The 115,343-nt window shown below is 73.8% G+C and carries 94 protein-coding genes, 2 pseudogenes and 1 riboswitch (2 of these 97 running past the window's edge); of the genes and pseudogenes, 65 read left to right on the top strand and 31 right to left on the bottom strand.

From position 1 onward, the window contains the following. On the top strand, nt 1-440 hold the 3' end of the coding sequence (locus tag ACFHW0_RS03755) for a DMT family transporter (RefSeq protein WP_416605473.1). It extends 517 nt beyond the left edge of the window; the window shows 440 of its 957 coding nt (coding positions 518-957); its start codon lies off the left edge, out of view; its stop codon occupies nt 438-440. Between the two features lie 46 nt (nt 441-486). Then, nucleotides 487-1,812: an MATE family efflux transporter gene (locus tag ACFHW0_RS03750; protein ID WP_416605472.1), complete on the top strand. Its 1,326-nt coding sequence runs from the start codon at nt 487-489 to the stop codon at nt 1,810-1,812. Between the two features lie 3 nt (nt 1,813-1,815). On the opposite strand, the gene ACFHW0_RS03745 is transcribed toward ACFHW0_RS03750, so the two are convergent. The 3 genes from ACFHW0_RS03745 to ACFHW0_RS03735 are packed head-to-tail and all read right to left on the bottom strand — an operon-like array spanning nt 1,816 to nt 4,223. Continuing rightward, complete coding sequence (locus tag ACFHW0_RS03745; protein ID WP_416605470.1) at nt 1,816-2,886, bottom strand: hypothetical protein; 1,071 nt, start codon at nt 2,884-2,886, stop codon at nt 1,816-1,818. Between the two features lie 12 nt (nt 2,887-2,898). Beyond that, nucleotides 2,899-3,201 carry a hypothetical protein gene (locus ACFHW0_RS03740; protein ID WP_416605468.1) on the bottom strand — a complete coding sequence of 101 codons (303 nt, stop codon included), beginning with the start codon at nt 3,199-3,201 and terminating at the stop codon, nt 2,899-2,901. Nucleotides 3,202-3,218: 17 nt separating this feature from the next. Further along, nucleotides 3,219-4,223: a hypothetical protein gene (locus ACFHW0_RS03735; protein WP_416605467.1), complete on the bottom strand. Its 1,005-nt coding sequence runs from the start codon at nt 4,221-4,223 to the stop codon at nt 3,219-3,221. A gap of 233 nt (nt 4,224-4,456) precedes the next feature. Between ACFHW0_RS03735 and truB the strand changes: the two genes are divergently transcribed. The 7 genes from truB to ACFHW0_RS03700 all read left to right on the top strand — a co-directional run bounded on the left by truB (nt 4,457) and on the right by ACFHW0_RS03700 (nt 12,307). Beyond that, nucleotides 4,457-5,341, top strand: a complete 885-nt coding sequence (gene truB, locus ACFHW0_RS03730; RefSeq protein ID WP_416605465.1) for a tRNA pseudouridine(55) synthase TruB — start codon at nt 4,457-4,459, stop codon at nt 5,339-5,341. Nucleotides 5,342-5,398: 57 nt separating this feature from the next. After that, nucleotides 5,399-6,328 carry a bifunctional riboflavin kinase/FAD synthetase gene (locus ACFHW0_RS03725; protein ID WP_132232840.1) on the top strand — a complete coding sequence of 310 codons (930 nt, stop codon included), beginning with the start codon at nt 5,399-5,401 and terminating at the stop codon, nt 6,326-6,328. A 181-nt stretch (nt 6,329-6,509) separates the two neighbouring features. Then, entirely contained in the window at nt 6,510-6,779 is a 270-nt protein-coding gene (gene rpsO / locus ACFHW0_RS03720; protein ID WP_121396038.1) for a 30S ribosomal protein S15, read from the top strand. A gap of 227 nt (nt 6,780-7,006) precedes the next feature. Beyond that, the gene (locus ACFHW0_RS03715) at nt 7,007-9,391 is read left to right on the top strand and encodes a polyribonucleotide nucleotidyltransferase (RefSeq protein WP_121396037.1); all 2,385 of its coding nucleotides are present in this window, start codon (nt 7,007-7,009) and stop codon (nt 9,389-9,391) included. A gap of 48 nt (nt 9,392-9,439) precedes the next feature. Beyond that, nucleotides 9,440-10,864 (top strand): M16 family metallopeptidase, encoded by a 1,425-nt coding sequence (locus ACFHW0_RS03710; RefSeq protein ID WP_416605463.1) that lies wholly within the window; start codon nt 9,440-9,442, stop codon nt 10,862-10,864. A gap of 126 nt (nt 10,865-10,990) precedes the next feature. Next, on the top strand, nt 10,991-11,764 hold the full coding sequence (dapB, locus tag ACFHW0_RS03705) for a 4-hydroxy-tetrahydrodipicolinate reductase (protein ID WP_416605461.1): 774 nt from the start codon (nt 10,991-10,993) through the stop codon (nt 11,762-11,764). Nucleotides 11,765-11,812: 48 nt separating this feature from the next. After that, the gene (locus ACFHW0_RS03700) at nt 11,813-12,307 is read left to right on the top strand and encodes a GNAT family N-acetyltransferase (protein WP_416605460.1); all 495 of its coding nucleotides are present in this window, start codon (nt 11,813-11,815) and stop codon (nt 12,305-12,307) included. A 5-nt stretch (nt 12,308-12,312) separates the two neighbouring features. Here the strand turns inward: ACFHW0_RS03700 and ACFHW0_RS03695 are convergent, their stop codons facing one another. Together ACFHW0_RS03695 and ACFHW0_RS03690 are read right to left on the bottom strand one after the other, a co-directional pair. After that, nucleotides 12,313-12,693 (bottom strand): VOC family protein, encoded by a 381-nt coding sequence (locus ACFHW0_RS03695; RefSeq protein ID WP_416605459.1) that lies wholly within the window; start codon nt 12,691-12,693, stop codon nt 12,313-12,315. A 255-nt stretch (nt 12,694-12,948) separates the two neighbouring features. Beyond that, nucleotides 12,949-13,536 (bottom strand): annotated as a pseudogene (locus tag ACFHW0_RS03690) (GNAT family N-acetyltransferase); the annotation flags it as partial. A 35-nt stretch (nt 13,537-13,571) separates the two neighbouring features. On the opposite strand from ACFHW0_RS03690, the gene ACFHW0_RS03685 reads away from it, so the two are divergent. Next, nucleotides 13,572-14,879: a glycosyltransferase 87 family protein gene (locus ACFHW0_RS03685; RefSeq protein ID WP_416605458.1), complete on the top strand. Its 1,308-nt coding sequence runs from the start codon at nt 13,572-13,574 to the stop codon at nt 14,877-14,879. On the opposite strand, the gene ACFHW0_RS03680 is transcribed toward ACFHW0_RS03685, so the two are convergent. After that, entirely contained in the window at nt 14,778-15,329 is a 552-nt protein-coding gene (locus ACFHW0_RS03680; protein ID WP_416605457.1) for a GNAT family N-acetyltransferase, read from the bottom strand. The genes ACFHW0_RS03685 and ACFHW0_RS03680 overlap by 102 nt on opposite strands. A 78-nt stretch (nt 15,330-15,407) precedes the next feature. On the opposite strand from ACFHW0_RS03680, the gene ACFHW0_RS03675 reads away from it, so the two are divergent. The 5 genes from ACFHW0_RS03675 to ACFHW0_RS03655 all read left to right on the top strand — a co-directional run bounded on the left by ACFHW0_RS03675 (nt 15,408) and on the right by ACFHW0_RS03655 (nt 21,325). Next, nucleotides 15,408-16,637, top strand: coding sequence for a winged helix-turn-helix domain-containing protein (locus tag ACFHW0_RS03675; protein WP_416605455.1), 1,230 nt, complete (start codon nt 15,408-15,410; stop codon nt 16,635-16,637). Continuing rightward, on the top strand, nt 16,634-17,242 hold the full coding sequence (locus tag ACFHW0_RS03670) for a DUF2752 domain-containing protein (protein WP_416605454.1): 609 nt from the start codon (nt 16,634-16,636) through the stop codon (nt 17,240-17,242). The genes ACFHW0_RS03675 and ACFHW0_RS03670 overlap by 4 nt, the downstream gene beginning before the upstream one ends. 624 nt (nt 17,243-17,866) lie before the next feature. Further along, on the top strand, nt 17,867-18,604 hold the full coding sequence (thyX, locus tag ACFHW0_RS03665; protein ID WP_121396030.1) for an FAD-dependent thymidylate synthase: 738 nt from the start codon (nt 17,867-17,869) through the stop codon (nt 18,602-18,604). 53 nt (nt 18,605-18,657) lie between these two features. Continuing rightward, nucleotides 18,658-19,584 (top strand): 4-hydroxy-tetrahydrodipicolinate synthase, encoded by a 927-nt coding sequence (gene dapA, locus ACFHW0_RS03660; protein ID WP_416605453.1) that lies wholly within the window; start codon nt 18,658-18,660, stop codon nt 19,582-19,584. Nucleotides 19,585-19,636: 52 nt separating this feature from the next. Next, nucleotides 19,637-21,325 carry a ribonuclease J gene (locus ACFHW0_RS03655; RefSeq protein WP_416605452.1) on the top strand — a complete coding sequence of 563 codons (1,689 nt, stop codon included), beginning with the start codon at nt 19,637-19,639 and terminating at the stop codon, nt 21,323-21,325. Nucleotides 21,326-21,451: 126 nt separating this feature from the next. On the opposite strand, the gene ACFHW0_RS03650 is transcribed toward ACFHW0_RS03655, so the two are convergent. Next, entirely contained in the window at nt 21,452-23,101 is a 1,650-nt protein-coding gene (locus ACFHW0_RS03650; protein WP_416605451.1) for a YbjN domain-containing protein, read from the bottom strand. Then, nucleotides 23,098-23,577, bottom strand: a complete 480-nt coding sequence (locus ACFHW0_RS03645) for a YbjN domain-containing protein (RefSeq protein WP_416605449.1) — start codon at nt 23,575-23,577, stop codon at nt 23,098-23,100. The genes ACFHW0_RS03650 and ACFHW0_RS03645 overlap by 4 nt, the downstream gene beginning before the upstream one ends. Nucleotides 23,578-23,691: 114 nt before the next feature. Between ACFHW0_RS03645 and ACFHW0_RS03640 the strand changes: the two genes are divergently transcribed. Next, a complete protein-coding gene (locus ACFHW0_RS03640) occupies nt 23,692-26,139 on the top strand; it encodes a DNA translocase FtsK 4TM domain-containing protein (RefSeq protein WP_416605448.1) in 2,448 nt (815 codons plus the stop codon). A gap of 141 nt (nt 26,140-26,280) precedes the next feature. On the opposite strand, the gene ACFHW0_RS03635 is transcribed toward ACFHW0_RS03640, so the two are convergent. Both ACFHW0_RS03635 and ACFHW0_RS03630 read right to left on the bottom strand, forming a co-directional pair. Further along, the gene (locus tag ACFHW0_RS03635; RefSeq protein WP_121396024.1) at nt 26,281-26,526 is read right to left on the bottom strand and encodes a hypothetical protein; all 246 of its coding nucleotides are present in this window, start codon (nt 26,524-26,526) and stop codon (nt 26,281-26,283) included. 89 nt (nt 26,527-26,615) lie between these two features. Next, nucleotides 26,616-26,930 carry a DMT family transporter gene (locus ACFHW0_RS03630; RefSeq protein WP_121396023.1) on the bottom strand — a complete coding sequence of 105 codons (315 nt, stop codon included), beginning with the start codon at nt 26,928-26,930 and terminating at the stop codon, nt 26,616-26,618. Nucleotides 26,931-26,994: 64 nt separating this feature from the next. After that, a riboswitch (guanidine-III (ykkC-III) riboswitch) is annotated at nt 26,995-27,060 on the bottom strand. Between the two features lie 89 nt (nt 27,061-27,149). Here ACFHW0_RS03630 and ACFHW0_RS03625 point away from each other — a divergent pair. The 7 genes from ACFHW0_RS03625 to pspM all read left to right on the top strand — a co-directional run bounded on the left by ACFHW0_RS03625 (nt 27,150) and on the right by pspM (nt 33,448). Further along, nucleotides 27,150-28,073 carry an ornithine cyclodeaminase family protein gene (locus tag ACFHW0_RS03625; RefSeq protein WP_416605732.1) on the top strand — a complete coding sequence of 308 codons (924 nt, stop codon included), beginning with the start codon at nt 27,150-27,152 and terminating at the stop codon, nt 28,071-28,073. Nucleotides 28,074-28,158: 85 nt separating this feature from the next. Next, nucleotides 28,159-29,658, top strand: coding sequence for a 30S ribosomal protein S12 methylthiotransferase RimO (rimO, locus tag ACFHW0_RS03620; protein WP_416605447.1), 1,500 nt, complete (start codon nt 28,159-28,161; stop codon nt 29,656-29,658). A 77-nt stretch (nt 29,659-29,735) separates the two neighbouring features. Then, nucleotides 29,736-30,329: a CDP-diacylglycerol--glycerol-3-phosphate 3-phosphatidyltransferase gene (gene pgsA, locus ACFHW0_RS03615; RefSeq protein ID WP_416605445.1), complete on the top strand. Its 594-nt coding sequence runs from the start codon at nt 29,736-29,738 to the stop codon at nt 30,327-30,329. A gap of 71 nt (nt 30,330-30,400) precedes the next feature. Beyond that, complete coding sequence (locus tag ACFHW0_RS03610) at nt 30,401-30,988, top strand: CinA family protein (RefSeq protein WP_416605444.1); 588 nt, start codon at nt 30,401-30,403, stop codon at nt 30,986-30,988. A 145-nt stretch (nt 30,989-31,133) separates the two neighbouring features. Beyond that, on the top strand, nt 31,134-31,568 hold the full coding sequence (locus ACFHW0_RS03605; RefSeq protein ID WP_416605442.1) for a helix-turn-helix domain-containing protein: 435 nt from the start codon (nt 31,134-31,136) through the stop codon (nt 31,566-31,568). Between the two features lie 204 nt (nt 31,569-31,772). Then, entirely contained in the window at nt 31,773-32,645 is an 873-nt protein-coding gene (locus tag ACFHW0_RS03600) for a PspA/IM30 family protein (protein ID WP_366638498.1), read from the top strand. Nucleotides 32,646-32,668: 23 nt separating this feature from the next. Further along, nucleotides 32,669-33,448 carry a phage shock envelope stress response protein PspM gene (gene pspM, locus ACFHW0_RS03595; protein WP_416605440.1) on the top strand — a complete coding sequence of 260 codons (780 nt, stop codon included), beginning with the start codon at nt 32,669-32,671 and terminating at the stop codon, nt 33,446-33,448. Between the two features lie 121 nt (nt 33,449-33,569). On the opposite strand, the gene ACFHW0_RS03590 is transcribed toward pspM, so the two are convergent. Continuing rightward, nucleotides 33,570-37,214 carry a hypothetical protein gene (locus ACFHW0_RS03590; protein WP_416605438.1) on the bottom strand — a complete coding sequence of 1,215 codons (3,645 nt, stop codon included), beginning with the start codon at nt 37,212-37,214 and terminating at the stop codon, nt 33,570-33,572. A 224-nt stretch (nt 37,215-37,438) separates the two neighbouring features. Then, nucleotides 37,439-38,356, bottom strand: a complete 918-nt coding sequence (locus ACFHW0_RS03585) for a zinc finger domain-containing protein (RefSeq protein WP_416605436.1) — start codon at nt 38,354-38,356, stop codon at nt 37,439-37,441. A 110-nt stretch (nt 38,357-38,466) separates the two neighbouring features. Between ACFHW0_RS03585 and ACFHW0_RS03580 the strand changes: the two genes are divergently transcribed. After that, nucleotides 38,467-39,675: a hypothetical protein gene (locus tag ACFHW0_RS03580; RefSeq protein ID WP_416605435.1), complete on the top strand. Its 1,209-nt coding sequence runs from the start codon at nt 38,467-38,469 to the stop codon at nt 39,673-39,675. A gap of 128 nt (nt 39,676-39,803) precedes the next feature. Here the strand turns inward: ACFHW0_RS03580 and ACFHW0_RS03575 are convergent, their stop codons facing one another. Both ACFHW0_RS03575 and ACFHW0_RS03570 read right to left on the bottom strand, forming a co-directional pair. Further along, on the bottom strand, nt 39,804-40,640 hold the full coding sequence (locus ACFHW0_RS03575; RefSeq protein ID WP_416605731.1) for an SAM hydrolase/SAM-dependent halogenase family protein: 837 nt from the start codon (nt 40,638-40,640) through the stop codon (nt 39,804-39,806). A 228-nt stretch (nt 40,641-40,868) separates the two neighbouring features. Next, nucleotides 40,869-41,234, bottom strand: a pseudogene (locus ACFHW0_RS03570) (GNAT family N-acetyltransferase); the annotation flags it as partial. 146 nt (nt 41,235-41,380) lie between these two features. Between ACFHW0_RS03570 and ACFHW0_RS03565 the strand changes: the two are divergent. After that, complete coding sequence (locus ACFHW0_RS03565) at nt 41,381-41,977, top strand: hypothetical protein (protein WP_416605434.1); 597 nt, start codon at nt 41,381-41,383, stop codon at nt 41,975-41,977. Nucleotides 41,978-42,072: 95 nt separating this feature from the next. Here ACFHW0_RS03565 and ACFHW0_RS03560 read toward each other — a convergent pair whose 3' ends face one another. Continuing rightward, on the bottom strand, nt 42,073-46,668 hold the full coding sequence (locus tag ACFHW0_RS03560) for an ATP-dependent helicase (protein ID WP_416605432.1): 4,596 nt from the start codon (nt 46,666-46,668) through the stop codon (nt 42,073-42,075). Nucleotides 46,669-46,840: 172 nt separating this feature from the next. Here ACFHW0_RS03560 and ACFHW0_RS03555 point away from each other — a divergent pair, with 172 nt between their 5' ends. The 10 genes from ACFHW0_RS03555 (at nt 46,841) to ACFHW0_RS03510 (ending at nt 57,193) form a co-directional block, all read left to right on the top strand. Further along, the gene (locus ACFHW0_RS03555; protein ID WP_416605431.1) at nt 46,841-47,227 is read left to right on the top strand and encodes a hypothetical protein; all 387 of its coding nucleotides are present in this window, start codon (nt 46,841-46,843) and stop codon (nt 47,225-47,227) included. 236 nt (nt 47,228-47,463) lie between these two features. Further along, on the top strand, nt 47,464-50,298 hold the full coding sequence (locus tag ACFHW0_RS03550; RefSeq protein WP_416605430.1) for a Na+/H+ antiporter subunit A: 2,835 nt from the start codon (nt 47,464-47,466) through the stop codon (nt 50,296-50,298). Next, nucleotides 50,295-50,774 (top strand): Na(+)/H(+) antiporter subunit C, encoded by a 480-nt coding sequence (locus ACFHW0_RS03545; protein ID WP_416605429.1) that lies wholly within the window; start codon nt 50,295-50,297, stop codon nt 50,772-50,774. Before ACFHW0_RS03550 ends, ACFHW0_RS03545 begins: the two co-directional genes overlap by 4 nt. A 25-nt stretch (nt 50,775-50,799) precedes the next feature. Beyond that, entirely contained in the window at nt 50,800-52,305 is a 1,506-nt protein-coding gene (locus ACFHW0_RS03540; RefSeq protein WP_416605428.1) for a Na+/H+ antiporter subunit D, read from the top strand. Then, the gene (locus tag ACFHW0_RS03535; RefSeq protein ID WP_416605426.1) at nt 52,302-52,874 is read left to right on the top strand and encodes a Na+/H+ antiporter subunit E; all 573 of its coding nucleotides are present in this window, start codon (nt 52,302-52,304) and stop codon (nt 52,872-52,874) included. Before ACFHW0_RS03540 ends, ACFHW0_RS03535 begins: the two co-directional genes overlap by 4 nt. A 3-nt stretch (nt 52,875-52,877) precedes the next feature. Next, on the top strand, nt 52,878-53,147 hold the full coding sequence (locus ACFHW0_RS03530; RefSeq protein ID WP_416605425.1) for a monovalent cation/H+ antiporter complex subunit F: 270 nt from the start codon (nt 52,878-52,880) through the stop codon (nt 53,145-53,147). Beyond that, the gene (gene mnhG, locus ACFHW0_RS03525) at nt 53,147-53,479 is read left to right on the top strand and encodes a monovalent cation/H(+) antiporter subunit G (RefSeq protein WP_416605424.1); all 333 of its coding nucleotides are present in this window, start codon (nt 53,147-53,149) and stop codon (nt 53,477-53,479) included. Before ACFHW0_RS03530 ends, mnhG begins: the two co-directional genes overlap by 1 nt. 211 nt (nt 53,480-53,690) lie before the next feature. Beyond that, complete coding sequence (locus ACFHW0_RS03520) at nt 53,691-55,040, top strand: hemolysin family protein (RefSeq protein ID WP_416605423.1); 1,350 nt, start codon at nt 53,691-53,693, stop codon at nt 55,038-55,040. Beyond that, the gene (locus ACFHW0_RS03515; RefSeq protein WP_416605422.1) at nt 55,037-56,101 is read left to right on the top strand and encodes a hemolysin family protein; all 1,065 of its coding nucleotides are present in this window, start codon (nt 55,037-55,039) and stop codon (nt 56,099-56,101) included. The genes ACFHW0_RS03520 and ACFHW0_RS03515 overlap by 4 nt, the downstream gene beginning before the upstream one ends. A gap of 165 nt (nt 56,102-56,266) precedes the next feature. Next, nucleotides 56,267-57,193 carry a sporulation protein gene (locus ACFHW0_RS03510; RefSeq protein WP_416605420.1) on the top strand — a complete coding sequence of 309 codons (927 nt, stop codon included), beginning with the start codon at nt 56,267-56,269 and terminating at the stop codon, nt 57,191-57,193. Nucleotides 57,194-57,203: 10 nt separating this feature from the next. Here ACFHW0_RS03510 and leuE read toward each other — a convergent pair whose 3' ends face one another. Next, nucleotides 57,204-57,872, bottom strand: coding sequence for a leucine efflux protein LeuE (leuE, locus tag ACFHW0_RS03505; protein WP_416605419.1), 669 nt, complete (start codon nt 57,870-57,872; stop codon nt 57,204-57,206). Further along, nucleotides 57,869-59,113, bottom strand: coding sequence for a bifunctional pyridoxamine 5'-phosphate oxidase family protein/GNAT family N-acetyltransferase (locus ACFHW0_RS03500; RefSeq protein WP_416605418.1), 1,245 nt, complete (start codon nt 59,111-59,113; stop codon nt 57,869-57,871). Before ACFHW0_RS03500 ends, leuE begins: the two co-directional genes overlap by 4 nt. 34 nt (nt 59,114-59,147) lie before the next feature. Here ACFHW0_RS03500 and ACFHW0_RS03495 point away from each other — a divergent pair, with 34 nt between their 5' ends. From ACFHW0_RS03495 to rny, 9 genes are all read left to right on the top strand, one after another. Beyond that, complete coding sequence (locus tag ACFHW0_RS03495; protein WP_416605417.1) at nt 59,148-60,488, top strand: aminotransferase class I/II-fold pyridoxal phosphate-dependent enzyme; 1,341 nt, start codon at nt 59,148-59,150, stop codon at nt 60,486-60,488. A 116-nt stretch (nt 60,489-60,604) separates the two neighbouring features. Beyond that, the gene (locus ACFHW0_RS03490) at nt 60,605-61,342 is read left to right on the top strand and encodes a UdgX family uracil-DNA binding protein (RefSeq protein WP_416605415.1); all 738 of its coding nucleotides are present in this window, start codon (nt 60,605-60,607) and stop codon (nt 61,340-61,342) included. A 63-nt stretch (nt 61,343-61,405) separates the two neighbouring features. After that, nucleotides 61,406-62,548: an acyl-CoA dehydrogenase family protein gene (locus ACFHW0_RS03485; RefSeq protein ID WP_416605414.1), complete on the top strand. Its 1,143-nt coding sequence runs from the start codon at nt 61,406-61,408 to the stop codon at nt 62,546-62,548. A gap of 78 nt (nt 62,549-62,626) precedes the next feature. Beyond that, on the top strand, nt 62,627-63,934 hold the full coding sequence (locus ACFHW0_RS03480) for an MFS transporter (protein WP_416605413.1): 1,308 nt from the start codon (nt 62,627-62,629) through the stop codon (nt 63,932-63,934). Nucleotides 63,935-63,938: 4 nt separating this feature from the next. Beyond that, nucleotides 63,939-64,139 (top strand): DUF3046 domain-containing protein, encoded by a 201-nt coding sequence (locus ACFHW0_RS03475; protein WP_357087184.1) that lies wholly within the window; start codon nt 63,939-63,941, stop codon nt 64,137-64,139. Nucleotides 64,140-64,323: 184 nt separating this feature from the next. Continuing rightward, nucleotides 64,324-65,370 (top strand): recombinase RecA, encoded by a 1,047-nt coding sequence (gene recA, locus ACFHW0_RS03470; RefSeq protein WP_089001435.1) that lies wholly within the window; start codon nt 64,324-64,326, stop codon nt 65,368-65,370. A gap of 14 nt (nt 65,371-65,384) precedes the next feature. Beyond that, entirely contained in the window at nt 65,385-66,080 is a 696-nt protein-coding gene (locus ACFHW0_RS03465) for a regulatory protein RecX (protein ID WP_416605411.1), read from the top strand. A 202-nt stretch (nt 66,081-66,282) separates the two neighbouring features. Continuing rightward, the gene (locus ACFHW0_RS03460; RefSeq protein WP_416605410.1) at nt 66,283-66,996 is read left to right on the top strand and encodes a 3-keto-5-aminohexanoate cleavage protein; all 714 of its coding nucleotides are present in this window, start codon (nt 66,283-66,285) and stop codon (nt 66,994-66,996) included. A 912-nt stretch (nt 66,997-67,908) separates the two neighbouring features. Next, complete coding sequence (gene rny / locus ACFHW0_RS03455) at nt 67,909-69,675, top strand: ribonuclease Y (RefSeq protein WP_416605409.1); 1,767 nt, start codon at nt 67,909-67,911, stop codon at nt 69,673-69,675. Nucleotides 69,676-69,739: 64 nt separating this feature from the next. Here rny and ACFHW0_RS03450 read toward each other — a convergent pair whose 3' ends face one another. Genes ACFHW0_RS03450 through ACFHW0_RS03435 form a run of 4 tightly spaced genes read right to left on the bottom strand, consistent with a single transcriptional unit; the run spans nt 69,740 to nt 73,146 of the window. Continuing rightward, nucleotides 69,740-70,708, bottom strand: coding sequence for an amino acid ABC transporter permease (locus tag ACFHW0_RS03450; protein WP_416605408.1), 969 nt, complete (start codon nt 70,706-70,708; stop codon nt 69,740-69,742). Further along, nucleotides 70,705-71,412 carry an amino acid ABC transporter permease gene (locus ACFHW0_RS03445; RefSeq protein WP_416605407.1) on the bottom strand — a complete coding sequence of 236 codons (708 nt, stop codon included), beginning with the start codon at nt 71,410-71,412 and terminating at the stop codon, nt 70,705-70,707. Before ACFHW0_RS03445 ends, ACFHW0_RS03450 begins: the two co-directional genes overlap by 4 nt. A 41-nt stretch (nt 71,413-71,453) precedes the next feature. Continuing rightward, entirely contained in the window at nt 71,454-72,332 is an 879-nt protein-coding gene (locus ACFHW0_RS03440) for a glutamate ABC transporter substrate-binding protein (protein WP_416605405.1), read from the bottom strand. Between the two features lie 58 nt (nt 72,333-72,390). Continuing rightward, on the bottom strand, nt 72,391-73,146 hold the full coding sequence (locus tag ACFHW0_RS03435; RefSeq protein WP_121395986.1) for an amino acid ABC transporter ATP-binding protein: 756 nt from the start codon (nt 73,144-73,146) through the stop codon (nt 72,391-72,393). 184 nt (nt 73,147-73,330) lie between these two features. Between ACFHW0_RS03435 and selD the strand changes: the two genes are divergently transcribed. Both selD and ACFHW0_RS03425 read left to right on the top strand, forming a co-directional pair. Then, a complete protein-coding gene (gene selD / locus ACFHW0_RS03430; RefSeq protein ID WP_416605404.1) occupies nt 73,331-74,326 on the top strand; it encodes a selenide, water dikinase SelD in 996 nt (331 codons plus the stop codon). A 322-nt stretch (nt 74,327-74,648) separates the two neighbouring features. Next, nucleotides 74,649-75,128, top strand: coding sequence for a hypothetical protein (locus ACFHW0_RS03425; RefSeq protein ID WP_416605402.1), 480 nt, complete (start codon nt 74,649-74,651; stop codon nt 75,126-75,128). Nucleotides 75,129-75,216: 88 nt separating this feature from the next. Here the strand turns inward: ACFHW0_RS03425 and ACFHW0_RS03420 are convergent, their stop codons facing one another. Next, nucleotides 75,217-75,447: a DUF2277 family protein gene (locus tag ACFHW0_RS03420; protein ID WP_416605401.1), complete on the bottom strand. Its 231-nt coding sequence runs from the start codon at nt 75,445-75,447 to the stop codon at nt 75,217-75,219. Nucleotides 75,448-75,498: 51 nt separating this feature from the next. Here ACFHW0_RS03420 and miaB point away from each other — a divergent pair, with 51 nt between their 5' ends. Continuing rightward, entirely contained in the window at nt 75,499-77,025 is a 1,527-nt protein-coding gene (miaB, locus tag ACFHW0_RS03415; protein ID WP_416605399.1) for a tRNA (N6-isopentenyl adenosine(37)-C2)-methylthiotransferase MiaB, read from the top strand. A 54-nt stretch (nt 77,026-77,079) separates the two neighbouring features. On the opposite strand, the gene ACFHW0_RS03410 is transcribed toward miaB, so the two are convergent. Continuing rightward, nucleotides 77,080-78,039: a pectate lyase family protein gene (locus ACFHW0_RS03410; RefSeq protein WP_416605398.1), complete on the bottom strand. Its 960-nt coding sequence runs from the start codon at nt 78,037-78,039 to the stop codon at nt 77,080-77,082. A gap of 391 nt (nt 78,040-78,430) precedes the next feature. Then, entirely contained in the window at nt 78,431-79,639 is a 1,209-nt protein-coding gene (locus ACFHW0_RS03405; RefSeq protein WP_121395980.1) for a DUF349 domain-containing protein, read from the bottom strand. 333 nt (nt 79,640-79,972) lie between these two features. Between ACFHW0_RS03405 and ACFHW0_RS03400 the strand changes: the two genes are divergently transcribed. Genes ACFHW0_RS03400 through dapF form a run of 3 tightly spaced genes read left to right on the top strand, consistent with a single transcriptional unit; the run spans nt 79,973 to nt 82,468 of the window. Next, nucleotides 79,973-80,692, top strand: coding sequence for a class III extradiol dioxygenase subunit B-like domain-containing protein (locus tag ACFHW0_RS03400; protein WP_416605397.1), 720 nt, complete (start codon nt 79,973-79,975; stop codon nt 80,690-80,692). Then, a complete protein-coding gene (miaA, locus tag ACFHW0_RS03395; RefSeq protein WP_416605730.1) occupies nt 80,677-81,612 on the top strand; it encodes a tRNA (adenosine(37)-N6)-dimethylallyltransferase MiaA in 936 nt (311 codons plus the stop codon). Before ACFHW0_RS03400 ends, miaA begins: the two co-directional genes overlap by 16 nt. A 7-nt stretch (nt 81,613-81,619) precedes the next feature. Continuing rightward, complete coding sequence (gene dapF, locus ACFHW0_RS03390) at nt 81,620-82,468, top strand: diaminopimelate epimerase (protein WP_416605395.1); 849 nt, start codon at nt 81,620-81,622, stop codon at nt 82,466-82,468. 264 nt (nt 82,469-82,732) lie between these two features. On the opposite strand, the gene ACFHW0_RS03385 is transcribed toward dapF, so the two are convergent. Beyond that, nucleotides 82,733-84,199: an NAD-dependent malic enzyme gene (locus tag ACFHW0_RS03385; RefSeq protein WP_416605394.1), complete on the bottom strand. Its 1,467-nt coding sequence runs from the start codon at nt 84,197-84,199 to the stop codon at nt 82,733-82,735. A gap of 175 nt (nt 84,200-84,374) precedes the next feature. Between ACFHW0_RS03385 and hflX the strand changes: the two genes are divergently transcribed. Together hflX and ACFHW0_RS03375 are read left to right on the top strand one after the other, a co-directional pair. Beyond that, the gene (gene hflX / locus ACFHW0_RS03380) at nt 84,375-85,829 is read left to right on the top strand and encodes a GTPase HflX (RefSeq protein WP_416605393.1); all 1,455 of its coding nucleotides are present in this window, start codon (nt 84,375-84,377) and stop codon (nt 85,827-85,829) included. A gap of 51 nt (nt 85,830-85,880) precedes the next feature. Continuing rightward, entirely contained in the window at nt 85,881-87,605 is a 1,725-nt protein-coding gene (locus ACFHW0_RS03375; protein WP_416605392.1) for a hypothetical protein, read from the top strand. A 122-nt stretch (nt 87,606-87,727) separates the two neighbouring features. Here ACFHW0_RS03375 and lexA read toward each other — a convergent pair whose 3' ends face one another. Further along, nucleotides 87,728-88,510, bottom strand: a complete 783-nt coding sequence (lexA, locus tag ACFHW0_RS03370) for a transcriptional repressor LexA (protein ID WP_416605391.1) — start codon at nt 88,508-88,510, stop codon at nt 87,728-87,730. A 568-nt stretch (nt 88,511-89,078) separates the two neighbouring features. Here lexA and nrdR point away from each other — a divergent pair. From nrdR to ACFHW0_RS03355, 3 genes are all read left to right on the top strand, one after another. Then, nucleotides 89,079-89,579, top strand: coding sequence for a transcriptional regulator NrdR (nrdR, locus tag ACFHW0_RS03365; RefSeq protein WP_132232964.1), 501 nt, complete (start codon nt 89,079-89,081; stop codon nt 89,577-89,579). 69 nt (nt 89,580-89,648) lie between these two features. Then, complete coding sequence (locus ACFHW0_RS03360) at nt 89,649-92,522, top strand: vitamin B12-dependent ribonucleotide reductase (protein WP_416605389.1); 2,874 nt, start codon at nt 89,649-89,651, stop codon at nt 92,520-92,522. A 137-nt stretch (nt 92,523-92,659) separates the two neighbouring features. After that, nucleotides 92,660-93,595: a DUF2332 domain-containing protein gene (locus tag ACFHW0_RS03355; protein ID WP_416605388.1), complete on the top strand. Its 936-nt coding sequence runs from the start codon at nt 92,660-92,662 to the stop codon at nt 93,593-93,595. A gap of 48 nt (nt 93,596-93,643) precedes the next feature. Here the strand turns inward: ACFHW0_RS03355 and ACFHW0_RS03350 are convergent, their stop codons facing one another. Together ACFHW0_RS03350 and ACFHW0_RS03345 are read right to left on the bottom strand one after the other, a co-directional pair. Continuing rightward, on the bottom strand, nt 93,644-93,961 hold the full coding sequence (locus ACFHW0_RS03350) for a TraR/DksA family transcriptional regulator (protein WP_366638568.1): 318 nt from the start codon (nt 93,959-93,961) through the stop codon (nt 93,644-93,646). A gap of 382 nt (nt 93,962-94,343) precedes the next feature. Beyond that, nucleotides 94,344-95,615 (bottom strand): MFS transporter, encoded by a 1,272-nt coding sequence (locus ACFHW0_RS03345; protein ID WP_416605387.1) that lies wholly within the window; start codon nt 95,613-95,615, stop codon nt 94,344-94,346. 309 nt (nt 95,616-95,924) lie between these two features. Here ACFHW0_RS03345 and ACFHW0_RS03340 point away from each other — a divergent pair, with 309 nt between their 5' ends. From ACFHW0_RS03340 to ACFHW0_RS03310, 7 genes are all read left to right on the top strand, one after another. Beyond that, on the top strand, nt 95,925-96,167 hold the full coding sequence (locus ACFHW0_RS03340) for a DUF5522 domain-containing protein (protein ID WP_089001409.1): 243 nt from the start codon (nt 95,925-95,927) through the stop codon (nt 96,165-96,167). A 224-nt stretch (nt 96,168-96,391) separates the two neighbouring features. Then, nucleotides 96,392-97,168: a hypothetical protein gene (locus ACFHW0_RS03335; protein WP_416605386.1), complete on the top strand. Its 777-nt coding sequence runs from the start codon at nt 96,392-96,394 to the stop codon at nt 97,166-97,168. Then, nucleotides 97,165-99,930 carry a LamG domain-containing protein gene (locus tag ACFHW0_RS03330; protein ID WP_416605385.1) on the top strand — a complete coding sequence of 922 codons (2,766 nt, stop codon included), beginning with the start codon at nt 97,165-97,167 and terminating at the stop codon, nt 99,928-99,930. Before ACFHW0_RS03335 ends, ACFHW0_RS03330 begins: the two co-directional genes overlap by 4 nt. A gap of 87 nt (nt 99,931-100,017) precedes the next feature. Then, on the top strand, nt 100,018-106,878 hold the full coding sequence (locus ACFHW0_RS03325; protein WP_416605384.1) for a polymorphic toxin-type HINT domain-containing protein: 6,861 nt from the start codon (nt 100,018-100,020) through the stop codon (nt 106,876-106,878). A gap of 4 nt (nt 106,879-106,882) precedes the next feature. After that, nucleotides 106,883-107,350, top strand: coding sequence for a hypothetical protein (locus ACFHW0_RS03320; protein WP_416605383.1), 468 nt, complete (start codon nt 106,883-106,885; stop codon nt 107,348-107,350). Between the two features lie 113 nt (nt 107,351-107,463). After that, a protein-coding gene (locus tag ACFHW0_RS03315) for an IS5 family transposase (RefSeq protein WP_416605381.1) occupies nt 107,464-108,257 on the top strand; the annotation gives its coding sequence in 2 pieces (ribosomal slippage) (nt 107,464-107,787 and nt 107,790-108,257; 792 coding nt in all). 59 nt (nt 108,258-108,316) lie between these two features. After that, nucleotides 108,317-108,862, top strand: a complete 546-nt coding sequence (locus ACFHW0_RS03310; RefSeq protein WP_416605379.1) for a hypothetical protein — start codon at nt 108,317-108,319, stop codon at nt 108,860-108,862. Between the two features lie 26 nt (nt 108,863-108,888). On the opposite strand, the gene ACFHW0_RS03305 is transcribed toward ACFHW0_RS03310, so the two are convergent. Further along, the gene (locus ACFHW0_RS03305; protein WP_416605378.1) at nt 108,889-109,575 is read right to left on the bottom strand and encodes a metal-dependent transcriptional regulator; all 687 of its coding nucleotides are present in this window, start codon (nt 109,573-109,575) and stop codon (nt 108,889-108,891) included. Nucleotides 109,576-109,672: 97 nt separating this feature from the next. Between ACFHW0_RS03305 and ACFHW0_RS03300 the strand changes: the two genes are divergently transcribed. The 3 genes from ACFHW0_RS03300 (at nt 109,673) to ACFHW0_RS03290 (ending at nt 114,413) form a co-directional block, all read left to right on the top strand. Further along, nucleotides 109,673-110,530: a sulfurtransferase gene (locus tag ACFHW0_RS03300; RefSeq protein ID WP_416605377.1), complete on the top strand. Its 858-nt coding sequence runs from the start codon at nt 109,673-109,675 to the stop codon at nt 110,528-110,530. A gap of 118 nt (nt 110,531-110,648) precedes the next feature. Continuing rightward, complete coding sequence (locus ACFHW0_RS03295; protein WP_416605376.1) at nt 110,649-111,830, top strand: acetoin utilization protein AcuC; 1,182 nt, start codon at nt 110,649-110,651, stop codon at nt 111,828-111,830. Between the two features lie 27 nt (nt 111,831-111,857). Continuing rightward, nucleotides 111,858-114,413 carry a GNAT family N-acetyltransferase gene (locus tag ACFHW0_RS03290; RefSeq protein WP_416605375.1) on the top strand — a complete coding sequence of 852 codons (2,556 nt, stop codon included), beginning with the start codon at nt 111,858-111,860 and terminating at the stop codon, nt 114,411-114,413. Between the two features lie 54 nt (nt 114,414-114,467). On the opposite strand, the gene ACFHW0_RS03285 is transcribed toward ACFHW0_RS03290, so the two are convergent. Both ACFHW0_RS03285 and sigB read right to left on the bottom strand, forming a co-directional pair. Beyond that, the gene (locus ACFHW0_RS03285) at nt 114,468-114,875 is read right to left on the bottom strand and encodes a VOC family protein (RefSeq protein ID WP_416605374.1); all 408 of its coding nucleotides are present in this window, start codon (nt 114,873-114,875) and stop codon (nt 114,468-114,470) included. Nucleotides 114,876-114,975: 100 nt separating this feature from the next. Next, nucleotides 114,976-115,343: the 3' end of an RNA polymerase sigma factor SigB gene (gene sigB, locus ACFHW0_RS03280; RefSeq protein ID WP_416605373.1), read on the bottom strand. The gene runs 649 nt beyond the window's last position; the window shows 368 of its 1,017 coding nt (coding positions 650-1,017); the start codon falls outside the window, past its right edge — the gene reads right to left on this strand; its stop codon occupies nt 114,976-114,978.

The raw sequence follows: 115,343 nt of genomic DNA, 5'->3' as shown, positions 1-115,343 counted from the left end.
CGACCGCGCCGCGTCCGCTGCTCGGTCTGCTCGCGGCGGTCGGCTCGGGGGTGGGCTACGCCGCCAGCACCGTGCTGAGCCGGCACGCCGCGCGACGCGTCGCGACGATGACGCTCACCACCGTGTCCGCGGTGGTCGGCGCGTTGGCGTTGGCCCCGGTCGCGCTGGCCGAGGGGATCGGCGTCCCGGCCCGGCTCGCGCCGATCGGCCTGCTCGTCCACCTCGGGGTGGTCACCACGGCGGTGGCGTACGCCCTGTTCTATGCCGGCCTGCGCGCCGTCACCGGCAGCGCCGCCGCGCTGGCCACCCTGGCGGAGCCGCTCACCGCCGTGCTGCTCGCGGGCTGGCTCGTCGGCGAGTCGCTGTCCGTGCCGGTGGCCGTCGGGGGAGTGCTCCTGCTCGGTGCCGTGAGCGTCGTCCAGCTGGCTCCCGGTAAGTGATCGGGTAGCTTGCGATCCTTACTCGCCCGTGCCAGGATCGGCGGCGATGAGCCAATCCGTCGCCCTCGGGCCCCGCGCGGTCACGCCCCGCCGGATCGCCGCGCTGGCCCTGCCGGCGCTGGTGGTGCTGGCCGCCGAACCGATCTACGTGCTCGTGGACACGGCGGTGGTCGGGCACCTCGGCCGGGTGCCGCTGGCCGCCCTGGCCGTCGGCGGCACGGTGCTGACGCTCATCGCCTGGCTCGGCACCGTCGTCGCGTACGGCACCACGGGGCGGTCGGCCCGACGCTTCGGGGCGGGCGACCGGGCGTCCGCCGTCGCCGAGGGCGTCCAGGCGTCCTGGCTGGCCCTCGGGGTGGGGGTGCTGGTCGCGCTCGGCATGCAGGTCGGCGGCGGGGCGTTGGCGCGTACCCTCGTCGGAGGCCCCGGCGAGGTGACCGACGCCGCCGCGCAGTGGCTGCGGGTCGCGGCGCTCGGCGCGCCCGGCCTGCTGCTCGCCGCCGCCGGCAACGGCTGGCTGCGCGGCGTGCAGGACATGCGCCGTCCGCTGGTGTTCGTGCTCGGCCCGAACGTGCTCTCCGCCGTGCTCTGCCCGCTGCTGGTCTATCCGGTCGGGCTGGGCCTGGTCGGCTCCGCCGTGGCCAACGTGATCGCCCAGACCATCTGCGGGGCGCTCTTCGCCGGGGCGCTGATCGCCGAACGGGTCCCGCTGCGGCCCCGGCCCCGGCTGATCGGGCAGCAGTTGGCGCTCAGCCGGGACCTGCTGATCCGGGGTGTCGCGTTCCAGGCCAGCTTCCTCTCCGCCACCGCCGTCGCCGCCCGCTTCGGGGCCGCCGCCGTGGGCGCGCACCAGATCGCCCTGCAACTGTGGTTCTTCACCGCCCTGGTGCTCGACGCGCTCGCCATCGCCGCCCAGTCCCTGATCGGCGCCGCGCTCGGGGCCGGCGAGGACGCCGCCGCCCGGGACCTGGCCCGCCGGATCGCGCTGCTCGGCGGCGTCTGTGGCGTGGCGTTCGCCGTGCTCGTCGCCGCCGGCGCCGGCGTGGTCCCCGGGTGGTTCAGCTCCGATCCGCAGGTACGCGAGCAGGCCATGCTCGCCTGGCCGTGGTTCGTGGCGATGCTGCCGCTGGCCGGTGTGGTCTTCGCCCTCGACGGCGTGCTGATCGGCGCGGGCGACGTCCGCTACCTGCGCAACCTCACCATCGTGGCCGCGCTCGGCGGCTTCCTGCCCGCGATCTGGCTGACCCACGGGCTCGACCTCGGCCTCGGCGGCATCTGGGCGGGGCTCACGCTCTTCGTGGTGCTCCGGCTGGTCGCCCTGCTGCTGCGGCTGCGCTCCGGCGGCTGGGCCGTGACCGGCGCGGTCCGCTGAGCCTCAGCACCTCGAGGTGGTCGTCATCGGGGCGGCCAGGTCGAAGAAGTCGCCCGGATCACCGCCCGGCACGCGAGGGCCGTGCAGGTCCGGCAGCCACTGCATCACGTTCAGCCAGCCGTCGCGCAGCCAGGCGCAGTCGGCGTTCCAGGTGACGGCCTTCGCGGAGGCCAGCCTGAGCCCTCGGGACGACGCCGGAACGTCCTTCGGGTGAGGCACCTGCCAGACCACCCGGTCGCGGACCGCCACCAGGCCGGCGCCGGCCGGTGCCCGGCGCATCACGTCGAACGGGTACGCCCAGACGAACTCGGTGGTCACCTCCAGTAGGCGGATCCCGGCCACCGTCCTGGCGCGGTAGCTGATCCGTCCCTGCGCGCGGATGTCGTACTCCCAGTCCGCGCGGGATTCCATCCTCGTGGCGACGTGCAGGAAACGGGCGTTGTCGAAGTGCGGCCGCATCTCCGCGCGGGAGTCCGGCGCCAGCAGGCCGAGGAAGGGTTCGATGTCGCCGACCAGCATCGCGGTCTCCAGCCGGCTCTCGATGAGCGCCTTCCGTACCGAGTCGAGCGCGGCGCGCACCTGGACCTTGTCGAACGGGCCCTCGGCGGTGGCCGTCGGCAGGACGATCGCCTCCTCCCGGCGGGCGAAGGACGCCGCCGGGGTGCCGGCGAAGAGATCGCGTGGGGTGCCGACGGCGCTGGTCGGCTCGGGCGTCGCGCTCGTCGTCGGCGCGGCGGTCGCGGTCCGTAGCTCGTCGCCCACCCGGACGACCATCCATCCGCCCACGACGAGCATGAGCAGCGCGAGCGCGAGCGCGACACCGACCGCGAGCGGGCCGTTGTGCCTGGCCCAGAAGAAGCGCACCCTGTCCAGCCCGGTCGGCTGGTGCTCGGCCCCCGTCGACCGCATCCAGTCGGGCAGGCTGACCTGCTCCGCCTCGGCGAACGCGATCTCCCGTCGGCCCGTGGCTCCCACGGCCCCCGGCGTCGCGTGGGCGGGCGGCACCTGCCCGGCGGGGGGCGGCAGATCGGCCGGCGGGGCCGGTTCCGCGGGGCGGGGGGTGTCGGCGGGCATCCTGTCCTCCGGTCAGGCCACGTCGCGCAGCGTCAGGTGGAGCCAGTAGAAGAGCCCGGCGACCAGGGCGGTCGTCCCCGTCAGGGCGACGAGGACCGACAGGATGGTCGTGATCACCGGGTGGGACTCCATCAGCCCGGTGCGGTCCCGCCACCGCCACAGCGACTGCCGGGCCGCACGCAGCCCGGGCAGCCGCTCGACCAGGTCGGTGACGCGACGGCCGAGGGTCCGTCGCGGCGGTGTCGGGTTGCGCATCCAGTCCGGGAGGTCCACCCGGGCGCGGTGATCGTGCGCGCGTCGTCCGTCGGGTGTCATGAGTGCTCCGGTTCGGCTCAGCAGGTGTCTGCGATGTCCAGCGAACGATCGGGGTCGAACACCGCGTCGGGGTCCTCCGTGTCGAGCGGAAGACCGTAGCTCGAGGCGCCGAGAGCCAGCAGACCCTTGTCGATCGACACACAGTCCATGTTGGAGGCGTACGAGTCCGCCTCCACCAGCCAGAGCCCGACGCCGGCCTTCGTGACGTCGTCGGGATGCGGCACATGCCAGACGACGGTGTCGTGGACGACCACCACACCGGCGCCCGGAGTGGGGTCGAGGGTGCGGAACGCGTACGCCCAGACGAAGTTGGTGGTGATCTCCAGCACCCGGATGCCGTCGCTGTCCCGGGTCGCCCGGTAGGTGACCCGCCCCTTGACCCGGGGCTGGTCGGCGGTCAGCCGGGCACCCGGGGCCAGCCGGGTCGCGTACGAGGCGAAGGAGCTGTCGCGGAAGTCGGCTCGCATGCTCGACCGGGACTCCGGGGCGAACATCCGCACGAACCGGTCCAGCTCGCCACCGGCCAGGAACTTCCGGTCCAGCCGGGCGAGCAGCATCGCCGCGCGGACGTCCGCCAGCGCCGCCGCCACCTCGCTGGCGCTGAACACACCCGTCCGCCGGGCGGGCGGCAGCGTGATCCCGGCCGCCCCCTCGGCGAAGGCCGCCGCCGGGGTACCCGCGAAGTTGTCGGCAGGCGGTGCCGGCGTCGCGTCGCTCGTGGCGGAGACGCCCGGCGGCGGGCTGGTCGTCGGGTAGCTGCGGGGCGTCTCCCCGGCCCGTCGCCACAGGTCGAACCACCCCACGCCGAGCAGGAGGACGAGGACCAGCGCGCCCCCGACCACGGCGATGACGGCCCGGGTGTGCTCCTCCCAGAACAGGCGGAGCCGTTCCCGCGTGCCGACCGGATGCTCCTCGTCGGGCTGGCGCAGCCACTCCGGGACCCGCCCCGGCTCGTCGTCGCACGCCAGGGGCGCCGGCCGACCCGGCGGGGACGGCTCGTCCGCCGGTTGCTGACTGGTCATCGGTCTGTCCTTGGTGAGTGGCACGTCGAGGGCGCATGATCTTCGCACCCGATCGCCCGGAACGTGGTCCCGCACGCCACTCCCGCCGTAACCCCGCCCGAGTGGCTGACGGCACATCGGCCGACCGTCGGAGGTGGCCTTCCACCGCCGCGCGGGTGGGGAGCAACTCCGGCGCAGCCACGGACGTACGGCGGCGGCGGGGCGTCCGACCCGGTCTGGCAGGCTTGAGTGTCGTGAGCACAGACGGTCTGATCGTGGTCGACAAGCCCGGCGGCATGACGTCGCACGACGTGGTGGCGCGGATCCGCCGGTTGGCGCGGACCCGTCGGGTGGGGCACGGCGGCACCCTCGACCCGATGGCCACCGGCGTCCTGGTGATCGGGGTCGGGAAGGCCACCCGCCTGCTCACCTACGTGATCGGCGCGCACAAGAGCTACGCGGCCACCGTCCGGCTCGGCCAGGCCACCGTCACCGACGACGCCGAGGGCGACGTGATCGCCACCACCCCGGCCGGCCAGGTCACCGACGAGGCGATCCGGGCGGCCCTGGCCGCGCTCACCGGCGAGATCGACCAGGTGCCGAGCGCGGTCAGCGCCATCAAGGTCGACGGGCAGCGGGCGTACAAGCGGGTGCGTGAGGGGGAGAGCGTCGAGCTGCCCGCCCGTCGGGTCACCGTGTCCCGGCTGGAGCTGCTGGCGGTGCGCCGCGACGCGCCCGACGTCGTCGACGTGGACATCGACGTGACCTGCTCCTCGGGGACGTACATCCGGGCCATCGCCCGGGACGCGGGCCTGGCGCTCGGGGTGGGCGGGCACCTGACCGCGCTGCGCCGTACCGCCGTCGGGACCTTCCCCCTCGCGGAGGCCGCCACCCTCGACCAGCTGGAGGAGCGCGCCCCCGAGGTGGTGAACCTGCCGCTGGCGGCGGCGGCCGAGCGGTTCTTCCCGCGCCGCGACGCCGGGGCCGACGAGGCCAAGCTGCTCTCCCACGGCGGGCCGCTCGACCCGGTGGGAATCGCCGGCCCCTACGCGGTCTTCGGCCCGGACGGCGGCCTGATCGCTATCGTCAGCGAGCGGGACGGCCGGGCCCGCGCGGAGATCGTGCTCGCCCCCGCCTGACGGGGGGCGAAGGACGGCGGCCGGTGCGGGCCGCCGGAGAGGCAGGGGAGGAGCGGCATGCAGCGGTGGCGGGGGTACGACGCGGCGCCCGGTGGCTGGGGGCGGTCGGTCGTCACCATCGGCGTCTTCGACGGCGTGCACAAGGGACACCAGGCGACCATCGGGCACGCCGTGTCCCGGGCTCGCGAGCTGGGCGTGCAGTCGGTGGTGGTGACCTTCGACCCGCACCCGGCCGAGGTGGTGCGCCCCGGCTCGCACCCGGCGGTGCTCACGGAGACCGCCCGCAAGGCCGAGCTGATCGAGGCGCTCGGCGTGGACGTGCTCTGCGTGGTGCCGTTCACCCCGGAGTTCTCCCGGCTGCCCGCCGAGGCGTTCGTGCACGACATCCTGGTCGAGCACCTGCACGCCGCGCTGGTCGTGGTGGGGGACAACTTCCGCTTCGGGCACAAAGCCGCCGGTGACGTGGCGCTGCTGGAGCGGCTCGGCCGCACCTTCGGCTTCGCCGTCGAGGGTGCCCCGCTGGTCGCGGAGGCGGGCACGGTCTACTCCTCCACGTACATCCGCTCCTGCGTCGACGCGGGGGACGTGACGGCGGCTGCCGCCGCGCTCGGCCGCCCGCACCGCGTGGAGGGCGTGGTGGTCCGCGGCGACCAGCGCGGCCGCGAGCTGGGCTTCCCCACCGCGAACCTGCTCTGCCACCGGTACGCGGCGGTGCCCGCCGACGGCGTCTACGCCGCCCGGCTGGTGCGCCGGGGCCACGCCGAGCCCCTGGCGGCGGCGGTGTCGGTCGGCACCAACCCGACCTTCTCCGGCCGGGAGCGGCGGGTGGAGGCGTACGTGCTCGACTTCACCGGCGACCTCTACGGCGAGCGGCTGGCGCTGGACTTCGTGGCGCACCTGCGCGGGCAGATCCGCTACGACGCGATCGAGCCGTTGATCGCCCAGATGAACCAGGACGTCGAGCGGACCCGGCGCGTGCTCGGCTGACCGCGTCGCGGCCCTTGACAGGCCGCCGCCCGGCAGGGCTGGTAGTCTGGCGGGGACGTCGGCTGACCGACGTGGGGCCTCGCGTGCCTGCACGACGCCGCGGGTGCGAGGTACCGGTCCGTTTCCGGTCCACTGACCGATCCGACGGACATCATCGAACAACCCACGAAACAGGGAGAACATGGCGCTCGACCAGGAAGCCAAGGCCAAGATCCGCGCGGAGTACGCGACCGCCGACGGCGACACCGGTTCGCCGGAGGTCCAGGTCGCGGTCCTCACCAAGCGGATCGCCGAGCTGACGGAGCACCTGAAGGTGCACAAGCACGACCACCACAGCCGCCGTGGGCTGCTGCTGCTGGTCGGCCGCCGCCGTCGGCTGCTCAACTACGTCCAGAAGAAGGACATCAACCGCTACCGGTCGCTCATCGAGCGGCTCGGTCTGCGCCGGTGACGTGACGGGGGAGTGGCCCGACCGGGCCGCTCCCCCGCTCCGCCACCACACGAAAACCGGGCCGCGCGACCACCCGAGAACGGGAGCCGGTCAGCGTACCGGTCTCCGGTAGTGGCCCCCGGGCACCCCGGCATTGCGCCGGCCACCCGGGCGCTTCGATCGAAGACCGGCCGTCTGAGCAGCTCCCCGCGTCGTGGGCCCCCGATGCGAAGGAGCACGACAGCACCATGACCGAGACCAACCTCGGCACCGAATCCCGCACCGCCGTGATCGACAACGGGTCCTTCGGCACCCGTGAGATCACCTTCTCCACCGGCCGGCTGGCCCGTCAGGCCGCCGGCTCCGTCGTCGCCCAGCTCGGCGAGACGGTCGTCCTCTCCGCCACCACCGCCGGCAAGCAGCCGAAGGAGCAGTTCGACTTCTTCCCGCTGACCGTCGACGTCGAGGAGCGGATGTACGCCGCGGGCCGCATCCCCGGCTCGTTCTTCCGCCGCGAGGGCCGCCCCAGCGAGGACGCGATCCTCACCTGCCGGCTGATCGACCGGCCGCTGCGCCCGTCGTTCGTCAAGGGCCTGCGCAACGAGGTCCAGGTCGTCGAGACCATCCTGGCGCTCGACCCGCAGCACCCCTACGACGTCGTGGCGATCAACGCCGCCTCGATGTCGACCAAGCTCTCCGGCCTGCCGTTCTCCGGCCCGATCGGGGCGACCCGGGTCGCGCACATCGACGGCCAGTGGGTCGCCTTCCCGACCCTGGAGGAGCTGGCCCGGGCCACCTTCGACATGGTCGTGGCCGGCCGCTCGCTGCCGGACGGCGACGTCGCGATCATGATGGTCGAGGCCGAGGCGACGCCGAACGCCGTGACCCTGATCGCGGGCGGCGCGACCGCCCCGACCGAGGAGATCGTGGCCAGCGGCCTGGAGGCCGCGAAGCCGGCGATCCGTGAGCTGTGCCGCGCGCAGGCCGAGCTGGCCGAGGTGGCCGCCAAGCCCGTCGCCGAGTTCCCGGTGTTCCTGGACTACCAGGACGACGTCTACGAGGCGGTGGCCGGCGTGGCCCGCGCCGAGGTCGCCGAGGCCCTCCAGATCGCCGGCAAGGCCGACCGCGAGGAGGCCCTCGACCGGATCAAGGCCAAGGTCGCCGAGGAGCTCGGCGGTCGCTTCGAGGGCCGGGAGAAGGAGCTCAGCGCCGCCTTCCGGTCGCTCACCAAGTCCGAGGTGCGCAACCGGGTGCTGCGCGAGCAGGTCCGCATCGACGGGCGCGGCCCGCGCGACATCCGCCCGCTGACCGCCGAGGTCGGCGTGCTGCCCCGGGTGCACGGCTCGGCGCTGTTCGAGCGTGGCGAGACCCAGATCCTGGGCGTCACCACGCTGAACATGCTGCGCATGGAGCAGATGGTGGACACGCTGTCCCCGGAGAACCGCAAGCGCTACATGCACAACTACAACTTCCCGCCGTACTCGACCGGTGAGACCGGCCGGGTCGGCTCGCCGAAGCGGCGCGAGATCGGCCACGGCGCGCTCGCCGAGCGGGCGCTGATCCCGGTGCTGCCGTCGCGCGAGGAGTTCCCGTACGCCATCCGGCAGGTCTCCGAGGCGCTCGGCTCCAACGGCTCCACCTCGATGGGCTCGGTCTGCGCCTCGACGCTGGGCCTGCTCTCCGCCGGTGTGCCGCTGAAGGCGCCGGTGGCCGGCATCGCCATGGGGCTCATCTCGGACGAGGTGGACGGCAAGACCCAGTACGTGACGCTGACCGACATCCTCGGTGCCGAGGACGCGTTCGGTGACATGGACTTCAAGGTCGCCGGCACGCCGGAGTTCGTGACCGCGCTCCAGCTCGACACCAAGCTCAACGGCATCCCGTCGGACGTGCTGGCCGCCGCGCTGCAGCAGGCGTACGAGGCCCGGCAGACCATCCTCGGCGTGATGCAGGCGGCGATCGAGGGCCCGGCCGAGATGTCGGAGTACGCCCCGCGCGTCACCACCGTCAAGATCCCGGTCGACAAGATCGGCATGGTGATCGGCCCGAAGGGGCAGACCATCAACGCGATCCAGGACGAGACCGGCGCCGAGATCTCCATCGAGGACGACGGCACGATCTACGTCGGCGCCACCAACGGCCCGTCGGCCCAGGCGGCGGTGGACCGGATCAACGGGATCGCCAACCCGACGCTGCCGAAGGCCGGGGAGCGGTTCCTCGGCACGGTGGTCAAGACCGCCGCGTTCGGCGCGTTCATCTCGCTGCTGCCGGGCCGGGACGGCCTGCTGCACATCTCCAAGGTGGGCGACGGCAAGCGGGTCGAGCGGGTCGAGGACTTCCTCAACGTCGGCGACCGGGTCGAGGTCGAGATCGCGGACATCGACGCCCGCGGCAAGATCTACCTGGACAAGGTCCGCCCGGAGGGCGCCGAGGCGCCGGCCGCCGGCGAGGCCGCCGGTGGCGAGCGTCCGGCCGGCCGGGACCGGGACGACCGGGCTCCGCGCGACCGGGGCGACCGTGAGCGCGGCGGCGACCGGGGCGGTCGTGGCCCGGGCGGCGGCGAGCGCGGCGAGGGCGGCGGCGAGGGTGGCGAGGGCGGCGAGCGTCCGCGCCGCCGCACCCGGCGCAGCTGACGCACCGCACCATCGCATCACCCACCCCTCGTCGATCTGGAGCAACACGTGAGTCGGGCCGTCAGCGCGCCGTTTCCGCCGGATCGACGGGGGGTGGCGTCCGTTCCGGGCCCCGCAGGGGCCTCCCGCCGGAGCACCGCGGCGGCCCGCTCCGGCGGCGCCGCCCGGGCGGTGACCCGCACGATCAGCGACGACCCGCTGGGCGGCACGGTACGCCGTACCGTGCTGCCCAGCGGGCTGCGCGTGCTCACCGAGGCGATCCCGGCGATGCGCAGCGTCTCGTTCGGCGTCTGGGTCGCGGTCGGCTCGCGGGACGAGACCGGCCCGCAGGCCGGCGCGGCGCACTTCCTGGAGCACCTGCTCTTCAAGGGCACCAACAAGCGCAGCGCGCTGGACATCTCCTCGGAGATCGAGGCGGTGGGCGGCGAGACCAACGCCTTCACCACCAAGGAATACACCTGCTACTACGCCCGTGTGCTGGACGAGGACCTGCCGCTGGCCATCGACGTGATGTGCGACCTGGTCGCCGACTCGGTGCTCGAACCGGCCGACGTGGAGACCGAGCGGGGCGTGATCCTCGAGGAGATCGCCATGCACGACGACGAGCCCGGCGACGAGGTGCACGACCTCTTCGCCCGGGCCGTCTACGGCGACCACCCGCTGGGCCGGCTGATCTCCGGCACCGAGGAGACCGTCACCCCGATGACCCGGCGGCAGATCCAGGGCTTCTACCGCCGCCGCTACACCGCGCCGCAGATCGTCGTCGCCGCCGCCGGCAACCTGGACCACGCCACGGTGGTCAGGCTGGTCCGTCAGGCGCTGCGCGGCACCCCCCTGGACACCGACCCGGCGACGCCCGCGTCGCACCGGTCGGCCACCCCGGCCGTACGTACGAAGCCCGCCACCACCCTGGTGGAGCCGAAGGAGACCGAGCAGGCGCACGTCATCCTCGGCTGCCCCGGCATCGACCGGCTCGACGAGCGGCGCTTCGCCCTCGGCGTGCTCAACAACATCCTCGGCGGCGGCATGTCGAGCCGGCTGTTCCAGGAGATCCGCGAGCGGCGCGGCCTCGCCTACTCGGTCTACTCCTACGCCAGCCAGTACGCCGACAGCGGCCTCTTCGCCGTCTACGCCGGCTGCGCCCCGGGCAAGGTCGACGAGGTGCTGGAGCTGACCCGGGCCGAACTCGCCCGGGTGGCCGCCGACGGCCTGACCGAGGCCGAGGTGGCCCGCGGGAAGGGGATGAGCAAGGGCTCGTTCGTGCTGGGGCTGGAGGACACCGGCTCGCGGATGAGCCGGCTGGCCAAGGGGGAGCTGCTCTACGGCCACCTGATGCCGGTCGACGAGCTGCTGGGCCGGGTCGACGCGGTCACGGTGGCCGACGTCAACACCCTGGCCGCCGAGCTGCTGAGCCGGCCGATGTCGCTGGCCGTGGTCGGCCCGTTCGGCACCGGCGACTTCTCCACCCGCTGACCCGTCCCGGTCGCCCGACGCCGGCCCGGCGCGTCGTCGCCGCCGGCGCTGCGGACTGTCCCGCACCTCCCCGCCGGTCCCGGTCCGCCCGGATGCGCGCGTCCCGATTGGGATAGGTTGTGCCCCGTGACTGACGAGCAGGAGAAGAGCCCGGACGAGCTGATCCGGGTCGGCGTGCTGGGCGCCCGGGGACGCATGGGCATCGAGGTGTGCCGGGCCGTGGACGCCGCCGCCGACATGGAGCTGGTGGCCATGGTCGACCAGGGCGACGGCCTGTTCGCCGCGTCCGACGCCGGGGCCGAGGTGGTCGTCGACTTCACCACCCCGGACGTCGTCATGGACCATCTGCACTGGTGCATCGACCAGGGCATCAACGCGGTCGTCGGCACCACCGGCTTCACCGAGCAGCGGCTGGAGCGGGTGCGCGGCTGGCTGGCCCACAAGCCCGGGGTGGGCGTGGTGATCGCCCCCAACTTCGGCATCGGCGCGGTCCTGATGATGCAGTTCGCCGCCCGCGCCGCCCGGCACTTCGAGTCGGTCGAGATCGTCGAGCAGCACCATCCCCGCAAGCTGGACGCCCCCAGCGGCACCGCCACGCACACCGCGCGGCTGGTCGCGGCCGCCCGCGCCGAGGCCGGGCTCGGCCCGGCCCCGGACGCCACCTCCGACGAGGTCGCGGGCGCCCGGGGCGCCGACATCGACGGGGTACGCGTGCACGCCGTGCGCGCCACCGGCCTCGTCGCCCACCAGGAGGTGCTCTTCGGCACCGTGGGGGAGACGTTGACCATCCGGCACGACTCGTACGACCGCGTCTCGTTCATGCCCGGCGTGCTGCTGGCCGTCCGCGCGGTCCGCACCCGGCCCGGGCTGACCGTCGGCCTGGACGCCCTGCTGGACTGACGGGCAAACCCGTCGCGGCGGCACCCGGGCGGCCCCTAGGCTGCCCGGGTGATCGATTCTGGACTCTCCGACCGGGCCGGGCGCCGGGTGACCCTGCGCCCGGTGGACGACGACAACTGGCGGGCGGTGGCCGACGTCGCCCCGCGCGACGACCAGCGCGGGTGGGTGGCGGCGCTGGCCGCCCGCTACCTGCTGCTGACCATGCGCTCCGACGTGTGGACCTCACTGGCGGTGTACGCGGACGAGACCGTCGCCGGGCACGTCATGTGGGGCGTCGACGACGACGGGTCCCGCTGGATCGGCGGCATGGTGGTCGACGCGGCCGAACAGGACCGGGGCGTCGGCCGGGCGGCCGTGCGCACCCTGGCCGCGTGGCTGGGCGGCCAGGACGGCAGTCACCCCGTCCGGCTCTCCTACCACCCCGACAACGTCCAGGCCGCCCGCCTCTACACGAGCCTCGGCTTCGTGCACACCGGGGCGATGGAGGACGACGAACTGGTCGTCGAACTCCTTCCGCCCGCCCAGGCCCCGCCCCGGCCCTGACGGGGTCAGCCCTCCTCGATCACCGACAGGATGTTGCCGGCCGGGTCGGTGAACCACGCGATGGTCGGCCCGTTGCCGCGCATGACGCCCTTGTCGTCCTGGGGCATCCCGGGGTAGCGCGCGAGTTGCACCCCGCGCGCGGTCAGCTCGTCGACGGCCCGGTCGACGTCGTCGACGGGGAAGTTGAGCACCGTGTAGGCCGCGGGGGTGTGGTCCGCCTTCGGGTAGACCATCACGTCCCGGCCACCGGCGAGGTGCAGCGTCAGCAGGCCGCCCATGGCGTCGTCCCGCGACACCCGCAGGCCGAGCGTGTCGGCGTAGAACCGCTCGGCCCGGCCGGGGTCGTCCACCGAGAAACTGCTCCACGCCGTCGTGTCCGTGAACATGCCGTTGCCTCCCTCTCGTGGAAGCCGCCACCGCGACCGTGAGGTCACCGTAGGCGACGCCCCCGACAGTGTCCGGCGGAACGCCGGCACCGGCGGGTTGGGAACCGCGGGTCGGTGTCGGTGCGCTCCGGGCCCGGGAACGCCCGGCCGGGTCGCGATCCGGGCCCCGAGCGCCGCCACGGACGGTCAGTCCGCGGGCGTCGCCGGTGTCGGCGACGGCGCGCCCGGCGTCAGGTCCGGCAGCGTCGCCTCGGCGGGCGTCGCGTCCGCCGGGTCCGCGTCCGCGGGCACCGCCACGTGCAGGCGCACCTGCGGGACGAGCATGTCCTCCACGTCCAGCGCGCGGGCCGCCCCGTCGGGCTCCCAGCCGGTGCTGGTGAGGAACTTCCGGGTCGCGGCGTCGCCGTCGAAGGCCCAGGCCAGCGCGCGGGTGAACCCGTCGGCACGCCACAGGTCGACGGTCGCGGCGAGCAGCCGGCTGCCGTGCCCCCGCCGACCCCAGCGCGGCTCCACCAGCAGGTCCGTCACCGCGGCGACGTCCGGCCCGAGGACCTCCGCCGGCTCACCCGGGGCGAGTGCCTCGGCGTCGGCCGGACCGGAGGCGGCGAACCCCACCAGATAGGATTGCTCGGCCTGTTCGACGGCGACCAGCACCCGGTGGGCGCCGGAGGGCGGCTCCTGCACGGCCGCGCTCCACCGCCTGGCGAGCCACGCCTCGTCCAGGTTGTCGAGCACGTGCCGGGGCAGGATCCGGCGATAGGCGACCCGCCAGGTCGCGAGTTGGATGCGTGCGATCTCGCCGGCGTCTTCCGGACGCGCCGGGCGGACGTACCCGAGAGCCATGGGACGGAAGCCTACGCAGGGCGAGGGAGGCGATGGTGGCGCAGGGTCCCCGACGGACGATCCAGCAGGTCGTCGGCGTCGTCGCGCTCGCCGTCGCGGTGACCGCCTTCCTGTCCGTGGCGGCCGTCCGGCACGGCTTCTTCGACCTCAAGGTCTACTACGGCGCGCTGACCTGGTGGGTGCACGACGGCGGGGAGATCTACGACTTCCTCAAGCCCGGCACCCAGTACGGCTTCACGTACCCGCCCTTCGCCGCCCTGGTCATGCTGCCGATGGCGTACCTGCCGTGGTGGGCGGCGATCGCGGTCAGCGTGGCCGCCAGCGTGGTGGTCACCGCCGTGCTGTTCTGGTGGCTGATCGACCCGGTCTCCCGCCGCTGCGGCTGGACCCGCTGGTTCGCCCTCGCCGTGGCGCTCTGCCTGGCCGCCGCGTACGAGCCGATGCGCGAGACGGTCAACTTCGGCCAGGTCAACATGCTGCTGCTCTTCCTGGTCGCGATCGACCTGCTGCGGCTGCTGCCGGCCGGCAACCGCTGGGCCGGCGTGGGCATCGGCCTGGCCACCGCGATCAAGCTGACCCCGGGCATCTTCATCGTCTACCTGCTGGTGACCCGCCGCTGGCGGGCCGCGGTCACCTCGATGGCCGCTGCGGCCGGCACGACGCTGCTGGCCGCCGCGCTCTTCCCCGACGCCTCCCGGGAGTTCTGGACGGAGGCGCTGTGGAACACCGGCCGGGTGGGTGAACTGGCGTTCGTCTCCAACCAGTCGCTGCGCGGCGTGGTCGCCCGGCTGAACCCGGAACACCCGAGCACCCTGGCCTGGCTGGCGCTGGTGCTCGCCACGCTGGCGCTGTGGGCCTGGCGCTCCCGCGCCGCCGTGGCCGCCAGCGACGAGGCGACCGGCCTGGCGCTGACGGGCGCGGTGATGTGCCTGGTCAGCCCGGTCACCTGGGTGCACCATCTGATCTGGCTGCTGCCCGCGCTCATCCTGCTGGTCGACAACGGGATGGCCGCGCCCGCCGGCAGCCCCCGGCGCCGCGTCCTGCTGGGCGCCGCGATCGTCGGGTACGGCTTCCTGATCAGCCGCATCGTCTGGGCCTGGGAGAAGGACTTCACCGGGCTCGACGGCTTCCTCGGCAGCAACACCTACGTCTGGATCAGCCTGGCGCTGCTGGCGTTCCTGCCCGTTCGCCGCTGGGGCGACCCGGGCCGGAGCAACCGCCGTCGGGCGGTGCCGGCCGGGTCAGCCGCCGAGGCGCCCGGCGTACCGCAGCTCGACCAGCCCGACCGGCGGGCACCCGCCGGCCAGCGGCACCGGATAGGTCGACCGCTCACCGTCCGGTGACAGCCCGGCCCGCTCGTAGAACCGGCGGGCCCGGTGGTTGGCCTCCAGGACCCAGAGCCGGTAGTCCGACCAGCCCCGGGCGACCAGCCCGTCCCGCGCCGCGGCCAGCAGTGCCCGCGCCGTGCCGTCGCCCCAGCGGGTCGGCTCGACGTACATCGCCACCACCTCGCCGTGCGCGGCGTCGAGATCGCCACGGTCCTGGTTGTTGCGGTACGGGCCGAACGTGGTGAACCCGGCCAGCGTCCCGTCGACCTCCGCGAGCAGGGTGGTGAACGGGTGCTCCGGGTCGGCGGTGCCGAGGTCCCGGCGGCGCTGCGCCCACGCCGTGACGTTGAGCCGCCGCAGCACCTCCTCGGGCATGATCCCGGCGTAGCCGGCCTGCCAGCCGTGGATGTGCACCCGGGCGACGGCCTCGGCGTCGTCGGGCTCCTCGCGGCGGATCGTGAGCATGCGTCCGTTCTATGCCCCGGCGGGTGATCGGTCCAGTGTCCGCACCGGTGTCGTACCGGTGGATTAGGGTGCCCGACGATGGCCGCACCGGAATCGCTCTCGCTCGCCCAGGCACGCCGGGTGGCGCTCGCCGCCCAGGGCTTCGCCGACCCCGCGCCCACCGGCGCGCCCACCCGGCGTCACCTGCGCCGGGTGCTCGACCGGGTCGGGCTGATCCAGATGGACTCGGTCAACGTGCTGCAACGGGCGCACTACCTGCCGCTCTACAGCCGCCTCGGGCCCTACCCCACCTCGCTGCTCGACGCCGCCGCCTACCGCCGCCCCCGGGAGCTGTTCGAATACTGGGGGCACGAGGCGTCGCTGGTGCCCGTCGGGCTGCACCCCGTGTTGCGCTGGCGGATGGCCCGGGCCCGCTCGGAGGCCTGGGGCGGGATGCGGCGCATCGCCCAGGAGCAGCCCGGCCTGGTGGCCTGGGTCCGCGACGAGGTGGCCGCCCGGGGGCCGCTCACGGCCGCCGAGATCGAGCACGACGCGCCCCGTGAGACCGGCAGTTGGGGGTGGAACTGGTCGGCGGTCAAGCGGGCGCTGGAGTTCCTGTTCTGGGCGGGGGAGGTGACGGCCGCCGACCGCACGACGTCGTTCGCCCGCCGCTACGACCTGCCGGAGCGGGTGCTGCCGGCCGCCGTGCTCGACGCGCCGACGCCGACCGACGCCGATGCCCACCGCACGCTGGTGGGCATCGCCGCGCGGTCGCTCGGAGTGGCCGCCGAGCCGGAGCTGCGCGACTACTTCCGGCTGCCGGTGGCCGGGGCCCGGCAGGCCATCGCCGAACTGGTCGAGGCGGGCGAGCTGCTGCCGGTCGCCGTGCAGGGCTGGCGGCGGCCCGCCTGGCTGCACGCCGGGGCGCGGCTGCCCCGCTGGGTGCGCGGCAACACCCTGGTCAGCCCGTTCGACCCGGTGGTCTGGGAGCGGGCCCGCGCCGAGCGGCTCTTCGACTTCAGCTACCGCATCGAGATCTACGTGCCGGCGCCGCAGCGGGTGCACGGCTACTACGTGCTGCCGTTCCTGCAGGGGGAGCGGTTCACCGCCCGGGTCGACCTGAAGGCCGATCGCAAGGCCGGCGTGCTGCTGGTGCCGGCCGCCTGGGGCGAGCCGGGCGTCGACCCGGGCGAGACCGCGCTGGCGCTCGCCGCCGAGCTGCACCGCCTCGCCGGTTGGCTGGGCCTGGACGCGGTGGCCCCGCCCGCCGCCGGCGACCTGGCCGTCCCGCTGGCCGCCGCGCTGGCGGGCGTGGCCGGTGTACGGTGAGCCACGTGACGAGCGTTGACGGACCGGCCTCCCCGCCGCATCCGCAGACGGGTGGGCTCGACGCCCCGCCCCAGGCGGGTCCGGCCGCACCGGCCGGCGAATGGCCCACGGGCCAGGCGCCGCCCCACCCGGGGGTGGCGGCCTACCCCGTCGCCGAGCCGGACCGGCTCACCCGCTTCGTCGTCCGCCTCTACGAGCGTTCCCCGCGCTGGGCGGTGCCTCTGGCCGCGCTCGGCTGCGTCGCCGCCGGCATCGGCTACGCGCTGATCAGCGATCCGACCCGCTCGGCGCCCGACGCCGCGCCGACCTGCCTGCTCAAGCTCACCACGGGGCTGGACTGCCCGGGCTGCGGTGGCACCCGCGCGCTCTGGTACGTGCTGCACGCCGACCTGCCGGCCGCCGCCCGGCACCACTTCCTCTTCGTCTTCGCGCTGCCCTTCCTCGCCTACCTCTTCGTCGCCTGGGCGGGCCGGCAGGCGTTCGGCTGGCGCCTGCCCGAGCTGCGGATCAGCTCCCGGGTGATCGGCGTCTTCCTGGCCGCCTGGCTGGCCTTCACGATCGTGCGCAACCTCCCCTGGGCGCCGTTCACGTCCCTCTACGTCTGACCCTTCCGCCCGCCCGCCCGCGACCCGGCCCGGCCGCCGCATCCGAACGAGCCGGCCTGAGCACCGCGTCGAGCGACCGCGGACCGCATGGAGGTTGCCGGCTCTGCCGTCGTCGACTGCCCCGTTTGTTGTAGGACCGTGGACCGCGCGGTTCCCAGTCCCGACGCTGTCGAGCTGCCCCGTCTGTGGGACCGTGAACCGGGCGGGGGTGTCGGCTCCGGCGCTGTCGAGCTGCCCATCTCCCGGACCGGCCGGGTGGCGCGCCGGTCCGGGAACCGCTCGACCGTGGTTGCCCTCATGCGTGGGGCAGCTCGACAGGGGCGTGGGACAGGTCCCGGCCGGGGTCGCACGCCCGAGCGGCGCAGCGGGGATGCCAGCTGGGGCGTGGGACAGGTCCCGGCCGGGGTCGCACGCCCGAGCGGCGCAGCGGGGATGCCAGCGGGCGGGGTGACGGGTGGCCGGTGGGCGCGGGTGGCCGGTGGCGGGGTGCGCCGAGATCTTGGACACCTGCCGATCAGGTGAACCGGCGCCTGTCCACAATTCGCAGCTCAACGACCCGTTCGGCCCGTGGGCCCAACTTTCCCCCGCGACCGCCGGGCCACTACAGTCCCAGGAATGCCGGAGATGGTGCAGCCCCAGGTCAAGCTCGTCGCGTGGACCCACTTCGAGGCACCCGACGACGTGCCGTGGTCGACCGACGCCGAGGGCGGCCAGGCCCTCGCGGAGTTCGCCGGCCGGGCCTGCTACCAGAGCTGGAAGAAGCCGAACCCGGCCACCGCCACCAACGCCGGCTATCTCGCGCACATCCTGGAGGTCGGCCACCTGAGCGTGCTGGAGCACGGCTCGGTCAGCTTCTACTTCAGCGGGGTGTCCCGCTCCTTCACCCACGAGCTGATCCGGCACCGGCACTTCTCGTACTCCCAGCTCTCCCAGCGGTACGTGCCGGAGCGCGACGCCGCCATGGTCGAGCCCTCGGTGATCGCCGACGACCCGGAGCTGCACAAGAAGTTCGTGGAGGCCGCCGAGGCGAGCGTGCGGGCCTACAACGAGCTGCTGGAGGGGTTGGAACGGCGCTTCGCCGACGTGGAGAACGCCACGCTGCGGCGCAAGCAGGCCCGCCAGGCGGCCCGCGCGGTGCTGCCCAACGCCACCGAGACGCGCATCGTGGTCACCGGCAACTACCGGGCCTGGCGGCACTTCATCGCCATGCGCGCGACGGAGCACGCCGACGTGGAGATCCGCGAGCTGGCGGTGGAGTGCCTGCGGCAGCTCCAGGGTGTCGCCCCGAACGTCTTCGCCGACTTCGTCATCTCGGCCCTGCCCGACGGCACCGAGGTCGCGGCGAGCCCGCACGCCGAGTGAGTCCTGAGGGCTTCCCCGGCGGGGCGCCGGTGGCCGTCCGCTAGGTTGGTGGCATGACGCACGACCACCCTGACACGCCCGCCCGGGCGGTGTCCCGTCCCTTCGGGCGAGTGCTCACGGCCATGGTGACCCCGTTCACCGCCGACGGCTCGCTCGACCTCGACGGCGCCGCGCGGCTCGCCAGCCACCTGGTCGACGAGCAGGGCAACGACGCGCTGGTGGTCAACGGCACCACCGGCGAGTCGCCGACCACCAGCGAGGCCGAGAAGGAACAGCTGATCCGGGCCGTGGTGGAGGCCGTCGGTGACCGCGCCAAGGTCGTGGCCGGGGTCGGCACCAACGACACCCGGCACACCATCGAGCTCTCCGCGGCCGCCGAGAAGGCGGGCGCGCACGGCCTGCTCGTGGTCACCCCCTACTACAACAAGCCGCCACAGAGCGGCCTGCTGCGGCACTTCACCGCCGTCGCGGACGCCACCGGGCTGCCGGTGATGCTCTACGACATCCCGCACCGGGCGGGGGTGCCGATCGACACCGAGACGATGGTGCGCCTGGCCGAACACGCCCGGATCGTCGCGGTGAAGGACGCCAAGGGCGACCTGACCGCCACGAGCTGGGTCACCAGCCGGACGAGCCTCGCCTTCTACAGCGGCGAGGACTCGCTCACCCTGCCCTCGCTGGCCGTGGGCGGCGTGGGCGTGGTCGGCACCTCGACCCACTTCACCGGCGCGCTCACCAAGCAGTTGATCGAGGCGTACGACGCGGGGGACACCGCCACCGCGCTGAGCCTGCACCGGCGGCTGCTGCCGCTGTTCACCGGCATCTTCCGTACCCAGGGCGTGATCCTGGTGAAGGCGGGCCTGGCGGCTGCCGGGCTGCCCGCCGGGCCGGTGCGTTCGCCGCTGGTCGACGCGACCGACGACGAGATCGCCCAGCTCCGCGCCGACAGCGCGGCGGCGGGCGTGGAACTTTCCGAATGACCGAACGACACGACGGACGCCGAGTGACGGCGTCGCAGAATGAGGTGGACGCGTGACCGAGGCGCACTTCGAGACGGAACTGCCCCCGCCACTGCCGGAGGGTGGGCTGCGGATCATTCCGCTCGGCGGGCTCGGCGCCATCGGTCGCAACATGACCGTCTTCGAGTACGACGGCAAGCTGCTGGTGGTCGACTGCGGGGTCCTCTTCCCCGACGTGGAGCAGCCCGGGGTCGATCTGATCCTGCCCGACTTCGGTCCGATCCTGGACCGGCTCGACGACGTCCAGGCGATCGTGCTGACCCACGGCCACGAGGACCACATCGGCGCGGTGCCGTACCTGCTCGCGCACAAGCCCGACATCCCGCTGGTCGGCTCCCAGTTCACCCTCGCCCTGGTCGAGGCGAAGCTCGCCGAGCGACGGATCCAGCCCTACACGCTGACCGTGCGGGAGGGCGGCCGGGAGCGGCTCGGCCCGTTCGAGTGCGAGTTCTTCGCGGTCAACCACTCGATCCCCGACGCGCTCGCGGTGGCCATTCGCACGCCGGCCGGCCTGGTGCTGCACACCGGCGACTTCAAGATGGACCAGCTTCCGCTGGACGGCCGGATCACCGACCTGGCCGGGTTCGCCCGGCTCGGCGCCGAGGGCGTGGACCTGCTGCTCTCGGACTCCACCAACGCGGAGATCCCCGGCTTCGTCACCCCCGAGCGGGAGATCGGGCCGGTGCTCGACTCGATCTTCGCGAAGGCCAAGGGGCGGATCATCGTCGCGTCGTTCGCCTCGCACGTGCACCGGGTGCAGCAGGTGTTCGACTCCGCCGCCGAGCACGGCCGCAAGGTCGCCCTCATCGGCCGGTCCATGGTCCGCAACATGGGCATCGCCCGCGACCTGGGGCTGCTCAACATCCCGTCCGGCCTGGTCGTCGGGCTGGAAGAGGCGACGAACATGCCGCCCGAGCAGATCGTGCTGATGTCCACCGGCTCGCAGGGCGAACCGATGAGCGCCCTGGGCCGGATGGCCAGCGGCGACCACCGGCACATCACCATTGCCCCCGGCGACACCGTGGTGCTCGCCTCGTCGCTGGTGCCCGGCAACGAGACCTCGGTCTACCGGGTGATCAACCGGCTGGCCCGGGCCGGTGCCGTGGTGGTGCACAAGGACGTGGCCAAGGTGCACGTCTCCGGTCACGCGCCCGCCGGCGAGCTGCTCTACCTGCTCAACGTGGTGCGGCCCAGCAACCTGATGCCGGTGCACGGCGAGTGGCGGCACCTGCGCGCGCACGCCCGGCTCGGCATCGAGTCCGGCGTCGCCCCCGACCGGGTGGTGCTCTGCGAGGACGGCGACGTCGTCGACCTCGTCGAGGGCCGGGCCAACCTGGTCGGGCACGTGAAGAGCCGCTACGTCTACGTCGACGGCCTCGCCGTCGGCGACGTGAGCGAGTCGCTGCTCACCGAGCGCCGGATCCTCGGCGACGGCGGGTTCATCGCCACCACCGTGGTGGTCGACTCGGTGACCGGCAAGGTGGTGGGCGGCCCGACCCTGTCGGCGAAGGGCTTCTCGGAGGACCCGGAGGCGTTCAGCCCGGTGATCCCGCTGGTCACCGAGGCCCTGAACCGGGCGGCCTCCGACGGCATCACCGATCCGCACCAGCTCCAGCAGATCGTCCGGCGCACCGTGGGACGGTGGGTGAACGACGCGTACCGGCGTCGGCCCATGATCGTTCCCACCGTCGTCGAGGTCTGACCCCGCGCCGCCGCGACGCCCGCCCGCACCCCGTGTGCCGGCGGGCGTCGCCGCGTCCGGGCGGACCCGTGCGCCGGCCGGTCCGGCGGGTTTCGGACCTCACCGGTGGGCCGCCGCCCGCCCCGGTCAGGGCAGGGCGGCCACCGCCTGGGCGTACGCGACGCCGGTCTCCACGGCCGCGTCGAGCAGCACCGTGAGCTGGGCCGGGGCCACCCCGTGCGCCAGGTCGGTGGCGACGTGCCCGGCCAGCAGCAGCTCGCCCTCCCGCTCGTGCACGTACGCCTTCGGCAGCAGCCGGTCGTGGTTCCAGGCGTTGCAGAAGGCGTACGCCTCCGCGAGCCGGTCGGCCGGCAGCCGGCGGTTCGCCACGGACCGGGCCTGGAGGATCTCGCCGCGCTCGCCGGCGCGCCGGAACTGGATCAGCGCCTCGCCCCACCGGCCCGTCACGGCGCCACGGTCGTCGACGGCGTACCGGTCCCCGCGCCGGTCCAGCTCGGCGGTGATCATCGCCAGGCTCAGCGGGCGCGGTTCCCCGTCCGGCGGCTCCTCGTGGGGCGGGTCGTCGGCGCCGTCGTCCGGGTCTTCGTCGGGCGGCAGGGGTACCGGCGCGGCGGCCGGCCGTTCGGCCAACCAGGACGCGATCCGGCCGGACTGGTGGCCGGTGCCGTTGCGGGCGTCGAAGCTGCCGGCCAGCGCGGTGGCCACCCCGAGCAGGGTGGCGCCGAGCGTGGCCACGTCGAGCTCGGCGGCCGGGCGCACCCCGTACGCCGGGCGGTGCAGCGTCCGCCCGCCGAGCCCCGCCTCCACGGCGAGGGCGCAGACCAGCGCCCCGGCGGCGGCGAACTCCATCGCGGACAGGTCGTCGTGCGGCCGGTCCAGCCGGGGCAACTGCTCGGCGAGGACGTCGAGGCCCCGGGCGGGGTGCCCGGCCAGCGCACACCACCGCAGGTGCGTCGCGAGGAACCCGAAGGCGGCCCGCTCCCGCCGGTGTCGCCGGTAGGCCCGGACGTGCGCCTCGGCCGCCCGCTCCGGCTCGCCGGCCCGCAGCCAGGACAGCAGCCCGGCGACCGGCGTCCGCTCCGGCTGCTCGGTGCAGTCGACGCCGCCGGGCGGGGAGTCCCGCAGAGCGGCCAGCGCGGCCCGGTGGTCGCCCCAGCCGGCGAGCAGTTCCGCCCGCCGGGCCGACGCGCAGTCCGGGCAGCCGCCGACCGGTCCCGGACCGGCCGTCGACCAGCGGTCGTACCATCGCCGGGCGGTGGGCTCGTCGCCGAGGTGGTCGGCGATGCGGCAGCGCAGCTCGGCGACCACCGCCGGGTCGTCGTCGGCGCGCGCGGCGAGGTCGTCCAGCATGGACCGGGCCTGGTCCAGCCCGACCCGGGGCGAGCCGAGCAGGGCCTCGACCGCGTACCGCCGGTAGCGCCGCAGCAGCTCGGCCTGGTCTCCGGTCAGCAGGTCGGGGCGGCGCTGGGTGGTGGCGAGGCAGCGGCGCACCGGCTCGACCAGCCGCCACCGCTGCCCGTGCAGGAGGTACGCCTCGATCAGCGCGAACCGGGCCGCCAGCGCCGTCCGGTCGTCGCCCGTGGCGTCGGCGTGCGCGGCGATCCGCTCCAGCTCCGTGCTGCGGGCCTCGCCGTCGGGGGTGTCGCGGGCGTCGGCGAGCGCGCCGGCCAGCGCGGGGTCGGGCTGCCGGCCCCCGCGCCGCAGCCCGCTCCACCAGCCGGGCAGCCCGAACGGGTCGAGGCCGCGGCCGGCCAGGCCCCCGCCCTGACCCGTCACGCCACCACCCCGCCGGGCAGCCGGGCCACCTCGGTGGCGAGCTGGCAGCCGGTGGCGATGCCGCAGTCGAGCAACTGGTCGAGCTGGTGGGCGGTGACGCCGCGCTCCAGGTCGGTGATGACCTCGCCGCAGATCCGGGCCCGCCCGTCGTCCTCGACGTGCACGAACGCCTTCGGCCAGAGCCGGTCGTGGTTCCACGCGTTGCAGAAGGCGTGCAGCGCCGGCACGTACTCGATGGGGAAGGCCGGCGCGGTCAGGGTGCGGACCTGGAGCAACTCCCCGTCGGCGCCGGGGCGCAGGAACCAGATCAGGCTGTCGTCCCAGCGGCCGACCAGGTCGCCGTCGGCGTCGGCCTGGACGTGGTAGCCCCGGCTGGCCAGCACGGCGGCGATCAGCTCGCCGGTCAGTGGTTCCAGCGCCCCCGGGTGCCCGGCCAGCGGGCCGTCCCGGCCGTCCTCGGTCTCCGGCGACGCCATGGGGGCAACCCTTCTGAGGCAGATATCACGTGACGCGGCGGGGCCCGCGCTGCGACACGCGGACACGACCCGGAAAGGCGGCGATCTGCCGGGTCACGCCATTAGGTTGATGCTATGGCGGGCCGTACCTCTCAGGCGAGCCGGCGGCGCGGCGCGTCGCCGCGTGGCACCACGAACAGTCGTGCCCGTCAGCCGGCGAAGAAGGCCGGCCGGGCGGCGCCCCGGCGGCGGCCGGCGGCCCGGCCGGGCCCTGGTCCGATCGTCGGGCAGGCGGTCCGCGCACTGTGGATGGGGATGGCGCACGGCGTCGGCTGGGCGTTCCGGCAGGCAGGCTCCGCCCGGGGGCTCGACCCGGAACAGCGCCGGGACGGCGCGGGCCTGCTGGTCTTCGGCCTCGCCCTGCTCAGCGCGGTGGCCCTCTGGTTCTCCGGCGCCGGCCCGGTCGGCGCCCGGCTGGCCGACACCTTCCGGCTCTTCCTCGGGGCGATCTCGGTCGTGGTGCCGGTGCTGCTGATGATCGGCGCCTGGCGACTGATGCGCGAGCCCGTCGATCCCGAGCACCGCGGCCGGGGCCTGGTCGGCTGGACCTCGATGCTGGTCGCCACCGCCGCGATGCTGCACATCGGACAGGACCCGGCCGACGCGGGCCAGCGCGACTTCGCCGGCGGCCTGGTCGGCGCCGGCGTCGGCAGCCTGATGGAGCGGGCGGTCACCGCCTGGGTGGCCGTGCCGCTGCTGATCCTGCTGCTGGTCTTCGGTCTGCTGGTGGTCACGGCGACCCCGATCAACAAGGTCCCGGAGCGGCTCGGCCTGCTGTTCGGCACCCGGATCGCCCCGCCGGTCGTGGAGGAGACGGACGAGGCGCCCGCCAGGCCGGCGCCCCGCAAGCGCCCGGCGAAGCGGGCGGCCCCGCCGCCGCCGGACCCGGGGGAGTTCGACGACGACCTCGACGGGGTGGACCTCCAGGACACGCTGGTGCTGCCCCGCAAGCCCCCGGGCAAGGTGCCGGCCAGCCGCAAGCCGGCGGAGCCGCCGGAGCACTCGCCCGCTCCGACGCGGGCCGAGCAGCTCGCGCTGACCGGGCTGGCGGGCGACTACACGCTGCCGCCGGCGAACATCCTCGGCAGCGGCGCGGCCCCGAAGTCCCGGAGCAAGGCCAACGACGAGGTGATCGTCGCGCTCACCGGCGTCTTCGACCAGTTCGGCGTGGACGCGGCCGTCACCGGGTTCACCCGCGGCCCGACCGTCACCCGCTACGAGGTGGAGCTGGGCCCGGGCGTCAAGGTCGAGCGGATCACCCAGCTCTCCCGCAACATCGCGTACGCCGTGAAGTCGCCGGACGTGCGGATCCTCAGCCCGATCCCGGGCAAGAGCGCGGTCGGGGTGGAGATCCCGAACACCGACCCGGAGAACGTGGCGCTCGGCGACGTGCTGCGGTCGCGGGCCGCCTCCAGCGACCACCATCCGATGGTGGTGGCGCTCGGCAAGGACATCGAGGGCGGCTACGTGGTGGCCAACCTCGCCAAGATGCCGCACATCCTGATCGCCGGCGCGACCGGCGCGGGCAAGTCGTCCTGCCTGAACTCGCTGCTGGTGTCCATCCTCACCCGGGCCACCCCGGACGAGGTGCGGCTGCTGCTGATCGACCCCAAGCGGGTCGAGATGACGGGCTACGAGGGCATCCCGCACCTGGTCACCCCGATCGTGACCAACGCCAAGAAGGCGGCCGACTCGCTGGAGTGGGTCGTCCGCGAGATGGACATGCGCTACGACGACCTCGCCGCCAACGGGGTCCGGCACATCGACGACTTCAACCGCAAGGTGCGCAACGGCGAGATCAAGGCGCCGCCGGGCAGCGAGCGGGAGATGCGCCCGTACCCGTACCTGCTGGTGATCGTGGACGAGCTGGCCGACCTGATGATGGTCGCCCCGCGCGACGTGGAGGACTCGGTCGTCCGGATCACCCAGCTCGCCCGCGCGGCCGGCATCCACCTGGTGCTGGCCACCCAGCGCCCGTCGGTCGACGTGGTCACCGGCCTGATCAAGGCCAACGTGCCGTCGCGCCTGGCGTTCGCCACCTCCTCGCTGGCCGACTCGCGGGTCATCCTCGACCAGCCGGGCGCGGAGAAGCTGCTGGGTCGCGGCGACGGCCTGTTCCTGCCGATGGGCGCCTCCAAGCCGATCCGGATCCAGGGCGCCTGGGTGACCGAGCGCGAGATCGCCGACGTGGTGAAGTTCTGCAAGGACCAGCGCGAGCCGGAGTTCCGCCCGGACGTGCTCGCCGCGCCGGACACCGGCAAGAAGAAGATCGACGAGGAGATCGGCGACGACCTCGACCTGCTGGTGCAGGCGGTCGAGCTGGTGGTCACCTCGCAGTTCGGCTCGACCTCGATGCTCCAGCGCAAGCTGCGGGTCGGCTTCGCCAAGGCGGGGCGGCTGATGGACCTCATGGAGACCCGGGGCGTGGTCGGCCCGTCGGAGGGGTCCAAGGCCCGTGACGTGCTGGTCAAGCCGGACGAGCTGGAGGAGGTCCTGGTCGGCCTGCGCGGCGGCGGGGACTAGGCCCGGCCGGGCGCTGACGGGCAGGGGCGTTTCCGGTCGTCACCGGCGGGGCCGAGCCGGGCAGCCGCCCGACAGGGCGCACAGGCGACGGGCCCGCCGGCACGCCGGCGGGCCCGGTCTTCGCCCGGGGGGAGCTGTGGGTCAGTTGTTGACGAGCGCGTTGATGATCAGCAGGCTGATGACGATGGCGGCCACGTTGGCGGCGGCGGCGTACCAGCCGAGCGGCTTGTCGCCGAGCACGGCGCCGACGATGCCCAGGACCAGCCCGATCACGCCGAAGACGAGCGGGTTGAGCAGGAGCGCGAGGACCGCGAACACGAAGCCCAGGATCGTGCAGATGCGGGCGGCGTTGGTGCGCGGGCGGGCGGTCGAGTGCATGTTGGCCATTGTCTGCCTCCGTGGGTGAGAGCCTTTCCGGTGCCAGGCACTGCTCTACCCACTGTGGTCTTCCGTCACGCCTCGGCCGGGGACGCCGGTCAGTGGAAGACCTTCAGGCCGACGACGCCGGCGACCACCAGCAGCAGGCAGGCGATCCGGGGCAGGCTGGCCGGCTCGTTCAGCGCGAGCATCCCGACCAGGGCGGTGCCGACCGCCCCGATGCCGACCCAGACGACGTAGCCGGTGCCGACCGGGATCTCGCGCAGCGCGTACGCCAGGCCGGCCATGCTGAGCACCAGGGTCACCACGAAGACCAGCGACGGGACGAGCCGGGTGAAGCCGGCGCTGCGGTCGAGGGCGATAGCCCACGCGGTCTCGAGAAGTCCGGAGATCACCAGAACGATCCAGGCCATGGAAGATCACCTCTGCGTAGGCGCCCGGACCATCGGGCCGGGAAGAGTGGGCTCGGTACACACACGCGGGGCGTCTTGGCCTGACCGGGTACGCCCACCACTCGTCCGGGGCGACCTCGGGCCGCCACGACCGACGGTAGCACCGGCCGGGCGGTGCCCGGGGTGAGCCGGGCCACCACGGGTTGACGTGAACCTCGCTTCAACTTGCAGTATCGGGATATGCCGCTGCTCTTCTCCGATCCCGAGGTCGCCGCCGCGCTGGACGCCCCCACCACGGTCGCCGCGATGCGGGACGCCCTGCTCGCCGCGTACGCCGGCCGCCTGGTGGCCCCGCCCCGAGCCGCCGCGCCGCTGGGCGGGGGACGGATGGTGCTCACCGCCGGCCACCTCACCGGCGAGTGGTACGGCTACCGCTCGTACGACACGTTCGGGCACCCGGAGAGCGAGCAGGTGGTCGTGCTGCACGACGGGCGTACCGGGGCGGTCCGGGCGGTGGCGGTCGGGGAGGAACTGGGCTCCCGGCGTACCGGCGGGCTCGGCGGGGTCGCCGTGGACGCCCTGGCCCGGCCGGACGCCGCCACCCTGGGCGTGATCGGCTCCGGCGGGCAGGCGTGGACCCAGGTCTGGGCCGCCGCCGCCGTCCGCCCGCTGCGCGAGGTCACCGTGCACAGCCGCTCCGCCGCCCGGCGGGAGGCGTTCGCCGCCCGGGTCCGCGCCGAGCTGGGCGTGCCGGCGCGGGCGGTGGACTCGGCGCGGGCCGCCGTCCGCGACCGCGACGTCGTGGTGCTCGCCACCACCGCCGTCGGCCCCGTGCTCGACGCCGCCGACCTGGCCCCCGGCACCCACGTCAACACGGTCGGCTTCAAGCAGGTCGACCGGCACGAGTTCGGCACCGACCTGCTGGACGCCGCCGACCTGCTGGTCACCGACTCGCCGGCGCAGGCGGCCGCGTACGACCCGCCGATGCTGGCGACGCTGCCCGCGTACGCCGGACGGTTGCGCGACCTGGGCGCGGTGCTGGCCGGCGCCGTCGCCGGCCGGATCGGCGCGGACCAGGTCTCGGTCTTCTGCTCGACCGGCCTGGCCGGCACGGAGGTCTTCCTGCTCGACCGGCTGGTCGGGGTCGGCGCGGCGGCGGTCTGAGCCGGTCGGGCGGCGGGGAGTGCGCGGCGGCCGGTGCGGGCGGCCCGCCGTTGACGGCCGCCGCGCGCCCGCCCGGTACCCTCGGATGGTGTCTGCCACCTCCCCTTCCCCGACCGACGGCCGCCGTGTCGCCCTGCTGACCCTGGGCTGTGCCCGCAACGAGGTCGACTCGGAGGAGCTGGCCGCCCGGCTGCACGCCGACGGCTGGCAGGTCACCACCGACGGCGAGGGCGCCGACGTGGTGGTCGTCAACACGTGCGGCTTCGTGGAGAAGGCGAAGCAGGACTCCATCCAGACCCTGCTGGCCGCCGCCGACACCGGCGCCAAGGTGGTCGCCGCCGGCTGCATGGCCGAGCGGTACGGCCGCGAGCTGGCCGACAGCCTCCCCGAGGCGCAGGCGGTGCTGAGCTTCGACGACTACCCGGACATCGCCGCCCGGCTGGACGCGGTGGTGGCCGGCGAGCGGATCGGCGCGCACACCCCGCGCGACCGGCGCGAGCTGCTGCCCCTCACCCCCGTCTCCCGGCGGGACAGCGGGGTGTCACTGCCCGGCCACGGCACCCCGGTGCGGGGCGTCACCGAGACCGACGAGCACACCCCGGCCCACCTGCGCCAGGTGCTGCGCCACCGGCTCGACACCGGCCCGGCCGCCTCGCTCAAGCTGGCCAGCGGCTGCGACCGGCGCTGCGCGTTCTGCGCCATCCCCGCCTTCCGCGGCGCCTTCGTCTCCCGTACGCCGGACGAGCTGCTCGCCGAGGCGGAGTGGCTGGCCAAGACCGGCGTACGCGAGCTGGTGCTGGTCAGCGAGAACTCCACCTCCTACGGCAAGGACCTGGGCGACCCCCGGGCGCTGGAGAAGCTGCTGCCCCAGCTCGCCGCGATCGACGGCATCGTCCGGGTGCGGGCGAGCTACCTCCAGCCGGCCGAGACCCGGCCCGGCCTGGTCGAGGCGATCGCCACCACGCCCGGCGTGGCGCCCTACTTCGACCTGTCGTTCCAGCACTCCAGCGAGCCGGTGCTGCGCCGGATGCGCCGCTTCGGCTCCACCGAGCGGTTCCTGGAACTGCTGGCGAGCGCCCGCGCGCTGGCCCCGGCCGCGGGCGCGCGGAGCAACTTCATCGTCGGCTTCCCCGGCGAGACCCGCGGCGACTACCAGGAGCTGGTCCGGTTCCTGACCGAGGCCCGGCTCGACGCGATCGGGGTGTTCGACTACAGCGACGAGGACGGCACCGAGGCCGCCGGGCTGCCCGGCAAGGTCTCCGCCGCCACGGTCAAGCGTCGCTACGACAAGCTCAGCGCGCTCGCCGACGAGCTGTGCTCGCAGCGCGCCGAGGAACGCCTGGGCTCCACGGTCGAGGTGCTCGTCGACTCGGTCGACGACGGCGTGGTCGAGGGCCGGGCGGCCCACCAGGCCCCGGAGGTCGACGGCTCGACCACCCTCGTCGCCCCGTCCGGCGGCGGGGTGGACCTGGCCGCGCTGCGCCCCGGCGACCTGGTGCGGGCGACGGTCACGGGCACCGAAGGGGTGGACCTCGTCGCGGTCCCGGATGAGATGATCTCGGCTGCGCCCGGCGCAACACGGTGACGGCGGGCCCGGACGGAGCGGGGGAGCCACGTGGTGGGGTGTCAGGTGCGCCACGGAGGCCGGAGCGGGGTGCGGCGGTGACCGGGGCGACGGACTCGACTCCCGCGCCGGTGGTGGCCGGCGTGCCCGTGCTGAACGCGGCCAACGCGCTCACCGCGCTGCGGCTGGTCCTGGTGCCGGTCTTCGCGGCGTCCGTGGTCGCCTCGGCGATGAGCCACGCCGGCTGGCGGATGGTCGCCTGTCTGATCTTCGCCGTCGCCTCCGCGACCGACCTGGTCGACGGTTGGATCGCCCGCCGGTTCGCCCTGGTCACCTCGGTGGGCAAGGTCGCCGACCCGATCGCGGACAAGGCCCTCACCGGGGCGGCGCTGCTGCTGCTCTCCTGGTACGGCCAGCTGCCCTGGTGGGTGACCGCCGTGATCCTCGTCCGCGAGCTGGGCATCACCGCGCTGCGCTTCTGGGTGATCCGGCACGGCGTGATCGCGGCCAGCCGGGGCGGCAAGATCAAGACTGCGCTTCAGATCCTGGCCATCACCTGGTACCTGTGGCCGATGCCGGACGCGCTCGCCGCCGTCGGCCCGTGGATCATGGCCGCCGCGGTCGGCGTCACGGTGATCACCGGCTTCGACTACGTCGCCCAGGCCCTCCGGCTGCGCCGTCCCGCCGCCTGACCCGCCGCCCGTCCGTCGGGCCGGTCGGGAAGGATGAGTAGGGCCGGCGGGGCGGGGAAAGGATCCGGGACATGGACAGTGACGCTGACGGAGCGCGGCCGGTCGGGAGTCCGGCGGCCGGCGTGGTGCACAGCCTCTCGGAACGGCACGAGACCCTTGCCACCGTCGAGTCGCTGACGGGCGGCCTGCTGGCCGCCTCGATCGTGGAGATCGCCGGGGTGAGCGGGATCTACCGGGGTGGCCTGGTGGTCTACGCCACCGAGCTCAAGTCGCAGCTCGCCGGCGTGCCGGAGGATCTGCTGGCCGACCGGGGGCCGGTCGACCCGGACGTGGCGGTGGCCCTCGCGGAGGGTGGGCGGCGCCGCTGCGGTGCCGACTGGGGCCTCGCCACCACCGGGGTGGCCGGCCCGGAACCGCAGGACGGCAAGCCCGTCGGGCTGGTCTACGTCGCCGTGGCCGGGCCGTCCGGCACCCACGTCCGGCAGCTCGACCTGGACGGCGGTCGCGACCACATCCGCTCCGCCGTGGTCGTCGAGGCGCTGCGGCTGCTCGCCGCGCGGATCCACGAGACCGACGCGGCCGGGGCGGAGGAGGCCGACCCCCCGGCGGCCGGGGCCGACGACGGGCGGGCCGACGCGGCTGGCGCGGGGCGCCGTTGACGCCCTCCCCGCGATCCGAGGGACGGGGTGGGATGTCGTGGGGGCCGGCAACGGGTACGGTTGCGGGAAGGCTCCGACGACCGGTCCGGCTCGACGCGCCGGACGGGCCGCGTGGACGAGTGGTGTCCCTCAGGGGGAGGTGCGAATGGTCCTGCTACGCCGTGTGATCGGTGACGCACTGCGGGCGCGCCGGCAGGGGCAGCACCGCACCCTGCGCGAGGTCTCCTCCGCCGCCAACGTCAGCCTCGGCTACCTGTCCGAGATCGAGCGCGGTCAGAAGGAGCCCTCCAGCGAGCTGCTGGCCGCGATCTGCGACGCCCTCGGCGCACGCCTGTCCGAGCTGCTGCGTGAGGTCAGCGACACCGTCGCCCTCGCCGAGCAGATGCCCGGCGTGCTGGTGCCGGTGCAGGACGAGCCGACCGCGCCCGTCGCCGTGCGCAGGAGTTCGGGTCGGGGCGTCCACCAGGTCAGCTCCGACGGCACGGTCGCCGTCCAGGTCCGCCAGGACTCCCCGCTCAAGGCCACCCTGCGCAGCTCCCGCGTCCGGGGCAGCGAGCGCGACGTGGTCTGCGCCGCCTGATCCACCCCCTCTCGCGCCACGTGGTCGGCCTCGACGGCGCCGCGTACCCTTGATCGCGGACGGCGTCGGCGCTCGCTTCGCTCGCCGGTACGGATGCCCCGGTGGCGTCCGGCTGGGACGATGGAGCCACTGCCGCGCCGGAGCCGGCCGGGAGCACCCGGCGCGGTCGAGGCGGAGCGACGCTACTGAGGGGACAACGCAAAGATGGCGAACCCGTTCGTCAAGGGGTGGAAGTACCTGATGGCGCTCTTCGGCGCCAGGATCGACGAGCACGCCGATCCGAAGGTGCAGATCCAGCAGGCCATCGAGGAGGCCCAGCGCCAGCACCAGGCGCTGGTCCAGCAGGCCGCCGCCGTGATCGGCAACCAGCGGCAGCTGGAGATGAAGCTGTCCCGTCAGATGTCCGAGGTCGAGCGGTTGCAGGCCAACGCCCGGCAGGCCCTGGTCCTCGCCGACCAGGCCCGCGCCCGGGGCGACGAGGCCGAGGCCGGCCGCTACGAGCAGTCCGCACAGGTCCTGGCGACCCAGCTGGTCTCGGCCGAGCAGGCCACGGAAGACCTGAAGACCCTGCACGACCAGGCGCTCGCCGCCGCCGCCCAGGCCCGTCGGGCGGTCGAGAACAACTCGATGATCCTCCAGCAGAAGCTCGCCGAGCGCACCAAGCTGCTCAGCCAGCTGGAGCAGGCCAAGATGCAGGAGAGCGTGGCCCGGTCGCTGGAGTCGATGTCCTCCCTGACCGCTCCCGCCAACACCCCCTCGCTCGACGAGGTGCGCGACCGCATCGAGCAGCGGTACGCCACGGCGATGGGCCGCGCCGAGCTGGCCGGAAACTCCGTCGAGGGCCGCATGCTGGAGATCCAGAAGTCGACCCTCGACTCGGCCGGCTCGTCCCGCCTGGAGCAGATCCGGTCGAGCATGGCCGGCGAGCAGCTCGGCGGCAAGCAGGAACGACAGGGTGCGGAGCAGGCCCAGCCCGCCGCGCCGGCCGCCGACCCGGCGGCCGCCGCCCGGCTGAACGAGCTCCGGGCCAGCATGGGCCGGGAGCGCGGCACCGGAGACACCACCGCCGCCGGCTGAGCGGCCGGGGCGAGGAGGCAGAGGTGGCAGACGAGCGCACGCGGTACTTCCGGCGCCTGAGCCGGTTGCGGCGGTCCGCGCGCCGGTGGAGCGTCACGGCCGGCGGCCTGGGCGGCGCCGCCGCCGTGCTGACCCCGTACGCCGGGCTGGGGCTGCCCGACGCGGCCTGGGCTGCCGGTGCAGGCGGCGCGGTGGTGCTCGCCGCCTGGCGCTGGATCGACCTGCGGGCGCTGGCCGCCCGGCCGGCACCGCCGGCGCTCGACCCGGCCGAGGCCGCCGCGCGGTCCCGCGCGAGGCTGGTCGCCGCCGTGGAGCGGCTCCCCGTCGGCCCCGGCGTACTGGCCGAGGTCCGCCGGGTGCGCTCCCGGGTGGCGCTGCGCGGCACCAGCGCCGCCGAGCCGTGGGCCCGGCTGGACCGGGCCGCCCTGACCCTCGCCGGGATGACCAACCGGCTCACGGGGCTCGCCTCGCCGGCCGTGCTGGAGGCCGCCGAGGCCGACCGGTCGCTGCGGGACCTCGCCGACCGGGTGGCCAGCGTCGAGCGCACGCTGCGGCTCGCCCCGGCCGAGGCCCGGCCGCCGCTGGCCGAGGCGCACCGGGCCCTCACCGAGCAGCTTGAGCAGGGCGTCACCGCGTACGAGCGGCTCGTCGTGGCCGCCGCCGGCTACGTGGCCGGGGACGCTCACCCCGACACCGCCCACCCGGCCGCCTCCCGGCTCACCGAGGCGACCGACCTGCTGCACGGCGTCGCCACGGCCCTGACCGAGCTGCGCGGCGTCGGCGCCCCCCTCCGCACCCCCTGACGCCACCCCGCCCCGCCCGCCCCGCCTCACGACCGGATCGATCATGCAGTTGTGGTGCCGGCACGGCACCCGTTCGGGCGTTTCGCACCCCACCACAACTGCATGATCGGCGCGGCCCCGGTCACGGCGGCGTCGTTATCGGGATCGGGCCGGTGAACGGGGAGCTGCCGACGACGTTGAACGACCGGATCCGGTAGTGGTAGGTGACGCCGCGCGCCAGGCCGGTGTTGGTGAAGCCCCGGCCGGTGACGGTGAAGGTCGCCACCTCCCGGCCGAACGCCGGATCCAGCGCCCGTTGCACGATGAACCCCGCGCCCGGTGCGGCCGGGGTGCTCGCCGCCCAGGCGAGGATCACCGTCGCCGTGTCCGGCCCGGGTGCCGTCGCGGTGGCGGTCACCCCCGTGGGCGGGCCCGGCGCCGGCGGGGTGGTCGCCCGGGCCACCGTCGACCAGGCCGACGCGGCGCCGAGATAGGTGGTCCGCACCCGGTAGTAGTACGTGGTGTCCGGCGCGACGGCGGCGTCGAGATGGTTGTCGCCGACCCCGATCGCGGTGGTGCCCGGCCCGCTGCTGAACGTCGGGTTGGTGGCCCGCTGCACGTCGATCCCGGTGGCGAAGGAGCGGTTGGCCCAGCGCAGCGCGATCCGCAGCGGCGCGGCCGGCGGGATCGCCGCGGTCAGCCCGGCCGGCGCGGCGAGGTGCACCGAGGCCGGCACGCTGTTGGACCACGTGGAGCAGCTCACCGCGTTCTCCGCCCGGATCCGGTAGTGGTAGGTCACCCCGGGGGTGACCGTGGCGTCGGTGTGGCGGGTCGCCGTGGCCGCCACGGTGATCGCCGTGAGCCCCTCGGTGAAGGCGGCGTCGGTGGCCCGCTGGAGCAGGTGGCTGGTGGCCGGCGGGCGACTGCCGTTGCCCGTCCAGGTCAGCGCTATCGCGGGCAGCGCGGTGGCCGAGCCCGGGGCGGGCGTCGCGGTCAGCCCGGTCGGTGCCCGGGGCGACACCCGCAGCACCAGCGGCCGGATCATGCCCTGGTCCCGGTGGCCGCCGAGCTGGCTGTGCCAGTGGTACTCCCAACCGAGGTTGACGAGCTGGTTAACCACCACCGCGGGCCGGCCGTCCACCGGGCTGACCGGGGTCGAGTCGATCCGGGTGCCCGCCGGCCGGACCGGGTCGAGCAGCCGTACGCTGTCGCCGATCTTGAACGGCAGGGGCGGCGCGACCGGCCGCAGCGCGACGATCACGTCCTCGCGCGGGTTGACCCGGACGACCTGCTTCCAGCCCCGCTCCGCCGGGTGCGGCGGCCGGGTGGCGCCGTCCCAGCCGACCCGGCCGATCAGCTGCACGTCGCAGCCGGTGAACCTGACCGGTTGGGTCTGCCGGCTGTTGCCGCGGATGCGCCAGAGCTGGGTGCCGTCGGCGGGCCCGCCCACGGCGACGGCCGGGTCGCCGACGTGCAGCACCTCGGTGGCCGGGTCGGTCGGCCCGAGTGGCAGGACGCTGGGGGAGAGCGGCCCGGCGTGCGGGTGCCCGACGCCGAGCCGGCCGACGAGCCGCCCGTGGTCCGGCTCGAAGACCTGCTGCACCGCCTTGACCTCCAGCGGCAGGAGCACCGGGGCGGCGGCGCCGGCCGGGACGAAGCTGACCGTCGCGGCGTGCACCGGGACCACCGTGTCGCGCGCGGTCCGGGTGCCGAACGCCGCGTCGTACGCCGGCTGCGGCACGATCGGCGGGCGCTGGCTGGCCGCGTACGCGCCGGGCAGGTGCTCGCGCAGCCGCGCCAGGTCGTACGGCGGCGCCGGGGTGCCGGCGACCCGGAACTGGAGCAGGGTGCGGGTGTTCGGCCCGTACCCGGGGCGGGTCGGCGGCGCCCCGCCCTCGGCGCTGCGGTCCGGGGCGCCGGTGTGGTGGTCGGCGCGCGGGTCGAAGCCGGGCAGCGGGGCCGGGCAGTCGTTGTAGAGGATCAGCGTGCCGCCGGGCGGGACGGTGGAGAAGTCCACCAGCACGTCGGCGGCCTCCCCGGGGGCGAGCAGCAGCGCGTGCGCGTCGACGTTGAGCACGGTCGGGTCGCGCCGGTCGTACCGGTAGCCGACCGGCTGGTTCGGCACCACCACCGGCGCGGGCAGCAGGCCGCACTCGTTGCCGACCTGGATGAACTCCGGGCCGGCGGCGCGCGGGTCCGGGACCCCGCCCTCGCGCCCGTCCGTCGGCCAGCCGGCCGGCCGGTGCGGCGCGCGGACCGCCTCCACCATCGGCACCTCACCGGCGTCGGCGTCGGCCAGCCCGCCGGCCGGGTCCCACATCGGGCCGTCGGAGCGGGCCCGGTAGAGCTGGAGGTTCAGGCCGCGGTCCAGGCAGGCGTTGAGGATCTGGAACCGGTACGTCCTCGGCTCGACCTCCAGGTACGGGTACGCGGTCCCGTTGACCAGCACGGTGTCGCCGAACGCGTCCGGCACCGCCGAGGGGTGCGGGACGCCGGGCGCGAGCGGCGGCTCGTCGGGTTCGGCGACGGGGTCGTGGTACGGGTTCGGCACGGGATCCGCCCGGTGCGGCGTACCGCCGTGCTCCCGCTGCCCGGCGTCGTCGCCCGTACGCGACCACGGGTCGTAGTCCCACCGGCCGGTCGGGTTCGTCCCGTCGGCCCGGTGCGGGTTCTGTCGGGGCTGGTAGACGTGGGGGTGCCAGAGGCTGCCCCGGGAGCCCCAGCGGTCCCGGTCCCACGTCGGGTCCTCCCCGGCGAGCTGGGTGTCCTCCGGCACGAAGGTCTTGTCCTCGATCACCAGCGGCAGCCGGTCGGCGGGGAGCACCTCGTCGGCGACGAGCCGTTCCTCGGCCGGGTCGGTGAGCAGATAGAGCGCGAGCTGCCCGGAGTAGATGGTGAGCCGGGCCAGGCCGACGGTGTTGTCGTGGAACCAGCACAGCCGCCCGCTCTGCTCGTTCGGGTAGTAGAGCGTGGTGGCGCCCGCGCCGGGCGGCGGCATGTCGGGCACGTGGGTCAGGCCGGGCCCCGTCGGGTAGGGGGTGATCTCGCCGGCTGGCGAGATCCACTGCCAGGGGTTGCCGGCGCTGGTCCAGGCGGTGTGCGCGCCCGCCAGCCGCAGCACCGCCCGGTTCTGCGGGTAGGGTGCCGGGCCGTCGAGCGGGCCGGCCCCGGCACCGTCGACGGTCGGGTCGACCGGCAGGAAGAGCTCGCCGGAGCGGCCGGTGGGCAGCTGGTTGATGAACTTGACCCGGACCGGCCGCCCGCGCCGGGCCAGGATGAGCGGGCCGAGGTGCCAGGGACGCCCCGCCGGCACGACCGTGTTGTGCCCGTGGGCGTCCGTGCCGAGGTTGAGCTGCCGGTAGCCGCGCAGCCGGGTCGCCGGCAGGTCCCGGTGCAGCCGCTGCGCGTACTGCTCCAGGCCGATCTCGTAGTAGTCGCAGCCCGGGTAGCTGACGGTGTCCGGCACCGCCACCGGCAGGTGGGCGCCCAGCTCGGTGCGGCCGGGCGCGCCGGGGCGGGGCAGCGCGTCGACGAACTTGCGGATGCCGGTGCCGGGCACGAGGCCACCGTCGGCGTCGACGACCGGCAGCGGGCTGCGGGCGTGGTTCGGCACCGGACCGAAGTAGCGCGGGACGGCGGCCGGGTCGAGGCTGGCCGGCGCGACGACCGGCTCCGCGGCGCGTCGGGCCGCCGGGACGGGACCCGCCCCGGTCCCGTCGGCGTCGTCGTCGGCGCGGGCCGTCGCCCGCTCCGCCCACGGGATCCGGAGTCTGCGGAACAGCTCCATGGCTCTCCCCGGTGTCCGGGCGCGGCGGCCACCACGGCGGCGTGGCGGACGCGGTCGCGCGTCGCTGACGATGCGTGAGGAGTCAACCGCAGCATGCGACCTCGACGGCGACGTTAGGAAGTACCCAATCGTCCGTATCTGTGGCAAGGATGCGACTCGCCGCCGCGCCGACGGAGTGTCCCGCCCGACACGCCGGCCGGTGGCCGCGTGCCGGCCCGGCGGCGTCAGTCGGCGGGAGGCCCCGGCTGGCAGACCGGGCACCAGTAGGTGACCCGCTCGCCCAGCTCCTCCTTGCGGATCGCGGTGCCGCACCGACGGCAGGGCTGGGCGCGCCGGCCGTAGACGTAGCTGGTTTGCCCCCGGTGCAGCGATCCGGTGGTGCTCTGCGTCCAGCGGCCCCGGTTCGCCGCGAGCAGCTTCTGCGCCAGCGCGACGGTCCCGGCGAGGTCCGGCACCGCGCGCACCGGGGTCCACGGCGAGACGCCACGCAGGAAGAGCACCTCGCACTTGTAGAGGTTGCCGACGCCGGCCAGGTTGCGCTGGTCCAGCAGCGCCTCGGAGATGGTGACGTCCGGGTGGGCGGCCAACCGGCGTACCGCCTCCGCCGGATCCCAGTCCGCGCCGAGCAGGTCGGGGCCGAGGTGCCCGACGAGCGACTCCTCCTCGGCGGTCGGCACCAGCGCCAGCTCGTGCAGGTGGTAGCCGACGGCGACCGCCCGCGCGCTGCGCAGCACGACCCGGATCAGGTGCGCCGGCCGGGCCGTCCACCGTTCCCCCGGCGCGTACGCCCGCCAGGCGCCGTCCATCCGCAGGTGCGAGTGCAGCGTCCAGCGCGCCCCGCCGTCGTCGCCCGGTGCCGCGTCGCCGGCGGGACCGCCGCCCTCCGCCGGGGACGCGCCGCCCGGTGGCGTCGCGCCGACGGTTGGTCCGCTCGGGGCTTCGGGCGGTGGCGCGGCGTGCGGTGGGGCGGTGAGGCGCAGCAGCAGGTGCTTGCCCCGGCTGGCCGACTCCCGCACCGTCCAGCCGGCGAGATCGGTCGCGGCGAGCTGCGGCACCCGGAAGTCGCTGCCGGTCAGGCGCGCGCCGGCCAGGGCGCGGTGCAGCACGCGGGCGGTGTTCCAGACGGTGTCGCCTTCGGGCACCCGTCCATCCTCCCTCGTCCGAGCCGAATTCGCATGTGTCGCTATTTGTATGGAGGTTCCTGTCGATCTACCGACAAGGGCACGATCAGGGAGTTCTGAGGAGAATGCCCATGATTCTGCCCCACCGTCGCGCCCGTGCCGCCGCCCTGACCGTCATCCTCGCCCTCGCCCTCGTACCCTCCCCGGGCCCCGCGCTCGCCGCCGCCGAAGGCGAACGGTGGAGCACCGACCTGTCCCGGATCGACGCCGACGACGTCAACGTCCGGCACACCCGCGCCGGGCTCCGCCTGGCCGACCCCCGTCCCGCGCCCGGCCGCGCGCCCCGCAGCGCCGCCGCCGAGGGGACCTTCCTCGCGCCGCCGCGCACCCTGGCCCGGCCCGCCACCCGGATCCGCGCCGCCGTCGACGCCCGCACCGCCGCCGGCGGCACCGCCGAGGCCCAGGTGCGGGGCTGGCGGGCGGCGGGCTGGACCGAGTGGCGCGAGGCCACCGGCGGGGCGGTCTTCGACCGGCCGGTCACCCGCGTGCAGGCCCGGGTGGTGCTCACCGCGAGCCGACCGGGCGCCACCGCCGAGGTGCGTGCCGTGCGACTCACCGCCGACACCGCCGGCGCCGTCGCCGCCGCCACGCCCGGCCGCACCTACCGGGTGTACGCGACCCGGATCGGGTTGGTCGGCGAGGTGACCGCCAACGGGCACACGATCGTGGCCCGGGACCACTTCGTCGCGCTGCCCTCCCGGCGCGGCCTGGCCCCGGCGAACACCGGCGACTACACCGTCCGGGTCTGCACCACCACGGGCAGCCGCTGCGAGTACGCCCCGGTCTGGGACGTGGGCCCGTGGAACACCCGGGACGACTACTGGAACCTCAGCGCCGTCCGCGAGAACTGGAAGGACCTCCCGCAGGGCCGGCCGCAGGCGCAGGCGGCCTACCAGTACGGCTACAACGGCGGGCGGGACCAGTTCGGGCGGGTGGTGTTGAACCCGGCCGGCGTCGACCTCGCCGACGGCACCTTCTGGGACGGGTTGCAGCTCACCACCAACGCCTGGGTGGACGTGGCGTACCTGTGGACCGGCAGCGGCCCGCGCGGCGTGGTCGGCGACGGCCCGCTCAACATCCGCGCCGGCGCCGGCACGGGGTACGCGGTGCGCGGCCTGGCCGCCCGGTACGCCAACGTGCCGATCGAGTGCTACGTGACCGGGCAGACCGTCACCGGCCCGTACCGGACCACCAACCGGTGGAACCGCCTGGCCGGCGGCCAGTACGTCAGCCACGCGTACGTCTCGGCGGTCTACGGCGGCACGGTGCCGCTCTGCTGACCACACCCGCGTACGCCCGCCGGGCCGGCCGGGCGCCTCTGGTCCGGCCGGCGACCGGCCCCGGCGGGCGGGCCGGAGCGCCGGTCCGGCCCCGGCCACCGTGGCGCTCCGCGGCCCGGGGCCGGGGCTCAGCCGGCCGCGATCCGCAGCAGGTCGCCCGGCACCACCGCCAGCAGGTCCGCCGCCCGGCCGCCGTTGACCGCCACGGCGACCCGGCCGGCGGAGTCGGCGTGCACCACCAGCCCGCCCGCTGCGGCGTCGCCGAAGGTGCGCCCGTGCACGGCCTCCCGGCCGGGCCCCGGGCCGCCGCCCGGGCGCACCCGGACCCGGGCCGGCAGCGGCGCCAGCAGGTCGGCCGGCGCGGCCAGCTGGACGTTGCCGAAGTGGTCGACGGTCAGCGCCTCGGCCGTGAAGCCGTCCGCCTCCCGGCGGAGCACCGGCGCCGGTAGCCGGACCAGGGACTCCGGGTCGACCGCCGGGCCGACCCGGGCCAGCGGTGCGCCGAGCGCCAGCCGCGCGGCGACCGGCGCGAAGACGTCCCGGCCGTGGAACGTGCGGGACACCTCGGGCGCGAGCCACTCCGGATCGGTCAGCTCGACGGCAGCGGTCACCCCGCCCAGCGCCTCGGCGGCCTCCACCAGCAGGCCGTTGTCCGGCCCCACCAGCAGCCCCCGGGGCGTGGCCAGCGCGACGCCCCGCCGGGTCGTGCCCACGCCCGGGTCGACGACGGCCACGTGCACCCCCTCGGGCAGGTGCGGCACGGCCTGCGCGAGCACCGCCGCGCCCCGTCGTACGTCGGCCGGCGGGACGAGGTGCGTCACGTCGACGACCCGGGCCTCCGGCGCCAGCCGCGCGATCATCCCGTGGCAGGCGGCGACGAATCCGTCGGCGAGCCCGTAGTCGGTGGTCAGCGAGATCCACGGGGCGCGGGCCGGGCCGGCGACGACCTGTCGACCGTCGACCAGCCGGCCGGTGGATACCCGTCCCTCGGTGCCGGGCCGCGCCAGGGCGGCTGCATCGGCGGTGCGGGGCCGGGCCAGGGCCGCCGCGTCGGCGGTGAGGGCAAGCTCCAGGACCAGTTCGTCGTGCAGCGGGATGCCGTTCTCGCCGACCAGCGGAATGCCCGGCTTGAGCCGGCGCGCCCGGTCCACCGCGCCCCGGTCCACGCGCACCAGCCGCAGCCCGCGCCGCTGGTAGAACCGCAACGCCCGCAGGTTGTCGTTCGTGGTGACGAGCCAGAGCCGGGACCGGCCCCCGGCCCGGGCCACCTCCGCGGCCGCCGCCAGCAGGGCCGTGCCGACGCCGCCGCCGGGCGTCGCGGCCACCACGCTGACCACCTCCAGCCCGTCGGCGTCGTCGTGGTGGGCGAGCGCCCCGACGACCGCCCCGGCCGCGTCGGCCGCCACCAGCGTGGGCAGCGTACGCAGGTCGTACCGGGTGTCGTGGGCGACGACGTACGGCCCACCCCACTCGCGTTCGTGCAGCGCGTCGACGGCTGGGCGGTCCCCGGCGCGCGCCGGCCGGACGGTCACCGCGTTCGCCCCGTTCGTTCCGGTCATCCCCGGCTCCCCTCGTCGACCGGTCGGGATCGTACCGGCGTCGGCCGACCGCCCTGGTCGACCGGGGCGGGGTGGCAGAAATGGGACAGCGGCACTGACCGACCGGCCACTGCCGGGACGGGACCCGGTTGGGCAGACTGCCAGGGGTGACCAACCGGAGCCTGCCCGCCGTCGCGGTGCTCGTGATCGCCGCCGCCCTCACCGCCGCCTGCGGCGACGACGCGGAGGACCGGCGCGCCGCGCCCCCGGCCGCCACGGCGTCGACCCCGGCCGACGTGCCTTCCTCGGGCCCGACCGGCGCGCCGGAAGCCTCGGTGACGCCGACCGCCCCGCCGACCGCGAAGTCGACGGGGCCGGGACCGGCGGGTCCGAGCGCCGGCGGGCCGACCCAGCGTCGTTCCGCCAGCCCGCCGCCGGTGAAGCTGCCGGTCCGGCCGACCGGGACGCCCGGCGCGCGGCAGGTCGTCGACGCGTTCAAGGCCGCCGGGCTGAAGGTGCCCAACCCCCGGGACCGGTCGGTCGAGTGCGGCCCGGACGGGCTCGGCCTGGGCTGCTCCGAGCTGGTCGCGACCGACGCCGTCACGGTCTACGTCTTCCCCGACGAGACCAGCGCCAGCGACATCGCCGAGACGTGGGGCGGCCAGTCGTTCCGGCGCGGCGCGGTGGTGCTCAACTACCTGGAGGCGAAGACCCCCGCGGCCGACCGCGCCAGGTACGAGAAGATCCTCACCAGCCTGCGCTGACCGTCCGGGCTGGATCCCCGCTCCGACCCGCCAACCGCCCGCGTCGGCGGCTTGCCCGGGACCGTGGTGGGTCGGGCCGGACGCGCCGGTGCGGCTCAGCCGCGCAGCCGCAGGCCGCGCGGGGTGGCCCGGAAACCGGCGGCGGTGAGGGCGTCGCGCAGCGGCGAGGAGCGCACCGCCTCGCCGTCGGCCCGCTCCACCGACATCGCGCCCAACGCGCCGGAGTGGACCGCGTCGGCGAGCGCCTTCCCGGCCGCCGTCAGCAGATCGGCGTCGTCGGTGAAGGAGAGGATCGTCCGCCCGCCGCGTTCGACGTAGAGCACCAGCTCGCCGGCGACGAGCACCACCACGGCGCCGGCCTTGCGCCCCGCCCGGTGCCCGGTCGCCGGGGCCGCCCCGTCGCCCGAGTCGACCACCCGCTCCGGCCAGGACAGCGCCGCACCGTACGGGTTGGCGGGATCCGTCGCGGCGAGCACCAGGGTGGGCCCGCCACGCCCCCGCCCGCCGTCGGCCGGGTCGGCCAGCGCCCGGATCCGGTCGACCGCCCCCGGCACCGCGAACTGCGCCGCGCCCAGTCCCTCGACGAAGTAGCCCCGCCGGGCCGCGCCACGCTCCTCCAGCGCGGAGAGCACCGGATAGACCGCGGCGAAGCCGCCGGCCACCTGCTCGGCCAGCACCGCGCCCCGGGTCACCACGCCGTGCCGTTCGAGCAGCACGTCGGCCAGGGCCGCGGCGCGGCGGGTCGGGTCGGTGTCGCGCTTTGGCAGGCGGGACCAGCGGCCGGCGACGGTCGGCGGGCCGCCGCGCGTCGGCAGCGCCATCCGCCCGGGGCGCCGGTAACGCGTGCGCGGCGCGGTGGCCCGGGACCGGTGCGCCCCGCCGCCGCCGAGCGCCGCGCGCAACGGCGCCAGGGTGTCGTTGGTGAGGTGACCGGCCCACACCAGGTCCCAGACGGCGGCGCTCAGCGCGGCGTCGTCGGTCGAGCCGACCCGGTCGGACAGCGACCGGAAGAACAGCGCCTGCCCGTCGCCGAGCGCGTCGAGGACCGCGTCGTGCAGCGGGGTGCGGGTGAGCGCCTCGTCGGGCGGGGGAAGCAGCAGCGGCGCGACATCCGCGTAGGCGAGGGTGACCCAGCCGTCCCCGCCGGAGATGGCCCCGGCGCCGGCCCAGAGCACCTCGCCGCTGGCGCAGAGCTCGTCGAGCTGGGCGGGGGAGTAGTCGGCGACCCGGCCGGGCAGCACCAGCCGTTCCAGCGCCGACGCCGGCACCGCCGCCCCCTGCAACTGCTCCACGGCGGCGGCCAGCGCCTCCATCCCCCGCGCGGACGAGCCGACCTGCTGCCAACGGGGCAGGAACGCGGCCAGCGCTCGCGGCGGCACCGGCTCGATCTCCCGGCGCAGCGCGGCCAGGGACCGGCGGCGCAGCAGCCGCAGCACCTCCGCGTCGCACCACTGGCTGCCGGCCGTGTCGGGGGTGAACTCGCCGGCGACCACCCGACCGGTGGCGGCGAGCCGGCGCAGCGTCTGCTCGACCACGAAGACGCCGAGCCCGAAGCGGGCCGCGCAGGTGGCGGCGGCGAACGGCCCGTGCGTACGCGCGTAGCGGGCGACCAGGTCGCCGAGCGGATCGGCCACCGGGGCGAGGTACGCCTCGGCCACCCCGACCGGCAGGGCCACGCCGAGGGCGTCGCGCAGCCGGCCCGCGTCCTCGACGCCCACCCAGCGCTCCTCGCCGGCCACGCGTACCCGCAGCACCCGGCGGGCCGCCGCCAGCTCGGTCAGCCAGCCGGGGGAGGCGCCCCGCTCGGCCAGCTCCGCCTCGGAGAGGTCGCCGAGCACGCGGAGCAGCTCGACCACGTCCTCCGCGTCGCGCGGGCGGCGCTGCTCGGTCAGCCAGCGCAGCTGCCGCTCGGTCTCGGCCAGCACCGTCGGATCGAGCAGCTCCCGCAGGTCGACCCGGCCGAGCAGCTCGCCGAGCAGGGTCGAGTCCAGCGCCAGCGCGGCGGCCCGGCGCTCGGCCAGCGGCGCGTCGCCCTCGTAGAGGAAGGCACCGACATAGCCGAAGAGCAGCGACCGGGCGAACGGCGACGGTTGGGCGGTCTCCACCTCGACCAGGCGCACCTTGCGGGCGGCCAGGTCGCGCATCAGCTGGGCCAGCGCGGGCTGGTCGAAGACGTCCTGGAGGCACTCCCGGGCGGCCTCCAGGGTGACCGGGAAGTCGGCGTACTCGCGGGCGACGTCGAGCAGTTGGGCGGCGCGTTGCCGCTGCTGCCACAGCGGCTGGCGGCGGCGCGGGTCGCGCCGGGGCAGCAGCAGCGACCGGGCGGCGCACTCGCGGAACCGGGACGCGAAGAGCGCGGACGTGCCCACCGACTCCTCGACGAGCTGGGCGATCTCCTCCGGCTCGAAGACCACCACGTCGGCGCCGGGTGGCTCGTCCGCCGTGTCCGGCAGGCGGACCACGATGCCGTCGTCGGAGGGCATCACCTGGGCGTCGACGCCGTAGCGCTCGGCGAGCCGGCGGCCGATGGCCAGCGCCCACGGCCCGTTGACCCGGGCGCCGAGCACGCTGTGCACGGCCAGCCGCCAGTCGCCCAGCTCGTCGCGGAACCGTTCGACCACGACGGTGCGGTCGTCGGGCAGGGACCGGGTGGCGGCGCGCTGCTCGCGCAGGTAGGCCATCAGGTTGCCGGCGGCCCAGTCGTCCAGGCCGCCGGCCCGCAGCGCGGCGACCGCCGTCTCGTCGTCCTGCCGCAGCAGGGCCCGCACCCGGGCGCCGATGGCCCGGCCCAGCTCGACGGGCCGGCCGAGCTGGTCGCCCTTCCAGAACGGCATCTTCGCCGCCTGCCCCGGGGCCGGGGAGACCAGCACCCGGTCGGGGGTGATCTCCTCGATCCGCCAGGACGACGAGCCGAGCAGGAAGACGTCGCCGACCCGGGACTCGTAGACCATCTCCTCGTCCAGCTCGCCGACCCGGGCGGCCCGCTCGGCCCCGGCCAGGAAGACCCCGAACAGGCCCCGGTCGGGGATCGTGCCGCCGCTGGTCACCGCGAGCCGCTGCGCGCCGGGCCGGCCGGTCAGCGTGTCGGTGGCGCGGTCCCAGACCAGCCGGGGCCGCAGCTCGGCGAACGCGGTGGACGGGTAGCGGCCGGAGAGCATGTCGAGCACGGCGTGCAGCGCCGAGTCGGGCAGCTCGGCGAAGGGCGCCGCCCGGCGTACCAGCACGGCCAGGTCACCGACGCGCCACGGCTCCAGCGCCACCATGGCGACGATCTGCTGGGCCAGCACGTCGAGCGGGTTGCGCGGGTGGTGCAGCTCCTCGATGGCGCCGACGGCCATCCGCTCGGCCACCACGGTGCACGACAGCAGGTCACCCCGGTGCTTCGGGAAGACCACCCCGCGGGAGACCGCGCCGACCTGGTGCCCGGCCCGACCCACCCGTTGCAGGCCGGCGGCCACGCTGGGCGGCGCCTCGATCTGCACCACCAGGTCGACGGCGCCCATGTCGATGCCCAGCTCCAGGCTGGAGGTGGCCACCACGGCGGGCAGCTGGCCGGACTTGAGCGCCTCCTCGATGTGCTTGCGCTCCTCCCGGGAGACGCTGCCGTGGTGGGCGCGGGCGATCACCGCCGGCGCGCCGGCCGCCGCGCCGGCCTGCGCCATCAGCTCCGCCGGCGTGCGGCCGACGCGCACCGGCCCTTCGGGGCCGCCCCACTCCTCCGGGCCGTGCGCCGACGGCGTGGACCCGCCGGCCAGTTGCTCGCCGGCCAGCTCGTTGAGCCGGGCGCAGAGGCGCTCGGCGGAACGCCGGGAGTTGGTGAAGACGATGGTCGAGCGGTGCGCCCTGACCAGCGAGAAGACGCGTTCCTCCACCGCCGGCCAGATGGACGCCCGGCGTGCGCCGAGGCCGCCGAGGTCGTCCTCCGGCGGCTCCTGCTCGTCGAGGCGGGTCATGTCCTCCACCGGCACCTGGACGCTGACCTCGATCGTCTTGGCGCTGGGGGGCGCGACCACGTCGACGGGGCGGGCGCCGCCGAGGAAACGGGCGCACGCGTCGACGGGCCGGACGGTGGCGGAGAGGCCGATCCGCTGTGCCGGGGCCGGCAGCAGCTCGTCGAGGCGTTCCAGGGAGAGCGCGAGATGGGCGCCGCGTTTGGTGCCGGCGACCGCGTGCACCTCGTCGACGATCACCGTCTCGACTCCGCGCAGGGAGTCGCGGGCGGCGGAGGTGAGCAGCAGGAACAGCGACTCGGGTGTGGTGATGAGGATGTCCGGCGGGGTGCGGGCGAAGGCCCGCCGCTCGTCGGCGGGGGTGTCGCCGGTGCGCATCCCCACGGTGATCTCCGGCGGGGCGACGCCGAGCCGGGTGGCGGCCTGCCGGATGCCCGTGAGGGGGGTGCGCAGGTTGCGTTCGACGTCGACCGCGAGCGCCTTGAGCGGGCTGACGTAGAGCACCCGGCACCGCTGCCGGGGGTCGGCGGGTGCGGGCTCGCGGGCGAGCCGGTCGAGCGACCAGAGGAACGCGGCCAGCGTCTTGCCCGAGCCGGTGGGGGCCACCACCAGCGCGCTGCGCCCTGCGGAGACGGAATTCCAGGCGCCGGTCTGGGCGGCGGTGGGTGCGGCGAAGGCGGCGCCGAACCACTCCCGGGTGGCCGCGCCGAAACCCGCCATCGCATCCGTCACGCCTTCCATCCTGCCCCGGCGGTGTGACATCCAGGCTCTCGGCGGGGGGCCATTGCCCCGCTCCGGCTCATACGCGATGTTTGCGCGTTCAATCCGTTAAGTCTTACTTAACTGCTTGCTTGTGCCCCACAACATAAAGTAACTTCACCCGGAGCGTCGGCCCGGGGTGGAGGAGATCGGATTGACCGTCGAGCAGCGGAGCTTCGAGCCCGGCACCGACGTGCTCATCCGCAAGGTCGACAGTCACCTCGCCGCCGTCCGCACCGGGCTGTCCGGCCCGGAGCTGGAGCTGGCCGAGCGGCTGGCCGCCGCGCTGCGGGAGCTGGTGGTCTGCACCGCCCAGGCCAGCGCGGCCGACCGGGGGCAGGTCCGCGCCGCGGTGCACTACTTCGTGCTGCGCCGGGAGAGCCGGGGCCGGTTGCTGCCGGTGCGCTCCCTCGCCGCCGCCCAGCGGGTGGTCAACAAGGTCGTGGTCCAGCTCGGCCGTCCCGAACTGCTGGTGGAGCCCCGTCGCGAGCGCCCCGCCCGGGAGCCCGTCGCCCCGACCGCCGACGTCGCCGTCGGCTGACCGCCGCCTCCGGGCTGACGGCTGCCCTCCCACGTGCGCCCGGCCGCTCGGCCGCCCTTCCGTGTCGCCCCCTCGGCTGACGGCTGCCCTCCCGCCCGCGCCGGCTGAATGGCCGCCGGCGACAACGGGACGAATTCGCGCAAAACCGCCCGCCGGGCGACGAACTGGCGTGTGATCGCACCTAGGTGCCGTTCCACCTCCGGCGCGCGCCGCAGCCACCTCGACCGGGAGCGCGGGTGCTCGTACTGCTGATCCTCCACTTCGTGGCGGCCCTCGTCGCGCCGCTGCTCGTCCGGTGGTGGGGTCCCCGCGCCTGCTACCCGCTGGCGCTGGCGCCGGCGGCGGCGTTCGGCTGGGCGCTGGCCCGCACGCCCGCCGTCCAGGACGGCGGCGCGGTGGTCGAGACGTACCCGTGGATCGGCCAACTCGGCGTCGACCTGGCGCTGCGGCTGACCACCCTGTCCTGGCTGATGACCCTGCTCGTGGGTGGCGTCGGCGCGCTGGTCCTGGTCTACAGCGCCCACTACTTCGGCCGGGAGTCGGCCGGCGTGGCTCGGTTCGCGGCCGTGCTGGTGGCCTTCGCGGGGGCGATGCTCGGCCTGGTCCTCGCCGACGACCTGCTGCTGCTCTACGTCTGCTGGGAACTCACCACGATCTTCTCGTACCTGCTGATCGGGCACAGCACCGAGCGGCGCTCCAGCCGGTGGGCGGCGGCGCAGGCGCTGACCGTGACCACCCTGGGCGGGCTGGCGATGCTGGTGGGCTTCATCATGCTCGGCGAGCACGCCGGCACCTACCGCTGGTCGGAGATCGCCGCCGCCCCGCTGCCGGGCGGGGCGTACCTCGTCGCGGCGGTCCTGCTGATCCTCGCCGGGGCGCTGTCCAAGTCCGCGCTGCTGCCGTTCAGCTCGTGGCTGCCGGTGGCGATGGCGGCGCCCACGCCGGTGAGCGCGTACCTGCACGCCGCCGCGATGGTGAAGGCGGGCGTCTACCTGATCGGGCTGCTCGCCCCGGTGCTGGCGGGCGCCGGGCCGTGGCGGCCGGTGGTCGTGGTCGCCGGGCTGGCCACCATGCTGACCGGCGGCTGGGCCGCGCTGCGGCAGACCGACCTGAAGCTGCTGCTGGCGTACGGCACGGTCAGCCAGCTCGGCCTGCTCGCGGTGGCCGTCGGGGCGGGCACCCCGGACACCGCGCTGGCCGGAGCGGCGATGCTGCTGGCCCACGCCCTGTTCAAGGCGCCGCTCTTCCTCGTCGTCGGCATCATCGACCACGGCGCCGGCACCCGCGACCTGCGGGAGCTGTCCGGGCTGGGGCGCGGCGCGCCGCTGCTCGTCACCGTGACGGTGCTCGCCGCCGCGTCGATGGCCGGGCTGCCGCCGCTTGTCGGCTTCGTCGCCAAGGAGGCCGTGCTGGCCGCCTTCACCGACCGGCCCGCCGTCGTCGCCGTGCTCGTGGTCGGCACCGCGCTCACCGTCGCCTACAGCGCCCGCTTCGTCTGGGGCGCGTTCGCCACCCGGCCGGGCGTGGAGCCGACCGTCCTCCGGCGCGTCCCCGCGTCGATGCTCGCCCCGCCGGCCCTGCTGGCCGCCGTCGGACTGGCCGCCGGCCCGGCCGCCGGGATCCTCGACGGCCTGCTCCGCCCGTACGCCGAGCTGTTCGGCGTGGTCGGCAAGGACCTGGCGCTCTGGCACGGCCTCAGCCCCGCGCTCGGCCTCTCCGCGCTGGCCGTGGCCGGCGGCGCGGCGCTGTTCGCGCTGCGCGGGCCGCTCGCCCCGGTGCTGGCCCGGCTGCACGTTCCGGTCGGCGGCAACCAGGGGTACGAGTGGTTCACCCGCCGCTTCGACCGGCTGGCCATCGAGGTGACCGGCGCCACCCAGCGCGGCTCGCTGCCGCAGTACCTCGGCGTCATCCTGCTCGTGCTCACCGTGGTGCCCGGCGGGGCGATGCTGGCCACCCGTCCGTGGCAGGACCGGATCGCCCTCTGGGACAGCCCGTTGCAGGTCCTGGTGGTGGCGATCGTCACCGTCGCGGCCGTGCTCGCGGTCGGCGCCCGCCGGCGGCTGACGGCGATGCTGCTGGTGGGCATGACGGGCTACGGCACCGCGATGCTCTTCGTGGTCTACGGCGCGCCGGACCTGGCGCTGACCCAGTTCCTCGTCGAGACCGCCACCATCGCGGTGTTCGTGCTGGTGCTGCGCCGGCTGCCGGAGCGGTTCTCGGCCCGCCCGAGACGTCGGCGGTGGGTGCGCCGGGCGATCGGGCTGGCCGTCGGCGTGGTGGTCGGTGGGCTGGCCCTCACCGCCGCCTCGGCCCGGCGGGCACCCACCATCTCCGACGCGTTCCCCGACCTCGCCGTCACCGAGGGGTACGGCCGCAACGTGGTCAACGTGACCCTGGTCGACATCCGCGCCTGGGACACGATGGGCGAGCTGTCGGTGCTGGTGGTGGCCGCGACCGGCGTGGCCAGCCTGGTCTTCCAGCGGTCCCGGACCGGTCCCCGCCCCCGCCGCCCGGAGCCGCCGAGCCGGGTGCAGCGGCCGGGGCACCGGGTCTGGCTGCGCGGCGGGGCGACCCTGCACGAGCGGCAGCGCTCGATCGTGCTGGAGGTGGTGACCCGGCTGGTCTTCCACACGGTGGTGGTCTTCTCCCTGTTCCTGCTCTTCGCCGGCCACAACGCGCCGGGCGGCGGCTTCGCCGGCGGCCTCGTGGCGGGCCTGGCCCTGGCCGTGCGCTACCTGGCCGGCGGCCGCTACGAGCTGGCCGAGGCCGCCCCGGTCGCCGCGGGCACGGTGCTCGGCGCCGGCCTCCTCGTCTCGATCGGCACCGGGGCCGTCGCCCTGTTCGCGGGCGGTTCGGTGCTCGAGAGCGCCCGGATCGACCTGTGGCTGCCGCTGATCGGGGACTTCTACCTGATCACGTCCCTCTTCTTCGACGTCGGCGTCTACCTGGTCGTGGTCGGGCTGGTGCTGGACATCCTGCGCAGCCTCGGCGCCGAGGTGGACCGGCACATCGAGGCGGCCGGCGAGTCCGGGGGCGGGCTGCGGGTCGACCGGCAGGGGGAACGGCCGTGAGGACGGGCGCCGCGGGACCGACGCTGGTGCTGGTCGTCGCCGCCGGGGTGCTGGTCGGCTGCGGGGTCACCCTGCTGCTGGAACGCAGCCTGACCCGGATCCTGCTGGGTGTCATCCTGCTCGGCAACGGGGTCAACGCGCTCATCCTGCTGGGCGGTCGTGCGGGGGCCGCCCCGCTGGTCGGCACGGCGCCCGCCGGCACGTTGAGCGACGCGCTGCCGCAGGCCATGATCCTCACCGCCATCGTGATCACCTTCGGGCTGACCGCGTTCCTGCTGGCGGTGAGCTACCGCAGCTGGTATCTGACCGGCGACGACGAGGTGCCCGACGACATCGAGGACCGGCAGGTCAGGCAGGCGGCCGAGCGCAACGAGCCGGCCGCCGCCGACTTCGGGGGAGAGGACCCGGACGCCGACCCCGAGCAGGTCGACCCGGAGCCGCCGCGCCGGCTGCGGCGTGGGGACGGCCCGGGATGAGCGGGTACGCGCGGCGGGGCGCCCGATGAACCGGCTCGTGCCGCTGCCCGTGGTGGTGCCGCTGCTGGGCGCGGCGCTGACCCTGCTGCTGGCCCGGTGGCCCGGGCTGCAACGGATCGTCAGCGTGAGCTGCCTGACCGCCACGCTGGCGGTGGCGGCGGTGCTGCTCGTGCAGGCGTACCGGCACGGGCCGGTGGTGGCCCAGGTCGGCGGGTGGCCGGCGCCGGTGGGCATCGTGCTGGTCGCGGACCAGCTCGCCGCGCTGATGCTGGTGGTCTCCTCGGCGGTGACCCTGTGCGTGCTGCTCTACTCCGTCGGCCAGGGGCAGGGGGACGTCGGCGAGACCGCCCCGGTGACCATCTACCACCCCACCTACCTGGTGCTGACCGCCGGCGTGACCAACGCGTTCCTCGCCGGCGACCTGTTCAACCTCTTCGTCGGCTTCGAGATCCTGCTGGCCGCGAGCTTCGTGCTGATCACCCTCGGCGGCACCGAGACCCGGATCCGCACCGGCTCGACCTACGTCGTGGTCAGCATCCTCTCCTCGATGATCTTCCTCGCCTCGGTGGGCCTGGTGTACGCGGCCACCGGCACCCTGAACATGGCCCAGCTGGCGCACCGGCTGGACGCGCTGCCCGACGGCGTACGGCTGACCCTCCAGTTGATGCTGCTGCTCGCCTTCGGGGTCAAGGCGGCGGTCTTCCCGCTCTCGGCCTGGTTGCCGGACAGCTACCCGACGGCGCCGGCCCCCGTCACGGCGGTCTTCGCCGGCCTGCTCACCAAGGTCGGCGTGTACGCGATCATCCGCACCGAGACGCTGCTCTTCCCCGGCGGCCACCTCGCGGGGCTGCTGATGGTGGTGGCCGGGCTGACCATGGTGGTCGGCATCCTCGGCGCGGTGGCCCAGTCCGACATGAAGCGGCTCTTCTCGTTCACCCTGGTCAGCCACATCGGCTACATGATCTTCGGGGTGGGGCTGAGCACCGTGGCCGGGCTCTCCGGCGCGATCTTCTACGTGGTGCACCACATCACCATCCAGACCACGCTGTTCCTGGTCGCCGGGCTGGTCGAGGAGCGGGCCGGCAGCACCGACCTGCGCCGCATCGGCGGGCTGGCCCGGGCGGCCCCGCTGCTCGGCGTGCTCTTCTTCGTCCCCGCCATGAACCTCGCCGGAGTGCCGCCATTCTCCGGGTTCCTCGGCAAGCTCGGCCTGCTCCAGGCCGGCGTCGCGGCCGGCGAGCCGCTGCCCGGCGTGCTGGTCGCGGCGGGGACGGTGACGAGCCTGCTCACCCTCTACGTGGCCTCGCGGGTGTGGAACATCGCCTTCTGGCGCGCCCCCCGGCTGGCCACCACCGAGCCGGTCGTCCGCCTGCCCGCGCTGATGGTCGGCGCGACGATCGCGCTGGTCGGGCTGGGGCTGGCGCTGACGGTCGTCGCCGGGCCGCTGTTCGACGTCACCGCCGACGCGGCGGCCGACCTGCGCGAGCGCACCCCGTACATCCGTTCCGTGCTGCCGGCCGGTGCCCCGTGACCCGGGCCTCCGGGGCGCCACGCGGGCGGGGGCGGCGGCGCGACCGGCTCATCGCCTTCGGCTGGCTGGTCCTGGTCTGGAACCTGCTCTGGGGGGACTTCTCGTGGGGCAACCTCGCGGGCGGGACGCTCGTGGCCGGTGCCGTGCTGCTGTTCTTCCCGCTGCCGCCCGTGAGCTTCGGCGGCCGGCTGCGCCTCGGGCCGCTGTTCGTCTTCGCGGTGCGCTTCGTCGGCGAGCTGGTCAACGCCAGCGTGCACGTCGCCCGGGTCGCGGTGCAGCCCGGCAACCGGCCCCGAGGGGCGATCATCGCGGTCCGCCTGCGGGTGCGTACCGACCTGAACCTGGCGCTCACCGCCGAGGCGATCTCGCTGGTGCCGGGCACGCTGATCGTCGAGGTGGACCGGGACGTCGGAGTCCTCTACGTGCACGTGTTCGACACCCACGGACCGCAGGACCTCCGCGGCAGCCGGCGGCGGATCCTCGCCGTCGAGCGGCGGCTCGTCCACGCGGTCGGCTCTGCCGCCGAGGTCCGCCAGGTGAGCGCCGATCCCGTCGAGAGGGGACCCTGACCCGTGACCACGTTCCTCGCCGTCACCCTCACCACCCTGTTCTCGGTGACCGCCCTGCTGGCCCTGATCCGGCTCTACCGGGGGCCGTCGCTGATCGACCGGGTGGTCGCGGCCGACATGCTGCTCGCCACCATGGTGGGCGCGGTCGGCGCGGAGGCCGCGGTGAACCGCCACGCCACCACCCTGCCGGTGCTGGTGGCGCTGTCCACGCTCGGCTTCGTGGGATCGGTGTCGCTGGTCCGCTTCGCCGTCCGCGAGGACGGTGAGGCCTGATGTGGGGCGACCTGGCCGACTGGCTGGGCGGCGGCTGCCTGGTGGCCGGCGCCCTGCTGAGCCTCGCCGCCGGGATCGGGGTGCTGCGCTTCCCGGGCACGCTGGACCGGATGCACGCCGCGACCAAGCCGCAGGTGCTCGGGGTACTGCTCCTGCTGCTGGGCCTGGGGCTGCGCCTGCGGACCCCGGCAGACCTCGGCATGGTGGCGCTGGTCGGGATCTTCCAACTGGTCACCGCCCCGGTGGCGGCCCAGATGATCGGCCGGGCCGCGTACCGCGCCGGCCGGGTCGATCCGGCCCTGCTCGACGCCGACGAACTCGCCGACCGCTGACGGCCCTTCCCGCACGACGGCCGAGGCGTCCCGATTCGGGGACTGCGGTGCGGACGTCGGGAAGCCTTCGGCACACCTTCAGCGGATATCCAGCCGATCCCGATAAAATGGGCCGCATGATCGACTCTTCTGCCCAGGAGGGCAGCAGTAGCCAGCCGGGTCGTGCCCGGCGTATCCCGACCCCGACGTCCCCGGGAGCCCTGAGCGACCCGTGTTGATCGTCGTTGGTCTTCTCCTCATCATCGTTCTCACCGTCGCCACGGGTTACTTCGTGGCCCAGGAGTTCGGCTACGTCGCCGTGGACCGCGGCCGGCTCAAGCAGCTGGCCGACGACGGCGACAAGGCCGCCGCCCGGGCGCTGGAGGTGACCGGGCGGCTGTCGTTCATGCTCTCCGGCGCCCAGCTCGGCATCACCGTCACCGCCCTGCTCGTCGGTTACGTCGCCGAGCCGTTCCTCGGCGCCGGGCTGGCCGAGCTGCTCGGGGGCGCCGGCGTCTCGACGGCGGTCAGTCTCCCGCTCTCGGTCGCCCTGGCCCTGGTCCTCGCCACCGTGGTGCAGATGGTCCTCGGCGAGCTGGCCCCGAAGAACCTCGCCATCGCCCGGCCCGAGCCCCTCGCGAAGGCCCTGAGCAGTTCCACCCTGATCTACCTCAAGGTCGCCGGCCCGTTGATCAAACTCTTCGACCGGGCCGCGGTCCGGCTGCTGCGAAGCGTCGGCATCGAGCCGATCGAGGAGCTGCCCAGCGGCGCCACCCCGCAGGACCTGGAACAGATCATCGCCGAGTCCCGCCAGGAGGGGCACCTGACCGCCGAGATGTCCACGCTGCTCGACCGGGGGCTCGACTTCCGGGGGCTGACCGCGGGCGAGGTCATGGTGCCCCGCGTCGACGTGCACACCGTACGCGCGCACGAGCCGCTCAGCCGGGTCGTGGAGCTGCTGGACACCGGCAAGTCCCGCTTCCCCGTACGGGGCACCGAGGGCGTCGACGACCTCGTCGGCGTGGTCGGCATCGCCGACGTGCTCGGCGTACCCCCGGAGCGGCGCGCGAGCACCCCGGTCAGCGCGGTCGCCGGCCCTCCGCTGCTGGTGCCGGAGACGCTGCCGCTGCCGACGGTGCTGGACCGGCTGCGCTCCGGCCACCGGCAGCTGGCCTGCGTGGTCGACGAGTACGGCGGCTTCGCCGGCGTGATCACGCTGGAGGACATCGCCGAGGAACTCGTCGGCCCGATCCGGGACGAGGACGACCCGCCGGAGCGGGCCCCGGCCCGGCAGGAGGACGGCTCCTGGGTGGTGCCGGCCCGCTGGCGCATCGACGAGGTCGCCGACAGCACCGGCATCGCGCTGCCCGAGGCCCCGGAGTACGACACGCTCTCCGGCCTGGTCATGCGGGAGCTGGGGCGGGTCCCCGAGGTCGGTGACCGGCTGGAGATCAGCCTGCCGGCCGACGGCGAGGACGGCGCGGAGGAATCGCGCGCCCTGGTGGAGGTGCTGGCCGTGGACCGGCACGTGGCCGACTCCGTCCGGCTGCGGATCGCCGCGCCCGGGGAGGTGTCCGCGTGAGCCCCGGCATCGCGCTCTTCACGTCGGTGATCCTGCTGGCGTTGAACGGCTTCTTCGTGGCCGCCGAGTTCGCCCTGGTGGCCAGCAAGCGCTACCGGCTGGAGCACGCCGCCGCCAGTGGCGGTCGGGCCGCCCGGGCCGCGCTGGACGGCGTACGCGAGCTGTCGCTCATGCTCGCCGGCGCGCAGCTCGGCATCACGCTGTGCACCCTGGGCCTCGGCGCGCTCGCCGAGCCGGCGATCGAGCACCTGCTGAGCCCGCTGCTGCACGCGGTCGGGCTGCCGGACGCCGCCAGCCACGTGGTCGCGCTGATCTTCGCGCTGAGCGTCGTCACCTTCCTGCACCTGGTGGTCGGGGAGATGGCGCCGAAGTCCTGGGCGATCACCCACCCGGAGCGCTCGGCCGTGCTGCTGGCGCTGCCGTTCCGCGCCTTCGCGCGGGTCGCCCGGCCGGTGCTGTCGGTGATGAACGCGCTGGCCAACGCGATGCTGCGGCTGGTCAAGGTCAACCCGCAGGACCAGCTCGCCCAGGTGCACGGCCCGGACGAGCTGCGGATGCTGCTGGAACAGTCCCGCGAGCACGGCCTGCTGGGCGCCGAACAGCACGAGATGCTGACCAGCATGCTGGAGCTGCAGGGCACCACGGTGGCGCAGGTGATGGAGCCGTTCGACCAGATGGTGACGGTGCGCCGCGACGAGGGGGCCGACCGCATCGAGCAGGTCAGCCGGGACAGCGGCCGCTCGCGGCTGGCCGTGCTGGACGCCAACGGTGACGTCTGCGGCCTGGTCCACGTCCGGGAGGCGGTGCGGGCCACCACCACGGGCCGTACGGTCACCGCCGGCGACCTGATGACCAACGCCCTCACCCTGCCGGGCACGGCGTCGGTGACCGACGCCGTGGCGGAGATGCGCGCCCGGCAGTCCCAGCTCGCGCTGGTACGCAACGGGGGCGGGCCGACCCGGCCGATCGGGTTCGTCGCGCTGGAGGACCTGCTGGAGGAGGTCATCGGCGAGTTCGACGACGAGACCGACCCGGTGCCGCGCGGTCGACGCATGAGATGAAAACGGATAGGTGGCCGCTGTTCGCCGAAGTCAAGGCGGCCACGCGCGAGGTCCGCGACCATACAGGGGGCCACGCGCGAGGTCCGCGACCTTGGAGGGGGCCCCGCGCGAGGTCCGCGACCGTGGGGGTGGCCGAGCTGGCCCGGTGGCGGACGGGGGAGTGCCGTGCGGTTGACGGGGGTGTCGCCCGAGTCCGGCTGGACCGGCCTGTCGGTGCGGACCGCCCTGGCCAACGCGAGCACCCGTCCCGGGCTGCGGCTGCCGGGGCGGGTCACCGTCGTCGCCGGCTCCACCGACGTACCCGTCCTGCACGTCCGGCTCGGCCTGGTCACCACGGCCGAGCCGGACGACCCGGAGGCGCCCCGTCGCCTGGTGCAGTTCCACCAGGGGACGGTGGCCGGCGGATTCGTGCTGAGGGCCGGGCGGGGCCGGTCGATCCCGTTCGAGTTCCCGCTGCCGTGGGAGACCCCGGTGACCGTGTTCGGCGGGGCGCCCCTGCTCAGCCTGCGGATGGGGCTGCGTACCGAGGTGGCGGTCGAGCCCCGCCTCGACCAGGGCGCGATGGTGCCGGTCTTCGTGCATCCGCTGCCCACCCAGGCGCACGTCCTGGCGGCCCTCGACACGCTCGGCTTCAGCATGCGCCAGGCCGGCCTGGTCGACGCGCGGCTGCCGGGGGTGGCGCAGACCCTGCCGCTGCACCAGCGGCTCGGCTACTGGGTGGCGCCGCTCTACGCCGGGCCGATCACCGAGCTGGAGCTGATCTTCATCGCCGAGCCGGCCGGCCTGGAGGTGATCCTCTGGCTGGACCGGCGGCTGGCCCTGGCCGGGATCACCCACCAGAGCATCAGCCGGTTCCGGGTGTGGCACGTCGGCGCCGACAAGCGGGACTGGATCGCGACCGTGGACGCCTGGCTGCGTACGGCGATCAACCGGCACGCCGCGGCCGCCGCGCACGCCGACTGGTCCGCGACCCTCTCCGGGTCGGCGCACGTCAGCCGCCCGCCGGACGAGCCGATCCACCCCGGCTTCGGGCTGGGCGGCACGGCCGGCGGAGCGGGCGTCGGGGGCTCCGGCGGCGGCGACGGCACCTGACCCGACCGGGTCAGGCGGTGGCGGTGGCCAGCTTGAGGCTGAAGCCGAGGAAGAGCGCGGCGACGCCCGTGGTGGCGCCGACGGCCAGGCGGTGGCGCCGACGGAACTGGGCCGCCAGGAACGTGCCCGTGAAGATCAGCGCGGTCAGGTAGAGCGCGCTGGTGACCTGGGCGATCAGCCCGAGCAGCAGGAACGACAGCGCCGGCCAGGCGTAGCCCGGGTCCACGAACTGGATGAAGAACGAGACGAAGAAGAGGATCGCCTTCGGGTTGAGCAGGCTGATCACCAGCGCCTTGCGGAAGGGGCTGCGCAGCGCCGCCGGCTCCGCGGCGTCGATGAGCCGCGGGGCGGCCGGGTCGTTGCGGGTCCGCCAGCGTCGCCACGCGCCGCGCAGCATCGTCAACCCCACATAGCCGAGGTACGCGGCGCCGGTGTATTTGATCACGAGGAAGAGCGGCGGGTACGCCTGGACCAGCGACGCCACGCCGGCGGCGGAGAGGACCATCAGCACCCCGTCGCCGACGAAGACCCCGCCGGCCGCCCGGTAACCGGCCGCCACGCCCCGCTGCGCGGCGGTGGAGAGCACGAAGAGGGAGTTGGGACCGGGCAGCAGAACGATCGCCACGGTGCCCAGCACGTACGTCCAGATGTCGGTGATGCCCAGCACGCCCGCCATCATGGGGCCACGGGTGCCGCCCGGCGAAGTCTTTCCCGGAGCATGGCCTGTGCGTTCGGCCACTCGTCGACGGTCATCGAATACTGCACGGTGTCCCGCCAGGAACCGTCCGGACGGATCCGGTGCCTGCGCAGCACCCCTTCGCGGGACGCGCCGAGGCGCTCGATCGCCCGCTGCGAGCGGTCGTTGCGGATGTCGGTGTGCCAGACGACCCGTACCGCGCCCAGCTCCTCGAAGGCGCGGGTGAGCAGCAGCAGTTTCGCCTCCGTGTTGATCCCGGTGCGCCACCAGGGGCGGCCCAGGTAGGTGTAGCCGATCGCCACCGCCCGCCGCTCCGGGTCCACCTCGTAGAAGGAGGTGGTGCCGACCACCGCGCCGGTCACCGCGCAGCGCTGCGCCCAGGGCACCCGCTCGCCCCGCCGGTGCGCGGCCAGGGCGGTGGCGATCCCGTCGGCGGTGCCGGCGGCGTCGGGCGGCTGCGGGCTGCCCAGGTGCCGCCAGACCTCCGGGTCGGTGGTCGCGGCGTGCAGCTCGTCCGCGTGCGTGAGGTCGAGCGGCTCCAACAGCACGTGCTCCCCGCGCAGCACCGCCGGGTCGAGCCACGGCGACGTCTCCGGCCGCAGGTACGCCGGCACCGGCACGGTCACCCCGGCGTCGGGCTCGGGCAGCCCGGCGGTCAGCCGCAGCGGCACCACGCCGGCCCAGTGCGGCAGGGTGAGGTCGGTCTCCTCGTCGCGTACGCCGCCGCTGCGGGCGCGGACCGAGACCTCCCGCAGCGGCAGGGCCAGCACGGCCGTCTCGGCCAGCTCCCGGCGCGACGGGGGTCGGCTGTCCGCGCTGCGCCCCGCGCCGGCCTTCTCCACCAGGGCGGTCAGCATCCGCAGCTTCTCCCGCTCGTCGGTGACCAGGCGGGCGGTGCCGTGCGCGACCACCGAGCGGTAGTTGGCGCTGTGGTGGAACTGCGAGCGGCCGTAGACGAGGCCGTCGAGCAGGGTGACCGCGACGCAGACCGGCAGCCCGTCGCCCCGGGCGGCGAGCAGCGGCCGGCTGCCGGTGGAGCCGTGCAGGTAGAGGGTGTCGCCGACGCGTACGTGCAGGGTGGGCAGCACCCGGGGCTCGCCGTCGACGGTGAACCCGAGCGCGCAGTCGTACGCCTCGTCGAGGACGGCGTGCGCGGCAGCCTCGTCGTAGCTCATCCGCTCCCGGGAGCGGCTGGCGGTGGTCCGGTCGGTGGGTGCGTACATGGCTCGACCTTTGTTCTAGTACAATCCCTGATTTGTGTCAGCACGCTATCAGGTCGCCGGTACGACGGCCGCCGAGATTTCGGCCAGCATCGAATCGGGCATCCGCACGGCCGCCCTCGCCCCGGGTGACGCGCTGCCCCCGGTGCGGGAGCTCGCCGCCCGGCTCGCGGTGAGCCCGGCCACGGCCGCCCGCGCCTACCAGGAGCTGCGCCAGCGGGGCCTGGTGGTCACCGCCGGCCGGCACGGCACCCGGGTCCGGCCCCGGCCGCCGGTGGCGTCCCGCCGCTCCGCGCTGCGCCCGCCGACCGCCCCCGGCCTGCGCGACCTCTCCCGGGGCGAGCCGGACGTGCGCCTCCTGCCACCCCTCGGGGCGCACCTCGCCGGCCTGGCCGCCGACGCGGGCGAGCCGCTCGGCTACCCGGCGGCCGGGGTGCTGCCCGAGCTGGCCGAGGCGGCCCGCGAGCGGCTGGCCGCCGACGGCGTACCGGCCACGGAGCTGACCGTCACCGGCGGCGCGCTGGACGGCATCGAGCGGCTGCTCGGCGCGCACCTGCGCCCCGGCGACGCGGTCGCGGTCGAGGACCCGGGCTGGGCCAACCTGCTCGACCTGGTCGCCGCGCTCGGGCTGCGGCCGATCGGCGTGCCGGTCGACGACGACGGTCCGCTCGTCGGCGGGGTCGCCGCCGCGCTCGCCGCCGGCGCCCGGGCGCTGATCGTGACGAGCCGGGCCCAGAATCCCACCGGCGCGGCGGTCTCCGCCGAGCGGGCCGGGCAGCTGCGCGCCCTGCTCGCCGGCCGCTCCGACCTGCTGCTGATCGAGGACGACCACGCCGCCGAGTTGGCCCGCGTACCGCTGCACCCGCTCGCCGGGGCGACCCCGGCGTGGGCCTTCGTCCGCTCGGTGAGCAAGCCGTTCGGCCCCGACCTGCGGCTGGCCGTGCTGGTGGGCGACGAGACCACGGTGGCCCGGGTGGCCGGTCGGGCCCGGGTCGGCGCCGGCTGGGTCTCCACCGTGCTGCAACGGCTGGTCCTGGCGCTCTGGCGGGACCCCGCCGTGGCCGGGCTGGTGGACCGGGCCGCCGGCAGCTACGAGCGGCGGCGCACGGCGCTGATCGACGCGCTCGCCGGCCACGGCCTGCTCGCCCACGGCCGCAGCGGCATCAACGTCTGGCTGCCGGTCGACGACGAGACCAGCGTGCTGACCGCGCTGCGCGACGCCGGCTGGGCGGTCGCGCCCGGCACGCTGCACCGGATCGCCGGCCCGCCGGCGCTGCGGATCACCGTCAGCTCGCTCGACGAGGCGGAGATCCCGGACCTGGCCGAGGCGGTGGCCCGGGCCGTCCGGCCCGCCCCGCCCGGCGGCTTCACGGCGTGAGCCGGGGAGCCCGACGCGTTCCCGGACGGCCCGGTGCGGGCGTCGCCGCGTCGCCACTCCGCCCACACCGTCCACTTTGCTCACACCCGGCGTGTCCCTTCCGGCGGGTCCCGCGCGTGCTCCCTCCCGCAGCGGGTAGAACAGCAGCCATGGCCGAGCAGACCGAGACCGCGCCGGGCGCGCAGAAGTTCATCCCGCCGCGGGCCGACACCCTCGACGACCTGCGCGCCGCCGCCGCCGGCTGCCGGGGCTGCGAGCTCTACCGGGACGCGTCGCAGACCGTCTTCGGCCGGGGCGACGCCGACGCGCGGGTGGTCTTCGTCGGCGAGCAGCCCGGCGACCTGGAGGACCAGAAGGGCCTGCCGTTCGTCGGCCCGGCCGGGCGGCTGCTGCGCAGGGCGGTCGACGACGCGCGGCTCGACCCGGGCCACATCTACCTCACCAACGCCGTGAAGCACTTCCGCTTCGAGCAGCGCGGCAAGCGGCGCATCCACCAGACCCCGGACCGGGTGCACGTCACCGCCTGCCGGCCCTGGCTGGTGGCCGAGTTCGCCCGGCTGCGCCCGGAGATCGTGGTGGTGCTCGGCGCCACCGCCGCCAAGGCCCTGCTCGGCCCGACGTTCCGGGTCACCCGCCAGCGCGGCGAGCTGCTGCCCTGGCCGGAGTCGGCCCAGCACCCGGAGGACTTCCGGCGGGTGCCGGTGGACTCCACCGGCGCCGTCGCCGACGCCCCGCCGGCGCGGCTGCTGGCCACCATCCACCCGTCCGCCGTGCTGCGCGCCGACGACCAGGACAAGGCGTACGAGGGGCTGGTCGCCGACCTCACCGTCGCCGCCCGCGCCCTCGCCGGCTGAGCCGCCGCTTCCGGCCCGTCGGCCCGCTGGGCAGGGCGGGTGAGCGGTGCCACACTTGCCGCCATGGAGCAGCATCTCTACGAGCGCGACCACGAGGAGTTCCGCGAGCTGTGCCGCGAGTTCCTGACCCGCGAGGCGGTGCCCCACCACGAGCGCTGGGAGGCCGACGGGATCGTCGACCGCGAGGTGTGGCGCCGGGCCGGGGCGGCCGGCCTGCTGGGCATGGACGTCGACACCGAGTACGGCGGCGGCGGGCAGCGGGACTTCCGGTTCAACGCCGTGCTGGACGAGGAGATCGTCGCCGCCGGCTGCACCGGGCTCGGCTTCGGCCTGCACAACGACGTGGTGGCGCCGTACCTGACCGAGCTGGCCACCGACGAGCAGCGCAAGCGCTGGCTGCCCGGGTTCTGCTCCGGCGACCTGGTCACCGCGATCGCGATGAGCGAGCCCGGCGCCGGCTCCGACCTGGCCGGGATCCGCACGAGCGCGGTCCGCGACGGCGACAGCTGGGTGCTCAACGGCCAGAAGACCTTCATCACCAACGGGGAGATGGCCGACCTGGTGGTCGTGGTCGTGCGTACCGCGCCGGACCAGGGCGCGCACGGGGTGAGCCTGATCGCGGTGGAGAGCGGCACCCCCGGCTTCTCCCGGGGCCGGCGGCTGGCCAAGGTCGGGCTCAAGGCCAACGACACCGCCGAGCTGTTCTTCGACGACTGCCGGGTGCCGGCGGAGAACCTGATCGGCACCGAGAACCACGGTTTCTACCACCTGATGGCCAACCTGCCCCGGGAGCGGCTCAGCATCGCGGTCGTCGCGGTGGCCGCCGCCGAGCGGCTGCTCGCCGTCACCCTCGACTACGCCCGCTCCCGGCAGGCGTTCGGTCGGCCGATCGGCGCGTTCCAGCACAACCGCTTCCTGCTGGCCGAGCTGGACACCGAGGTCACCATCGCCCGCACCTTCGTCAACCACTGCGTCGCGGAGCACAACGCCGGCCGGCTGTCGGTCACCGACGCGGCCAAGGCGAAGTGGTGGACCACCGAGCTGCAGAACAGGGTCGCCGACCGTTGCGTGCAGTTGCACGGCGGCTACGGCTACATGCTGGAGTACCCGGTGGCGAAGGCGTGGCTGGACGGGCGGGTGCAGACGATCTACGGCGGCACCACCGAGATCATGAAGGAGATCATCGGCCGGGGCCTCGGGCTGTAGCGTCAACCGGCTGCCGGCCGGCGGGGCGGGTGCGCAAGGATGAGATGGCTTCTCACCCCTTACCCCGAAGGAGCCGCCATGGCCACCGACCTCGCCGCGCCGCTCGCCGCGCCCGACGTCGCGCCCATCCAGCGGCGTACCCTCCGGCTGCTCTTCGTCACCCAGATCATCGGCGGTATCGGGGTGACCATCGGCGTCGCCGTCGGGGCGCTGCTCGCCTCCGACATCGCCGGCACCGCCGTGGCGGGCCTGGTCAGCAGCGCCGCCGTCGTGGGTGGGGCGTTGCTCGCCGTGCCGGTCACGCGGATCATGACCGTCCGTGGCCGACGGCCCGGCCTGGTCGTGGCGTACCTGACCGGCGCGGCCGGCGGCGCTCTGGTGGTCCTCGCCGCGGTGACCCGCTGGGTCCCGTTGCTCTTCCTGGGCATGCTCCTGTTCGGCGGCGGCAGCGCGGCCAACCTCCAGGCCCGCTACACGGCGGTGGACCTGGCCGAGCCGGCGCGCCGGGGCCGCCAGCTCTCGTTGATCGTCTGGGCCACCACCCTCGGCGCGGTCGCCGCGCCGAACTTCGCCTCGCTCGCCGACCGCACCACCAGCGGCTGGGGGCTGCCGACGCTGGCCGGTCCGTTCGCGTTCAGCGCCGTCGCGCTCGTGCTGGCCGCCGGGGCGATCCTGGCGCTGCTGCGGCCGGACCCGCTGCTCACGGCGCGCCGGCTGGCGGCGACCGGCACCCCGGCGACCCCCGTCGTCGCGCCGGCGCCGACCGCCCGTCGCGGTGCGGGCATGCGGGCCGCCTGGGCGGTGGTACGCGCGCGCCCGGCCGCCCGGCTCGGCATCGTCGCGGTGGCGGTCGGCCACCTGGTCATGGTCGCGGTGATGGTGATGACCCCGGTGCGCCTGCACGAGTGGCACGACGACGCCGACGTGCTGCGGGTGGTCGGTCTCGTGCTGAGCCTGCACATCGCCGGCATGTACGCGCTGGCCCCGGTGGCGGGCTGGCTCACCGACCGGGTCGGTCGCCGCGCGGTGATCCTCGGCGGCGTCGGGCTGCTGCTCGCGGCGTGCGCGGTCGCCGGCACGGCCGGGCACCACACGGCCTGGCTCTCGGTCGGGTTGTTCCTGCTCGGCCTGGGCTGGTCGGGGACCATGGTCGCGGGCTCGACGCTGCTGTCGGAGTCGGTGCCGGTGGGGATCCGGCCGAGCGTGCAGGGGCTCTCCGACCTGACCATGGGCCTGGCCGGCGCCGCCGCCGGGGCGGCCAGCGGGTTTGTCGTGGAGGCGGCCGGTTATCCGGTGCTCACCGGACTCGCGGCGGTCGCGGTGGTGCCCCTGGTGACGCTAGCGTTGCGGCCGGTGCCGGTGGGGGCACCGGACGAGGAGGACTGATCACGTGCGGCTGACCGACTTCTGGTCCCGGCTGGAGGAGGCCTTCGGGCCCGGCTACGCGGGCAGCATCGCCCGCGACCAGGTGCTCTCGCAGCTCGGTGGGCGGACCATCGAGCAGGCCCTGGCGTCGGGTGAGCAGGCCCACGTGGTGTGGCGGGCGGTCTGCGCCGCCTATCCCGACCGGGTGCCCGCCCGACTACGCTGAGCAGCCGTTTCGCGGCTTCCGCGTGTCGCTTGCCGACTCGTACACCTGTTCGGCTATTGTCCACAGCGGGGTGCTCGTCCACAGCTCACGGCCGGCCGGCTGGTTTTCTGTCGGACCCAGCGCCTAGCGTGTCCGCGTGACGCGAAGCTCAGGAAAGACGCCGGCGAAGGCAGGGGTGGCAAACATGGCCGCAGGGCCCGATCGGGAGAAGGCACTCGACCTTGCTCTCGCTCAGATCGACAAGCAGTTCGGCAAGGGTTCGGTGATGCGGCTGGGAGAGCGGCCGGTCGTCCAGACCTCGGTGATTCCGACGGGTTCGATCGCGCTCGACGTGGCGCTCGGCGTGGGCGGTCTGCCCCGGGGCCGGGTCGTCGAGATCTACGGTCCGGAGTCCAGCGGTAAGACCACGGTGGCCCTGCACGCGGTGGCCAACGCCCAGCGGGCCGGCGGCATCGCCGCCTTCGTCGACGCCGAGCACGCGCTCGACCCGGAGTACGCCAAGGCCCTCGGCGTCGACACCGACGCCCTGCTGGTCTCCCAGCCGGACACCGGCGAGCAGGCGCTGGAGATCACGGACATGCTGGTCCGCTCCGGCGCGATCGACATCATCGTCATCGACTCGGTGGCCGCGCTGGTGCCGCGCGCCGAGATCGAGGGCGAGATGGGCGACAGCCACGTGGGTCTCCAGGCCCGGCTGATGAGCCAGGCGCTGCGGAAGATCACCGGTGTGCTCAACAACACCGGCACCACGGCGATCTTCATCAACCAGCTCCGCGAGAAGATCGGCGTGATGTTCGGCAGCCCCGAGACCACCACGGGTGGCCGGGCGCTGAAGTTCTACGCCTCGGTCCGGCTCGACGTGCGCCGCATCGAGAGCCTCAAGGACGGCACCGACGTGGTCGGCAACCGCACCCGGGTCAAGGTCGTGAAGAACAAGGTCGCCGCGCCGTTCAAGCAGGCCGAGTTCGACATCATGTACGGCAAGGGCATCTCCCGCGAGGGCTCGCTGATCGACGTCGGCGTCGAGCAGGCGATCATCCGCAAGTCCGGCGCCTGGTACACCTACGACGGCGACCAGCTGGGCCAGGGCAAGGAGAAGGCCCGCGAGTTCCTCCGGGAGAACCCGGACGTCGCCGCCGAGATCGAGAAGAAGATCCTGGAGAAGCTCGGCGTCGGGGTCGGCGCGGGTGACGCCGCCGGTGGCCCGGAGCTGCCGCCGGTCGACTTCTGACCGGTTCCTGACCCGTGGCAGGACGACGCGCCCGCACCGGGCGGGGCTGGGATGCCAGCCCCGCCCGCGCGGGTGACGACAGCGCGCCCCGGCCCCGTCGGGCCCGGCGCGGCCGTACCGACGACACCGATCCCGAGGCGCCCCCGGCCCCGCCGCGCGACGAGGCCGAGCTGGCGCGGGAGATCTGCCTGCGCCAGCTGGCCGTCCGGCCCCGCACCCGGGCCGAGCTGGCCGGGGCGCTGGCGAAACGGGGCGTCTCCGACGAGGTCTCGGCGGAGGTGCTCGACCGCTACGACGAGGTCGGCATCATCGACGACGCCGCGTTCGCCCGGGCCTGGGTGGCCAGCCGGCACTCCGGCCGGGGCCTGGCCCGCCGGGCGCTGGCCAACGAGCTGCGCCAGCGTGGGGTCGACGGAGAGGTCGCGAGCGAGGCGCTCGGCGAGCTGGACGAGGAGACCGAGGCCGAGACCGCCCGCGCCCTGGTCGAGCGGAAGCTGCGCACCGCCCGGGGCGAGCCGGACGCGGTCTTCCGGCGGCTGGTGGCCATGCTGGCCCGCAAGGGCTACCCGCCGGGCGTGGCGATCCGGGCGGTGAAGGACGCGCTCGCCGCCCAGAGCGCCGAGGCGGCCGAGTTCGCCGAGCAGATCGACGCCGACGCGCTCGCCGACGCCGAGGGCGAGCTGGACCGGGACAACCGCCCCCTCCGGTGAACGGGAGCGCCGGCCGGGAGGGGCCGCTGCTCAAGACGTGTCGCGACGGGCCCCTGAGCCCGGCAGCCGGACCGGAGGCGGCCCGATCGGGTTGGCCGGAGAGGACGTGTCGCGACAGGGCGGCGAACCTCTCGGTGGACTTCGTGTTGGAGGCGTGTGGTGACGAGCCGCGGGGCCCGGCGGTGGGCGGAGGGGGACTTCGATGTTGAAGGCGTGCCTCAACGGGGCCCGAGGGCGTGACGAGCATCCGGCGGTGCCGGTCACCCCGGTCGAGCTGGCGGCCGACGCGGCCCGCTGCGCGGCCCTCGGCGCCGGCGCCGTGCACGTGCATCCGCGGGACGCCGCCGGCCGGGAGTCCCTGCACCCGTCGGTGGTCGCCGCCGCGCTGGACGCGATCCGGATCGCCCGGCCGGGGCTGCCGGTCGGGGTGAGCACCGGAGCCTGGATCGAGCCGCAGCCGGCTGCCCGGGTGGCCGCGGTCCGGGCCTGGACCGTGCTGCCCGACTTCGCCTCGGTCAACGCTCACGAGCCGGGCGCGGAGGCGGTGGCGGCGGTCCTGCACGAGCGGGGCGTCATGGTCGAGGCGGGAATCTGGACGGTCGACGCGGTCGCGGCGTACGCGCGGTGGCGGGTGCCCGCCGGGCGGATCCTGATCGAGTGCATGGCCGACGATCCGGCGGTGGCGCTTGCGGACGCCGCCGCGATGCTGGCGGCGCTGCCGTCCCCTGCGGCCGGAAGCCCGCCGGTCCTGCTGCATGCCGAGGGGCCGGCGACCTGGTCGGTGCTGACCGAGGCGGTGCGCCGGGGCCTGCACAGCCGCATCGGGCTGGAGGACACGCTGTCGCTGCCCGACGGCTCGCCCGCGGCCGACAACGCCGCACTGGTGGCGGCGGCGCTGGCGGCGGGCGCCCACTGACCCGCCCGGCCCGGAACCAGCCCTGCGACCCGCCGCCCTGCGGCCCCGCCGCCGCCTCGCCACCCTGTGGTCCCGCCGCCGCCTCGCCGCCCTGCGCCCCCGCCGCTGCCTCGCCGCCCTGCGGCCCTGCCGCTGTGCCGCCGCCGTTCGCCGGCCCCGTCCGGCGCTCATGATCGGTTGACGCGGACCCGGCCCCGGACCCCGTCAACGGCCGGCTCGGTGACAGACGATCAGGGCAGCGGTAGTCGTGCGGCCACCCGTGGATCCCGGCGAGCGCTGCGGCGCAGACGGTTGCGTCACAGTCGGCCGGTGGCGCGGCGGCGGAGTACGCGCGCGGCCGTCGGGTGGCGCCTCGGTGGGCGCGTGCTCGGGGCCCGCGCTGAGCAGGGCCGACGTGTAGGGAGGCACGATCCGCTACCGTTTTGTCCGCCGGTGTCCGGGCGTGCATCAGCCTTGCGTGACGCGACAACTTCTCTCCGTTCGGGGGGTTTGATCATGAGTTCTTGACCGGAGCCCCCCGGGAGACCTAGCCTCGCCATACAGGCTCACATTGCCCGACCAAGCGCAGGCTAAGCGCACAACATAGATCGCGTAACGGAACAGCATCACTTTGGCCGATCTGATCGGTCACTGACGGCAGCTTCGGACTGGCCGGTCCGACGCTGGCGCGACAACTGCACCCGGCCGTCGGCGATGCTCCCGCGTGGGCACCGCCGACGGAAGCTACCCCACGGCCAGTCGCTCCGGTCGGGCGTCCACAGCCGCAGGGTGCGTGCCCATCGGCACGGTCGCTGCGGTCCCGACGTTCAGGGGAGGCGGCCATGGCGAGGCGGCGCAGTTCCACCGGGGTCCCGACATGAGCGGGCCGGTCGGGCCGGGCACCGTGGCCACCGGGCGGGACGGGGCGCCGGCATGAGCGGGTTCGACGTCGTGATCCTCGCCGTGGTGCTGGTCCTGACCGTGGTCGTGCTCGGGGCGGTGCTGCTCGGCGTACGGGCGCTGCGCCGGTTCGGTGCGGCGCCGGCGCCCGAGGATCCCGCCTTCATCGCCGAGAAGGACCGGCAGGAGCAGTCCCTCGCGGCCCTGCGCACCGCCGCCGACGAGGCCAACAGCACGATCGACGTGGCGAAGTCCGCCGCCGCGGCGGCCCGCGCCGAGGCGGCGGCCGCGAAGGCCGAGGCGAAGGCGGCCCGGGCGGAGGCACGCCGGGTGCTCGACGACGCCCGGGCGGAGGCCGACACCGTCCTCGAACGGGCACACAAGCAGGCCGAGGCCGACGCCGAGCAGTTGCGGGCCACCGCCCGGCGCAGCGGCGAGCGGGAGGTCGCGGTGCTCGCCGCCACCACCCGCGAGCAGGCCGCCGAGGTGGAGCGGCGGGCGGCCCGGATGGACGAGCGCGAGCGGCTGCACACCGAGGAGGTGGAGCGGCTCGCCGAGCGGGAGCGGCAGCTCACCGCCGCCAGCGCGGCCCTGTCGGCCCGCGAGGCCGCCCTCGCCCAGCGCGAGGCCGAGCTGGCCGAGGCGGAGGAGCACCGGCGCCGCGAGCTGGAGCGGGTCGCCGGCCTCACCGCCGACGCCGCCCGGGCGGAACTCGTCGAGGCGATCGAGGTCCAGGCCAAGCGGGAGGCCGCCCTGCTGGTCCGCGACATCGAGTCCGACGCCCGCGGCACCGCCGAGCAGCGCGCCCGGCACATCGTCGTGGACGCCATCCAGCGGGTCGCCAGCGAGCAGACGGCGGAGAGCGTGGTCAGCGTCCTGCACCTGCCCGGCGACGAGATGAAGGGGCGGATCATCGGCCGGGAGGGCCGCAACATCCGGGCCTTCGAGTCGGTCACCGGCGTCAACCTGATCATCGACGACACCCCCGAGGCGGTGCTGCTCTCCTGCTTCGACCCGGTGCGCCGGGAGGTCGGCCGGCTGACGCTGGAGAAGCTGGTCCTGGACGGGCGGATCCACCCGCACCGCATCGAGGAGGTCTACGACCTGGCCCGGCACGAGGTGGAGGAGCTCTGCCAGCGGGCCGCCGAGGACGCCCTGGTCGAGGTCGGCATCACCGAGATCCACCCGGAGCTGGTCACCCTGCTCGGCCGGCTGCGCTACCGGACGTCGTACGGGCAGAACGTGCTCAAGCACCTGGTGGAGACCGCGCACATCGCCGGCATCATGGCCGCCGAGTTGCGGCTGGACGTGCCGATCATCAAGCGCTCGGCGTTCCTGCACGACATCGGCAAGGCGCTCACCCACGAGGTGGAGGGCAGCCACGCCATCATCGGGGCCGACCTGGCCCGCAAGTACGGCGAGAGCGAGGACGTCGTCCACGCCATCGAGGCGCACCACAACGAGGTGCCGCCGCAGACGATCGAGGCCGTCCTCACCCAGGCGTCCGACGCCTGCTCGGGCGGTCGGCCGGGGGCCCGGCGGGAGAGCCTGGAGGCGTACGTCAAGCGGCTGGAGCGGATCGAGGAGATCGCGGCCGGCAAGCTCGGCGTGGAGAAGGTCTTCGCCATGCAGGCCGGCCGGGAGATCCGGGTGATGGTCAAACCGGACGACGTGGACGACATCGGCGCGGCCGTGCTGGCCCGGGACGTGGCCAAGCAGATCGAGGAGGAGCTGACCTACCCGGGGCAGATCCGGGTGACCGTGGTCCGCGAGTCCCGGGTCACCGAGATCGCCCGCTGACGGCGTCGACACGAAGGGCCGGCCCGATCACCGGGCCGGTCCTTCGTCGTGGGATCTGGTCAGCTCAGATGCCCTGGCCGTTGCTCTCCGACTGCGAGGCGAGCGCGGCCGGGGGCGGGTTCTGGGCCGGGGTGCCGGCGGTCTTGCGACCGCGCGAGAGCCGGCGCTGCACGTACTGGGCCAGCTTCGACAGCGAGTAGTTCACCAGGATGAACATCACCGCGATCACGACGTAGACCTGGATCGGGTTGTCCAGCGCGCCGATGATCTGCTTGCCGATGTTGAGGGTCTCCTCGTAGCTGATGATGAAGCCGAGCGAGGTGTCCTTGAGCACCACGACGAGCTGGCTGATCAGCGCCGGCAGCATGATCCGGAACGCCTGCGGCAGCAGGATCATCCGGGTGGTCTGCAACGGGGAGAGCCCGATCGCGGAGGCCGCCTCGGCCTGCCCGCCCGGCAGGCCCTCCATGCCGGAGCGGAGGATCTCGGCGATCACCACGGAGTTGTAGACGGTCAGGCCGATGACCAGGTACCAGAGCGTGTCGAACGAGACGCCGAACTCGGGGAAGCCGCGGGCCACGAAGAAGATCGTGAGAACCACGGGCAGGCCCCGGAACACCTCGACGCAGACCCGGGTGACCGCCGACAGCAGCAGGCTCAGCCCGCGCAGCAGGTACGCCAGTGGCGTGGCGAGCCCGGTGAACCGGCGCCGGGTCAGGCTCTTGAGCTGGATCCGCAGCACCGCGAGCAGGGTGCCGACCACCAGCGAGGAGACGATCGCCAGGGCGGCGGCGGTCAGGGTGTTCTTGAAGCCGATGCCGATCCGCTCCCACACCAGCGAGAAGTTCTCGTTGGAGGGGTCGATCAGCGGCCCCCACAGCTCCATCGAGAACTGGCCCTTGTCGTTCAGCGGGCGGTAGACCAGGAAGTACGCGCCGACCAGCACCAGCACCGTCGCGACCGCGCTGCCGATCAGGGTGAGCCGGCGCTGCCGGGGACCGGGGACGTCGTAGAGGACGCTCTGCTGGCTCACCGGGCCACCGCCTGTCGCTTCTCGACGCGGTCGAGGAAAGCGCCGAGGGGAACGGTCATGATCAGGTATCCGATCGAGATGCCGATGGCGACGGGGATGAAGGCGTAGCCCTCGGCCGAGGTCAGCTGGTCGGCGGTCTGCGAGAGGTCGCCGACCACTCCGAAGAAGCCGACCAGGGCAGAGTTCTTGATCATCGCGATGATCACCGAGCCGAGCGGCACCACCGAGGCCTTCCAGGACTGCGGCATCACCACGTAGCGCAGGTTCTGGCCGAAGGTCAGCCCCAGCGACCGGGCGGCCTCCGCCTGGCCGGCGGGCACGGCGTTCACCCCGGAGCGCAGCGCCTCGCAGACGAACGCCGCCGTGTAGAGCGTCAGCGCGATCAGCGCGAAGCGGAAATACGGCAGATCGGTGTCGAGCCGGCTGAACACCGCGTCGAGGCCGGGGACGCGCAGGAAGTCGGCGTTGGAGCCGAGCGCCGGCAGGCCGAACGCGGCGAAGAACATCACGACGGTCAGCGGCATGTTGCGGAAGACGTTGACGTAGGCGGTGCCGAGCGCCCGCAGCGGCGGCACCGGGGAGATCCGCAGTACCGCCACGACGGCACCCACGATCAGGGCGCCGATCGCGGCGAGTACGCAGATCTGGAGGGTGAGCCAGAAACCACCCGCGAAGACGTCGAACTTGTCGATGAGCACACTCACGGGTCGGTCTTCCTCCCCACCCTCCAGATCAAGGATTCAGGTCAGTAGCGGTTGACAGCCGGCGCGGAACCCAGCTCGGCACCGAACTTGCCGGCGGTGCCGTCCCAGGCCTTCTTCCAGCTGCCGTCGGCGAACGCCTTCTCCAGCGTGTCGTTGACGAAGTTGCGGAAGTCGGTGTCCTCCTTCTTCACCCCGAGGCCGTACGGCTCCTTGGTGAAGTTGTCGCCGGCCAGCTTGAACGACGCCTCGTCCTTGGCGATGTAGCCGAGCAGGATCACGTTGTCCGTGGTGACGGCGTCGACCTGGCCGTTCTTGAGGGCGTCGCGGCACTTGTCGTAGGTGTCGAAGGGCACCAGCTGGGTGGCGACGTCCTTGACGTACTTCTTGATCTCCTCGAAGGGCGTCGAGCCGGTGACCGAGCAGACCTTCTTGGTGCCGTCCTTGAACGAGTCCGGCCCGGTGATGGAGGTGTCGTCCTTCTTCACCATGATGTTCTGGCCGGCCTCGTAGTAGGGCCCGGCGAACGCGATGCGCTCCTTGCGCTTGTCGTTGATCGTGTAGGTGGCGGCGACCAGGTCGACCGTGCCGTTCACGATCACGTCCTCGCGGACCTTCGAGGGGGTCTCGACCCACTCGATCTTGTCCTCGGGGATGCCCAGCTCCTTGACGATGATCTTCGCTACCTCGACGTCGAAGCCCTCCGGCTTGCCGGACAGGCCCTTGAGGCCGAAGCCGGGCTGGTCGAACTTGGTGCCGATCTTGATGGCCTGGGCCTTGTTGAGGCGCTCCATCGTGCTGCCGGCGGCGAAGGACTTGCTGCCGGCGCCGGTGCCCTCGTCGGCGTCGTCGCCACCGCAGGCGGTCATGCCGAGCGCCAGGGTGGCGGCCGCCGCGAGCGCCGCTACGCGCGTGATACGCATGTTGATCTCCTTCTTCGACGGAACCCGCCGGGGGACGGCGCGCTCCAGGTACGGACGCCTAGTGCGTGAGGATCTTGGAGAGGAAGTCCCTGGCCCGCTCGCTGCGCGGGTTGGCGAAGAACTCGGCCGGCGGCGCGTCCTCGACCAGCTGCCCGTCGGCCATGAAGATGACGCGGTTCGCCGCGTGCCGGGCGAAGCCCATCTCGTGGGTCACCACGACCATGGTCATGCCCTCGCGGGCCAGCGACGTCATCACGTCCAGCACCTCGCCGACCATCTCCGGGTCCAGCGCGCTGGTCGGCTCGTCGAAGAGCATCGCCTTGGGCTGCATGGCCAGCGCCCGGGCGATCGCCACCCGCTGCTGCTGACCGCCGGAGAGCTGGGCCGGGAACTTGTCGGCCTGGTTGGCGATGCCCACCCGGTCGAGCAGGGCCAGGCCGCGCTCGCGCGCCGCCGCCGGCTTCTCCTTGCGGACCTTGACCGGCCCGAGGGTGACGTTCTCGAGGATCGTCTTGTGCGCGAAGAGGTTGAACGACTGGAACACCATGCCGACCTCGCTGCGCAGCTTCGCCAGCGCCTTGCCCTCGGCCGGCAGCGGCTGCCCGTCGAAGGTGATCGTGCCGGAGCTGATCGGTTCGAGGCGGTTGATGGTGCGGCACAGCGTCGACTTGCCGGAGCCCGACGGGCCGATCACCACGACCACCTCGCCGCGCCCGACTGACAGTGAGACGTCGTCCAGCACGTGCAGCGGCCCGAACCACTTGTTGACCGAGTCCAGCACGATGAGCGGTTCGCCCGTCGTCACGTCGTTCACCGTCCCTGTCGTCGCGCGGGGTCGGGTGACCCCCGGTTGGGCAACTGTAGGCGGGGGGATGTGGCGGGACGCAACTCGGTTGGTCACGGAGCGATAACACCAGTTCGGAACGCGGTCAAGAGTCCGATTTTGACCGCGCTCCGGCCCGCCCGCGTAGCGGGGACGGGGCGGCCGGGGAGATCATGTGGAGATGACGGAACCGGTACGGCTCACCCGGTACGCCCGGGGTGGCGGCTGCGCGTGCAAGATCCCCCCGGGGGAGTTGGAGACGATGGTCACCGGGCTCGGCCCGGCCACCGGCACCGCCGAGCTGCTCGTCGGGCTCGACCACGGCGACGACGCCGCGGTGGTCCGGCTCGACGAGCGCACCGGCCTGGTCACCACGGCCGACTTCTTCACCCCGGTGGTCGACGACGCGTACGACTGGGGGCGCATCGCCGCGACCAACGCCCTCTCCGACGTGTACGCGATGGGCGGCACCCCCCTCGTCGCGCTCAACCTGCTCTGCTGGCCGCGCGACGTGCTGCCGCTGGAGCTGGCCCGGGAGGTGCTGCGCGGCGGGCAGGACGTGGCCCGCGACGCCGGCTGCCACCTCGCCGGCGGGCACAGCGTCGACGACGAGGGCCCCAAGTACGGGCTGGCCGTCACCGGGGTGGTCCGGCCGGAGGAGCTGATCACCCTGGACGCGGGCCGGGCGGGACTGCCGCTGTCGCTGACCAAGCCGCTCGGCGTCGGGGTGCTCAACACCCGGCACAAGGCCACCGGCGAGAGCTTCCCCGAGGCGGTCGCCGCGATGACCACCCTCAACCGCGACGCGGCGCGGGCCGCGGTGGCGGCCGGCGTCCGCTGCGGCACCGACGTGACCGGCTTCGGCCTGCTCGGGCACGCGTCCAAGCTGGCCCGGGCGAGCCGCCTGACGGTGGCGATCGACGCGGCCCGGGTGCCCTACCTGGCCGGCGCCCGGGAGGCGGTGCGCGACGGGCACGTCAGCGGCGGCAGCCGGCGCAACCTGGAGTGGGTCACCCCGTGGACCGACTTCGGCGGTGTGCGCGAGGAGGAGCGGCTGCTGCTGGCCGACGCGCAGACCTCGGGCGGCCTGCTGGTCGCGGGCGAGCTGCCGGGCGCCACCGTGGTCGGCGAGCTGCTGCCGCCCGGGGAACACCGGGTGGTCGTACGCTGAGGACGGCCCCGCCCCGGCTCCTGGCCGCGGCTTCGGCAACCGGATGACGCCTGCCCGTGCCGTCGGGCGTGTGGCGGTCGTCGGGGCCGGGCGCGGCCGGGGCCGGAAGGATCTCCTCCGGCCGGCGTGTGGCGTCCGCAGCGGGCCACCGTACCCGATAAACTGTCACCTTCCCGCTACTCCGAGCAACGGCGCTCAAGGAAATTTTGCCCGGAATGGTCACAGACCGGTAACTTGCCCCCGGCTGAGGTCATATGCACCCCACCATCGTCAGTAAGGCCCGATCCGGAGGCCGGTGGGACGAGCACAGCGAGGAGGCGGCATGACCGAGCTGTGGAACTGGAGAATCGAGCAGGTGCGGCCGGTGGAGGTCTACCCGGCACTGGCCGAGGCGCTCGGCCGGGTGGTGATGCCCCTGGCGGCGGCGGACCCCGCCCGCCTGCCGACGTACGCGGTGATCTGCGACGTCTGGCAGGCGCCGGGGGAGTTCGCCACCATCGTGGACTGCTACGGGGTGCCCGAAGGGCTGCCCGAACACGGCAGCATCGCCGCGCTGGCGCGGCTGCTGGACCGCAACTGCCTGCTGCGCGACGACACGCTCGACGCCGGGCGGCACCTGCTCGTCGCGCCCGACGGCACGATCCGGCCGGTGCACTTCGACGTCCGGGACACCGACGACGGCGAGGTGCTCGCCGACCAGCGGCTGTGCACCGACGCCGATCCCCGCTGTCGCGGCTGGTCGCAGTGCCACCGCTCGCGCTGGGCGCCGGACTCGGTGCTCCCGGCGCTCGCCGCCGCCTGACCCCGCCCGCCGACCCGCCGGCCCTGCCGGGGCGTCCGGCCCCGGGGTCTCCGGCGGGCGACGAGGCCCTCGTCGGCCCGGCGGCGGGTCAGCCCGCCGGGCTGGCGGAGCGGCCGCCGCGTACCTCCAGCTCGGCGAGCAGGGTCGCGGTGGCCGCGGCGACGGCGGCGACCGCCGCGTCGAAGGCTGCGGCGTTGTGGGCGGCGGGCTTGCGGAAACCCGAGATCTTGCGGACGTACTGCAACGCCGCGGCGTCGACGTCCGCCGTGGTCACCTCGGCGACGTACGGCTCACGCAGGGTCTTGATGCTCCGGCACACGGCTCCTCCTCGTTAAGTCCGGTCGGTGGGCCCGGATACGCTGTCCGGGTCATGACTACCGCAGCGGCGAGCAGCCCGCGCACCTATCAGGTGCGCACCTACGGCTGCCAGATGAACGTGCACGACTCCGAGCGCATCTCCGGCCTGCTGGAGCAGGCGGGCTACGTGCGCGCCGCCGAAGCCGACGACAACCCGGACGTGGTGGTGTTCAACACCTGCGCCGTCCGGGAGAACGCCGACAACCGGCTCTACGGCAACCTTGGTCACCTGCGCCCCGTCAAGGCCAGACATCCGGGGATGCAGATCGCCGTGGGCGGCTGCCTCGCCCAGAAGGACCGGGGCGAGATCGTCCGCAAGGCGCCCTGGGTCGACGTGGTGTTCGGCACGCACAACATCGGGTCGCTGCCGGTGCTGCTGGACCGGGCCCGGCACAACGCGGCGGCCGAGGTGGAGATCCTCGAGTCCCTCGACGTCTTCCCCTCGACGCTGCCCACCCGGCGCGAGTCCACGTACGCCGGCTGGGTGTCGATCTCCGTCGGCTGCAACAACACCTGCACGTTCTGCATCGTGCCCTCTCTGCGGGGCAAGGAGAAGGACCGCCGCCCCGGCGACATCCTCTCCGAGGTCCGCGCCCTGGTCGACGAGGGCGTGCTGGAGGTGACCCTGCTCGGGCAGAACGTCAACTCCTACGGCGTCGAGTTCGGCGACCGGCTCGCCTTCGGCAAGCTGCTGCGCGCCTGCGGCGACATCGAGGGGCTGGAGCGGGTGCGGTTCACCAGCCCGCACCCGAAGGACTTCACCGACGACGTGATCGCCGCGATGGCCGAGACACCCAACGTCTGCCACTCGCTGCACATGCCGCTCCAGTCCGGTTCGGACGACGTGCTGCGGGCCATGCGCCGCTCGTACCGGGCCGACCGCTATCTGGGCATCATCGAGAAGGTCCGGGCGGCGATGCCGGACGCGGCGATCACCACCGACATCATCGTCGGCTTCCCGGGCGAGACCGACGCCGACTTCGAGCGCACCCTCGACGTGGTCCGCGAGGCCCGCTTCTCCTCCGCCTTCACCTTCCAGTATTCGAAGCGCCCCGGCACGCCCGCCGCCACGATGGACGGCCAGCTGCCCAAGCAGGTCGTGCAGGAGCGCTACGAGCGGCTGATCGCCTGCGTGGAGGAGATCACCTGGGCGGAGAACAAGAAGCTCCTGGGGGAGACCGTCGAGGTGCTGGTCGCCGTCGGCGAGGGGCGCAAGGACGAGCGCACGGGCCGGATGTCCGGCCGCGCCCGCGACGGCCGCCTGGTCCACTTCGCCACCGGCGCGAACGGCCAGCACGGCGAGGCGGGCTCCCGGGCCGGGCGGATCCGCCCCGGCGACATCGTGCACACCGCCATCACCTACGCCGCCCCGCACCACCTGAACGCCGACGGCGAGCCGCTGTCGCACCGGCGCACCCGGGCCGGCGACGCGGCCGAGGCGGGGCGCGCCCCGCGTACGCCGGGGGTGCTGCTCGGGCTGCCCACGATCGGCGCGCCGGCCGCGACGCCCGCGCCGACGACCGGCTGCGCCGCGCACTGACCCGCGACCGGCCGGGGCCCGCACGCGCGGGCCCCGGCCGGTGCGCTCAGCCGGTCAGACCTGGATCCGACCGGCGCCCGCGCCGGCGGTCACGATGGACTTCACGCTGTTCGCGGCGTCCAGGCTGTACGCGTACGGGATGCTCCGCACGCTGCCGCCGGCCTGGCCGCTGCCGGAGTTGACGAAGTGGTTGTTCCGGGCGACCAGCGTGCCCGGGCCGGAGTCGCCCTCACCGAGGTGGTACGGGTCGTCGACGTTCTCGAAGTAGTTGCCCTCGACGAGCACCCCGGCGTTCTCCGTGGACGCCACGCCGTAGCCGCCGTTGCTGTCGTAGTAGTTGTTGAACACGTGGACCGGGTTGCCGAAGCGGACCCGGGGGTGGCGCTGGCTGCTCTCGTCGAACCAGTTGTGGTGGTAGGTCACCCGCAGGTGGCCGGTGTCCTGGCTGCCGTTGCTGTCGCTGTGCCCGAGCAGCATCGACTTGTCGTGGTCGTAGACGCGGTTCCACGACACGGTGATGAAGTCCGAGCCCCGCTTGATGTCGACCGCGCCGTCGTAGCCGTTGGTGAAGCTGTTGTGGTCGATCCAGACGTTGGTGGCCGACTCCTGCACGTTGATCGCGTCGTCGTTCCAGTTCCGGAAGGTCAGGTTCCGGATGATGACGTTGCGGTCACCGTTGATGTTGAAGCCGCAGCCGGAGATGGTCGCGCCGGGGTTGCCGAGGATGGTCTTGTGGGACCGCACCCGCAGCATGCCGGAGCAGGAGATGGTGCCGGAGACCCGGATCACCGCCGCGTTGCTGGAGCCGACCGCGCTGGTCAGGGCCGAGGCGGTGGTCACGGTGACGGGGTTGCCGCTGCCGCCGGTGGTGCCGCCGTTCTGGGTGGCCCAGCCGACGAGCCCGGTGGGGGCGGCCGAGGCGGGCGCGGTGCCGGTGGTCAGCGCCCCCGCGGCGAGCAGGGCGGCGCTGGCGGCGGCGGCGAGCAGGGTGGTGCGACGTCGGGACGTACGCATGGTGCTTCCCTTCGGTGGTGGCGGGCTCGCGGACCGTGGGCCGACCCTGCGACGCCGTGCCCGGTGGCGTCTGGTCGGCGGGGACGGCGGTCGGCGGCCCCGCGGAATGCGGACTGGCTACGCGAAGTTGCGGCTCCCGTGCTGGCGCTGACGAGCAGTCAGGTAAGCGCTTTCCTGATGTAAACACAGACGCCCATCGATGTAAAGGCTTGCTCCGCCCGTACGCGCATCGGCCGCCGCCCCCGAAGGGGGACGACCGCCGATGCGGAGGTGGGATCAGCAGGCGACGGCTGCGGGCGGACAGGCGGAAGCCCCCGTCCGTGGCGGATCGGGGGCTTCCGTGGTGGCTCGGCCCGAGTGGCCGGGGCCCGTCGTGGTGGGTCGGTCCGGCTCAGCCGGCCTGCTCGGCGAGCTGGAGGAACTGCCGCTTGGACGCCAGCGCCTGCTCGGCCTCCTTGACCCGCCGGGCGTCGCCGGCCGCCTGGGCCCGGGCCAGCCGCTCCTCGGCCTCGGCGACCTGCGCGCGCATCTGGGCGAGCAGGGGGTTGTCCTCCTTGGTGGTGCGCCGCCACGCGGAGTCCATCACCTCGCGGACCTTCTCGTCGATGGCGCGCAGCCGGCGCTCCAGCCCGGCCGCCGCCTCGCGGGGCACCCGGCCGGCCTCGTGCCACTGGGCCTGGATCTCCCGCAGCTTGGCCTGCGCGCCCTTCGGGTCGCCGTCGACGTCCAGCGCCTCGGCCTCGGCGAGCAGCGCCTGCTTGCGTTCCAGGTTGCCCCGCTGCTCGTTGTCGCGGGCGGAGAAGACCTCGCTGCGCCGGGTGAAGAACTCGTCCTGCGCGCCCCGGAACCGTTCCCAGAGCTTCTGCTCGGCCTCCTTGGAGGCCCGGGGAGCGGCCTTCCACTGGTTCATCAGTTCCTTGAGCTGGTTGGCGGTGGCCGCCCAGTCGGTGGAGTCCTTGAGCTTCTCGGCCTCGGCGACCAGCTCCTCCTTGACCGTCTGCGCCTGCTTGCGCTGCGCGTCGAGGGAGGCGAAGTGGGCGCCCCGGCGGCGGGTGAAGCCGTCGCGCGCGGCGGCGAACCGCTTCCACAGCTCGCCGTCGGCCTTCTTGTCGACCCCGCGGATGGTCTTCCACTCGTCGAGGATCTCCTTGAGCCGGTCCCCGGCGGTCTTCCAGCCGGTCGACTCGGCGGCCAGCTTCTCCGCCTCCTCCACGAGGGCCTGCTTGCGGGCGAGCGCCTCGCTGCGGGCGGCGTCCCGGGCGGCCTTGGCCTCGCCGGCCTTCTCCTCGGCGACCGTGGCGAGCCGGTCCAGCCGGGCGGCCAGCGCGTCGATGTCGCCGACGACGTGCGCCTCGGCCAGCGAGGCGCGGATCCGCCGGATGGTGGTCAGTGAATGGCCGGCGTCGGCGGCGCCCGAGTTGAGCCGGGCCTCCGTCAGGTTGACCTCGGTCACCAGGTCGTCGAAGCGGCGGGCGAAGTGGGCCAGCCCCTCCTCGGGCGCTCCCGCCTGCCAGGATCCGACCACCCGCTCGCCGTCGGCGGTCTTGACGTACACGGTGCCGTCCGCGTCCACCCGTCCGAAGGCAGTCCAGTCGCTCATGTGCCCATCCTCGTTCTCCCGGCGTCGGGGAGCAGTCCCGCGATCGCCGCCACGGCGCAGCAAAGTTTCCCCCGGCATTGTCACAGGTGCGACCCCGTTCCCGTCGAGCGCCTATCGCCGACCGTGACCATACGGTGTCCTAGCGCCCGCGGACAGGCTCCCTGGGAGGAGTGTCGGGATCCGGCGTACGACGTGTCCGCCCGGCGGGCGTCGTCGGCGGTGCGGCGACCCGACCGGGCAGCGCCTCGCCGGCGAGGATCCGGCGGGACGGTGGCGGCGCCGAGAGTCCCGGGTGCGGGGCGCCCGGCGCCGTCGTGCCGATACCGTTGCCGGGTGCCCCTGGTCGCCGCTGCCGTCTGCCCCCACCCGCCGCTGATCGTCCCCGACCTGGCCGGTGCCGCCGCGCCCGAGCTGGACGAGCTCCGTGCCGCCTGCGACGCCGCCGTCGCCGGGCTGCTCGCCGCCGGCCCCGAGGTCATCGTCCTGGTCGGCGGCGGGCCGGAGACCACCCGCTTCAACGCGGCCGATCACGGCTCGCTGCGCCAGTACGGCCTCGACCGGCACGTGCGGTTGTGGAAGGTGAACTGCGCCGGCGGCGAGCGGCTGCCGCTGAGCCTGACCGTCGGCGCGTGGCTGCTCGGGCGCTCCCGCACCGAGCTGCCCCGGCTGGCCCGCTCCGTCGCGTCCGACGCCTCCCCGACGGAGTGCGGCGAGCTGGGGGCGGCGCTCGGCGCGGCGACGGAGCCGCGTACCGCCCTGCTGGTGACGGGTGACGGGTCGGCCTGCCGCGGCCCGAAGTCGCCCGGCTACGACGACCCGCGCGCCGAGGCGTACGACGACGCGGTCGCCCGCGCCCTGGCCGGCGCGGACGCCGAGGCCCTGCTCGACCTGGACCCGGAACTGTCGGCGGAGCTGAAGGCCGCCGGCCGCGCGCCGTGGCAGGTGCTGGCCGGCGCGGTGCGTGCGACGGGCGGCGACTGGCGCGGCGAGCTGCGCCACTACTCGGCGCCCTACGGCGTCGCCTACCTCGTGTCGTCCTGGGCGCCGGCGTGACCCGCCCACCGGCCGGGACGGTCGTCGCCGTGGTCGGGCCGACGGCGGCCGGCAAGTCGGCGCTGAGCATCGCCCTCGCGCACGCCCTCGACGGCGAGGTGGTCAACGCCGACTCGATGCAGCTCTACCGGGGCATGGACGTGGGCACCGCCAAGCTCACCCCGGCCGAGCGCGAGGGGGTGCCGCACCACCTGCTGGACATCTGGGACGTCACCGAGCCGGCGAGCGTCGCCGAGTACCAGCGGCTGGCCCGCGCCGCCGTCGACGACGTCCTGGCCCGGGGCCGGGTGCCGCTGCTGGTCGGCGGCTCCGGCCTCTACGTGCGGGCGGTGCTGGAACGCTTCGAGTTCCCCGGCACCGACCCGGCGGTGCGCGAGCGGCTGGAACGGGAGCTGGCCGAGGTCGGCCCCGCGCCCCTGTACGCCCGGCTGCGCGAGGCCGACCCGGCCGCCGCGGCGGGGATCCTGCCCGGCAACGGCCGGCGGATCGTCCGCGCCCTGGAGGTCATCGAGCTGACCGGGGCGCCGTTCACCGCCGCGCTGCCCGACCCCACCCCGTACTACCCGTCGGTGCAGCTCGGGGTGGACCTGGACACCGCCCTGCTGGACGAGCGGATCGCCCTGCGGGTGGACCGGATGTGGGCGGACGGCCTGGTCGCCGAGACCGGGGACCTGGTCTCGCGCGGTCTGCCCGAGGGCCGTACGGCCAGCCGCGCGCTCGGCTACCAGCAGGTGCTGCGCTTCCTCGCCGGGGAGCTGACCGAGGCCGAGGCGCACGACGAGACCGTCCGGGCCACCCGGCGCTTCGTCCGGCGGCAGCGCTCCTGGTTCCGCCGCGACCCGCGGATCCACTGGCTGGACGCGGCGGCGCCGGACCTGATCCCGGCCGCCCTGCGCCTGCTCCCCGCCGCTGCGCGATGATGGGGGCGTGCAGTTCACCAAGGGCCACGGCACCGGCAACGACTTCGTCATCCTGCCCGATCCGGACAACCGGCTCGACCTGACCCCGGGGCTGGTCGCGGCCCTCTGCGACCGGCGGCGCGGCCTCGGCGGCGACGGCGTGCTGCGGGTCGTCCGGGCGGCCGCCCACCCGGAGGGCGCCGGGACGTCCGGCGAGGCCGAGTGGTTCATGGACTACTGGAACGCCGACGGGTCGTTCGCGGAGATGTGCGGCAACGGCGCCCGGGTCTTCGTCCGCTACCTGGTCGCCTCCGGACTGGCCGAGCCGGAGGAAGGGGCGCTGCCGGTGGCGACCCGGGCCGGCGTCGTGCGCGCGCTGGTCACGGCCGACGCCATCGCCGTCGAGATGCGCCGCCCCCGGCTGTACGACACGGCGACCGCCACCCTCGGCGGGCTGACCCTGCCCGGCACGGCCGTGGACGTCGGCAACCCGCACCTGGTCTGCGCGCTGCCGGCCGGGCTGGAGTTGACCGCGCTCGACCTCACCCGGGCCCCCGACGTCGACCGGGCGGTCTTCCCGGCCGGGGTGAACGTGGAGTTCACGGCGCCGGGCGAGCCCGTCGACGGCACCGACGGCCACGTGCTGATGCGGGTGTACGAGCGCGGCTCCGCCGAGACGCTCTCCTGCGGCACGGGCGCCTGCGCGGTGGCCGCGGTGGCCCTGCGCGACGCGGGCCGGGACACCGGCGTGCTGGCGGTGGACGTCCCCGGCGGACGCCTGTCGGTCACGGTGACGGAGGACTCCTGCTGGCTGGCCGGCCCCGCCACCCTGGTAGCCACCGGCACCCTCGACCCCACCACCCTCACCACCCCCTGACCCGCCCTCCCCCTCCCGCCCACCCCCTGACCCGCCCCTCCCCGCCCCTCCCCAGGGCGCGTCGATCATGCAGTTGTGGTGGGCGTATCGCCCTCTGGCGCCCCATTTGCGGGGCACCACAACTGCATGATCGACCCCGGCGGGGAGGGGGAGGGCGGGAGGGGGAGAGGGGAGGGAGAGAGGGGGAGAGGGGAGGGGGAGAGGGGGAGAGGGGAGGGGGAGAGGGGGAGAGGGGGAGGGGGGAGGGGGAGAGGGGAGGGCGGGTTAGGGGGTGGCGCTGGCTTCGGCGGCGATCTCGGGGAGGTCGGCGGGGCCCGGGTCGGCGGCGGGGGTCGGGGTCGGGTTCTGGGCGGCGGCGCGGACCGCCGCGGCGACCGCAGGGGAGACCCGGGAGTCGAAGACGCTGGGCACGATCACCGTCGGGTTGATCTTGTCCTCGCCGACCACGTCCGCGATGGCCCGGGCCGCCGCGATCGCCATCTCCTCGGTGAACTCCTCGGCGTGCGCGTCCAGCATGCCCCGGAAGACGCCCGGGAAGGCGAGCACGTTGTTGATCTGGTTCGGCTGGTCGGAGCGGCCGGTGGCGACCACGGCGGCGTGCTTGCGCGCCTCCCGCGGGTCGACCTCGGGGTCGGGGTTGGCCAGCGCGAAGACGATCGAGTCCTTGGCCATCGTGGCGATGTCGTCGCCGGTGAGCAGGTTCGGCGCGCTCACCCCGATGAAGACGTCCGCGCCGTGTACCGCCCCGGCCAGGTCGCCGGAGTAGTTCTCCTTGTTGGTGTTCTCGGCCAGCCACTGCCAGGCCGGGTTGAGCCCGCTCTGGCCGCGGTGCAGGGCGCCCTGCCGGTCGTACGCGATGATGTCGCCGACGCCCTGGCGCAGCAGCAGCTTCATGATCGCGGTGCCGGCCGCGCCAGCGCCGGAGACCACGACCCGGACGTCCGCGAGCTGCTTGCCCACGACGCGCAGCGCGTTGGTCAGCGCGGCCAGCACGCAGATCGCGGTGCCGTGCTGGTCGTCGTGGAACACCGGGATGTCCAGCGCCTCGCGCAGCCGCGCCTCGATCTCGAAGCAGCGGGGCGCGGCGATGTCCTCCAGGTTGATCCCGCCGTACGCCGGGGCGATCGCCTTGACGATCTGCACGATCTCGTCGGTGTCCTGGGTGTCGAGCACCACCGGCCAGGCGTCCACCCCGCCGAAGCGCTTGAACAGCGCGGCCTTGCCCTCCATCACCGGCAGCGACGCCGCCGGCCCGAGGTTGCCCAGGCCCAGCACGGCGGAGCCGTCGCTGACCACGGCCACGGTGTTGCGCTTGATGGTCAGCCGGCGGGCGTCGGCCGGGTTCTCCGCGATCGCCATGCAGACCCGCGCCACCCCCGGGGTGTACGCCCGGGACAGCTCGTCGCGGTTGCGCAGCGCCACCTTCGAGCTGACCTCGATCTTGCCGCCGAGGTGCAGGAGGAAGGTCCGGTCGGAGACCTTGCGTACGTCCACGCCGTCCAGCGCCGTCAACGCGTCGACCACCTGGTCGGCGTGGCTGGCGTCGGCGGTGTCGCAGGTCAGGTCGACGAGCACGTGGGTCGGGTCGGAGTCCACCACGTCGAGCGCGGTGACGATCGCCCCGGCCTCACCCACGGAGGTGGTCAGCCGGCCGATCGAGGACGCGTCCGCCGGCACGGCGATCCGAATCGTGATCGAGAATCCGGCACTTGGAAGTCGGGTGATGGCCACGGGATCCCTCCGTCGACGCTGAACGGCTCGCCCCGCATTTCTACTCGCCCCGGCGGGCCCCTCCGGCATCCGCCCCCACTTTTGTGGCCCGTTCGAGCGGGCATATAGCGGGTGCGTTCCGCGTTGACACATGTCAGGATTGCTCGGTACGTGACAGAACGGACAGGAGACCGGCTTGCACAACCAGGAGACCCTTCTTCCCTACGAGGACGACGAGCTCGACGCCACCACCGGTGAGTTCGAGCTGTCGGAGCGGCAGGCGCTGCGGCGGGTCCCCGGCCTCTCCACCGAGCTCGCGGACATCACCGAGGTCGAGTACCGCCAACTGCGCCTGGAGCGCGTGGTCCTCGTCGGCGTCTGGACCGAGGGCTCGCAGAGCGACGCCGAGAACTCCCTCACCGAGCTGGCCGCGCTGGCGGAGACCGCCGGCTCGCAGGTGCTCGAGGGGCTGATCCAGCGGCGCACCCGCCCCGACCCCGCCACCTACGTCGGCCGGGGCAAGGTCGACGACCTCGGCTCGGTCGTGCTCTCCACCGGCGCCGACACGGTGATCTGCGACGGTGAGCTGTCGCCGTCCCAGCTGCGCAACCTGGAGCAGCGCACCAAGGTCAAGGTGGTCGACCGCACCGCGCTGATCCTCGACATCTTCGCCCAGCACGCCAAGAGCAAGGAGGGCAAGGCGCAGGTCGAGCTGGCCCAGCTCGAATACCTGCTGCCGCGCCTGCGCGGTTGGGGTGAGACCCTCTCGCGGCAGACCGGTGGTAGCGGTCGCGGCGGCGGCGCCGGCGGCGGCGTGGGTCTGCGCGGCCCCGGTGAGACGAAGCTGGAGACCGACCGGCGCCGGATCCGCCACCGCATCGCCCGGCTGCGCCGGGAGATCAAGGGCATGAAGACGGTACGCCAGACCAAGCGCGCCCGGCGGTCCCGCAACGCCGTGCCGGCCGTGGCCATCGCCGGCTACACCAACGCCGGCAAGTCGAGCCTGCTCAACCGGCTGACCGGGGCGGGCGTGCTGGTGGAGAACGCGCTCTTCGCCACCCTCGACCCGACCACCCGCAAGGCCACCACGGCCGACGGGCGGCTCTACACCCTCTCCGACACGGTCGGGTTCGTCCGGCACCTGCCCCACCAGATCGTCGAGGCGTTCCGCTCGACCCTGGAGGAGGTCGCCGAGGCCGACCTGGTGGTGCACGTCGTCGACGGCACCCACCCGGACCCGGAGGAGCAGGTCCGGGCGGTCCACGAGGTGCTCGCCGAGGTGGGCGCCGACCGGCTGCCCGAGCTGCTGGTGGTCAACAAGACCGACGCGGCCGACGAGGAGACGCTGCTGCGGCTCAAGCGGCTCTGGCCGGAGGCCGTCTTCGTCTCCGCGCACACCGGTCGCGGCATCGACGGGCTGCGCGAGGCCGTCGAGGCGCGGCTGCCCCGCCCTGCCGTGGAGGTCCGCGCGGTGCTGCCGTACGACCGGGGCGACCTGGTGGCCCGGGTGCACCGTCAGGGCGAGGTGCTGAGCACCTCCCACCTGCCGGAGGGCACCCTGGTGCACGTCCGGGTCGGCGAGGCGCTCGCCGCCGAGTTGGCGCCGTTCCGGGCGGCGGACGAGGGCCAGGCGGTCGCGGGCGCCCGGTGACGGCCTCCCGGCGTCACGCGTCGGAAACGCCCGGCATGCGACACTGATTCAATGCGCCGCGCTGTTTCTTCGGTCACGGTCGCCCTCGGCTTGCTGGGGGCGACCGTGGCGTGTACCGGAGTCGCCCTGGCGGCGGCGCCCGCCTCGGCCGCGTCCCCGCTCGCGGCCGCCCCCGGCAAGAAGCGCTGCACGGTCACCGACGAGCGGCTGCGTGAGCTGTCGGGCCTGGTGGCCACCAAGAGCGGCTACATCGTGATCAACGACGGCACCGAGGTGGAGAGCCGCAAGCGGGTCTTCTTCCTCGACGCCAAGTGCGGGATCTCGAAGGAGCCGGTCCGCTACTCGGGTCAGGGGCCGTTCGACACCGAGGACCTGGCGCTCTCCCCGGACGGCACGACGGTCTGGATCGCCGACACCGGTGACAACGTCACCAGCCGGGAGCGTCGCGAGCGCGTGGCGCTGTGGAGCATGCCGGTCAACGGCTCCAAGCGGCCCCAGCTGCACCGCCTCTCCTACCCCGAGGGCAAGCCGCACGACGCCGAGGCGCTGCTCATCGGCGACGACGGCAACCCGTTGATCATCACCAAGGTGATGTCCGGCAAGGCCCAGATCTTCACTCCCGCCGAGAAGATGAAGAGCGGGGACACCCCTGCCGTACCGATGAAGAAGGTCGGCGAGATCAGCCTGCCGGAGACCGACACGGACAACCGGCTCGGCGCCCCCGGCCGCGTCGCGATCACCGGCGCGGCCCGGTCCCCCGACGGCTCCCGGGTGGTGGTGCGCACCTACGCCGACGCCTTCGAGTACGACGTGACCGACGGGAACGTCGTGGCGGCCCTGACCGGCGGCAAGCCCCGGGTGACGGCGCTCGCCGACCCGTTCGGTGAGGCGATCACCTACAGTCCCGACGGCAAGACCTTTCTGACCGTCTCCGACGGGGGCCAGCTCGACGAGGACGCCCCGATCGACATCCTCGGCTACACGCCCTCCTCGGAGGGCGCGAAGCCGATGGCCGGCGGGGGCGACGCCCCGAAGAAGGCCAGCCAGTCCTGGGTCGACGGCCTGAGCCTGAGCGACATCACGTACCTGATCGCGGCCGTGGGGGTGATCGGCGCGCTGATGGTGGCCGCCGGTGTCTTCGGCATCCTCCGGTCCCGGCGCAAGCCGGCGCCTCCCCGCGGCGACGACGGCCCGGACCGCGACGACGTCCTCGCCGACGACCGGCGCGGGCCGGCGGACGACGGCATCCGTCCGCCGGGCGACCGGGGTCGGGGCGGCGTCTACGGCGGTGCGCCGGCGGCCGGCGTCTGCGGCGGCCCGGCCGGTGGGCGCGGCGGTCCCGCGCCGGCCGGCGGCGGGGGACCCGGCGGCGCCCGTCCGGCCGGTGGCGGCGTCTACGGTGGCGCCCGTCCGGCTGCTGGCGGCGGCGTCTACGGCGGCGGTCGCCCGCCCGTCGACGGGCCGCCCGGCCTGGGCGGGCCGCCGCCCGGTGGCGGCGGACGGCAGGGCGGCGGCGGTGGCCGTCAGGGTGGTGGTGGTCGCCAGGGTGGTGGTGGCCGTCAGGGTGGCGGTCGCCCCGGTGCCGGCGTCTACGGTGGCGGGGGACAGCCGGGCGGCGTCTACGGCGGTGGCCGGGCGGAGCCGCCGCGGCGGGGCGACGAACCGGACCCCCGTGGCCAGCGGCGGTCCCGCCGACGTGACGACGGCCCCGACGACGGTCGCGGCTACGGTCACGTGCCCGGCGGCGGCCGGGGCTACCGGGGCGACCGTTACTGAGGCGTCAGGCCTGCCGGACGCGGCGAGGGACGCTCAGGCCCCGAGGACGCTCCGGCCCTGTGACTGAGCGGCAGCGGCGCCCCGGGTGACCGCCGAGGGCGGCCACCCGGCGCGGTGGCGGATCAGATGCGGCGCAGCACCGCGACGACCCGGCCCATGATGGTGGCGTCGTCGCCGGGGATCGGGTCGAAGGCAGGGTTCTGCGGCATGAGCCAGACGTGCCCGTCGCGGCGGCGGTAGGTCTTCACGGTCGCCTCGCCGTCGAGCATGGCGGCGACGATGTCGCCGGCCTCGGCGGTCGGCTGCTGCCGGACCACGACCCAGTCGCCGTCGCAGATCGCCGCGTCCAGCATCGAGTCGCCCTTGACCTGGAGCATGAAGACCTCGCCCTCACCCACCAGCTCGCGGGGGAGGGGGAAGATGTCCTCCACGGCCTGCTCGGCCAGGATCGGGCCACCGGCCGCGATCCGGCCCAGCATCGGCACGTAGGCCGGGGCGGGGCGCTGCGAGCGGGCCATTTCCTCGTCGACGTCGGCGGGCGCCCGGACGTCCACGGCGCGCGGCCGGTTGGGGTCGCGGCGCAGGAAGCCCTTCTTCTCCAGCTCCTTGAGCTGGTAGGCGACGCTGGACGGCGAGACCAGGCCGACGGCCTCGCCGATCTCGCGCACGCTCGGCGGGTAGCCGTGCCGCTCGACCCAGGTGCGGATGAACTCCAGGATCCGGCGCTGCCGGGCGGTGAGATCCACCGTCGCGGGGTCGGGAAAGGCGCTGACCACCGGGGTGACCGGGCGCACGGCAGGCTGCCCCGTCCGGCTGCGCGCGGCGCCCCGGCGTCGGGTGGCCGGCGGTCCCGCCTCGGTGATCTGCTGCGGGCTCTTCGGCCGGCTGGCCCGATCCTCGGTCACGTCCGTCCTCCCTGGTCGGCGCTGGGTGCCTTGGCGGCTCGTGGTGCGTGCGGTGGTGCAAGCTGACCGGTGGACGGAGGATTCCGCGCCCGGTTGTTCAAGACCGTATAGGTGAGATCGGTCATTTTCAAACATCTGTACGACCTTGCTCGGCGTGTCGGGGTGAAAAACCGCCTCGCTCGTACTCGCGTTCTGATAAATGGTACGCCGGGTCGAACGGGTGTTCGACTTTCGCCCGATCGTCGGCCGTTTCGCCCCGGCCGGACCGGTAACCCGCGGGGGCGTCGGACGGTTGGTCCTCCGGCGGGCGGCGGTGCCGGTTCGCCCCGGGCGTCGGGTGACGCGCCGGACACGCCGGCCAACTTGACCTCCGATCCGCAGCGGCCTACGGTCGACCCCTAGATGTAGTAGTCACACGGGCGTAAGTCGCCTACAGGTTGGGTTCGACTACCGACCGCACTCCGGCACCGTCGACACGGCGAAGCCCATCGGCAGATGGCTCCGTCGCGCTGACGCGTGCCCGGGAAGCGGCCGGCGGGCCCGCGATCGACGAAGGAGGTCGGGTGCGATGCGGTGTCCGTACTGCCGACACGCCGACTCCCGGGTGGTCGACTCGCGGGAGGCCGACGACGGCCAGTTGATCCGCCGGCGGCGATCCTGCCCGGAGTGCGGCAAGCGGTTCACCACCGTAGAGGAGGCGGTCCTCGCGGTCGTCAAGCGCAGCGGGGTCACCGAGCCGTTCAGCCGCACGAAGATCGTCGGCGGGGTGCGCAAGGCGTGCCAGGGCCGGCCGGTCGACGACGACTCGCTCGCGCTGCTGGCGCAGAAGGTCGAGGAGACCGTCCGGGCCAAGGGGGCCGCCGAGATCCCCAGCCACGAGGTGGGGCTGGCGATCCTGGGCCCGCTGCGGGACCTGGACGAGGTCGCCTACATGCGGTTCGCCAGCGTCTACCGGTCGTTCGACTCGCTCGCCGACTTCGAGCGCGAGATCGAGACGCTGCGGGCCGCCGCGCGCGCCCGGGAGGGCGCCGGGGCCGACGCGGCCGAGGCCGCCGGCCGTACCAGTTGAAGTTTCTCTTGCAGGTGATGACAGTCGGATCGGGCGGCGGGTGGCCGTGCGGACGAGGGGGCGGATGAGATGTCGGGGGACGGTGTGACAACCAGCAGGGCACGCAACAAGGCCGGCGCGGGGCTCAAGATCGAGCGGGTCTGGACGACCGAGGGGGTGCACCCCTACGACGAGGTCGCCTGGGAGCGCCGCGACATCGTCATGACGAACTGGCGGGACGGCTCGGTCAACTTCGAGCAGCGCGGCGTCGAGTTCCCGGAGTCGTGGAGCGTCAACGCGGCGAACATCGTGACCACCAAGTACTTCCGGGGCGCCGTGGGCACCCCGGAACGGGAGTGGTCGCTGCGGCAGCTGATCGACCGGGTGGTCACCACCTACCGCACGGCGGGTGAGGAGTACGGCTACTTCGCCGGCCCGGCCGACGCCGAGATCTTCGCCCACGAGCTGACCTGGATGCTGCTGCACCAGGTGTTCAGCTTCAACTCGCCCGTCTGGTTCAACGTCGGCACGCCCTCGCCGCAGCAGGTCAGCGCCTGCTTCATCCTGGCCGTCGACGACTCGATGGACTCCATCCTGGACTGGTACAAGGAGGAGGGGCTGATCTTCAAGGGCGGCTCCGGCTCCGGCGTGAACCTGTCCCGGATCCGCTCCTCCCGCGAGCTGCTCTCCTCCGGCGGCAACGCCTCCGGCCCGGTCAGCTTCATGCGCGGCGCGGACGCCTCCGCCGGCACCATCAAGTCCGGCGGCGCCACCCGGCGCGCGGCCAAGATGGTCATCCTCGACGTGGACCACCCGGACATCCAGGAGTTCGTGGTCACCAAGGCGCGCGAGGAGGACAAGATCCGCGCGCTGCGCGACGCCGGGTTCGACATGGACCTCGGCGGCGCCGACATCGTCAGCGTGCAGTACCAGAACGCCAACAACTCCGTCCGGGTCTCCGACGAGTTCATGACCGCGGTGGAGAACGGCGGCGGCTTCGACCTGCGCGGCCGGCTCGACGGCGCGGTGATCGAGACCATCGACGCCAAGAACCTGTTCCGCGCCATCTCCCAGGCCGCCTGGGAGTGCGCCGACCCCGGCCTGCAGTACGACGACACCATCAACGACTGGCACACCTGCCCGGAGACCGGGCGGATCACCGCGTCGAACCCGTGCTCGGAGTACCTGCACCTGGACAACTCCTCGTGCAACCTGGCCTCGCTCAACCTGATGAAGTTCCTCCGCGCCGACGGTGGCTTCGAGGTGGAGAAGTTCGTCCGGTCCGTCGAGTTCGTCATCACCGCGATGGACATCTCGATCTGCTTCGCCGACTTCCCGACCGAGAAGATCGGTGAGACGTCCCGCGCCTACCGGCAGCTGGGCATCGGCTACGCCAACCTGGGCGCCCTGCTGATGGCCTCCGGCCTGCCCTACGACTCGGAGCAGGGCCGCTCGGTCGCCGCGGCGATCACCTCGCTGATGACCGGCACCGCCTACCGCCGCTCGGCCGAGCTGGCCGGCGTCGTCGGCCCGTACGACGGCTACGCCCGCAACGCCGAGCCGCACAAGCGGGTCATGCGCAAGCACGCCGCCGCCAACGACGAGATCAAGCCCTCGGGCACCGTGGCCACCGCGATCGTCCGCGAGGCGACGAAGCAGTGGACCCAGGGCAACAAGCTCGGTGACAAGTTCGGCTGGCGCAACGCGCAGGCGAGCGTCCTCGCGCCGACCGGCACCATCGGCTTCATGATGGACTGCGACACGACCGGCGTGGAGCCGGACCTGGCGCTGGTCAAGTTCAAGAAGCTGGTCGGCGGCGGCTCGATGCAGATCGTCAACCAGACCGTGCCGCGCGCCCTGCGCAGCCTCGGCTACCCCGAGGAGCAGGTCGAGGCGATCGTCGAGCACATCGCCGACCAGGGCCACGTGGTCGACGCCCCGGGCCTGAAGCCGGAGCACTACGCGGTCTTCGACTGCGCGATGGGTGAGCGGTCCATCGCCCCGATGGGTCACGTGCGGATGATGGCGGCCGTCCAGCCGTTCGTCTCCGGCGCCATCTCCAAGACGGTCAACATGCCGGAGCAGGCGACCGTCGAGGACGTCGAGAAGATCTACTTCGAGGGCTGGAAGCTGGGCCTCAAGGCGCTGGCGATCTACCGCGACAACTGCAAGGTCGGCCAGCCGCTGTCGGTGGCGAAGTCCAACAAGGCCACCGAGGCCGCCCCCGCCGAGGTGGAGAAGGTGGTCGAGAAGGTCGTCGAGTACCGCCCGGTGCGCAAGCGCCTGCCGAAGAAGCGCCCGTCCCAGACGGTCAGCTTCTCCGTCGGCGGCGCCGAGGGCTACCTCACCGCCTCGTCCTACCCGGACGACGGCCTCGGCGAGGTCTTCCTCAAGATGTCGAAGCAGGGCTCGACCCTGGCCGGCGTGATGGACGCCTTCTCGGTGGCCATCTCCATCGGTCTCCAGTACGGCGTCCCGCTGGAGACGTACGTCAGCAAGTTCACCAACATGCGCTTCGAGCCGGCCGGCATGACCGACGACCCGGACGTGCGGATGGCCGCCTCGGTGATGGACTACATCTTCCGACGCCTGGCGCTGGACTTCCTGCCGTACGAGCGCCGCGCGGAACTGGGCATCTTCACCGCCAGCGAGCGGGCCGCCCAGCTGCGGGCCGAGGCGGAGGCGGAGGCGAGCGGTGCGGACCTCACCGCGATGGCCGCCTCCGCCCCGGTCGAGGCGCCGACCGAGCCGAAGACCGGCCCGGTCGCCCAGCCGGCGCAGGAGACCGCCGACGTGGCCGCCGCCAAGCCGGCGCCGTCCGTGGGTTCCAGCACCGAACTGCTGGAGGCCGTGATCGGCAAGGCCGCCGACGCGCCGCTCTGCTTCACCTGCGGTACGAAGATGCGCCCGGCCGGTAGCTGCTACGTCTGCGAGGGCTGCGGCTCCACCAGCGGTTGCAGCTGACGTCCGACTACGACGAGCCCCGGGTGTTCCGACGCCCGGGGCTCGTCGCATCTCTGGCCCAGCGATACGGGTCTCGCCGGCCCGGCCCGGAGGACGCGGTTTCGTAGGTCCGCGCGTCGAGCCGCGATCATGGGGAGATGACGATCGCCGGGACGTACGCCGAGTTCGGCATCCGGGAGGCGCGCGGCGTGTCGCCGACGTACGAGCGACTCTCCCTCGCCGTCTCCCGCGACGACGGGTTGCTGACCCTCCTCGCCGCGCTCCCGCCGGCCCGGCGGCAGCCGAACCTGCTGTTCGGCGTCGTACGGCTGCTCGGCGGGCCGGTCGACGATCCGGCGGCCTTCCGCGACTTCGCGCTGGCGAACTGGCCGGCGATCGAGGCGGAGCTGCGCACCCGCGCGACCCAGACGAACGAGCCCGGGCGGTGTGCCGTACTGCTGCCGGTGCTCGCCGCGTTGCCGCAGCCGCTGGCGCTGCTGGAGGTCGGCGCGTCCGCCGGGCTCTGCCTCTACCCCGACCGGTACGCCTACCGCTACGGTGACCACGCGCTCGGCGCGGGCGACCCGGTCCTCGGATGCGCGGCCACCGGCCTGGCCCCGCCGGACCGGCTACCGGAGGTGGTGTGGCGGGCCGGCCTGGACCTGAATCCGCTGCGGGTGACCGATCCGACGGACGTCGCCTGGCTCGACGCTCTCATCTGGCCGGAGCACACGCACCGCCGCGCCCGGCTGCGGGCCGCCGCGGCCGTCGCCACGTCCGACCCGCCGCTGCTCGCGCGCGGTGACCTGGTGGACGACCTGCCCGCGCTGGCCGCGCGGGCGCCGGTGGGCGCGACGCTGGTGGTGTTCCACACCTCCGTGCTCTACCAGGTGCCGGCACCGCGCCGGGCGGCGTTCGCCGACGTGGTACGTCGCCTGCCCGGCCACTGGATCTCCAACGAGTCCCCGGACGTGCTGCCCCACGACGCGCTGCCGGAGCCGCCGGACGAGGCGCTGTACAACGTGCTCGCGCTGGACGGTCGGCCACTCGCCTGGACGCGCTCGCACGGGCAGGCGATGACCTGGTTCGGCTGACCCGGCCGGGCTGCCGTGCCGGAGAACGGCACGGCAGCCCGGCGTACGTCAGTGCTGCTTCTGCTGGCAGGGCACGCAGAAGCGGGCGTGCGGCAGCACCTCCAGGCGCTCCCGGGGGATCGCGGCGGAGCACCGCTCGCAGGTGCCGTAGCGGCCCTCGGCGAGGCGGCGCAGCGCCCCGCTGATCTGCTCGATGCTCTGCCGGGTGGCGGCGATCAGCGCGCTCTGGGTGTGCGCCTCGCCCGGGTCGCCGGTGTCGGCGGTGAGCTGCGTCAGCCGGACGGTCTGCGCCTCGAAGTCGTTGGTCAGTGTCGTACGCAGGTCGTCGAGCCACTTCTGCTCGCTGGACTGGGTGGGCGTGGTCATGGGCGTAGCTCCTTCGGGAAAAAGAAAAAGGGCCGAAGCTGGATAGCTTCGCCCTGGTGGCCGTTCGCAAGAGTTGCAACCGGTTCACGGAGGGCCACGTCCGGCGGGGCTCGGCAGTCGGGAGGCGACCGAGCCGGCGCACGACGGCGCGACCGCGGATCGCACCACCCGGGTCGCCACGTTCACCCGCGAGGCACACCGGCAGGCAGCAGCGGGCGCCGCCGTCACCACGACGGCGGTGCTGCTCTGCTGACCGGTCGAACACATGCAGCCACCATAGGCCGGCCGGATCGGAAAGCCAACGTGCTTCCGTACGCCCGAGGATCGGCCGGTGCCCCGGCTCACCCTCCGTTCGGAACGTGTGACCTGCGGCACCGGCCGGTCACGCCGCCGGCAGGTCCCGCATCCGTCGCAGCGGGGAGAGGACGACGAAGAGCGAGGCGCTCCACGTGCCGAGCACGCAGATCCACAGCGCCGGCCGCAGCCCGAGCTGGCTGGCGAGCGTGCCGCCGGTGAGCGCGCCCAACGGGATCACGCCGAAGCAGACCCAGAGGAACGCCGCGTTCACCCGGCCGAGCAGGGCGGGCGGGGTGATCCGCTGCCGGTAGGTCATGGCGGCCACGTTGTAGAGCACCACGTTGGCGGAGAACGCGGCCATGCCGATGCCGTAGAGCAGCACGCCCCAACCGGGCTGCGCCAGGGGCATCAGCAGGTAGAGCGGGCCCGGGGCGGCCATCGCCACCCAGATCACCCGGGCCGAGCCGAGCCACGCGGTCAACCGGTCGGCGAACGCGCCGACGACGAGGCCGCCCACGGCGCTGACCGAGTAGACCAGCCCGACCAGGGCCGGCGGCGCGTGCAACTCCTGGAGGAGGAAGACCACCTCGATCGAGCCGGACGCCATGACGAAGAAGTTCGAGGTGGTGGTGCAGGCGAGGATGCTGCGCAGGATCGGCTGGCGGCGGATGAAGCCCAGCCCCTCGGTCATCTCCACCCGCAGCGGCACCCGCTCGCGGCGTGGCGCGGGCTCGGCCGGCGTCTCCCGGATCAGCAGCAGGGTCAACCCGCTCACGGCGAAGGCGACGGCGGTGACGACGAACGTCCTCGCGGCGCCGACCAGCCCGACCAGCACGCCGCCGATCGTCGGGCCGACGAGCTCGGCGGAGTCCTGGCCGACGGTGAGCTTCGCGTTGGCGTCCACGAGGCGGTCCGACGGCACCAGCCTCGGCAGCATGCTCTTGTGGGCCACCGTGAACATGACGGTGAGCACGCCGCTGAGCCCGACCACCGCGTACAGGAAGCCGAGGGTGAGCCGACCGGCCAGGGCGACCACCGGCACCGACAGCAGCAGCGCCGCCCGGCCCAGGTCGCAGACGACCATCAGCCGCCGCTGGTCGACCCGGTCGGCGAGGATCCCGGCCGGCAGCGAGAAGATCAGGTACGGCAGCCAGGCGAGCGCGGTCAGCAGCGCGACCTGGAAGACGCTGGCGTCGAGCGTGCCGACGGCGAGCAGCGGCACCGCCACGCTGGAGACCCGCGTGCCCAGCTCGCTGACCGTCTGCCCGGCCAGCAGCAGCCCGAAGTTGCGGCTGCGCAGCAGCGAGGGCCGTTTCGGGGCGGCACCTCCGACGGGCGGGCTCGCCTGCTGCGTCACGTCGGGTCCCCGATGCCGGTCGACGAGGGTCCCGGGGAGGCCGCCGAGATCCCGGGGGCCGACATCCGACGCGGGCGCCCGGCCCGTCGATGGTCCATCCGGTCAGCCTGCCGGCCCCGCCCGGATCGGCGCCACTGGTTATCCGACGCGTCGGTTCGCGGCTCTTCGAGCGCGTGCGCGATCCGGCGGCGGGCGGGTGCGTCCCGGGAGCGGCGACGAACGTGTGCGGATCCGGGAGCGGGCGGCGTCGTGTGCGGGATCCGGCGGCGTCGGGGGCGCGGGCGGCGAGCGCGTCTCTAGACTGCGCCGGTGACCGGAGAGCGACGACCGCTGGCGGACCGGCCGCTGACCGAGCCGCACCCGTCCCGGCTGCCGCCGCAGCACCCGGACCGGGAGCGGATCCTGGCCGCGCACGCCGCCGCCCTGACCGCCGGTGAGGCCGGCTACCTCGACCCGGCCACCGGTCTCTTCGTGCTCAGCGCGGGCTTCCTGGCCCGGCGTGGCACCTGCTGCGGGCGCGGCTGTCGGCACTGCCCGTACGTCGACGACTGACACGGCCGCGACGGCATGCACCGGATCGCGGTTACCGACGGCTACCTGGGCCTTATTTCTGTCCGTATTTGGACCTTTGGTGGAAGCAGTTTGTAGTCGGGTATTTACGAGTCGGGTAGAGGATCTTTAAAGTTCGCTCGCTGTCGTGCGGGTGATTCGGGGACCTCGTGGTCGTGTCGTGGAAGCATCGTGCCTTCGTCTGGCTGACTTCCGTCGGTGTCGGTGTGTCAGGCACCGGGCTCGTGGTGGCCCCGCAGGCCGCCGCCACACCCGTCCCGACGCCGCAGCGGGAATGCGGGAGCGCCGAGGCGCCGGACGAGACGGCGGCAGCCAGACTGGCGGCCGCCTGTGGCCGGCCGGTCGAGGTGCTCAGCGAGCGCACGGAGTACGCGCAGGTCACCGTCGCCCCGGACGGCGTCCGCAAGCTGGTCGCGGCGGTCGCACCCCAGCGGGTACGCCGGGCGGACGGTTCCTGGGCGGCCATCGATCCCAGCCTGCGTCAGCGGGGAGACAAGCTGGTTCCGAGCGCGACCCTGGCCGACGTGTCGTTCTCCACCGGCGGCACGGGTCCGCTCGTGAGTTGGCGGGAGGCCGGTTCGACCTTCACCCTCGACTGGCCGCTGGGACCGTTGCCGAGGCCTCGGGTGAGCGGCCCCACCGCCACGTACCCGGCGGTGCTGAAGGACGTCAACCTGCACGTCACCGCGACCGCCGAGGGTTACACGCACGTGGTGGAGGTGCTCACCCCCGAGGCCGCCGCACAGCCGGCGATCAAAGCGTTGCGCTACCGCACCGGCGGTGACATGAGGATCGCCCAGGACGCCGGTGGCGCCATGAGGTTGGTGACCGCCGCAGGGGTCACGGTCGCCACGTCCGCACCGGCCCGGATGTGGGACTCCTCCGCCGACCCGGCCCGGGCCGGCGAGGTGCTGCCGGCCGTGGCGGCAGCGCGGCTGGAGACTCCGCCGGGCGAAAGGGCCACCGCACCGAATCGGCGGTGACCTCGCGAAGCGCGAAGGTGCGCGTGGCTGCGTCGGGCGCCCAGTTCACCGTCACCCCCGACGCCGGACTGATGGCCGACCCGGGGCTGACCTATCCGATCTACATCGATCCGCAGTTCGAGAAGTTGCGGACGAAGTGGGCGTACTCCACCAGCAACGGCGAGAACAACGACACCACCGTGGCCCGGGTGGGACGCCAGCCGCACCCCGAGGGCGGCAACGGTGAGCGTTACCGCTCCTACTACGACTTCAACGTGTCGGGCCTGAAGGGCAAGCAGATCCTGGGCGGGACGATCCGGGTCACGCTCGACCACTCGTACTCCTGCGATCCGACCTGGGTCTACGCCTACCGGACGAACGCCATCACGGTCTCCGGCGGCGGCCGGATGGCCTGGACCACCCGGCCGCTGCCCGCGACCTACCTCGACTCGTGGGAGGGCAACGCGAACGAGGCGGGCGGCTGCGGGGTGATCCAGCCGGACGACGACGCGGAGTTCTCCAGCACCACCGTCGTCACGGACCTCCAGCACGCCGCCACCAATGCCTGGCCCGTGTACACGGTCGGCCTGTGCGCCTGCAATCCGTCGAATGTGGGTGAGGACTTCGAGAGCCGGTGGAAGAAGTTCTACACCGACAAGGCGTGGCTCGAGGTCACCTACAACTCCAAGCCGGCCGTGCCGACCGGCCTCACCACGTCCGGCCAGGCGTGCGGTGCGACGATCGGCACCGCCTCACCGGTGCTGAAGGCGTTCTACGGCGACGCCGACGGGGCCACCGACAGCCTGGTGGGCTACTTCCAGTACCGGCTGAAGGGCACCACGACGGTCACGGCGAGAACGGGACAGACCAAGCCGGGCAACAACTACGGCGAATCGGGCGTCATCAGCCTCGGGGCCACCTCGGAGGGCAAGACCTACGAGTGGCGGGTGCAGACCAGGGACAGGGCGGGCCAGTACTCGGATTGGGCGGCCTGGTGCAGCTTCACGGTGGACGTCTCCAAGCCGCTGCCTCCGACGGTGACCTCGACGGCGTACCCGGACGACGGCTCGTCGCACGGCGGCCCGGGAGTCTCGGGGTCCTTCACCTTCGGCGCCGGTTCGCAGGACGCGGTGAAGTACGTGTACGGCTGGGCCGGGCAGACGACCCCTCTGACGACGGTGACCGTGGCCGCCGGCGCGCCGCACACGGTGACCCTGACGCCACGGCGGTTCGGGTACAACGTGCTGGAGGTCTACAGCGTCGACAACGCCGGGAAGCACAGTGACACCACCGGACACCGGTTCCTCGTGAACGGTCCCTCCGCGCCGCTCGCGCACTGGCCACTCGACACCATCGACGGCCACAACTTCTCTGACGTGATCAACCAGGTGCAACTGACGCCCAGCGGCACCGTGAGCTGGGCGGCCAACAGCCGGATCCACCACGAGTCGACTCCAGCGTTCACCAACAACTCGTACCTCTCCACCAGCGGCGTTCCGCTCGACACGAGCAAGTCGTTCAGTGTCTCGGCATGGGTGCGGATGGCAGACGCGGATCCGAGTGACCAGGAACCGGACCTCCCCACCAGCACCTGGACGGCAGTCAGCAAGTCAGGCGCCAGCCTGAGTGCCTTCTACCTCGGCTACCGCGTCCACAACGGCGAGCCGAAGTGGTCCTTCACCCTTCCTGATGCCGACTCCGACCAGGGTCCCAACTGGCTACACGTCGTGTCCTCGGCCTCCGTCGCCCCTCGGCAGGTCGGCAAGTGGACCCACCTCGCGGGCTCCTTCGACGCCGCAACCGGACAGGTGGAGCTTTACGTCAACGGGAACCTCGCAGGGTCCGCCGTACGATCGGTGGCCGGGTGGGCAGGCGGGGGTCCACTGGTCGTCGGGGCTGCGCAGTACAAGGTGCCCGGCGGCGGCCCGTACATGCTCACCTACTGGTCGGGCGGCCTCACCGATGTTCGCCTGTGGAATCGCGCCCTCACCATGGACGATCTGAGGGGCACCGACGCCAGCGCCGAGGCGGGTACGAACGCGATACCCGGGATCCTGGCGCCGGTGCAGGTGGCGAACTGGGACTTCAGCGGAGGGCTTTCCTCGGGATGCGCGTCTCCGGTGAGTTCCAGCTACTGGAGTCAGTCGCTGGACCTGCACGGATGCACCGACCCGTACTCCGACGGACAGAACGCCGGCTTCACCGGCGACGCGCACGACGACAACGACTCCCTCTGGCTGAATCACCCGCAGCCCGACGGCTACGGCGCGGCAACCACAAAGACCGGTCACGCCGCTGCGAGTGGACCCGTCGTCAACACGGGACAGTCCCTGACCGTGTCGGCCTGGGTCCGCATCGATTCCCTCAACGGCAAGGAACAGGTTGTCGTGCGACAGGGAAGAAACCAGCTCGATGAAGGCTCGGTCGCACTCTATGTGGCGGCGAGCAACAGGTGGGCCTTCTCTGTGCTGACACCGTCCGCGACGGGTGCACCGGTGTGGTCGGCAGCGTGGGCGGATTCACTGGAGCAGACCAAACCCGGTGAGTGGACACATGTCACCGGTGTGTTCGATGCGAGTGCGGGAGAAGTCCGCCTCTACCTCAACGGGGTGCGACAGCAACAGGTGGCGACGGGTGTCGACGGCGGCGTCTCCTCTGAGCCGTTCCATGTCGGAGCCGGTCACACGACCTGGGGACATCTCGCGGGGAACCTGGATCAGATCAAGGTCTACGCGGGTGCCATGTCGGACCGCGAGGTCGCCGCACTCCACGAAGGTCTCTGAGCACGCGAGACCCATTCCGGAAGCGGCATGAAACCTCGCACCCAAGAAGCCCAGACCACTGCCCACCCCTCACGGCGGAGATTTGCCATGTCTGCTCGTCCGTCGCCGGCCACCGTGGCGCGGCGCGAATCCCGGTCCTCGTTCTGGCGCCCCGAGAGCCGGTTGCGGATGGGGCTGGCCGGGAGCCTGGCTCTCGTCATGCTGGCGTCCACGCTGACCGCCCAGCCCCGGCCGGCGACCGCCGCACCGCCGACCAGCCTCGGCGTCACGCAACCGAAGCCGGTCGCCGCGAAGCCGGTCAAGTCGAGGCCGCGCCCGGCCGACCTGTCGCAGGGCGCCAACAAGCGGCCCGTCGTCAAGGTCACCTGGCCCTCGGCCGGCGTGGCGGAGGCAGGTGTCGCGCCGGCCCCCGAAAACCGGGCCGCGACGGCACCCCCGGTCACGGCGCCGTCCGCGACGACTCGGGTCGGCGACCTGCCGGTCTACGTCGGTCCGGCGGCGGTGTCGAAGGGCGCAGGAGGGCGGACCACCGCCGCCACCGCCGTGAGCCGGGCCCGGGTCGAAGTCCTCGCCCGCGCCAAGGTTCCGGCGGGGTGGCGTGACGGCGTGGTGCTGCGGGTGGCCCGCGCCGACGGTCAGACGGGCGCGGGCCGGATCAGCCTGGGGGTGGACTACTCCGGATTCGCCTCGGCGTTCGGCGCGGACTGGTCGACCCGGCTCCGCCTGGTGGCGCTGCCGGAGTGCGCGCTGACCACGCCGGAGAAGGCGGGATGCGGCGGCCGCGCACTGCCCTCGCGCAACGACGACACGAACAACCGGGTGTCCGCCGAGGTGGAGGTCCAGTCCGGCGGCGGTGCGGACGCCTCGGCCCGCTCCGCCGGTGCGACGACGCTGGTCGCCCTGGCCGCCTCCTCCTCCGGGTCGGCCGGTGACTACGGCGCCACGCCGCTTCAGGCGTCGTCGAGCTGGAGCGCCGGTGGGTCGAGCGGCGACTTCTCCTGGTCCTACCCCGTGCGGGTACCGCCCGCGACGGGTCCGACGCCTCAGGTGTCGCTGGCCTACTCGTCGAGCGCGGTCGACGGTCGCAGCGACGCCTCGAACAACCAGCCGTCGTGGGTCGGGGAGGGCTTCGACTACAACCCGGGCTTCATCGAGCGGCGGTACGTGCCCTGCTTCGACGACACCGCCAACGGCGCCACCAACGACGACCAGGTGGGCGACCAGTGCTGGGGCACCGACAACGCGGTGCTGTCGCTCAACGGGCGGTCGACCGAGCTGGTCAGGGACACGGCCACCGGGGTGTGGCGACCGAAGAACGACGACGCGGCGAAGGTCGAGAGGCTGACCGGTGCGGCGAACGGCGACAACAACGGTGAGCACTGGAAGGTGACCTCGGCGGACGGCACCCAGTACTTCTTCGGGCTCGACGACCTGCCCGGTCACACGACGGCCACGGCCTCCACCAACACCGTCCGCGTCTACGGCAACCACGAGGACGAGCCCTGCTGGAACACCAGCTTCGCCGCCGCCCACTGCGAGCAGGCGTGGCGCTGGAACCTCGACTACGTGGTGGACACCCACGGCGGCACGATGTCGCTCTGGTACAGCCGGGAGACCAACAAGTACGCCGCGAACGCCACGGACAGCGACGAGGTGTCCTACGTCCGGGCCTCGAACGTCACGCGAATCGACTACGGCACCTGGGACCGGGGCGCGACCGACCGTTCCGTCACCCCGACCGCTCAGGTCATCTTCAGCACGTCCGACCGGTGCCTGTCGGACTGCACCGACCACGAGAACCCGGCCCGCTGGCCGGACACGCCCTGGGACCAGGAGTGCACCGGCACCCAGTGCCCCGGCAAGTACTCGCCGACCTTCTGGAGCACCCGCCGCCTGTCGAAGATCACCACGAAGGTCGCCGGCGTCGCGGGCGACGTCGAGAGCTGGGACCTGAGGCACACCTTCCCGCCGAACGGTGACGCCTCCCGCGACGGCATGTGGCTGGAGTCGATCCAGCACACCGGGCACATCGGTGAGCCGGTGACCCTGCCGGAGATCAACTTCGACTTCGTGCAGCGACCCAACCGGGTCGACAAGACCGACGACGGTAAGCCGCCGATGCACTGGCTGCGGATGAACACGATCTGGACCGAGGCCGGCGGCAAGATCACCGTGGTCTACTCCCAGCCGGAGTGCGCCACCGACGGGCCCATGCCGTCCTCGCCGCAGAGCAACACCCTGCGTTGCTATCCGGTGCTGACCGAGAATCCGTTCACGGACCTGATCGAGACCGACTACTTCCACAAGTACGTGGTCGAGGAGATCCACGAGTCGGACGGGACCGTCGGCGGCACCGACGTCGTCACCACGTACGACTATCTCGGCGGCGCGGCCTGGCGGCACGCGACGGACGACGGCATGACCAAGGACAAGTTCCGCACCTGGTCCGACTTCCGAGGCTACGGGCGGGTCCAGGTCCGTAAGGGCACCGACGGTCAGGAGACCCTGGCCGAGACCCGCTACTACCGGGGCATGCACGGCGACCGGGCGGCGCCGAGCGGCGGAACCCGCACCGTGACGCTCGCCGCGCTCGACCTGAACGGCGACGGCGACGTATCGGATGCCGCCGACGCGCCGCAGGTCAACGACGAGGACGCGTTCGCCGGCCAGGTCCGCGAGCAGATCACCTACAACGGCCTCGAGACCGACGTCGTGTCGCGGGGCGCCAGCCAGGCGTGGCAGTCGGCGGCCACCGCGACCCGGGACATGGGCCAGACCACCACCTACGCCCGCTTCACGGGAGTGCAGGCGAGCTGGAACGCCGTCAAGCTGGACGCGGACCGCGGGTGGCGGGTGACGAAGAAGACCAACGGCTTCGACGAGTACGGCATGGAGGTCACCGCCAGCGACCTCGGCGACGTCGCCCACGACGGCGACGAACAGTGCATGCGGACGACGTACGCGCGCAACGCCGGCAAGAACATCCTCGCCACCTCCGTCCGGGTCGAGACCATCGCTCTGCCCTGCGGCACGGCGCCCACCAGCAAGGACGACATCGTCAACGACGTGCGCACGTCCTACGACGGGCAGGCGTACGGGGTGGCGCCCACCAAGGGCGACCCCACGAAGGTCGAGACGTTGAAGGACTGGTCCCCGTCAGGTGGGACGGTCTGGCTGACCACGGGTACCTCGACCTACGACGCCCACGGCCGGGTGAAGGACGCCTACGACATCCGTGGGAACAAGACGACCACCACCTACACCCCGGCGGCGGGGGGCCCGGTCACGAAGGTGGAGACCAGGAACCACCTGGACTGGACGACGAGCCAGGACATGATCCCGGGTTGGGGCCTCGCCAAGCGGTCCACCGACGTCAACGGCAAGATTACCGACCTCCGGTACGACGGGCTCGGCCGGCTGCGGAAGGTCTGGTTGCCGAACCGACCGATGGGTCCCGATCCGGCCAACCCGGCCACCCCCTCGTACGAGTACACCTACACCATCCGCAACAGCGGGGGCGCCAACGCGGTCACGACCCGCGTGCTGAACGCCGAGGGTAAGTACGTCGCCAGCCACGCGCTCTCCGACGGACTGCTCCGCCCGCGACAGACCCAGACCGCCGCCGTCTCCGGTGGCGGCACGGTGTTCAGCGAGACGGTCTACGACGCCGCCGGGCGGGTGGCGTACACCAACGCCCGGCACCACGACCCGGACCTGACCGCCGGCACCAGCCTCCAGTCGATCGCGGCGTGGGAGGCGAACAGCCAGACGGTGAACCTGTACGACCGGGCCGGTCGGTCCACGGCCAGCATCCTGACCACCAGCGGCCAGGAGAAGTGGCGCACCACCACCGCGTACGGCGGTGACCGGGTCTACGTCACCCCGCCCGACGGCGGAACGCCGACCACCACGATCACCAACGCCGCCGGCAAGACGATCGAGGTACGCCAGCACTCGGGCGGCTCCGTCGCCGGGCCGTACGACGCCAGCACCTACACCTACAACCGGAAGCAGCAGCTCACCGGGGTCGCCGACGCCGCGGGAAACGAGTGGACGTACGAGTACGACATCCGCGGCCGGCAGACCGCGGCGGAAGACCCCGACCGTGGCCGGACGGAGTCGGCGTACAACGACTACGGCGACCTCGAGCACACGATCGACGCGCGCGGCAAGAAGCTCGTCCACCACTACGACGGCCTGGGGCGTAAGGACGCCGTCTACGACACCTCGATCGCGCCGGCGAACAAGCGCGCCACCTGGGCGTACGACCCCACCGGGGCGAAGGGCCAGTTGGCGTCGAGCAGCCGCTGGACGGACCTCGGCGTCAACGAGTACAAGATGCGCGTCCGGGGCTACACGGCCCTCTACAAGTCGTTGGGCGAGGACTACGTCATCCCCGCCTCCGAGACCAACCTGAACGGCACCTACAGCTTCACCCGCTCGTACAAGGCGGACGGGGTCAGCGTCGCGACCGCCACGTACCCGAACGCGGGAAGCCTCGGCGGCGAACAGCTCACCTTCACCTACGACGAGGTGACCGGCCTCGCCGAGCAGGTCAAGACGAACTGGCCCAACGCCGGCCAGTACGTCACCAACACCGACTACAACGCGTTCGCCGAGCTGGGCCTCGTCCGCTACCAGCAGACCGCCCAGAACTACCTCGACCGCACTTGGACGTACGACGACAGCACCGGCCGGCTGTCACGGGCGACCACGAGCCGGCAGGTCACGCCGCAGCCCGTCGCCGATCTCAAGTACGACTACGACGAGGCCGGCAACATCACCCGGATCGCCGACGCCCCGACCGGCGGTGCGGCCGACGTCCAGTGCTTCGACTACGACTACGCGAGGCGGCTGACGGCGGCCTGGACGCCCTCGTCCGGCGACTGCGCACCCGCGGCGACGGTGACCGGGCTGGGCGGACCTGCGCCGTACTGGCACTCCTGGACCTTCGACCCGGTCGGCAACCGGGCCAAGGAGACCAGGCACGGCGCCACGACCACCGAATCCACCTACACGTACCCGGCCCCCGGTGCGGCCCAGCCCCACGGGGCTCAGCAGGTCGTCACGACCGGGGTCGGCGCGGGCACCCGCAACTACCGTTTCGACGCGGCGGGCAACACGACCTGCCGGCCGAGCGCGACCGCCGTCAACAACACCTGCCCGGCCGGGACCGGCAGCCAGGCAGTGACCTGGGACAGCGAGAGCAGGCTCGTCGGCCTCACCGACGGCGGGAAGAACCACAGCTACCTGTACGACGCCGACGGCGCCCGCCTGATCGCGCGTGATCCGACGGGCAAGACCCTCTACCTGCCGGGTCTGGAGATCCGCTACACCACCAGCAGCGGCACCAAGTCGGCGACGCGCTACTACAGCCACCTCGGCCAGATGTACGCCATGCGCCAGCCCGGCACCGGCATCACCTGGCTCGTCACCGACCACCAGGGCACCCAGCAGTTCGCCATCGCCTCGGGCAACCAGGCGATCACCGCGCAACGCCAGACCCCGTACGGCGGGGTGCGCGGCTCGGCGCCCGCCGCCTGGCCGAACCAGCTCGGCTTCGTGGGCGGCACGCGCGACGGCGGCCCCGACACCACCGGCCTGACCAACATCGGCGCCCGCCCCTACGACCCGACCATCGGCAAGTTCGTCGCGGTCGACCCGCTGATGGACCTCGCCGACCCCGAGCAGTGGAACGGCTACGCGTACGCCAACAACACCCCGGTCACCAGCAGCGACCCGACGGGCCTGATCCCGGACGACTGCGCCAGGTTCGACTGCTACGGCTACGACCCGGTGAAGGGCTGCCCGGGTGGCTGTGGCAGCACCGACAACATCACCAAGCACAAGACCGGCACCGGAAGCGCCCCCAAGAAGGTCAACGACCCCCGGACCCTCGGCCGTACGGTAACCGTCCCCGAGAACATCGATCTGGCGGAGTTCACCAGGCTCTGGAACAAGTACCACCGCGCGAAGTTCAAAGCGGAGGCCGATTCAGCCAGCAGCAACGACAGGTGGGTCGGGCAGGCCGAACGCGGTCTCGCGATGCAGGTGTGCCACGAGATGGGGCGTCCTGGCGATTGTCGGGAATGGATCAAGGCGCTTTTCTTCGAGAATGTGTCCGAGCAGTGTGAAGAGTTCTGCGACACGGGCAAGGGTGGGGCGGGGAATGTAGCCGCGGCGCTCGCGCTCAAACGACTCATGAAGGACCTTGCAACCGCTGGCGATGATGCGGATGGCCGGTGCAGCTTCAGTGGCGACACCGAGGTGCTGATGGCGCACGGCAGCACCAAGCCGATCAGCGAGATCAAGGTCGGAGACGTCGTCGTCGCGACGGATCCGGAAACCGGCGAGCGAGGCCATCGCAGGGTCACCCATGTCTGGGTACACGAAGACGACCTCCATGCACTGACCGTTGATGGGGCAGTGCTGACTACCACGGAGGATCATCCGTTCTGGAACGCCACGGATGGTAGGTGGGAAAGAGCGGATGCCCTCGACCGAGGCGACCGGCTGCAGGGGGCTTTTGGTCAGGTGGTGGCCGTTGGCGGCCTGAGTGCGGTGCCGACCAGCAGGGGTCCTGCCTATAACCTCACAATCTATGGCATTCACACGTACTATGTGCTCGCCGGCAACACGCCAGTGCTCGTACACAACACAGGGCCCTTCTGCGGGGTGCCTTTCGGGAAGAATACCCCTGGCGATGCCGATTTCCATGGCTCCGACTATTCCTTGGACGAGATGACCGAGTTCGTTTATGGCCATACGGGTGGCGGAAACCCGGCGATGGGTCGACCCGGGCGTAGCCAAATTGAGGATGCGTTGAGGAATGCTGGCCCGGTCCAAATTGAGAAGCAGAACGCCGCCAAGTTTGAGCATAACGGCGTTAGGGTCATCATCAACTACGACATGCCGTGGAAGAGTACGGCATACTTCCCGGGCAGGTGAATTGATGGGCAAAGATGCAGCCAAGTGGCTTCGCGAGCGTCTTAGTGCAGCGGACATTGTACGGCTCAATGAAACTGTTGTGTTTGCCTCGCCTGATAGGGGTATCGGTCTAGTTGACCTGGTAGAGGCATGGCGAGAGCACCTGTCGAAGCTTGAAGCCGATTTGCTTGCGCCCTCGGACGATCGCTCGATCTGGGGAGCACACGACTACGTTGCCGCGCTCGTTATTCGGGACCTGATAGCGCAAGGAGTGGCTCGTCTTGGTCGGGATCGGAGGCCACGAATCGAGCCGGCTCTTGCGGCGCTGGATCAACGGTTCATGAACTTCACTGAGCCTGACATGGAGGGCTATGCAGAACGGGTTGATGGAAGAGTAGAGCCAAAACGCGAATGGTGGTGGTCCCGGATTCCCAAGAGCGGACCGGTGCGTGAGGAAATGTTGCTCTACTACGGTCGTTCGGCGGCTGATTAGAGTCGCTGCCCGAAGGTGAGCCGCCCTGGTTGGAATAAGAGCGTGTCTCAGGTGGCAGTCGGCTGACCTTGGTGGTAGATTTCTTCCACTCTGGACGACCGGTTGATCTCAGAGTGGGTGCTGACGAGTTGTGGAGCCTGGCCGCCCCGCTGATCCCGCCACCGCCTCGCCGCCCGCAGGGCGGCGGCACCCCACCGATCGAGGCACGGGCGGTGTTCGCCGCGATCGTGTACGTGTTGACCACTGGCTGCGCCTGGCGGCACCTGCCACCCGGGTTCGGAGTCTCCAAGGCCACCGCGCACCGCCGGTTCGTCGCCTGGACCCGGGCCGGGCTGTGGCGCAGGCTGCACGTCGCCGCCCTGGACCAACTCGGCGTGAAGGGGTTGATCGACTGGTCCCGGGCCACCGCCGACGCGGCGTCGGTGCGGGCGAAAAGGGGGGCGACCTGACCGGACCGAGCCCGGTCGACCGAGGCAAGCCCGGCAGCAAGATCCACGCCCTGTCCGACCGCAACGGGCTGCCTCTGTCCGTCGGCGTGTCCGCCGCGAACACCCACGACAGCCGCTGCCTGGAGTCCCTCATCCAGGCCATCCCCGCCGTCCGCTCCCGACGCGGACCCCGCCGCCGACGCCCCGACAAGCTGCACGCCGACAAGGGCTACGACTACCCCCACCTACGCCGCATGCTCCGTGCCCGCGGCATCCGACCCCGCATCGCTCGTCGCGGCATCGAATCCTCACACCGGCTCGGGCGGCATCGATGGGTGATCGAGAGAACGTTCGCCTGGTTCACCGGCTACCGCCGGCTGACCATCCGCTACGAACACTCGGCCAGCCTCTACTGCGCGTTCGTCACCCTCGCCGCCACTCTCACCTGCCACAAGCGCTACCTCAAACTCACCACCTGAGACACGCTCTAAGGCGGTAGGATCCCGGCGAGGTGAGAGCAGCGTGACCAGGAGGTGAAATGAGAGGACGGGTCGCCAGCGGGATGGCTGTACTGCTGGTGACAGGGTGCGGCACGCAGGCCGAAACGGTGGCCGTACCGCCTCCCGCGCCGGTCACGGTCGACGTGGCCGCCGCCTCCTCCGGCGGGGCGTGCCGGCTGCTGGATTTCGGCGTGATCGAGCAGCACGCGGGCGTCCGCTTCGACGTCGCGGCGGCCAGCGCGACGGGCGACAGCCACACCTGCGTGGTGCGCGCCGGTCGCGAGGCCCTGCCGGAGTTGACGCTGACCGTCACCCGGACGTCGATCGACGCGGCGACCTTCACCGCCGACGTGGTGCCGGAGAAGGCGGCCAAGGTCTCCGGGCTCGGCCAGCGGGCGTACCGGCGGACCACCTCGGCCAAGGGCGCCGTCGGGCCGGTCGCGGAGGTGGGCTGGCTGGCCGCCGAGGGACGCCTCGCCACCCTGCGCTACGCCACCCTGCGCGACGCCGACAGGGCCAAGGCTGAGAAGCTCACCACCGCCCTGGTCGCCCTGGCCCGACAGCTCGACACCCGCGCCATCTGACCCCGCCCGCACGCGGGCTGGATGGGTCAGTGGGCGGCGACGAAGACGCGGGAGGCGATCTCGCGGGGCAGCCTGATCCGCTCGCCCGAACGGTCGATCGAGACCCCGTCGCGTTCCTGCGCCACCAGCACGGTCGCGCCCGGGTCGACGCCGGCGGCGTGCAGCTGCCGCAGGACGTCCGAGTCGGTCTGCACGCTCTCGCAGATGCGTCGCACCACGACCGGCCCCGACAGCCCGGGGAACGCCAGGTTGCGCTCACCCTCGGCGGGGGCGACGGCCGTCTGCTCCGGCTTGCCCAGCTCCTCCAGCCCCGGGATCGGGTTGCCGTAGGGGGAGCGGGTCGGCCGGTTGAGCAGGTCGTAGACCCGCTTCTCGACGGCGTCGCTCATCACGTGCTCCCAGCGGCAGGCCTCCTCGTGGGCCTCCTCGTAGGGCATCCCGATGACGTTGACCAGCAGCAGCTCGGCGAGCCGGTGCTTGCGCATCACGGAGACCGCGTTGCTGCGGCCGTGCGCGGTGAGCGCCAGGTGACGGTCACCCTCGACGGTCAGCAGGCCGTCGCGCTCCATCCGGGCGACGGTCTGGCTGACGGTCGGCCCGCTCTGCCCCAACCGCTCGGCGATGCGGGCACGCAGGGGCGGCACCCCCTCCTCCTCCAGCTCGAGGATGGTCTTGAGGTACATCTCGGTCGTGTCGACCAGATCATGCTTCACGTCAGCGGACCTCCGGCCAACGATGCTACCTTGGCGTTCACCGAACGACCCACGGCGAACCGCCAGGTCGGTGCCGGGATGGTGTTGACTGGACGCCATGTCCGCAACCGAGGATCTGTTGGTGGAGGCTGAGCGGCTCGCGGTCGAACTCGGCCAGCCCGACCCGCCCACGCTGCTCGACGTGCGCTGGCGGCTCGTCGGCGCGCCTGGCCGGGAGGACTACGCCGCCGGTCACCTGCCCGGCGCGGTCTTCGTCGACCTGGACACCGCGCTCTGCGGGCCGCCCGGCCCCGCCGGTCGCCACCCGCTGCCCGAGCCTGCCGCTCTCCAGGCCGCGCTGCGGGCCGCCGGCGTGCGCGCCGGTCGTCCCGTCGTGGTGTACGACGGCGGCGACGGCATGGCCGCCGCCCGCGCCTGGTGGACCCTGCGCTGGGCGGGCCACCGGCCGGTACGGCTGCTGCACGGCGGCTTCCCGGCGTGGCTGGCCGCCGGGCTACCCGTCAGCACGGAGGTGCCGACCCCGCAGCCGGGCGACGTGGAGGTGCGCCCCGGCGCGCTGCCGGTGCTCGACGCGGGGGAGGCGGCCCGGCTGGCCTCGGCGGGCGAGGGTGTCCTGCTCGACGTGCGCGCCGCGCCCCGCTACCGGGGCGAGACCGAGCCGATCGACCCGGTCGCGGGCCACGTCCCCGGCGCGGTGAACCTGCCCGCCGGCGAGTACGTCGCCGAGGGCCGGTTCCCCGCCGCCGAGGCGCTGCGTGAGCGGTTCGCCGCCGCCGGGGTGGGTGACGACCGTCCGGTCGGGGCGTACTGCGGGTCGGGGGTGACCGCCGCGCAGGCCGTGTTCGCGCTGCACCTGGCCGGCCGCCCGGACGCCGCCCTCTACGTCGGCTCGTGGAGCAACTGGGTCGCCGACCCGGCCCGCCCGGTGGCCACCGGAGCGACCCCGGCCGGCTGAGCGGGCAACGGGCGCCGGCGGGACCAGACGGCCGAGTGGGGAACGGGCGCCGGGCGACACCCGGCGGCTGAGCAGCGCGTGCGCGGGCGTGCCGGGGCGCGCGTGCGACGATGGGGCCATGTCCGACGACACGGTGGTGGTGTGGGACGAGTCGCTGCTCGCCTACGACATGGGGGACCATCCCCTCGACCCGGTACGGGTGGAGCTGACCTTCGCCCTCGCCCGGGAGCTGGGTGTCCTGGCGCGTCCCGGGGTGCGGCTGGTGAAGCCGGAGCCGGCCGACGACGCGCTGCTGAGCCGGGTGCACGACCCGCGTTACCTGGCCGCGGTGAAGGTCGCCCCCCGCGATCCGCTGTTCGCCGGCTTCGGGCTGGGCACCTCGGACAACCCGGTCTTCGAGGGCATGCACGAGTCGAGCGCGCTCGTCGCGGGCGCGACGGTGGCGGCGGCCGAGGCGGTCTGGCGGGGCGAGGCCCGGCGGGCGGTCAACGTGGCCGGCGGCCTGCACCACGCCATGCCGGCCCGCGCCGCCGGGTTCTGCGTCTACAACGACCCGGCGGTGGCCATCGCCCGCCTGCTCGACCTGGGCGCCGAGCGGGTCGCGTACGTGGACGTGGACGTGCACCACGGCGACGGGGTGCAGCAGGTCTTCTGGAACGATCCCCGGGTGCTGACGGTCAGCGTGCACGAGACGCCGCTGGCGCTCTTCCCGGGCACCGGCTTCCCCGACGAGACGGGCGGGCCGGGGGCCGAGGGCAGCGCCGTCAACGTCCCGCTGCCGCCCGGTGTGGACGACGCCGGCTGGCAGCGGGCCTTCCACGCGGTCGTGCCGTCGGTGCTGCGCGCGTTCCGGCCGCAGGTGCTCGTCACCCAGTGCGGCGCCGACGGGCACCGGCTCGACCCGCTCGCCGACCTGAACCTCTCCGTGGACGGGCAGCGCGCCACCTACCTGGCCCTGCGGGCGCTCGCCGACGAGCTCTGCGAGGGCCGCTGGGTGGCCACCGGCGGCGGCGGGTACGCGCTGGTCGAGGTGGTGCCCCGGGCCTGGACGCACCTGCTCGCGGTGGCGGCCGGGGAACCGGTCGACCCGGCGACGCTGACCCCGCCGGCGTGGCGGGAGCTGGCCGCCGCGCGCCGGCCGGGCCGGCAGATCCCGCTGCGGATGACCGACGACGTCGACCCGGCGTACGAGCCATGGCAGCCGACCGGCGAGCCGAGCGCCGTGGACCGGGCGATCGCGGCGGCCCGCAAGACCGCCTTCCCGCTGTTCGGGCTCGACCCGCACGACCCGCGCGACTGATCCGGCGGGCGGAGGGGGACCGCACAGGTGACCACGGTGGACCAACCGGTGGACGTGCTGCTCAGCGACGGCACCACCGTGCAACTGCGCCCGATCCGTCCGTCGGACGCGCCGGGCATCGTGGCGATGCACTCGCGCTTCTCCGAGCGCACCCGCTACCTGCGCTACTTCTCGCCGTACCCGCGCATCCCCGAGCGGGACCTGCAACGCTTCGTCAACGTCGACCACCGCGACCGGGAGGCGTTCGTGGTGCTGGTCGGCGACCGGATCGTCGCCGTCGGCCGCTACGAGCGGCTCGGCCCGCAGGCGCCCGAGGCCGAGGTGGCGTTCGTGGTCGAGGACGCCTACCAGGGCCGGGGCATCGGCTCGGTGCTGCTGGAGCACCTGGCCGACGCGGCCGGCCGCAACGACATCGCCAACTTCGTGGCGGAGGTGCTCCCGGCCAACGGCGCGATGCTGCGGGTCTTCTCCGACTTCGGCTACCAGGTGCAGCGGCAGTTCGCCGACGGCGTGGTGCACCTGACCTTCCCGATCGCCCCCACCGACGCGACGCTGGAGGTGCAGCGCGGCCGGGAGCACCGCACCGAGGCCCGCTCCATCGCCCGGCTGCTCGCCCCGCGCGGCGTCGCCGTCTACGGTGCCAGCGCCTCCGGGCAGGGCGTCGGCGCGGCGGTGCTCGGGCACCTGCGCGACGGCGGCTACCCGGGCGCCGTGGTCCCGGTGCACCCGGGCGCGGCGACGGTCGCCGGGCTGCCCGCGTACTCCTCGGCGGCCGACGCCGGCGTGCCGGTCGACCTGGCCGTGGTGGCGGTCCCGCCGGAGGCGGCGACGGAGGTGGTCGCCGACGCGGCCGCCGCGGGCGCGCACGGCCTGGTGGTCATCTCGGCGGGCTTCGCCGAGGCCGGCGGCGAGGGCGCGGCCGGGCAGCGCGCGCTGGTCCGCGTGGCCTACGCGGCGGGCATGCGCGTGGTCGGCCCGAACTGCCTGGGGGTGGCGAACACCGACCCTGCGGTACGCCTCAACGCCACCCTCGCCCCACGGCTGCCGGTGCCCGGCCGGGTGGGCATCTTCAGCCAGTCCGGCGCGTTCGGGGTGGCGCTGCTGGCCGAGGCCGACCGGCGCGGACTGGGCCTGTCCAGCTTCGTCTCGGCCGGCAACCGGGCCGACGTCTCGGGCAACGACCTGCTCCAGTACTGGCAGGACGACCCCGGCACCGACGTGATCATGTTGTACCTGGAGACCTTCGGCAACCCGCGCAAGTTCGCCCGGCTGGCGCGCCGGATCGGCCGGGACAAGCCCGTCGTGGCGCTCGCCTCGCGGGCCCGGCCGCCGGGGGTGGGCGACTCCGCCGGCCCGGACGAGATGGCGGTCGCCGCGCTGTTCGCCCACTCGGGCGTGATCCGGGTGGACACCGTCGCCGAGCTGCTCGACGTCGGGGTGCTGCTGGCCCACCAGCCGCTGCCCGCCGGGCGCCGCGTCGGTGTGGTCGGCAACTCCTCGGCGCTGACGGGACTGGCGGCCACCGCCTGCGCCGCGCAGGGGCTCACCGTCGCCCGTGGCTACCCGCGTGACGTCGGCCCGCGTGCCGGCGTGGCCGAGTTCGCCGCCGCGCTCGCCGAGACGGGCGCCGACGACGAGGTCGACGCGCTGGTGGTGGTGTTCGCCCCGCCGCTGCCCGGCCAGCTCACCGACACGGAGGCGGACTTCACGGCCGCGCTGCCGAGCGCGTTCGCTGCCGGCAAGCCGGCCGTGGCGACGTTCCTGGTCGGCCGGACGCCCGCCGGGGTGCCGGCCTATCCGAGCGTGGAGGAGGCCGTCCGCGCCCTCGCCCGGGTCACCGCGTACGCCGACTGGCTGCGCCGGCCCGCCGGGGTTCCGCCGGAGCTGCCCCGGGTGGACCGGGAGGCGGCGCACGCCGCCCTGCGCCCGGAGGCCCCCGACCCGGCGGGACTGCTCGCGGCGTACGGCATCGACGTGGTCGAGTCGGTGCCGGCGCGCTCGGCCACCGAGGCCGTCGACGCGGCGACCCGGCTGGGTTTCCCGGTGGCCCTCAAGGCCGCCGCCCCCGGCCTGCGGCACCGCCTCGACCTGGGCGCGGTCCGGCTCGACCTGCCCGACGCGGCCACGGTCCACCGCGCGTACGCGGAGATGTCGGCGGTCTTCGGCGCGGACGTGCTGGTGCAGCCGATGGTCCCGCCCGGGGTGGCCTGCGTGGTCGAGCTGGTGGAGGACCCGGCGTTCGGCCCGGTGGTCGGCTTCGGGCTCGGCGGCGTCGCCACCGAGCTGCTCGGCGACCGGGCCTGGCGGGCGGTGCCCTTGACCGACCTGGACGCGGCCGAGCTGGTCGACGAGCCCCGGGCGGCGCCGCTGCTGCGCGGGCACCGGGGCGCGGCGCCGGTGGACCGGGCGGCCCTGGCGGACCTGCTGCTGCGGGTCGGCCGGCTCGCCGACGAGCAGCCCCGGGTCCGCGCGTTGACCCTCAACCCGGTGCTCGCCCGCCCGGACGGCATCTCGGTGCTGCACGCCACCGTCCGGGTCGGTTCCGCCGCGGCCCGCCCGGACACCGGCCCCCGCCGGCTGTGAGGAAGGCCGCCTGCCACACCGCCGGCGGAGGCACCTCGGACGACCGGGGAGCGGTCAGGCCCGGTCGGAGATCTGCTGCACGGCCCAGGCGTTGCCGTCGGGGTCGGCGAAGTGGACGAAGCCGACGTTGTCCAGCGGGTCCGGCACCGGGCGGGGATTCTCGCCGATCACCTGGATCTCGCTGACCTCGACGCCGCGCCCGACCAGCTCCGCCCGCGCCCGGCGCAGGTCGGGCACGACCAGTTGGAGGCCCTTGAGGCAGCCGGGCGGCATGTCCGGCACCACCCCCTTGCCGATCACGATCGAGCAGCCGGAGCCGGGCGGGGTCAGCTGCACGATCCGCGCGTCCTCGTTGATCACCGTGTCGTGGTCGACGACGAAGCCGAGCTGGTCGGCGTAGAACGACTTTGCCCGGTCCACGTCGGAGACCGGCACGATCACCACTTCCAGGGTCCAGTTCACACCCGTTGGTAGCCCGTCGGACGCCCCGGGTCAAGGACCACGGCCCGGACGGACGCGGGGCCCCGGCGAACCGCCGGGGCCCCGCGTGGTCCGGGAATCGTCAGCAGGCGTACGCCTCCAGGCGCTGCGCCCGCTCCGGGTCACGCAGCTTCAGCAGGGTTACCTTCTCGATCTGCCGGATCCGCTCCCGGGACAGGCCGAACTCCCGACCGACCTCGTCGAGGGTGCGCTGCCGGCCGTCGTCGAGGCCGAAGCGGAGCCGGATCACGGCCTGCTCCCGCTGGGAGAGGGTGGAGAGCACGATGCTCACCTCGTTGCGCAGCTCGCCCTGCGCGGCGGCGTCGCCCGGCTCGGCGCTCGGGTCGACGGCGGCGACGAAGTCGCCGAGCGCGCTCTCGCCGTCCTCACCGACCGCCTGGTCGAGGCTCACCGGCTCCCGGTCGTACGAGATCAGCTCGATGACCTGGA

Origin of the sequence: Micromonospora sp. LOL_025, assembly GCF_048060285.1 — a bacterium.
Lineage (GTDB): Bacteria > Actinomycetota > Actinomycetes > Mycobacteriales > Micromonosporaceae > Micromonospora.
Note: the sequence above shows the minus strand (reverse complement) of the source record. Positions and strands in the feature narration are given on the sequence as shown.

Coding starts and splice junctions, on each gene's coding strand:
- thyX (WP_121396030.1), top strand. CDS start 17,867: ATGGTGCAGCCCCAGGTCAAGCTCGTCGCGTGGACCCACTTCGAGGCA.
- ACFHW0_RS03320 (WP_416605383.1), top strand. CDS start 106,883: ATGGGCAAAGATGCAGCCAAGTGGCTTCGCGAGCGTCTTAGTGCAGCG.
- ACFHW0_RS03580 (WP_416605435.1), top strand. CDS start 38,467: ATGATTCTGCCCCACCGTCGCGCCCGTGCCGCCGCCCTGACCGTCATC.
- ACFHW0_RS03425 (WP_416605402.1), top strand. CDS start 74,649: ATGACCGAGCTGTGGAACTGGAGAATCGAGCAGGTGCGGCCGGTGGAG.
- ACFHW0_RS03725 (WP_132232840.1), top strand. CDS start 5,399: ATGCAGCGGTGGCGGGGGTACGACGCGGCGCCCGGTGGCTGGGGGCGG.
- ACFHW0_RS03500 (WP_416605418.1), bottom strand. CDS start 59,113: ATGTACGCACCCACCGACCGGACCACCGCCAGCCGCTCCCGGGAGCGG.
- ACFHW0_RS03610 (WP_416605444.1), top strand. CDS start 30,401: ATGGACAGTGACGCTGACGGAGCGCGGCCGGTCGGGAGTCCGGCGGCC.
- ACFHW0_RS03540 (WP_416605428.1), top strand. CDS start 50,800: ATGAACCGGCTCGTGCCGCTGCCCGTGGTGGTGCCGCTGCTGGGCGCG.
- ACFHW0_RS03740 (WP_416605468.1), bottom strand. CDS start 3,201: ATGACACCCGACGGACGACGCGCGCACGATCACCGCGCCCGGGTGGAC.
- ACFHW0_RS03460 (WP_416605410.1), top strand. CDS start 66,283: ATGTTGAAGGCGTGCCTCAACGGGGCCCGAGGGCGTGACGAGCATCCG.
- ACFHW0_RS03325 (WP_416605384.1), top strand. CDS start 100,018: ATGTCTGCTCGTCCGTCGCCGGCCACCGTGGCGCGGCGCGAATCCCGG.
- ACFHW0_RS03590 (WP_416605438.1), bottom strand. CDS start 37,214: ATGGAGCTGTTCCGCAGACTCCGGATCCCGTGGGCGGAGCGGGCGACG.
- rpsO (WP_121396038.1), top strand. CDS start 6,510: ATGGCGCTCGACCAGGAAGCCAAGGCCAAGATCCGCGCGGAGTACGCG.
- ACFHW0_RS03300 (WP_416605377.1), top strand. CDS start 109,673: ATGTCCGCAACCGAGGATCTGTTGGTGGAGGCTGAGCGGCTCGCGGTC.
- ACFHW0_RS03375 (WP_416605392.1), top strand. CDS start 85,881: ATGCGCCGCGCTGTTTCTTCGGTCACGGTCGCCCTCGGCTTGCTGGGG.
- ACFHW0_RS03310 (WP_416605379.1), top strand. CDS start 108,317: ATGAGAGGACGGGTCGCCAGCGGGATGGCTGTACTGCTGGTGACAGGG.
- ACFHW0_RS03645 (WP_416605449.1), bottom strand. CDS start 23,577: ATGGCGTCGCCGGAGACCGAGGACGGCCGGGACGGCCCGCTGGCCGGG.
- ACFHW0_RS03480 (WP_416605413.1), top strand. CDS start 62,627: ATGGCCACCGACCTCGCCGCGCCGCTCGCCGCGCCCGACGTCGCGCCC.
- ACFHW0_RS03355 (WP_416605388.1), top strand. CDS start 92,660: ATGACGATCGCCGGGACGTACGCCGAGTTCGGCATCCGGGAGGCGCGC.
- recA (WP_089001435.1), top strand. CDS start 64,324: ATGGCCGCAGGGCCCGATCGGGAGAAGGCACTCGACCTTGCTCTCGCT.
- miaB (WP_416605399.1), top strand. CDS start 75,499: ATGACTACCGCAGCGGCGAGCAGCCCGCGCACCTATCAGGTGCGCACC.
- ACFHW0_RS03350 (WP_366638568.1), bottom strand. CDS start 93,961: ATGACCACGCCCACCCAGTCCAGCGAGCAGAAGTGGCTCGACGACCTG.
- ACFHW0_RS03735 (WP_416605467.1), bottom strand. CDS start 4,223: ATGACCAGTCAGCAACCGGCGGACGAGCCGTCCCCGCCGGGTCGGCCG.
- leuE (WP_416605419.1), bottom strand. CDS start 57,872: ATGATGGCGGGCGTGCTGGGCATCACCGACATCTGGACGTACGTGCTG.
- rny (WP_416605409.1), top strand. CDS start 67,909: ATGAGCGGGTTCGACGTCGTGATCCTCGCCGTGGTGCTGGTCCTGACC.
- ACFHW0_RS03295 (WP_416605376.1), top strand. CDS start 110,649: ATGTCCGACGACACGGTGGTGGTGTGGGACGAGTCGCTGCTCGCCTAC.
- dapA (WP_416605453.1), top strand. CDS start 18,658: ATGACGCACGACCACCCTGACACGCCCGCCCGGGCGGTGTCCCGTCCC.
- ACFHW0_RS03750 (WP_416605472.1), top strand. CDS start 487: ATGAGCCAATCCGTCGCCCTCGGGCCCCGCGCGGTCACGCCCCGCCGG.
- rimO (WP_416605447.1), top strand. CDS start 28,159: ATGGTGTCTGCCACCTCCCCTTCCCCGACCGACGGCCGCCGTGTCGCC.
- ACFHW0_RS03485 (WP_416605414.1), top strand. CDS start 61,406: ATGGAGCAGCATCTCTACGAGCGCGACCACGAGGAGTTCCGCGAGCTG.
- ACFHW0_RS03640 (WP_416605448.1), top strand. CDS start 23,692: ATGGCGGGCCGTACCTCTCAGGCGAGCCGGCGGCGCGGCGCGTCGCCG.
- mnhG (WP_416605424.1), top strand. CDS start 53,147: ATGTGGGGCGACCTGGCCGACTGGCTGGGCGGCGGCTGCCTGGTGGCC.
- ACFHW0_RS03625 (WP_416605732.1), top strand. CDS start 27,150: ATGCCGCTGCTCTTCTCCGATCCCGAGGTCGCCGCCGCGCTGGACGCC.
- ACFHW0_RS03635 (WP_121396024.1), bottom strand. CDS start 26,526: ATGGCCAACATGCACTCGACCGCCCGCCCGCGCACCAACGCCGCCCGC.
- ACFHW0_RS03360 (WP_416605389.1), top strand. CDS start 89,649: ATGTCGGGGGACGGTGTGACAACCAGCAGGGCACGCAACAAGGCCGGC.
- nrdR (WP_132232964.1), top strand. CDS start 89,079: ATGCGGTGTCCGTACTGCCGACACGCCGACTCCCGGGTGGTCGACTCG.
- ACFHW0_RS03745 (WP_416605470.1), bottom strand. CDS start 2,886: ATGCCCGCCGACACCCCCCGCCCCGCGGAACCGGCCCCGCCGGCCGAT.
- ACFHW0_RS03630 (WP_121396023.1), bottom strand. CDS start 26,930: ATGGCCTGGATCGTTCTGGTGATCTCCGGACTTCTCGAGACCGCGTGG.
- ACFHW0_RS03675 (WP_416605455.1), top strand. CDS start 15,408: ATGGCCGCACCGGAATCGCTCTCGCTCGCCCAGGCACGCCGGGTGGCG.
- ACFHW0_RS03440 (WP_416605405.1), bottom strand. CDS start 72,332: ATGCGTATCACGCGCGTAGCGGCGCTCGCGGCGGCCGCCACCCTGGCG.
- ACFHW0_RS03680 (WP_416605457.1), bottom strand. CDS start 15,329: ATGCTCACGATCCGCCGCGAGGAGCCCGACGACGCCGAGGCCGTCGCC.
- ACFHW0_RS03695 (WP_416605459.1), bottom strand. CDS start 12,693: ATGTTCACGGACACGACGGCGTGGAGCAGTTTCTCGGTGGACGACCCC.
- ACFHW0_RS03560 (WP_416605432.1), bottom strand. CDS start 46,668: ATGGAAGGCGTGACGGATGCGATGGCGGGTTTCGGCGCGGCCACCCGG.
- ACFHW0_RS03715 (WP_121396037.1), top strand. CDS start 7,007: ATGACCGAGACCAACCTCGGCACCGAATCCCGCACCGCCGTGATCGAC.
- ACFHW0_RS03605 (WP_416605442.1), top strand. CDS start 31,134: ATGGTCCTGCTACGCCGTGTGATCGGTGACGCACTGCGGGCGCGCCGG.
- ACFHW0_RS03410 (WP_416605398.1), bottom strand. CDS start 78,039: ATGCGTACGTCCCGACGTCGCACCACCCTGCTCGCCGCCGCCGCCAGC.
- ACFHW0_RS03405 (WP_121395980.1), bottom strand. CDS start 79,639: ATGAGCGACTGGACTGCCTTCGGACGGGTGGACGCGGACGGCACCGTG.
- ACFHW0_RS03600 (WP_366638498.1), top strand. CDS start 31,773: ATGGCGAACCCGTTCGTCAAGGGGTGGAAGTACCTGATGGCGCTCTTC.